We start from the raw sequence: 102861 nt of genomic DNA, 5'->3' as shown, positions 1-102861 counted from the left end.
CGTATGCGCAAATCCAGAGATAGAGGTCTCGCCATCACTGCCGGCCTCCTCACCAGCAATGACAGTGAATCACACATCAAAGGCAAACGGAATCCCCACCGATTCCGCTTAGCGCTGACAGACTCTAAGGCATGACGACCAGCGTGCAGCCTGCGGCGAGTGCCGGCACTGTCTTCACCACCAACTGGTTCATCGACCAGTTCCGCGGCGTGATCAAGCCGCATACACCGACAGCCACGCGCGAGATCAGAACGTCGCCTCTCAACTCTTCCAACTCTTCGAAAGAGTAGGTTTGTAGCACGTCGATGATGGTTTCGCGATGCGCGCGGCCGACCCAGGTCTGTGTGGACTGCGAGAAATTCGCGGTAGTCCCCATCTCCTCCTCTGTCATCATGGCCGCGATCTCGTCGTAGTTCTCGTGCAGGCGCTGCAGCAAACGCCGGCGCTCTTCTGGCTTCGTCATCGAGTAGGACGGAAAGGCCGCCTTGGCAGCCGCGACGGCGCGATCGACGTCGTTGGCATCGCCCATCGCGATCTCGCAGATTGCCTCCTCCGTGGCAGGCTTGATGAGAGTATGGCGGCCCGTGCCGATCGCTTCGACCCAGGCTCCGCCGATCAGGAATTTCAACGCGTTCGCGTGCATGACAATCTTCGATATGGTGAGGCGGAGGAGGCAGCGTTGCTGCGCACGGCCCCGTCCGTGGAAAAGATGCTGCCGCAGACGTTGAGCGACTGGCCGGTCACGAAGTCCGACCGGTGAAGGCGAAGAAGCTGACCGGGCCGATGATGTCCTCGGGGTAGCCAAGCCGCTTAAGCGAAGCGACGGTTTCCCCGTGGGTATGGCCTTATCTCTGCTGCTATCGGTCGTTGTGCCCGTAGCTGGCCATCTTCTCGAGGACCCGGGCGCTCTCTTCCTCGGCCGCAGGCGCGGCTCGCCGAGTTGCGGGACGCCGTGGTATTGCCGAGCGGGCGTTTCCACGTCCACCGAAAGCCAGAGAGCTTTGTACAGCGTGGTCCCGACTGCGATGATGCCGTGGTGTTCGAGCAGGCAGGCCTTGCGGTCCGTTAGTGCCATATCTGCGTGTTCGGAAAGCTTCTGGCTTCGGAACGTTGCGTAGGGTGGACAGCGGATGTCGTCGCCGCCGTCGACTGCGACGATGTAGTGGACCGGCGGAATGGGCAGCCCCATGATGTCGATGATCGTCGAAAAGATCGGGTGTGCATGCACAATGGCACTGACGTCCTGGCGTGTCAGCATGATGCCTCGATGGAACCTCCAATCGCTGGAGGCCTGCAGCCGCCGCTCGTCTTCCCAACCATGTCCAGACGGACGATGCTGTCGGTGGTCAGCCTGTCATAGGGCGTGCTTGTCGGCGTGATGAGGATGTAGTCTCGTGGGGGAGGCTGATATTTCCGGAGGTCCCCTGGTTGATGCCGATGCGGTTCATCTCGAGGCACGCCCCTATGACGGCCTGGCGTTTTTCCAGTTCGGCGGGGCTGAAGGTAGTCTGGTCCATTGAAAGGCTCGCAATGCGGTATAGCCGACATCGACCGACAGGATGGATCCGGTCACGCAGCTGGCGGCAGGGGATGTAAGAAAAAGGATTGTCGAAGCGATTTCGGACGGCCCGCCGCAGCGCTTCATCGGCGTATGTCCATCCAGACGTTAAACAGTTCCGGCCGCTCGCGCATCTTGACGGTCATTTCCGTGCCGAAATAGCCGGGGCGACCGCATTGACCCGCACGCTGCTATCGACACACTCGATCGCCAGCGCCCTTGTCAGCATGTGTTCCGCGCCCTTGCTCGCGACGTAGGAGGCAGTAAACTGTGGACTGAGGCCCGACATTGAGCCGAGATTGACGATGCAGCCCTCGCCGCTCCACCATGTAGCTGCCGAAGGCGCGCAACGTGCCGTGACATTTACGTCCATGACGAGGCGCCATTCCTCGTTCGAAAAGTCGAGGGCGGAGTGCAGCCGGGCAATGCCGGCACTGCTGATGAGGATGGTGACCTTGCCGTGAGCCGCGATGACGGCATCAGCGGTGGCGTTGACGTCGACCGGGTCGGTGACGCTTACCACGTGGGTGGTAACCTTGCCACCGAAGGGTGCGAACCTGCCAGCAGTTGCCGCCGCCAGCGCGCCTCACCGATGTCCAGTAGCGCGATGTCGGCGCTGCAGGAGGCAAGAGCCCTGTCTGTTTCCAGGCCGATACCGCTCGCACCGCCGGCTACAGCGGCCACGTGGCCTGAAAAATCGAGCTGGCTACGGTGGTCCCTACACTCCTCCCGCATTCGACACAGCACGGATCGGCGCTTCACGGAGGCGGTCTGGTTCCGCGCTATCATGCTGATTTGCTATGTAAACTTTCCTCTGGGCGCTCCTCACGCCGTGGAAAGCAGGTTGGGTCGCCCTTCTCCAGCTCTCAATCTGGTTATGATCAGATATGTCGATTTTTTGTACTGAACGGTCTATTGTTTATGCGTCAATACGCAGATGGATGCGTGCTACGGCCGAATTATACAACGTGAGGTAGTATTTCGGCGCGCTGCGTCGTGAGCATAAGTAATTGATTCTATTGAGACAAGTGGCGTATCTGCCGAGATGCCCATGCGGATGATGGATTCCGCATCGGGTAGTTCCGCGGTAAACCATCGCTCTGCGCGCTGGACAGTCAGTCTATACCGCTCCCGTATTGTCTGGAAGATCGAGTGGTTGTCTATGTCGAGTTTTTCCATGCCAGGCAACTTGTGGCCGGGAAGGGAAATGTGAGTGTGCGTGACAGGTTGTCCATCACAGTAGTACACGCGCGTGATGCGTACGACGTCGCTCTCCGGTGGAATGCCGAAGACCTTCTGCTCACCTTCGTTCGCGGTTGCTCGGCAGAATTCGAACGTCTTCGTCGTAACCACATGCCCTTGGCCGTCAGGTCGCCGAAGACGCTGAGGTTTGACGTCATGAAATCGACGTCCCGGCGCGAAGCCCGCTGACTTCAGGCGCCATCGATTTCACAGGCGCGTACGAAGCGGCGTATCGGCGGTATTGAAATAAATTTCCCGTAGACTGGATGCATGGGCGACCGTTGAATACGTGATCCCCTCCCCTAACGAAAGACCTTCATATCTCCGGCATCGTTATCGCCGGTCGGCGATAGAACTAAAGTATCCGTTTTGATCAAGCGGTTTTTGGCGTCCATTTTCGATTGTGGCGCAGGAGGGCATTTGTAAGGATTATCAGCTTTCGCATGACGGCTGTTAGGGCGACCTTGGGTGCTTTTCCGGCTTTGATCAGGCCATCATATCTGGCCTTGAGATCCGGGTTGAAGCGGGTCGCGACCAGAGCTGGCATGTAGAGCGCCTGCCGGACGATGGCCATGCTGCCGGCGATGAAGGCGCGTTCGGACTGTCGGCCTATGGGCGCCAGGCCACACAGAGAGAGGCTGCGGCTTTCTCCTCCAGGTCCCCGAGTTCAGGCATCTCGATGAGATGCGCGAAGGCGGTGACCTTCGACAAGCCTGGAGTGGAGACGAGGATGTCGAACCTTGCCTTTTGAGGCCGTCGTCGGAGGCAATCAGGGTCATGATGGCTTGATCGACCTGGGCGAGACGCTTCTGGATCTGCGCGAGGCGTTCGGTATTTTGCCGCTTGAGCAACGGCCGGGACAGGTTATTCACACGGTTTCTGGCGGCTGTCCTGTCCTTCACCAGGGCCATGCGGGCCATGTGTAGCTCCTTCAGATCGGCGATAACCGGTCCGGTTTCGCTCAGAAGGCGCGGTTGAAGCAGCATCCCATAGCGCGCCAGCAGTTCCGCATCGATCCGATCCGTCTTTGCCAGTCGGCCGGTCGCTTCGGCAAAACGCCGGGCAAGTCGGGGATTGACCTTGGAAAGCGGCAGGCCCTTCATGAGCATGAAGCGCTTGAAGGCCTTGTGGTAGGCGCCGGTCGGCCTATAGACGAGCCGTTCGACCGGTCTGTTGCCGACCCAATTGAGGATGATGGCAAAACCCTTGCGGTCGTTGGTCGCCCGCAGCCTGTCGCCGTCCGGCAGACGATGAAGGTCGATATGGTCTTTAGAGATGTCTGCGCCAATGGCAAGCTGTTGCATCTTTTCCGTCTCCCATGCTTGTCATCCGAGCCTCCAAGCTCGGGTATCCGTTCAGGACGATTGGAAAAAGATGGGGGCGATCAAACTTTAGCCCGGCCCGTCAAACGGCCTGCGTGTGCACGATCCGTCCCCCGTCGCCGGCAAGGGTGGCCGCCCTCGCCGGCGTTTCTTTTTCTCACAAGAAGCGAAGATCGCCATAAGACAAGCGTGTCGCGCCTATTTGGAGCCACTCTGCTGGCTCAAACGGAGTTGTCCGGTCGATCAGGCGGCCCGTTTCAGCCAATCCGAACGGGCGGGCATCTTCCTGCTCGGATTAGAGGTGATCGGCTCGGCGGCACCTCGGGGTGTGCCCTTCGCCAATCGCCTCTGCCCAGACGAAAATCTGCTCCGGAAGAATGGCTCAAAATAGACGCGACACACTTTGGGCATCAAGGCAGGACACCATCGCCAAGGATCTCCGAGAGATTGGAAACGGGCCGGTTCCAACGCGGTCGTCGCGCGCGATCAGCGCATTTCCGACTACGCAAGCAGAGCTAGGCCGTGTGTCGAACCCCAGACCGGTAGGGTTCGCAATGGCTATGTCGTCCGCCCTCCCCTCTCCTCCCCTCCCCTCCCATCTCGACGCCCATGGTCGTTGTTCCAAGCTTGTCCTCGACTGCTGCGAGCGCTCCAATCCAGCGGTGATATCCCATCCTCGATACGCCAAAAGTGTCGTCCGGCTTTAGAGTTGAAGAAAGTTGCACATGTCGCGACTTTCTTCGTCAGATTGGTCTTCGGAATAGCTGTCGGATTTAAGGTATCCTGAGGCTACCTGGTCGCCGCTGTACGCTTCCCGATTTTTCACGTTGAGCCGGATGGAATAGAAAATCGTAAGAATCGCTGTGCGATACAGACGTGGCGTCCGTTCGCACTTGGGCAGATGCTTTGTCGAAGACCCCTTCCCTAGGTGGTCGAGACCATCGGATGCCAGCGACCCTGACCTGTTGCGCCCGATCGCTGCTGATGTCGAAAAGTTGCCGGCCGGCAACTTTTGCAGTTCATTGCGGCGCCGCAGGGGTGGCGCGGTTGCCATCTTCGCCTTCACCACCCTGCCAGGCATTCGTTAGCTCCCGCATGGCGGAGGAGGCTCTGATGGCTGTAGTCGGCGACGCTTGTATCCAAGGCATCTCAGGGCGTTCCGTCTACGATCGCGTCAAAGTGATGGCGCTCATCGTCAGATCAAGAGGCAGTTGAGCCGCCTGTGCGAAGAGTTCGATGTCAAGGTGAAGGTGTATCTGCAGGTTCGGCGCAGTAGCCGCACCATTCTCGTCGGGGTCAGCCCCGAGGGCAGGCGGGTGCTGCCAGGCGTGGAAGCAGGAACCTCCGCACCGTGTGAAGCTCGTCGTTCCCAATACCGATGAGAGCCTCAAAGGCTCCGTCCCCAATGTGCTATCGGCAACCTCGCCGAGATGTCGGGTCTGTCTCATCGGGAACGGGAAGGCGTACGCCGGAAGGAGTGGCGGGCGTCGTTTCCGTTTTGATTTGTATACATCGGAGGCTAAGAGTGCCTGGTGGCGCAACGTCGCCGGCCAGGCTCGGTCGAAAGTGCCCGAACGCGTCGCCATCATGGTGATGCCGGGGAGGGGCGCACGCCTGGATGGCCCTCCCTAAGGAGCGCCGGGACAGCGGCATTCAGCAAGTCCGATCGAACGCCTCAATGGCGAAATCAATCAGCGGACCGAGATCGTAGAGATTATTTCGGACGCCGGAGCCATCGTCCGTCTCGTCGCCAATTGTCGCTCGAGGAAGACGATGAATGGGGTGTGTGGCGTACTAGGTGCGGCCCCTGAGGCAATGACATCGTGGGGTGACGGTCCGCAGAGCAGCCTGTTTGCGGCCGCACGCTGATATCGCTCACCGGATCTCGCCGGAAGGAGCGGCCGCGTGCCGGAAGCGACACTGCCTGACGCGACGCGATCGAGGTCCGAAGCGATATTCCATGCAACAGGCACTTTCGCATGCGGTGCGACGGTGTTATTTTCTGTTGCCGATTGAGTTTGAGCTTGGGAGACGACAAATCGAAGCGACGCGCTGGCTCCAGGTGCAATCCATGTAATGAACCTTATCGGTCTCTTTACTTTCGTATAACGAACTGTTTACCATAAATTCAACGCTTTACGATCTGGCCAGTTCATCGCCTAGCAGGCTGTTATCCTGCCGTTTTGCCTTGAGGGCGGCCGCGCCGCCGTTGTGGTTGGCGAGCGTGATCTGGAAAGTGCCATCATTGAGCAATTCGGCATGTCCGTCGCCGGAGACTTTGTCCATTTCTCCGCATAGCGGCACATCCGGAGCGGAGCGACAGCGAACTCCCTTCATGCGTAGCTATCGGATTGTCGAAACCATATCTGCAAGACGGCGTCCTAGTTCGCCGAGAGGATCTGCCAGGTTCAAAACGATATTCATATGGTTGAGGCCAGGCAGGGAAAGCTGTTGAACGACTTCGCCCTGTCCGCTGAGCCGCGAACGGAGGGCTGAGGCCTGCTCGTGGAACGGGCTTGTTTCCTCCCCTCCAAAGGCGATGATCCGCACGGGGCAGGGGAGCTGACTTGACGTCAACGGTGACCAGGCAGCCGCTTCTGCGACCGTCATCTCGGCTTCGTGGCGCAGGAAGCTGTAGGGGATTTCGGAGAGATCGTAGATGCCGCTCAGGAGCAGCAGCCCCCGTAGCGAGGGAAGCAAGGGTGCGGTCGTTTCGGCAGGCCCGGTCGCCGCTAGGAAGGAGGCGAGATGGGCGCCCGCCGAATGGCCGCTAACCGTCAGTCTGCGGGGGTCAGCGTCGAAGTCGCCCGCATGCTGTTGGAGCCAGAGCACGGACCGCCGCACCTGATCGACCAGCACACCAAGCCGCTCGCCCGGCATGAGGTCGTATTCGACGATGGCGGCAATGCCGCCAGCCGCCAGAACCGGGGCGGCGACGAAGCGGTAGTTCTCCTTTTCACCGGAGCGCCAGTATCCGCCGTGAACGAAAACGTGCAGCGGCGCGCCCGCTTTCGGACTATCCGGCATTATGATGTCGAGGACCTCCCGGGCACGTGCGCCGTAGCGCACGTCCTTCAGCACGTTAGCCTCGGCAGAAAGCGCCCGGCTTCGCTCTGCGAATTCGGCGGCAATGGCGTCGAAATCGGGAACGAAGTCGCGAATTCGGTAATGGTCCTGTGATTTCATCTTCCTCCCCTCCACGATCAGTACTCCAATGCGTAATACTTTGCCTCCATGAATTCCAGGATACCCGTCACGCCGCCTTCGCGGCCGAGGCCACTCTGCTTGACGCCGCCGAACGGAGCGGCCGGGTCGGACATCAGGCCCCGGTTGATGCCGAGCATGCCGGTTTCGAGTCGCTTGCCGACCCGCATCGCCCATTTCAAATCACCGGTGTAGATATAGGCGGCAAGGCCGTATTCGGTATCGTTTGCGAGGCGGATGGCCTCGTCCTCGTTTTCAAACCTGTAGACCGGCGCGACGGGGCCGAAGATTTCCTCCTTCGCGATTGCAGCGCCTGCGGGAACGTTCTCGAGCACGGTCGGCGGATAGAAATAGCCGTCTTCCGCAAGCGGCTTGCCGCCGGTCGTCGCACGGGCGCCTGCGGCGATCGCCTCTGAGACCAGCCGGTCGATCTTGCGCACGGCGTTCTTGGTGATCATCGGCCCGCATTGCGTAGCCGGATCGTAGCCGGGACCGATCTTCAGCGCGGCCATGCGTGCCGTAAGGCCGGCGACGAAGGCATCGTGTATGCCTGACTGAACGTAGAAGCGGTTCGCGGCGGTGCAAGCCTCGCCGGCATTGCGCATCTTCGCGACCATGGCGCCGTCGAGGGCGGCTTCCAGGTCGGCATCGTCGAAGACGAGGAAGGGGGCGTTGCCGCCGAGTTCCATCGAGCAACTGACGACCGACTTGGCGGCTTCTGCGAGTAGGGTGCGGCCGACACCCGTCGAACCTGTGAAGGAAAGTTTTCGCACACGGGGATCGGCGAGCATGGCGTTCGTCACCGCGGCCGGCCTGGTCGTGGTAAGTACATTGACCACACCGGCAGGCACGCCGGCCTCCTCGCCAAGCCGGGCCATGGCGTAGGCCGTCAACGGCGTCTCGGAGGCGGGCTTCAGGATCACCGTGCAACCGGCGGCAAGCGCCGGGCCGATCTTGCGCGTCGCCATCGCGGCGGGAAAATTCCAGGGCGTGATCAGGACGGAAATGCCGACCGGCTCGTGGTCGACGAGGATATTGTGCGAGCCGGAAGGGGTACGCCGGTATTCGCCGGGAATGCGGGTGGCCTCTTCGGCGTACCAGCGATAGAACTCGGCGGCATAGGCCACTTCGCCGCGTGCATCAGGAAGGGCCTTGCCGTTTTCCAGCGCGATCAGCGTGGCAAGTTCCTCGGCATGCTGCGTCATGAGTTGGAACCAGCGGCGCAGGATTTCCGAGCGCTGGCGGGCAGGGGTGGCGCGCCACCCGGAGGCCGCGGCCTCTGCGGCATCGACCGCGCGCATCGCATCTTCGACGGAGGCGTCCGCGACCTCTGTCAGCATGTTGCCGGTCGAAGGATCCATGACGGCTATGCCGCCGCCTTTGTGCCATCTGCCGCCGATGTAGAGGCCTTCGGCGTGAAGGATGGGATCGGCATAGCCGGAGAACTTGGTGTGCGACGTCATGACGGGTTTCCTTTAATTCAGGCCGGCCAGGTCGCCGTAATAGGCGGCGGCGACGAGATTGCGCATTTCGTTCGGGTTCAAGGCGCGGGGGTTGTTCTGGATAAGACGCGTGATGCCTGAGCTTTGCTCCGCCACCCAGTCGATCCGCTCCTTCTCGAGACCAAGATCGCGGAGCGTGGCGGGAATGCCGATCCTTTCGAGCAGGGAAACCAGCGCGGGGATCACCTGGTCCGGCCCATCCAATCCCGCAGCATTTGCGATCTGCGCCAGTTCATTTCGTATGAGTGGTGCATTCCACGTCATGACATACGGCATTAGGCATGCGACGCCGAGGCCGTGTGCGGTGTGGGTGAGGGCGCCGACCGGATACTGGATGGCGTGCGCGGCAGCGGTGCCTGCAACGCCGAAGGCAAGGCCGGCGAGCGTCGCGCCTAGCATCACCTTTTCGCGCGCGACGCGGTCGGCGCCGTTCTTGCAGGCCGCCTCCAGCCCCTGCCAGAGGAGCGAAATAGCGTTGAGCGCGAAATGGTCGGACATCTCATTCTTGCCGACGAAGACGCGTTGCTGCGCGATGCCGGGGACGGTGTCGCGCCTGATCGCGGTGAAAGCCTCGATCGCATGCGTCAGCGCGTCCGCACCCGCGATCGCCGTCAGGGCCGGTGGGCAGGAAAGGGTCAGTTCCGGATCGCAGATCGAGACTGTCGGGATCAGGTAGGGGCTCGAAATGCCGACCTTCAGGCTGCGCTCGGCATCCGAAAGCACCGCGACGGGGGTCACTTCCGATCCGGTACCTGCGGTGGTGGGAACGGCGATAAACGGCATCACCGGTCCCGGTACGGCATGTTCGCCGTAATAATCCTGCGGCCGGCCGCTATGGGTCAGAAGCAGGGCGACGCATTTTGCCATGTCGAGGCAGGAGCCGCCGCCGACGCCGATGACGAGGTCGGGCGCGAAACTCCGGGCACCCTTCGCGCTGGAGATGGCGGATTCGACAGGAACGTCGGGCAACGTGGAACTGTCGACCATAACCGCGAGTCCCGCCTCTTCGAGCTGCCTTGCGAGCGCCAGAAAATCGGCATCGGCGACAAGGCGCGTGTCCGTGACGATCAGCGCGCGCCGGCCCAACTTCGATGCGATAGCGCCGAGGGCATGACGCTGGCCAGTGCCGAAGAGCAGTTCGCGCGGCGCCCTCAATGTGCCGAATAGGTTCATTCCGTATCTCCTCCGATAAATCAGGCGGCTTCGAGTGCTAGAAGGTGTTCCAAAAGCGATTGGGGCAGCTCTATTCCCAAGCGTTCCGTCGCGGCGCGGCGTTTGCGCGCGCCATCACCCGGAACGGCTACCGGGCTTGCAGGATCGGACGGAGGGGACCTGCGCAGATGGTCGAGATATGCTGCAAGCGAGCGGGCGTTGCCGTCTCCCGCTGACGCGTCGATGAGGATGAGAACGTCGCCCTTGTTTACAGCATGGATGTCGTCGAGTGTTCCATTCACGTCGGGAGCGAGATTGGAACCGGCAAGCGTGGCAACTAGAAGTTCGATCGCAAGGCCAAGTCCGTAACCTTTCGCACCGCCGAACGGGGCGATTGCCCCGGTCTTCGCGGCTTGCGGATCCGTCGTTGGGCGACCTTCGCTGTCCACGGCCCAGCCGGACGGGATAGGCACCCCGCGCATTGCATGATTGTTGATCTTGCCCATGGAAACGACACTGGTTGCAAGATCGAGGATGAAGGGCTTGTCGCCGGAGGGAATGCCGATGGCGAGGGGATTTGTACCCAGCATGGCCCGAGTTCCACCGAACGGATGAACGAGCGCTTCGCTGGTCGACATGACGATGCCAATCACGCCGCTCCTCGCTGCAGCTTCTGCATAATAGGCCAGCATGCCGATGTGGTTGGCATTGCGGATCGCAGCGATGGTAATCCCCGTCTCGTCCAGTACGGGCCGCATGGTTTGCAATGCGTGCATCATCACCGCCGGCCCGAGGCCGCGTTCGCCCTCGACGCTCAGAAACGACCGCCGACGCCATGTCCCGGTCCCGCGTGCCCGCGGATCGGCCAGCCCCTTGTCCAGTCGAGAAAGGATGAGCGGCAGCCGCTGCAGGCCATGGGAAGGCAGTCCGCGCAATTCTGCTTCCAGAAGGAGATCAGCCTGGAGGCGAGCATTGGCGGGGGGCACGTCTCTTGCTTCGAGGAGAGCGGTCGCCAGCCCCCGGAGCCGTTCCGGCGTGAGTTTCATTCTTAAATCCTATATCGGATCATATACGATATTGTATTTGACATACGATATCTTATTTGCAACAAATGCCAACGTGTCAAGAAGCAGCCGGAGAATGAAAGTGGCATTTGCAGCGGAACGGGAAGCCAAGGGGATGAGCCTTCGCCCGAGCAGCGTAGTCGATGGTGTCTATGACAATATTTACCACCGGCTGATGTCCCTGGAGATTGCGCCCGGTGCTCGGATCCCGATTGACGTGCTTGCACGCGAAATCGGCGTCTCTCAGACCCCGATCCGCGAAGCTTTGAGCCGCTTGGAGCGCGAGGGTCTCGTTCGCAAGGAGCATCTCGTAGGCTACAGTGCGGCTCCTCAATGGACGAGGAAGCAATTCGAGGACCTCTATGCTTTCCGTCTGCTGATCGAGCCCGAGGCTGCCAGGCTCGCAACGGTCAATATGACCCCTGAGGCTCTCCAGCAGCTTGAAAACTCCGCGGCGGACATGGGTAACGGCGAGGCGCCGGTCGATCGCAACACGCGCTATTCGCGCTTTGCCCGTGCGGACGCACATTTCCACGACGCAATATTGAAGATCGCCGGCAACGAGGTGATCCGCAGCACGTTGTCGAACCAGCACGTCCATCTGCACATTTTCCGGTTGATGTTCCATACGCGCGTGACGCAGGAGGCGCTCGAGGAGCACGAGAACCTGCTTGCCGCATTTCGGTCCGGTGATCCGCAAGCGGCATACGATGCCATGCGCATCCACATCGAACGTTCGCGCGACCGGCTGCTTTCGGCTTTCGAATGAACGCGGTCCTTTCTCCTCAATCCTTGGCGCGGACGGCGGGTCCGGCGGCCTCAGCCCTCCAAGCAGAGGGCCTGGGCAAGACCTATGGCCAGATCACCGTCCTGTCGGATGTGGCGCTCGATGTCCGCGCGGGAGAGGTTCATGCCATCATCGGTGAAAATGGCGCCGGCAAGTCGACGCTGATGAAGCTGCTGTCCGGTCACGTTGCGCCGACGGAAGGCCGGCTGCTCATGGATGGCAAGCCAATCGAGTTTCGAAACGCGGTGGAGGCGGAAGGGGCCGGCATAGTATTGGTGCACCAGGAAATTCTGCTCGCAGCGGACCTTACAGTCGCGGAAAATTTGTTTTTGGGGCGTGAGATCGGCCGCGGGCTAATGGTCGACGACCGTTCGATGAACCGGCGGACGGCGGAATTGCTGGCAAGAGTGGGCTCGACAGCGCGCCCGCGCGATTGCGTCGGCGAGTTGCCGCTTGCCCAGCGCCAACTCGTGCAGATTGCCCGCGCACTTCTGGACGATAGAAAAGTCGTCATCTTGGACGAGCCGACGGCCGTCCTTGCCAATGATGAGGTTGCGGCGCTGCTCGACATTGTAAGGATGCTGCGCGATCACGGTGTGGCGGTGCTTTACATTTCCCATCGCCTCGACGAGGTGCAGGCGCTTGCCGACCGCATTACCGTGCTGCGTGACGGCCGCATGATCGGCACGTGGCCGGCGGCGAGTCTCGGCCAGCGCGAAATGGCAGAGCTGATGGTCGGGCGGGAACTCGACATGCTCTACCCACACAAGCGGCCTACCACAACGGAGGCGCCGATCCTGTCGGTGACGGATCTGTCGGTCGATCACGGCGTGCAGAAGGTTTCCTTCGCGGTCAGCCCGGGCGAGGTGCTGGGCATCGGAGGCATGATCGGCGCGGGCCGTACCGAATTGATCGAGGGGCTGATGGGCCTGCGTCCGTCACAGGCGCGAAGCGTCGTTCTCAACGGCAAGGATATCAAACACCGGTCGGTCCGCACGATGATGGAAGGCGGCCTCGTCTACCTGACCGAAGACCGAAAGGGAAAGGGCCTGCTTCTGGAGGAGAAGCTTGGTCCGAACCTGACGCTTCAGGCGCTTGACGCGGTCAATCCCGGCGTAGTTCTGGACAGGCGGGAGGAACAATCCCGCCTCCAAAGGGTCGTTGCGGACTACGATATCCGCGTCCGTTCTCTGCGGCTGGAGGCGGGGAAGCTCTCGGGCGGAAACCAGCAGAAGCTGTTGCTCGCCAAGGTCATGCTGGCCGATCCCTCGGTCATCATCATCGATGAGCCGACGCGCGGCATCGACATCGGCAACAAGAGCCAGATCTATGACTTTATCGACGCGATGGTGCGGGAGGGCAAGGCCTGCATCGTCATCTCGTCGGAGATGTCGGAGCTCGTCGGCCTCGCCGACCGCGTCCTCGTGATGCGGGCCGGCAGGATCGTAGCCGAGCTTCGCGGCAATGAAATCAATGAGGAGAATGTCGTCTTCGCTGCCACGACCGGTGGGCGCGAAGGCGTCGGGGAGGATGAACATGACGACAGCGGCAGTAACAGTCTCACCGGCTGATGAGGGCATTCGCATCCGTTGGGCCGATCTGGCGCCTTTCATAGCGCTCGCAGTGATCGTGCTGTTCGGCGCGCTGGTAAATGCTAACTTCTTGTCGTCGGCAAACCTGATCAACGTGATCACGCGCAGCGCCTTTGTTGCGATCATCGCGGTCGGGGCGACTTTCGTGATCTCGTCGGGTGGGCTGGACCTGTCGGTGGGCTCGATGATGGCCTTCGTGACCGGCATCATGATCATGGCGATGAACCATCTCGCTCCCTCCTACGCGGCCTGGGCCATTCCCATGGGAGCCGGCGTTGCTCTGGTGGTCGGCTCGCTCTGCGGCCTCTTCAACGGACTGATCGTGACCGTCGGGCGAATAGAACCGTTCATCGTCACCCTCGGCACGATGGGCATTTTCCGCGCCTTCATCACCTTCATGACGGATGGCGGCTCGCTACCGATCGACCGCAGCCTGCGCGAAGCCTATCGGCCAGTCTATTTCGGCAGCTTTCTCGGTATTCCCTATCCGGTCCTCATCACATTTGTCGTCGTCCTGCTCGGCGCGTTCCTGCTCTACAAGACCAAATATGGACGCCGCCTGACGTCTGCCGGATCAAATGTGGAAGTGGCACGCTTTTCCGGCGTCAATGTCGCTGCCGTGCGCACCATTGCCTACGTGATCCAGGGCTTCTGCGTCGCGGTCGCTGCGATCTGCTATGTGCCCCGCCTCGGCGCTGCGACGCCGACGACCGGACAGCTCTGGGAGTTGCAGGTCATCACAGCCGTCGTGATCGGCGGCACGCTTCTTCGCGGCGGACGGGGGCGGATCGGTGGCACCGTGGCCGGCGCCCTCATCCTCGAGGTGATCGCTAACGTCATGGTCCTTTCGGACATGGTCTCGGAATACCTCGTCGCCGCCGTCCAGGGCGCGATCATCATCATCGCCATGCTGGCGCACCGCTTTACTGCAAACCGCTGAAAACAGCACTGACTTCAAAAGGAGGAGAATATGAAGTCTATCATCCGGAAAGCTGGATTCTTGTTATCGACTGCCGCATTGGCTCTTGCGCTGCCGCTCGGCAGTGCACAGGCGGAGGATAAGAAGGTGACGATGGCCGTCTCGATCCCCGCCGCAACGCATGGGTGGACGGGGGGAGTCGTCTACCATGCCGAGCAGGCCGAAAAGGAGATCGAGGCCGCGTTCCCGAACATCGATGTCGTGCTTTCGACCGCATCCTCTGCAACTGCGCAGGTTTCTGCGCTGGAAGACCTTTCGGCGAGCCGCAAGCTCGACGCACTGGTCATCCTGCCGTTCACCTCGGAAGAACTCACCGGGCCGGTCGAACAGATCAAACGGAACGGCACCTTCATTTCCGTGGTCGACCGCGGCCTCACGGACCCCAACGTCCAGGATCTCTACGTCGCCGGCGACAACATCGCCGTGGGCGCCAACACGGCGCACTGGCTCGCCGACAAGCTTGGCGGCGAAGGTCAGATCGTCGTGCTGCGCGGCATTCCGACCGTCATCGACGATGAGCGCATCAAAGGATTTTCCGACGTCATCAACAAGACCAACATCAAGATTCTCGACATCCAGTATGCCAACTGGAATCAGGACGAGGCCTTCAAGCTTATGCAGGACTATCTTGCAAAGTACCCGAAGATCGACGCGGTCTGGGCCAACGACGACGACATGTTGCTCGGCGTGCTGGAGGCCGTCGACAATGCCGGGCGCAAGGACATCAAATATGCGCTCGGTGGCAACGGCATGAAGCAGGTCATCGAGATGGTGAAGGAGAAGAACGAGCGCACGCCGATCTCGACGCCCTATCCGCCCTCGATGATCAAGTCGGCGATGTATATGACGGCGGCGCAGTTCAGCGGTCAGGCCCCGGTGCGCGGGTCCTTCCTGCTCGGGGCGCCCCTGATCACGCCTGACAATGCCGACCAGTTCTACTTCCCCAACTCCCCATTCTGATCAGAAGGCAGTGTCCGGCCAAATCCGGGCACTGCATAAATTTCACGACACAGGAGACATGACATGAGCGGTAAGAAAATCCTCATGCTGACCGGCGAGTTCACTGAGGAATATGAGATCTACGTGTTCCAGCAGGGGATGGAGGCTGTCGGCCACACGGTCCACGTCGTCTGCCCGGACAAGTCGGCCGGCGATCGTATCAAGACCTCGCTTCACGACTTCGAGGGCGATCAGACCTACACGGAAAAGCTGGGTCACTATGCTGATATCAACAAGACATTTTCCGAAGTGCGCGTAGAGGAATATGACGCGGTCTACGCAGCCGGCGGCCGTGGCCCGGAATACATCCGCACCGACAAGCGCGTCCAGGACATGGTTCGCCATTTTCACGAAACCGGCAAACCGATCTTCACGATCTGCCATGGCGTGCAGATCCTGATGGCGGTGCCGGGCGTGCTGAAGGGACGAAAGGTCGCCGGACTGGGCGCCTGCGAACCGGAGGTGACCGCTGTCGGCGGAACCTACATCGACGTCAAGCCGACCGAAGCCTACGTTGACGGCAACATGGTTTCGGCCAAAGGCTGGACGGGCCTTGCAGCCTTCATGCGCGAGTGCCTCAACGTGCTCGGCACGAAGATCACGCACGCCTGAGAGCGGTGTGCCTTAACACTGCCTGCCCCCGCATCTGTGCGGGGGCATTTACCACCGCCACCCACCCTGCAGATATCGCCCTTCCTCGCATTGGCCGTTGAAGGACAGGATTCGAAATCCCGATGAAAGGGTGCTGCGAAAGGGTGCTGCATGTGCTTGCGCCTTCACGCGTGGAGGCTGTCTCACGATCTGGTGGGTAGGAACCAATGCATGGTCACCATGTAGCCGGCGGTCGCTGAAGTGGCCGTGATCACCATCCCCCACAGCATGTCGACGAGGCTGACCTGCAGCGACCATCCCTTCAGCGTCGCAAGGTTCGTCATGTCGTAGGTGCCGAAGGCGACGACGCCGAGGATGGCGCCGGATAGAAGGGCCGAGGTCCAGCTTCCGGCGTTCAGTGCCGGGACGACGGCGAAATAGACGATGCCCGTCACATAGAGCAGGTAGAAGGCCGCGGCGGCGGCGAAATTCGGCTGCGCCAGAAGAAGCTCGCCGATTCGGCTGCGATAGAATGCTGGCGAGATGCGCGTCAGCCATACGAAGTCGAGGCCGAGAAAGACAAGCGCCGTTGCCAGATACGAGATCAGGTAGGTCATGCCGGTGCGCGCTCCCGAACGCCGATCATATGCCGAGCACCGGCTGGACCAGTCGCACCAGCCAGCTTCTGAACTTCAGCGGCGCATCAGTGACGGCGAGGCAGATGCAGTCTTCGCCGGGCGTTGCCACCGGCTGGTGCTGGACGTTGGCGTCGGCCTCCTCGAGGTCGCCGCGCGCGAACAGTTCTTCGCCGTCGTGGAAGCTGCCGCTGAGGACGAGCGTGAGTTCACGGCCGCCGTGGCCGTGCTCGGGCACCGGCTTGCCTGCCGGTATCCGCAGGAGCCGCACCATCGTCGTCCCGTCGTCGGTCTTGATCGGAATGTGGTAGGCGCCGCGCCCGAGCGACTTCCACTTCAGCGTTTCGACATCACCTCCGACATAGGAGCGAAGCGGCTCCGGCAGGACCGGCGAAGCGGCGCGAGCCGGCGCGGCCGAGCGCGTGCCTGCAGGGGAGGGCCGGGCCGCCGCACCCTCGTGCAGGACGCGCTGTCGCAACCGCTCGAAGGACGTCGCCAGCGCCGGCTCGGGAGCAATCTCCTCAAGCAACTGGCCCCCTGCGTCCTCCATCAGCGAAAGCCGCTTGCGGCAATCGGGGCAGAGCGCCAGATGCGTTGCGACGGCGAGCCGCCAGCCTTCCTCGAGCGTGCCGGCAGCGTAGGCGAGCAGCAATTCGTCGCTGACATGGTGACGGACCGTCATTGTCCGTCCTCCAGTGCCGCGCGCAGCTTGGCGAAGGCGAGCCGGATGCGCGACTTCACCGTGCCGAGCGGAAGGTTGAGCGTCTCGGCGATAGAACTGTGCGAACAATCGTTGAAGAAGGAAAGGCGAAGCAGCTCGAGCTGTTCCTGCGGCAGCACCGCCATCGCGCTGCGAAGCCGCTCGGCCTCCTGCCGCTCCTCGACGACGGCGTCCGCCGGCGGGGTGTCATCGGGGACGAAAGCGGGGTCGTTCGGATCGAAATCCGGCCGCCGGGTCTTACGGTAGGCATCGATCCGCAGGTTGCGGGCGATGGTGAAGATCCAGGTCGAGACGTTGCCGCGGCCCGGCTCGAACTGGGCGGCCTTGTTCCAGACCGCAATCATGGTTTCCTGCATCAGTTCCTCGGCAATGCTGCCGTCGCGGGCCAGCCGGGCCATGTAGGCCTTGATACGTGGACCGTAGTGGCGAAAGAGGGCCTCGAAGGCCGCCATATCCCGATCGCGGCCGACCGCTTCGAGCAGCGCGCGGGCTTCGTCCTTTGTCAGTTCCCTGGCGGTCTCGCTCATCCGTGCACGCTTCATGTTGACCCGAAGTCCCGCCGCGCAATCGCGCCGGGGCTTCGGGATCGGGATGTCGGGGCACGCGGGCGCCGGTATGGGGACTGCGATCGTCATGCAAGTCGTTACGGCGGCGACTGTGTGCCGGATCACCATTGTTCAAAAATCTGCGCCGGTATCAATCCGGTTGTGCGTTTCCTTCGTATGTAGAGGCAAAACTATTGCTGATGGAAAGGGTTCTCATGCGCGTCGACCGCGATCTTGCCGACGTTCCGCGCCGCCGGCGGGTGGCCGTGATCGGTGCGGGCATATCCGGAATGTCCGCTGCCTGGCTCATCGGCCGCAGCATGGACGTCGTGCTTTACGAGGAGGCCGACAGGCCGGGCGGCCATGCCAACACGGTATCGGCGCCCTCGCGCGACGGCCCGATCCCGGTAGACACCGGGTTCATCGTCTACAACGACCGCAACTATCCGAACCTTGTCGCCCTGTTCGAGCATCTGCGGGTGTCGACCCAGGCCTCGGACATGTCGTTTGCGGCATCGCTCGATGGCGGCGCGTTCGAGTACTCAGGCTCCGGGATCGGCGGCTTGCTCGGCCAGCCGGGCAACGTACTGCGACCGCGCTTCTGGCGCATGCTGTCCGATACGCTGCGTTTCTACAAAGAGGCGCCGGCTGCGCTTGGTGGCGAGGAGCTGGCGTCGAAGACGCTCGGCCAGTACCTTGACGAAAACCGCTACAGTCCCGCCTTCGTAACCGATCACCTCCTGCCGATGGGGGCGGCGATCTGGTCGACGACGGCGAGGCGGATGCGCGACTATCCCCTTCATGCGTTCATCCGCTTCTTCGAAAGCCACGGCCTGCTTGCCCTTTCCGACCGGCCGCGCTGGCGCACAGTGACCGGCGGCAGCCGCGAGTATGTCAAACGGCTGCTTGCCGACTTTTCCGGGGAAATCCGCCTGCGCAGCGCCGTCCGCGAGGTCCGCCGCGACATGGGCTCTGTGTCGGTGACCGACTGGCGCGGCAACCGCGATATCTTCACCGACGTCGTGATCGCGACCCATTCCGATCGCGCGCTTGCCATGCTCGCCGATCCCCTCGGGCAGGAGCGGGAGTTGCTGGGCGCGATCGGCTACACGGCCAATACCGCCGTGCTGCACACCGACGAGCGGCTGATGCCGAGACGCAAAAAGGTCTGGTCGAGCTGGAACTACATCGGCGAGCCGGAGCGGGACGGCGAACGGCCGCTTTGCGTCACCTACTGGATGAACCGGCTTCAGGGCATCGATCCGGCCACGCCGCTGTTCGTCACGCTCAATCCCCACCGCGATATCCCCGAGGAACGGATCATCGCTGAGGTCGACTACGACCATCCCCTGTTCGACACGGCAGCGCTTGCGGCGCGGAAGGAACTCTGGCGCCTGCAGGGGCGCGGTGGCGTGTGGTTCTGCGGTGCCCATTTCGGAAGCGGCTTCCATGAGGATGGCCTGCAATCAGGGCTTTCGGTGGCTGAGGCGATCTGCGGCCAGCGCCGACCCTGGTCCGTCGAAAATGAGTCCGGCCGCATCCCGTCCACCGCCAGCCTTGCGATGGCGCAATGACAAGCGGCTCGACCCTCTATGTCGGTGCAGTGATGCACGCGCGGCATCGGCCGCGCCGGCATCGACTGCGCTATCGCGTGTTTTCCGTGCTGCTGGATCTCGACGAGCTGCCGTCGCTGGACCGCAGGCTGCGGCTGTTCGGTCACAATCGCCGAGCGCTGTATTCCTTCCAGGATGCCGACCACGGCGACGGCACGGCCGGCGGGCTGCGTGTCTGGGTCGAGCGCCAGCTCATCGACGCCGGGGTCGATGTCGACGGTATCCGCATCCGTCTGCTCTGCTATCCGCGCATCTTCGGCTTCGTGTTCAATCCTCTGACCGTCTACTTCTGCAGCGGGTCGGACGGGGCGGTCAGGGCCGTCCTCTATGAGGTCTGCAACACCTTCCACGAGCGGCATACCTATGTGATCCCTGTCGCGGGCGCGGGCGATGGCACGATCCGGCAGTCCTGCGCCAAGGAACTCTATGTCTCGCCCTTCGTGCCGATGGATTGCCGCTACGATTTCTGCATAGAGCCGCCGGGCGAGCGCGTGATGATCGCGATCAATGAACGAGACGGTGAGGGGCCGCTGCTGGTCGCCACCTTCTCCGGTAAGCGGGTCGAGATATCCGATCGCCGGCTGCTTTCCATGCTCTTCAAATATCCGCTGATGACGCTGAAGGTCATGGGCGGCATCCACTGGGAGGCGCTGCGGCTCTGGATGAAGGGCGTTCCTGTCCATCGCCATCGCCCCGCCGAGATCCCCGTCGCCACCACCATCGTTTCCCGCAATCCATCGGAAGAACCACAGCATGAGCCAGGCTGAACAACAGGTCCCGACTTTCCTTGCGCCGCGCCGGTCGTTCTGGCAGCAGCTTGTTTGCCGCTGGGCCGACCGCATCGATCGCGGGCGTATCCTGCTTCAGTTTCCCTGCGGCGGGGAGCACGTGGCAGTCGGCGAGGAAGCCGGCCCGTGCGCCGCCATCCGGTTCAACAATGCGCGACCGTTCTGGCGTCTTCTGACAGGCGGCAGCCTTGGCTTTTCGCGCGCCTATCTCGACGGCGACTGGGATTCGCCGGATCTGGGGGCGGTGATGGAGCTGGCGATCGCCAACGAGCCGGCGTTGCGTCCGGTGCTAGCGTCGTCGCCGCTGATCGGCAAGCTTGCCTATCTGCGGCATCGGCTGCGGCGCAACTCGCGCGCAGGCAGCCGTCGCAACATCGCCTTCCACTACGATCTCGGCAACGCCTTCTACGGCGCCTGGCTCGACGAGACGATGACCTATTCCGCAGCCGTCTTCGAGCATGAGGCGCAGCCGCTGCCCGAGGCCCAGCGAGCGAAGTATGAGCGGATCGTGGAGGCGCTTCGGATCGGTCCGGAGGACCATGTGCTCGAGATCGGCTGCGGCTGGGGCGGGTTCATGGAGCATGCCGTGTCGCGCACCGGTTGCCGTGTCACGGGACTGACGCTGTCAGCGGAGCAGGCGCAGTATGCGCGGTCGCGGCTGGCGGCCTCGGGCCTGTCCAGCCGGGCGGAGGTGCGGCTGCAGGACTATCGCGATTGCGAGGGACGCTTCACCAAGGTCGTCTCGATCGAGATGTTCGAGGCAGTCGGCGAGGAGAATTGGCGGCTTTACTTCGATCGGCTGCGGCAATTGCTGGCGCCGGGCGGTCAGGCGATGATCCAGGTCATCACCATCGACGAGACGCGCTTCGAGCACTACCGGCGCAATGCCGATTTCATCCAGACCTACATCTTCCCCGGCGGCATGCTGCCGTCGCCGACGATCTTCAGGGAAAGGGCGGTTGCGTCCGGCCTGGCCGTCAGCGATTCATTCTCCTTTGGTCGCGACTACGAGAAGACGCTTGTGCACTGGGAACGCGCGTTCGTGGAGAACTGGGCGGCGATACGGCCGCTCGGCTTCGACGAACGCTTCTTTCGGATGTGGCGGTACTATCTGCACTACTGTGCTGCAGGTTTTCGTACCGGCAGGATCGGCGTGTACCAGTTCCGCCTGGAAAGGCCGTGACGTCACGCGTCGTTGCGAATCATTCGCCGGGTGAGCGCGAAGCGCAGGCGCGGAGGCAGCGCCTGCAAAAGCTTCATCGACATCTTCATCTTCCACGGAAAGGCGATTTCGAAGCTTCCCCTGTCGAGCCCCCTCAGGATGAGGCCCGCCGCTTCCTCCGAAGAGATCAGGAAGGGCATGGGAAAGTCGTTCCTTTGCGTCAGCGGCGTGTCGACGAAGCCGGGGTTGATGACGGTCATCCGAACGCCGTGACGCTCGAGTTCGGGATAGAGTGCCTCGCACATGTTGATCAGCGCCGCCTTCGTCGCACCGTAGCCGGCAGCACCGGGCAGGCCGGTATAACCTGCTACCGACGCCATGACGGCGATCTGGCCGGACCGGCGCGCAGTCATCTGTGGCATCGCCGCCTCCAGGCAGTTGACGGTTCCCATGATGTTGAGCCCGACCATTTCGCCGATCTCTCCGGCGTCGAAACTTGCGAGCGTCTCGCGCCGGTAGGTTCCCGCACCGAAGACAGCGAGGGAGACAGGTGCCAGGTTCGTCTCGATTGCGGCGAGAGCGGCCGCAGTCGCCTTGCGGTCGGTGACGTCGAGCGGATAGGGGTGGATAATACCCGGCAGCACCGCCGCGAGTCTTTCGAGTGCGGTCGCGTTGCGAGCGCTGGCAGCGACCGTCCACCCGTTCTGCGCCAGCCTTATGGCAAGGGAACGGCCGATGCCCGAGCTTGCTCCGGTAATCCAGGCCACCTTGCGCGGGATGTCCTTCCGGTTCGGTTGGTTGTTGCTAACCAATTTGAGCCTCACGTTCATGTCGATCCTCCTCGACTACGGGGCCGCAGTGCTTTCGGATCAGCCGGGTCCGGCTTCCCGCTTCCGATCTGGCGAAGCAGCTCCCTTTGCGCCAATCTGTCGATCGGAAAGCGCCACATCAGCCAGATTGCCGCAAGTTTCGGGACGATCGGCAGCCAGGCATAGAGCATCGCTAGCACCTCCGACGAATTCGGTGCGCTACCGCCTGCCTGCGGGTTGAAGCCGGAGAGAGCGAGCAAGGGAAAGACCAGCCCAACCGCGGCTGCGAGCGACAACTTCGTTGCAAGGCTCCATGCCGCAAAATAGAGGCCGGAGCGCTGCGCACCCGAGCGGGCGGTGTCGTGATCGATCACGTCGGCCTGGATCGACGGCGGGAGGGCAAGGTCGAAGCCGAGCAGCAGGCCCGTCAGCGCGCATATGACGACGAACGCGCCCACGTCGCCGGGGCCGAGAAAGCCCGATAGGGCGAAGATCGGGCAGGTCGCCAGCATCGCACCGCACCATGCGCGGTGCTTGCCGAAGCGGTGGGCAGCCCTCACCGCAAGCGGGACGCCGAGCACTGCGCAGGCGAAGTAGACGAGAAGCAGCGGCCCGCGCCAGTCCGGCGCACCCAGCCGGTCGGAGACGAAATAGAGGAACAGGGTGGCCGGAATGGCATTGGCAAACCCGTTGAGCAGGAAGGCGGCGATAAGCCGGAGGAACGGCCGGTTTGCGGCCATGAAGGCCGCTCCCTCGAAGAACCCGAGTTCTGTTGACGAACGGTTCACAGGTTCGGGTACGAGCACTACGGCTGCGAGACCCGAAATCGGTAGCAGGAACGCGACGAGAACCGCCATCGCCTGAAGTCCGTGCATCCCTCCTCCGCCTGTCAACCCGATCGAGAAGGGCAGGCTCGTGGCAAGCAGAATCCCGATCAGCGTGGCGCCCTCGCGGAAGGCGGAGATGCGCGTGCGCTCCGCATAGTCGCTGGACAGTTCCGCGCCCCAGGCGGTGTAGGGCAGGGAGGTCCACGTGAAGCCGATCGAAACAAGCGCGGCCCAAAAGGCGAGATAGCCAAGGCCCGCCTCTCCGGATGGCCAGAAGAGCATGAAGGCGGAACCTGCGGTAAGGGGCAGCGAGGCGAGGAAGAAGCCGCGGCGACGACCGGCGCGCCCGCGCCATCGGTCGGCAAGCCAGCCGAACAGGGGATCGGTGGCCGCGTCGAGGACGCGGATCGCGAGGAGAACCGTGCCGACCGCCGCGACCGGCAAACCGATTGCTTCCGAATAGAACGTCGGCACGATGACGTAGAGCGGCAGGGCAAGTGCCGCCAGCGGCAGGGCGGGAAGGGCATAGGCGATATAGACGAGGGCCCGTGCACCAGGCGCCGTTCCGCGCCTGTCTTCACTGATGCCCCGTGTTCCCGACATCGCTCAACGCCTCCTGAATTCCACGCGCGTCCATGCGACCGGCAAACCGAATTTCGTGACGTAGGCTGAGTTGAGCACCGTTCCATTGCCCCTCAGCGTCATCGTGTCGTGGAAACGGACCTTGTTCCTCCGGTTGGCGGCATCGAGATAGACAAGGTAGGTGAAACGCGCCACGTTGCCGTCGATTCTGACCAGCGTCTCGCCGACCACGTCCTCGCGTGTGCCGCGGTATCTGTCGGGTCCGGTCTTCACGAAGCGCCAGGTCTTGCGGTCCCGGGTGCCGTCGTCAAATGTGAAGTCTTCCCTGAGCGTCAGCGTGCGCCCGTCCCATTTTCCGTGGAGCGCGACGGTGAACGTCCGCTGCAGGCCGGTGATGGCGCGAAAGCTGCCCTCGGCTACCGTCCTGCCGGCAAAGAAATCCTCGAACGAGAAGCTGCGTGCCTGTGCCGGCACAATCGCCAAGGTCATGTTCATGGCCGCGACGACGAGGAATGCTGCGAACAGGCGCATTTTTCAATCTCCTGGCGATATGCTTGTCCCACGGTGCGACCGGCCGCCGCTCGGGTCCGTTGCGCGGCCACGGGCATTCCCGATCCCGAACCGCTCACAGTTGCGGCCCGATGCGTGCCGTGCCCGACTTGCCGTCGTTGCGGATCCACTTCAGGCGTTTGTCATCGATGCGGTAGAGATCGAAGCACATGGGCCTGCCGTCATACCAGCTGCGAAACTTCTGGCAGAGACGATCGGATTCGATCCACCAGTTGCCTGTGTCGTTCGGCTTGGCAAAGCGGCCAAGACCGAGCGCCTCGCCGTTGCCGTCGACGCTGCCGCCCCGCCTGTAATTGAGCGGAAACTCGCCGCCAAAGGGCACGGCAAGAAAGATCCGACGGCCGACGATTCCGTCCCGTATGTCCTGGGCTGAGTAGCGCTCGGGAGCGGCCTGCGAAGACGTCGCCGCGAGCAAGATAGCGATTATGGTCGTGATCATACGCATCAAACGTCCGTCGTAGCGGTGCACGATTCTTCGATGCCATGTCTACGGTCGATGGATGCTTTTGGATCACGTGCGACGACCTTTTCGGCAACGCAAGCCGCCACTCGGCCTGAGCGCCACGTCGCGGCCGCGAGGCTATGGCTGCCTACCTTGTCAACGCGGCCCAGACGGGAATTCGCGGCGGTTCGCTGTCGCGGTAGGGCATGAATACCAACGGCAGAACCGCTGCCCGTCTGGGGCCGGGATCGTCGCGCTTATCTCTTACCTCTTGAGAAAGGCCAAGCGGTCGTCGGTACGGCTGGGCGCAATCTCAAGGATGTCGGCGGTGACGACATCTTCCGCAACGAAAGGGTCTTGCTGAATGCGTGTTTCCAGATCGGCGCGCGAGGTATTATGGGCGAGAACCGCTCCGCCGGCGCTTGGCTGAATGCTTCCACTGAGGAGGAAAATGCCCTCGTCGAAGCCTCGCTTGATCCAGGCATTGTGCCCTTCCATTAAAGCAGGCGCTTTGGCCTTGTTGGCGGAGAATTTGAGTGTAACGACGAACATGACGGCCCTCAAGAATTCTGGACGGAAGCGGTTTCTGTGTGGGTGATTGAAGTTGGTTGCTGCGCTGCCAGCCATTGGCACATGTCTTCGACCTCACGGCGGACGAAGGCCTCATCGCGAAATGCGGTCGCGAGCGCGGCCACGCCCTGGCTGCGCATGAGAACGTGCATGGCGAGCTCCTCTGCGTTGGTGCCTTGGCCCAGGGCTGTAAATTGGTGCGACAGCCAGTCGCGGAACACGGTGAAAAGCTCGGCCGCCCTGCTCTTGGCAATATGATCGAGCTTGGCGAGTTCATTGCAAAGCGTGCCGACGGGGCAGCCATACGCCATGATCTTTGTCTGGTTCATGATCAGAATTTGGATGAAGCGACGGATGCGATCCGCCGGGCTTTTTGCTTCAACCTGCCACGCATCGAGCATCGCCCGGGTCTTTGAAAGGCGATTGGTGATCACGGCTTCGAGAATCTCGTCCTTGGTCTTGAAGTGGTAGTAGAAGTTCCCGCGCGAAAGCCCGACCACCGCCGAGATGTCTGCGAAGGACGTCGCCTCGAAACCTCGCTCGTAGAACAGCTTGTCTGCAGCCTCGACAATCTGCTGCCGCGTAATCGCAGCGACCATGTTCCCACTCCTCTGAATGCGTTCTGCCAAAAGGCTCTCATTTAATTAGGACGATTGACCTAGAGATTTTTAGGACATATGACCTACAAAAATCAAGATCCTTTTTTGGGCTGGAATGCATAGTTGCGGGAGCAGCTTCGTCGGTTGACGCTGCCCCTTGCGAGCAGCACGCCATAGTTGGGGACGGTGGGGCTGGACGCGGACTACTACAGTTGCCTGCGCATGTTCCGCCCGCTGGTACGCTGCGCCGGTGGCCCCGGCCGGTTCCGTTGCCTGCATTACAACGAGATCAACCGTTATCCGGATTTGTGAGGGTTCTGGGGCGATATGGGTCAATCTCGACGCAGTTTGATGAGGGGGTCAAGTGCGATCTTGCCGCCGCCGTAGACGGCAAGGGTCAGCGCCATGGCGGCCCAGGGAAGATGGAAATTGGACCAGCCTTCCGGAATGGTGAGCTGGATCACCGCCGTCATCGCCAGCAGGCCAAGCGCCGCATAGCGGGTGAAAAGGCCCAGGACCAACAGGATCGGCAAAACAAGTTCGGCGATCCCGGCCGCCGCCGCCATGGTCAACGGCAGGGGATAGGGGATCTGGCTGCCGAATATATGCAGCTTGAATTCCTGCTCGAACAGATATCTGGCGCCTGTCGAAAGGGTCAAAAACCCGTCCCACTTCGTTAGTCCCGACTTGAAGAACGGGATTGCCAGGCCGATGCGCAGTGCCAGCAGCGGTAGCGACGGTGGAATGGCGGCGAGCAGGCCTTCGGCGCGACGATGAAGCGAGACGAGTGCAGTGCTGCCATCGCGGGAGGAAGCGAGTTCGATGGTCATGGAAGTTTCCCTTCAAAAGCTTCGAAGGCGCTGAATGCGCCGAGGCCGACAAGGCCAATCAACGCCGATCCGAAATCGAAATCCGGGGCGGCGGCGAATGCCTTCTGTGCCGCTGTGCCGAGGGTGGTGCCCTCAAGAAGGCAGGCCGCGAATGCAGCGTCCCCTGGTGGCAGGAAACGAATTTCGACATGCATGGCCGGCCGTACGACCAGTACCGCCTCCGCTCGCCATTCGGTGACGGGCGCCACGGCCTCGCCCTGATGGGCGCTCCAGATGGTGCCGGCCGGAAAGTCCGACCGGACGAGCCCGGCCGACGGATGCGGGACAAGCGACATCTCGGCAATTCGTTCGGGCGGCACGGCAGCAATTTTGGCGACATCGAGCGGCAATCTGTCCGCGGCATGGTAGGCTCGGGTCCAGGCGACCTCGATGCGAGCGACATCTGGCAGATAGGCAAGTGACGCTGCGGGGGGAAACGCTGCGATGAAATCGGGGAAATCATCGCCATAGTGAATGATCAGCGGAGTGGCCGGCTTGTGATCAGCGGCGTAGGTACGGGCCATGCCGGCAAAGAATTCGGAGCCGACCAGTCGTTTCGTCACCGGGAAACGCTGACCCAGCGCTGTCGTCAGTCCAACATAGACATTGTTGCGGTAGACGGCGAAGCGCAATGGATCGGTTACGCCGCGAGCGGTCGTGATGCCTTGCGGAAGCGGCAGGCCCGGATCGAGCAGCGCGGCGGCGAAGGCACTCTGACTTTCGTTGAAGCCCATGGTCATGCCGCCCGGGTGGCGCCGCGAGCCACGGCTGCGGCAGTCAGCACGGCATCGGCGCGGACTGCTTCCGCGTTAAGGGTGGCAAAATCCGGAACGTCGTTGTCCCACTCGATCAACGTCGGCAGGGGGCCGCTCCGTGACAGAGTATGTCGATAAAGCTCCACCACATCGGTTCTGACGGCGCTGCCATGGGCGTCGATCAGCAATCGGTCACCGACGTAGTCGACAGTCTCGTCATAGCCGGCCAGGTGGATTTCACCGACCAGCTCGACCGGGAAACGGTCGATATAGGCAATCGGGTCGAGACGGTGGTTCACGGCCGAAACCATGACGTTGTTGACATCGAGCAGCAGCCCGCATCCGGTTCGGTTGGCGATGGCGGCCAGGAAATCCACTTCATCGATCGTGCTCTCGGAGAACAACAGGTAGGTCGACGGATTTTCGAGCAACATTTGCCGGCCGAGCCATTGCTGGGTCTCATCGACATGGTCGATGACACGCGCCAGCGTTTCAGCCGTATAGGGCAACGGCAGAAGGTCGTTGAGAAAGCCGGTATCGTGGGTCGACCATGCCAGATGTTCCGAAAAGCTCTGCGGCCGGTAACGATCGATGAGGACACGAAGCCGTTTCAGATGTTCCTTGTCGAGATCGCGCGACGCGCCGATCGACAAGCCGACGCCATGAAGCGACAGTGGATAGAGATCCGCGACCGCTTCGAGATAGCGATGCGGCGGGCCGCCGGCGCCCATGTAGTTCTCGGCATGGACCTCGAAAAAGCCGACATCCGGCCTGGTGACGAGAATGGTTTCGTAATGCTCCGGCTTGAGGCCGAGGCCGGCGCGTTGCGGCAAGGCGGTCGCACGGTTTGCTGAAACGGTCATTGCTGTTCTCCCGATATTGACGGATGAGACGGAGACCCGGCATGCCGGGCCTCCTATCGAGGTTCAGCTTTTCACAGGCTCCAGCATGCCCTTGTGGCCATCGACGTTCATCGAGGTGCAGGTGCCGGCCGGGACGGCTTTCCATGCATTGCCCTGATAATCCATGGTCGAGGTGCCTGCGCAGGTGGTGCCGGGGCCGGCTGCGCAATCGTTCTGGCCCTTCAGGGCGATGCCATAGCACTTCTCGTTGCCCGCCATCTTTTCCGGTGCGAGCGGTGCGGCGAAGGAGGCGGATGCGATTGCACTTGCAAGCGAGCCGGCGAGCGCGAGCGTAAGCGTGGAACGGTTCATGGATGATCTCCTCTTAGATGTCCGCAGGCCGATCATCGGCTGCGTACTTCTGTCTTCGATTGGAGGGCCCTGATGTTACGGCCTGCCGCGAACACGAGTTCGTGATCGCCATGTGGGCTTCATTGGACAATATTTCGGCTGCCGCGTAACAAGGTGGCCACCGGGCGCGAATGGGAGACATGAGGTTGAGCGGCCAGGACGAAAAAGAGCTCGCCATGCTGCTGCAGGCCGCGATTGCGGGAGACGAAAAGGCCTATGCGGCCTTTCTGACGCGCACTGCCGCCATCGTGCGCGGCTTCGCGCGACGCAAGATCGTGCAGGGTGGCGTCGACCCGGAGGATATCGTGCAGGAAACGCTTCTGGCCATCCATACGAAGCGGCATACATGGATTGTCGATGCGCCGGTCCTGCCCTGGATCTTTGCGATCGCGCGCTTCAAGCTGATCGATGCCTTCCGCAAGCGCGGCCGCCGCGTGGAAATCGAGATCGGCGAGCTCGCCGAGACGCTAGCCCAGGCGGAGGCGGAAACGGTGAGCGACCGCGAGATCGGCCGGGTTCTGGACGGACTGGCGCCGGGCCAGCGTTCGGTGGTCGCGGCAATTTCAATCGAGGGCCATTCGATCGGAGAAACGGCCGCGAAATATGGCATGACTGAAACGGCTGTGCGCGTGGCGTTGCATAGAGGACTGCGCTCGATTGCGAAAAAATTTGGACGGTGCTGACATGCAGACCGAAGAACTGATCAATGCGTTGAAGGCAGATAGTGCGAGACAGTCGATGTCCCTTGGCCGCACCTGGAGGGTGGCGTTGGCGTGCGCGGCGCTTGCCGCTGCTGTCGTCTTCTACATTTTGCTCGGTCCGCGTCCGGATTTCGCAACGGCGGCCCATACGGTTCGCTTCATGTTCAAATTCGTGGTGATGCTCATGCTGGCATCGGCCGCTTTCGGGCTGTTGCGGGCGCTTTCGCGGCCAGGTTCAAATATAGCGCTGCCGGCACTGCGGCTGATCGCAGCCCCGGCTGTCCTTGGCGTCGCAGTGGCGGTCGAACTCGTAGTCGTGCCCTCCGACCAGTGGCGCGCGATCTGGTGGGGCACCAACATTTCCGTCTGCCTGACCTTTATCCCGGTGATCGGGATCGCGCCGCTGGCAGTATTCCTTTTGGCGCTTCGTCATGGCGCGCCAACCCGACCGGCGGTTGCTGGCGCCGTGGCCGGCCTACTCGCCGGCGGCCTGTCAGCTACCTTTTATGCCGCTCACTGCACCGACGATTCCCCGCTCTTCGTCGCGACCTGGTACTCAATCGCCATAGCAAGCCTGGCCTTTCTAGGCATGATCCTCGGTCCCCGTATCGCGCGTTGGTGAGCGAGGCCGCCCGCTCATATGGCTGACAAAACGGCTGGCGTTCCAGTGCTTCCATCGGACAATCCACTTTCCAGTTCTCGCTTGGCCCACTTGTCTGGGACGACGGCGATGCAGTCGGAGGCTTCTCCTCCGGTCAGCGTGAAGCCAAGAGGGAGTCCCTGACCGTCAGCGCGGCCGAGCATTTTGCTCGCAAAGCCGCCGCGGCTTCGACCAAAGCCTTCCGTATGAGTCAACCCTTTATGGGTGGCCCGCCTGATCGAAGTCGTGGACTGGGTGGCGCCCGTAATCGGCCAACGATCGCGGGAAGATTTTTTCTGTCGCTGATGGCCGATGCGTCACGACGCAGACAGCCACAGCTTTATGGCGAAGGCGACCGCCCCCGTCGCAAGCACGCCAAGGCACCACAGAGCGACAAACCACAGGATTCGATTGCCCCAAAATGTCGCCGGTCGCATCAGTGGTATCCATCCTCGTGCCGGACCTTGCCTCGGAACACCCAGTAGGCATATCCGGTGTAGGCAAGAATAATCGGTACCAACACGAGAGCGCCAACGAGGAGGAACGAAAGACTCTCCGGCGGTGCGGCTGCATCCCAGATCGTCAGTGAAGTCGGCACAATATAAGGATAGAAGCTGATCCCGATTCCGGCATAGCCGAGAATGAACAGGCCGAGGGATGCCAGAAATGGCTGGACATCCTTGCCCGATTTCAGTCCCTTTACGATCAGGTACAGGGAACCTAGCACCAGAAGCGGCACGATGACGCTGAACATAGCTGTCGGAAATCCGAACCAGCGATCAAGGTAGAGCGGCCGCAGCCACGGAGTCCAGAGGCTGAACACACCCATCGCGATGACCGTCAGGAATGCGAGGCGCTGCGCCAAATGCCTTGCGCGCCTCGCCAGTTCTCCCTCAGTTTTCATCACCAGCCACGTCGATCCGAGCAAGGTATAACCGATGAGCAGGGCGAGGCCCGTTGCAATCGAAAACGGGGTCAGCCAATCCCACCAGCCGCCAGCGTAGGCGCGATCGACGACGGGTATTCCCTGAACGAGCGCGCCGAGAGCGATCCCCTGGCAGAAGCCGGCAACGATCGAGCCGCCGGCAAACGCAACATCCCAGACGCGCTCCCAACGCTTGGTGCGCCACCGATACTCGAACGCAACCCCGCGGAAGATCAGGCCAAGCAGCATGGCGATCAACGGCATGTAGAGCGCCGGAAGGATTGTCGCATAGGCCAGTGGAAAGACCGCCAGCAGGCCGCCGCCACCCAATACCAGCCAGGTTTCGTTTCCATCCCATACCGGTGCGACAGAGTTCATCATCACGTCGCGGTCCTTCTTGTCCGGGAACAGCGGAAACAGGATGCCGACGCCGAGATCGAAGCCGTCCATCACGACATAGGCAAGAACACCGAAGGCGATGATCGCGGCCCAGATGAAGGCAAGATCAATGGGCATGAGAGTCTCCTTGAGCGGGACCAGGTGTGATGCCTTGCGTGCGGATCGGATCTTCCTGCAGTTCCGGGGTCGGGTCGCGCGGCAGTCTTGCCATAAGACGCAAGAGGTAGAACGTGCCTGTTCCGAAGACGAAGAAATAGACGATGATAAAGGCAATGAGCGACGTTGCGACCGCCGGAGCGGCAATTGGCGAATGAGACTCGGCTGTCAGGAGATGGCCATAGATCGTATAAGGTTGTCGACCGACTTCCGTGGTGACCCAGCCCGCAAGCACTGCGGCAAAACCCGCTGGGCCCATGGCGACCGCTGCGCGATGCAGCCAGGCATTGAAGTTCAGCGTCCCGCGATAGCGACAGAACAGCGACCAGATGCCGATGCCCAGCATGGCGAAGCCGATTGCAACCATGACGCGGAACGACCAGAAGACGATCGCGACCGGCGGCTCCTTGTCGTCGGGGATCGTATCGAGCCCGGCGAGCGGTTCGTTCAGTCCATGCTTGAGGATCAGGCTGGAGAGCTTCGGGATTTCGATTGCGTAGTCGACCCGCTTTTCGGCCTGATTGGGCAGTCCGAACAGAATTAGGGGCGCGCCATCCGGGTGACTGTCGAAATGCCCTTCCATCGCCATGACCTTGGCTGGCTGATGCTCCAACGTGTTGAGGCCATGCATATCACCCACCAGGATCTGGATCGGTGCAACGACGGCCGCCATCCACATTGCCATCGAAAACATCGTGGACGCGCGCAGGGGGGCAGTGCGCTTCAGGAGATGCCAGGCGCCGACCGCGCCAACCACGAAGGCGGTGGTGAGATACGCCGCCAGAACCATGTGGACAAGCCGGTAGGGGAATGACGGGTTGAAGATCACCGCCCACCAATCGACCGGGACGAACTGTCCCTTGTCATTCATGCCGAATCCGGCGGGCGTCTGCATCCAGGAATTGACCGCGAGGATCCAGGTGGCGGAGATCAGCGTGCCGAGCGCCACCATGCCCGTTGCGAAAAAGTGCAGGCCGGGTCCGACGCGTTGGCGGCCAAACAGCATGACGCCCAGGAAGCCCGCCTCGAGAAAGAATGCAGTCAGCACCTCGTAGCCCATCAGCGGGCCGATCACCGGTCCGGCCTTGTCTGAGAAGACGGCCCAGTTGGTGCCGAACTGATAGGACATGACGATGCCGGAGACGACGCCCATACCAAACGCCACTGCAAAAATCGTCTTCCAGAAATTGAAGAGCTCGAGGTACACTTCCCGCTTCGTCTTCAGGTACAGCGCTTCAAGCACGAACAGGTAGCTTGCGGTTCCGATCGAGAAGGCCGGGAATATGATGTGGGCCGAGACCGTGAAGGCGAACTGAATGCGGGCAAGGACGATCGCATCAAAGTGCTCGAACATAGGAATCCCCGGTAATCGTCAGGCATGCAACGCCGAGCCCAGGCTCCGGTAGAGCATATAGGCGGCGACGACAAAAATCAGTGTGGCAAATAGACTGTTGAGCGTACCTTCCCGTGCGGCAAGATGCTTGGCGAGATAAGAGCCCGCGATCCCGCCGAGAATGCCGCCCGCGATAAAGATCGCTGCGAGCAGCCAATCAACATAACCGGAAACGGCGTAATTCAAGGCCGTGGTCAGGCCGAAGGCCGTGACGGCGACGAGAGAGGAGCCGATTGCGTAAAGGATCGGCATGTTCGTGGAGGCAATCAGGCCAGGCACGATCAGAAAACCGCCTCCGATCCCGAAAAATCCTGAAAACACACCTGTCAGGCCGCCAAAGCCTGCGACCTTGTCAATATTTTCGCGGGAGCACTGCGCCCCTGGGTTGCCTAGTGCGCCACGCTTGCGGAACATCAAAACTCCGACGACGAGCATCAGTAGGGCAAAGAGGATGAGCAGTTTCTGGCCATCGACCATCTTGCCGAAGCTCGATCCGATGAAGGCGCCAATGACGCCCGCGACGCTGTAGACGCCGGCACAACGCCATTTGACATTGCCAAGCCGCGCATGGCCGACAAGGTTGGCAAAGGCGTTGGCGGCGACGGCAAAGGCACTGGTGCCAATCGCCAGATGCGTGCTCGGCACACCGACGACATAGACCATCAAGGGTACAGCCAGGATGGACCCGCCGCCACCGAAGAGGCCGAGCGTGAACCCGACCACTCCTCCGGAGATCGCGCCAAGGCCATATTGCAGGGGTTCGAGCATCATGGGCCTGTTCCCAGGCCGCCGTCAGGCGGCGTCTTCTTCAGTTCCGGGGAGACGAGCCATTTGCGGCCCTTGAGCATGCCATGCCAGTAGATCGGTAGCAGCGCTTCGGCCTTCAGATACCCGGCGGGACTCGATGGCTTGGTGCCGTCGATCACCGAGAGCCCCCGCGCCGAGGAGCAGTACATCGCAGGCCGAAGCCGATTTGTGATCTTTTGCATTTGGAGCCTGTGAAAGACGGAGCCGGAGTTGAGACAAGTCGTAACCGGCAGCTTTGGTGGCCGCGCGTGCGGCGTCACCTCCAAGGGATGGAGCCTGCGAGAGCGCCCAGAGCGTCGCCGCCCGCGTGCCATACCGGCAGAACGCAAGAACCGGTTTCGGCGCGTCCTTCATGGCTTCGGCAAACAGCGCCACGTCGCGATCGCTGATGTTGGAAGCGACGACGGGAACATGCCGGAGTTCGAGGACGGCACCCTCCGCGGAGATGCACACCATGCCGGCGGTCGGCCGACCATCTTCTTCGCCATCCGGCAGATCCGAAATGATCGACTTGAAGCCGAGCCGGACGAGTTCATGCGCATCTTCAAGCTCGATCTGCGGCGAGACGCTGATGCTGTCGTTGATCTTGCGGAGAATCATGAAACTTTCTCCTCAATGAGCCCGAAGCTGTGCCGTCTGCCGGGACGAGGCGATGCGATAGGCGAACATGCCAACAAACATGGCCGTCGCGAACAGGATCGCCTCCCAGCGGCCCGTGACGAGAGATGCGATCGCAGGGCCGGGGCAGAGTCCGACCAGTCCCCAGCCGAGGCCAAACAGCACCGCGCCGGCAACCAGCGGCCGGTCAATGGTGCGGTTCGCAGGTACGTGGAACTCGGTATCGAAGGCAGGACGAGTGCGCCGACGCCTGATGGCGTAGGCGATGGACGACGGGATCAGGGCACCGCCCATGACGAAGGCGAGCGACGGATCCCATGTGCCGGTCACGTCAAGGAAGGCGAGGACGCGGGCCGGATTGACCATGTCGGAGATAACAAGTCCAACGCCGAACAAGAGGCCGCAGAGGACGGAAGCGAGAACCCGGTAAGCCATCACAATCCTCCAACCACATGGCGGACGACGTAGACGGTCATCGCCGCTACGACCATGAAAATGGCGGTCGCGACCATCGAGCGCGGCGACAGCCTTGCAAGCCCGCACACGCCGTGGCCGCTTGTGCAACCGGATCCGAGGCGGGTTCCAAAGCCAACCAGAAGACCGCCGACCATCAGCAGCACGGGTGACGAGGTGATCGTCAGCTCCGCATGCCTGATCCAGGCAAAGGCAACCGCCGCACCGACCGCAATGCCGGCGAGAAAGCCAAGTCCAAGCGGACTGATCCCGACGCCTGTCCAGCCGAACGCCGATGCGGTCAGTCCAGACACTCCGGCAATGCGGCCATTCAGCAGCAGGTAGAGGGTTGCCGAAAGCCCGATGAGGAGGCCGCCGGACAGTGGCCAGATGAGGTTGAGATAGGACATCGCACATACCAGTTTTTTAGAGAGCGTTGACCGGGATCTTGAGATAGTGAACGCCGTTGTCCTCGGCCGGGGGCATCTGGCCGCCGCGCATGTTGACCTGAACCGATGGAAGGATCAGCTTGGGCATCGAAAGCGTCGCGTCGCGAGCGTTGCGCATAGCAACGAAATCGTCCTCACTGACGCCCGCGTGCACATGGACATTGCCGGTGCGTTCGGCGCCAACGGTCGTTTCCCACGCGTAGTCGTCACGGCCTGGCGCCTTGTAGTCGTGACACATGAACATGCGGGCTTCCTCCGGCAACTGGGTCAGCCGTTTGATCGAACGATAGAGGGTGCGGGCATCGCCGCCGGGGAAATCGCAGCGCGCCGTGCCGTAGTCCGGCATGAACATCGTGTCGCCGGGGAAGACGGCATCGCCGACGACATAGGTGAGACAGGCCGGCGTGTGGCCCGGGACATGGAGGACGGTCGCATCGATATTTCCGATCTTGAAACAGTCGCCATCCTGAAAGAGCTGGTCGAACTGACTGCCGTCCCGCTGGAACTCGGTGCCTGCGTTAAAGATCTTTCCAAAGACCTCCTGGACGCGGATGATTTCCCTGCCGATGGCAAGCTGGCCGCCGATTTCCTTCTGCAGAAACGGCGCCGCCGACAGGTGGTCGGCATGGGCGTGCGTTTCGAGCAGCCACTGCACTTCGAGACTTTCTGATTTTATGTAATCAATGAGGGCCTCTGCGGACGCGTTCATCGTCCGGCCGGAGGCCGGATCGTAGTCGAGAACACTGTCGACAATGGCACAGGCATTGGATGACGGATCCCTGACGACATGGCTGATCGTAAACGTCGCCGGATCGAAGAAGGACTGAACCAAGGGGCGTTTCCCGACGTTTCCGAGCGCCTCCCGGATGATCTCGGACGCATGGTTGAGGTGGGTATCAGCGGTGATGTCGGCCATGATTGCCTCCTGGCGAAGATCGTAAATTACATATTTACAATAAAAAAGCAAGTGTGTATTTTCGGTAGTCATGAAACTGCGCTTTCTCTATGCAGGAGCCAGAGGATTGACCGGCGGAAGGGATTGGGCATGGACGCGATGAATTCGAAACAGCAGGATGCACCGGTGGCGCTCCGCCTGAATGACAAGGCGCCAGGTTTCTCCGCGCGCTCGACGGCCGGCGAAGTCTCGCTGTCGAGCTATCGTGGCCGCTGGCTGCTGTTCTTTTCGCATCCTGCCGACTTCACCTCGGTCTGCACCAGCGAGTTCATCGCACTCGCAAAGGCGCAGGAAAAGTTCGCAAGGCTCGACTGCGATCTGCTCGGCCTCTCGGTTGACAGCCTCTATTCCCACGTTGCATGGCTCCGGGACATCGAGCACAGCTTCGGCGTCAAGGTTCGCTTCCCGCTGATCGAGGATTCGGCGATGGTGATCGCCAGGGCCTATGGCATGCTGGATTCCTCGTCTGAGAACAGCGGCACAGTTCGTGCGACCTATGTCATTGACCCGGAAGGCGTCATCCGTGCCATCGTTTGGTATCCGATGAATGTCGGTCGTTCAGTTGAGGAACTGTTGCGCCTCGTAGAGGCACTGCAGACGTCCGAGCGTGAATGCGCGCTCACGCCCGAGGGCTGGCATCCCGGTGATGCGCTTGTCGAACCTGCGGCCGCGTCGATCGACGATGCTGAGCAGATGGCAGAAGGCCAGTCCTGGTATTATCGGGAGCGCCGCGCATGATCGATCGCTCTCTCTCACTCAGCGCGATGCAGGAGAAGGCGACTGAGGCCGCCGACTTCATGCGCCTGTTCAGCACGCCAAGTCGCCTGATGCTGCTTTGCCACATCGCCCAGAAGGAGCGGTCTGTCGGCGAGATTCAGGAGGCTCTCGACTTCAAGCAGCCGGCGCTCTCTCAGCAGTTGGGTGAACTGCGACAGGCAGGCGTCGTCCAGACGCGTCGCGAATCCCGACAAGTTTATTACTCGATCGCCGACGACCGCGTCGCCGTCGTCATGAAGATGCTGCTGCAGGTCTTCTGCAGTGTCGGCCCGGAGGAGGCTGCACCAGCGATTGAACCCAATCCTGCTCCTGCTGCGGCCTCTCGGCCGATAGCGTCAGGAGGGTCTTTCGGCGAGATGGCGCATTGGGCCCGCCTGGAGAACGCTGATTGAAACCAGATCAACAAAAATCCGGCGAGGCGTCCGGTGGAAAGGTTGAGGCAGATGGTGCAGGACTGGCAGGCTCTGATCGAAAACATGAATGGCGCCCTGAAGGATCTCCGCCAGGGCGGCCCCGAGATGATGAAGTCCTTCTCGGATCTGTCCAAGGCGGCTCATGCGGGAAAAGCGCTCGACCAAAAGACCAAGGAACTGATCGCATTGGCCATCGGCGTCGCTACGCGCTGCGCTCCCTGCATCGCTTATCATGCCGAGGGCGCGGCAAAAGCAGGTGCAAGTCGCGAGGAGATCGTCGAGACCATGGGTGTCTCGGTTTATATGGGCGCCGGTCCCTCGCTGATGTATGCCGCCCAGGCGCTTGAAGCTTTTACGCAGATTTCAGGCGCGACACCTCGCACAACGTGATGCAAGATCGTCCGGTGTCCAATTTCAAGCCGCTCTGGGACAAGCCGACTTCCCCGAGGCCGGCATCGAGTTCGGCTGGATTCTCGACACACAGCCTCAAGCAGGCCATCTTTTGGCAGCGCCGCATGGACCGCGCCACCTTCATCCCCATGGGCTAGGCAGGGAGATGGGCTAGGCGAGCAAGCTCGCCCTTGAGGCGTGCCGTCTCCAGACCCAGTTCGATGAAACGGTGGGCATGGCGGGCGAGTGCGATATTGTCGTCCCACAAATTGCGCCAGATCGCGGTCTTCAGCGACAGGTCCTTGTCGACGATGGCCGTCGAGAAGGATTCGAAGGTGACGTAGTCGTCCCAGCCGATGGCGACCAGTGCATCGAAGATTGCCGCAAAGTCGATCGTGCCGGTTCCGAGATAGCCGCGATGGCTCTCGCCGATATGGACATAGCCGATCTTGTCGGCCGCATGGCGGATGGCGAGGCCGACATCGGCTTCCTCGATGTTCATGTGGAACGTATCGAGGTGCAGGAGAACGTTCGAGGCACCGGTGTCGCGGATATAGGCCATGCCCTGCGCCGCCGTGTTGAGCATGTTGCTTTCGAAGCGGTTGACGATTTCAAGATTGAGTGTGACCCCTGCCGCCTTCGCGCGGTTAGCCACCTTCGACAAGGCGGAAACGCTCGTATCCCAGCCCTTGCGCGTGACGCTGTGCTCCTGCTTGCCATGGGCGGAGCTGAGGATGCCGGCCAGTTTCGTGCCCCCGAGATCGCGCACCAGTGCCACGGCGCGGTCGAGGATATCGACGCCATTGGCCACGACCGATGCGTCCTCGCTGGAAATGTCGCCCTCCGGCGGCAGGCCCATGCTGATCGCCACGTCGAGGCCGAGTTCGTTTAGGCGACCCGAAAGCCATTTCACATCGACCTGATTGGGATCGAGATAGGAGAATTCGATGAGCTTATAGCCGAGCTTGTGGGTGCTCTCGAGGGCTTTCTCAAGTTCGCCCTTGGACGAGCCCGCGCTCCAGACGAAGGAGTGGACGCCGATTTTCGACATAGCTGGCCGCTTTCTGAAAGAATGAAACAAGCATCGGCCGGGCACGCCGCTTGCGCGGGCGCACCCGACCGTCCGGGAGAAGTATTTAGCGGGCTGCGGTCCAGCCCTTGTAGTCCTTGACGTTTTCAGCCGTGATCAGCTGCGGGTCGAGCAGCACGACGGGTTCCGCCGGCTTGTTGCCCTTCAGAACCTCGACGCCGAGCTGCAGCGCCTGACCGGCCATGACATAGGGATCCTGCGAGGCAGACGCCTTGATCATGGAATTGCCGCTGGCAAGCGATTTCTCGATGTCGGGGGCGCCATCGACGGCAGTGAAGAAGAACTCGTTGCGGTTCAGCTGCTTGGCCGCCAGCTCGGCGCCGATCGCCGTCGGGTCGTTGATCGCAAAGACGGCGTCGATCTTGTCGAAGCGGGTAAGCAGGCCCTGCATCACGGCAAGACCGCCATCGCGCGAGCCCTGGCCGTTCTGGTCGTCCGACAGGATCTTGATGTCGGCGTGCTTTCCGAGCGCTTCCTTGCAGCCCTGCACGCGTTCGAGGATCGAGGAGGAGGCCGGGCCGTTGATGATGACAACGTCGCCCTTGTTGCCAAGCTTTTCGGCGATGTAGTTGCAGGCCTCCTCGCCGGCCTTGACATTGTTCGTCATGACGGTGACGTCGGCGCCTGGTGCGGAGACGTCGAAGGCGGCGACGACGACGCCTGCAGCCTGCGCCTTCTTCACGGCAGGAGCGATCGCCTTCGCATCGACGGCGTTGAGCATGATGATGTCGACGCCGGCAGCGATGAAGCTGTCGACCTGCGAGACCTGCTTGTTCAGGTCGTAGTCGGCCGAGACGGAGATGACCTCGACGTTCGGGTTGATTTCCTTCGCGCGGTCCTCGATGCCCTTGATGGTGGCGACGAAGAACGGATTACCCAGCAGGCCGACCGAGATGCCGATCTTGTTGAGATCCTTGGCGGCTGCGGGCATGCTGATCGCGGCGGCAAGTGCTGTGCCGATAAGCAATTTTGGCATAAGACGCATGTTTTCCTCCTTTGGTGGCGCGTTTTGCGCCGTTGTTTCCGGTGACGACCGGTTCGTTCAGCCGGGGACTACGTCCGGCTAAGCCCTTGCAGCCTGTACCGATCGAGGCCGACGGCGACGATGATGACGAGGCCCTTGATGATGTATTGCCAGATGTCCGAGACGCCCACGAGGATGAGGCCGTTGGAAAGCACGGCGATGATGAGCGCCCCGATCAGCGTGCCCCAGATGGAGCCGACGCCGCCGACGAAGCTGGTGCCGCCGAGGATGACCGCCGCGATGGCATCGAGTTCATAGGCCTGGCCGAGCTGCAGGCCGTTGGCGGCATAGAGGCGCGCAGCCGACATGGCGCCGCCCAGGCCGGAGAGCAGGCCTGACATCGAATAGACGAAGAGAAGCACCAGCGGCACCTTGATGCCGGTGAGGCGCGCAGCCTCGGAATTGCCGCCGACGGCGTAGATCCAGGTGCCGAGCACTGTGCGCTTCAGGATGAACCACGAAACGAGGATCGTCGCGATGGCGATGATGGCGAGCCAAGGCACGCCGAACAGCGTGCCATTGCCGATGAAATCGAAGGGCAGGTCCGCATTGAAGACGGTCGTATCGTTGCCGAGCAGGCGGGCCACGCCGCGGATCGCCGTCAGCGAGCCGAGGGTCACGATGAAGGGCGGCAGTTTCAACCAGGCGATGATCGCGCCATTGAGGAAGCCGCAAGCGAGGCCGGCAAGGATGGCTGCGGGAACGCCGAGCATGCCGAGATCCGGCACCAGCGAGACGATGACGGCGATCATCGCTGAGGCGGCGAGGATCGAGCCCACGGAGAGGTCGATACCGCCGGTCAGGATGACGAAGGTCATGCCGGCGGCAAGCACCGTGTTGATCGAGGCCTGCTGCATGACGATCGACAGGTTGTTGACTGACAGGAACCGGCCGGACAGCAGGTGGAAGCCGATAGCGAGCAGTATTAGCACCGGCAGCATGCCGAGCGCCGTCAGCGTCGAGCGCAGCTTCAGCTTGTCCATTCGGGCCTGTTCGGTTTCGCTTGCAGCCATGGTTCCGTCCCGTTTCTTCTGCTTCGTCAGGCCGCAGCGCCGGCCGTGCCGGTCGCCAGCGCCATCACTGCTTCCTGGTCGATCGGCTGGGTCACTTCGCCGGCAATGTGCCCCTCGCGCATGACCAGCACGCGGTCGGCGATGCCGAGGATTTCCGGCAGGTCGCTGGAGATGACGATGATGGCGATGCCGTTCTGCGCGAGATCATCGATGATGCGGTAGATTTCCGACTTGGCGCCGACATCGACGCCGCGCGTCGGCTCGTCGAGGATGATCGCCTTCGGCCTGGTCTCCAGCAGGCGGGCCAGAAGCGCCTTCTGCTGGTTGCCGCCCGAGAGCGCGCCGACATTGATCTGCGTGCCGGCCGTGCGGATCGCCAGCGCCTTGACGGCGCCGCTCGCCCGCTCCCTGGCCTTGGCGAAATTCAGCGCACCGCCCACCTTCGCGTCTTCTGCGATGACGCCGATATTGATGTTGTCGCTGATCGACATGTCGAGGAAGAGGCCGAGCGCCTTGCGGTCCTCGGTGAGATAGGCGATGCCGGCATCGAGCGCGTCGCTTGGCGAGGCGATCGTCAACGTCCTGCCGTTCAGCGATACGCTGCCAGTCGTGCGTCGGTCGGCGCCGTAGACGAGGCGGGCAAGTTCCGTGCGGCCCGAACCGACGAGGCCGGCAATGCCAAGGACTTCGCCTGCGCGCACGTCAAATGAGCAGTCGTGCACGCGCTTGCCGTCGCCGATGTTGTTGACGGAAAGCACTGCTGCGCGCTCGCCTTCCACCTGCCTGTGCTCCTTCTTGTAGAAGGACGAGAGATCGCGGCCGACCATCATCGAGACCAGCTTGCTGGCCGAGAGCCCGTCACGGTCGAGTGTGCCGACATAGGCACCGTCGCGCAACACGCTGACACGGTCCGAGAGCTGGTAGATCTCCTCCATGCGGTGACTGATGTATATGATGGCGATGCCGTCGGCCTTGAGACGGGCGATGACATCGAACAGCCGGTCGGTCTCGCGCGTGGTGAGCGATGTCGTCGGTTCGTCCATGACAATGATGCGCGCATTGGTCGTCAGCGCCCGCGCGATTTCCACCATCTGCCGCTCGCCGAGCGAAAGCTCCGCAACACGGCGTGCGGAATCGAAACTGATGCCGAGCTGCTTGAGGATCGGTTCGGCACGCCGGCGCATCTCGGCGCGGTCGGCAAGGCCGAAACGCGAGGGCTCGTTGCCGAGGAACATGTTCTGCGCCACCGTGAGGTTCGGTGCGAGCGACAGCTCCTGGTAAATCACGGCGATGCCATAGGCCTTGGCCTTCAAGGGATCGCCGAGCGTGACCGGTTCGCCGTCGATCAGCACCGAACCGCCGGGATCGGCGGTATAGGCCCCGGACAGGATTTTCATCAGCGTCGATTTGCCCGCACCGTTTTCGCCCATCAGTGCGTGCACTTCGCCGGCATGCACGGTGAGGCTGACATGCGACAAAGCCTTCGATGCGCCGAAGGTCTTGCTGATGTCGCGCATTTCAAGGAGCGGCGTGGCGGCCTGTTGCGTCATAGGCGCTTCTCCCTGAAATCGCTGCCCGCCATCGCATCCACCTGCTGACGCCATGCCTGCCGGTAGGCGTTGAGGTCGCCAACGGTTGCCGGCTCAGCCACCGTGCAGTCGTTGACGAAGGGATTGCTTCCGATCGCGTCGAAGACGAGTGCTGCAGCGCCAAAGGCGCTTCCTTCGGCATTGGCGCTGGTGTGGACCGTCTGTCCGGGGCGAAGCGCGGCAAGGATTGCGGAATAAAGCCCCGTCTTCACCAGGCCGCCATCGATGACGATCGTGTTTTTCGATCCGATGAGGTCGAGCGAAAGATCGGTCATCAGCGCGACATAGAGCAGGGCGACGGCGGCGCGTTCCTCGCCATCGACGGTGGGGCCGCTGAACTGCCCGGCATGCCCCTGCATGGGGCCGCCGGCGGCGAAGGAGGGCAGGGCGAAAGCCCGCTTGGCGATGACCGCGGCGACGGCCTCCGGCGAAACCGGTCTCGCCCAGCCGTTGCTTGCGACATCATATTCTCGACCGCCCATGAACCGGATCGTCGCGACCGGCTGGCGATCGACCGTGACATTGGCCAGCATGTCGCGCGCGGAATCGAGCCGCTCGAGCGGACTTGCCGGATTGAAGACGATCACCCAGGTGCCGGTCGAGACCAGCGTGAAATCGGAAAAGCCGAGCGAGCGGTAGAAATAGAGCGCGGCATTGCTGTCGTGCACGCCGTTGTGGACCGCGACCTCCACGCTGCGCCCGTCATCCAGGGACACCTGGTGCATGCCGATCGCGCTGCCGGCCCTTGCAAAATCCGGCATCTTGCCGCGCCAGCCCATCCGATCGACAAGGCTGCTGAAATCGTCTGCGAGCGGCGCCCAGAGATGGGAATGGCAGCCGAGATACGAGACTTCGGACACCTTGTGGCCGGAGAATTTCCAGCTCCAGAACTGCGGATAGGCGAGAATGGCATCGGTTTTGTCGAGAAGCGCCGGATCGCGCGCGTTCAGCCAGAGAAGATGGCGGCCGTAGTTGAAGCCGAGCGGCAGCGGTGGCGAGAAGGTTTCGCCGAAATCCGGCGTCAGGGCATCGATGCTGCGTGCAATGTCGGCGGGCGGTTCTTGCTCGTAATCAAGAATAGGATGAACGAGACCATTGCCGGCGACAAGCGCAAAGGTGCAGCCATGGCCGGAGAAGGTGATGCGATCGACGCCATGCGTTGAAACCACGCGGACGAGTTCGTTCTTCATCCATGCGAAGAGCGCCGCGTCGTCCAGAACCTTGAGAGCCCCCTCCTGCCGCCACACGGGGCGGGTGCGCGCCTCATCGATGACCTTGCCGTCGGCCGAAAGGACAAAAAGTTTCGAATTGGTTTTGCCGAGATCGAAGACGGCGATGGGGGATGGGCTCAACTTTCCCCTCCCATGGTCGCGATCGTGATGGTGACGCCGGCATCTTCCAGCATTTTCGCGGCGGCCTCGGTGAGGCCGTCATCCGTGATGATAGTACCGATGCGGGAGAGCGGAAGGGCGACGTTGCGCGGCTGGATGGAAAACTTCCGGCTGTCGGCCAGAAGCACGATCTCGTCGGCGCAGGCGGCAAGCTCGCCGATGACCTTCACGAGCAGCGGATGGGATTCGAGCAATCCCTTGCCGCTGATGCCTTGGGTGCCCAGGAAGAAGCGTGAGGCGAAGAAACCCGGCGATCCGGCCGCCGCATCGTGGATGATCCCGGGCTCGCGATAGAGCTCGCCGCCGGCCAATGAAAGCTGGCAGGTGCCGTGTTCGCCGAGATGGGCGGCAAGCGGCATGGAATTTGTCCAGAGGCGCACGTTGCGCCGGGCCAGTAACGTGCCGAGCTGATAGCAGGTCGAGCCGGCATGCACGATGATGGCGTCCCCATCGCGCACCAGCTCTGCGGCCTTGGCGGCGATCGCCCGCTTGGCCTCGACGGCGATGTCACGGTTCTCGTCATAGGGGCGCGCGGAAAGACGCACGCTGTCGCCGGCCTCGCTGGCAGAAACGCCGCCGTAGACTTTCCGGGCGCGGCCGAGTTCATGCAGCTTGTCGATATCGCGACGAATGGTAGCGGGAGAGGCGCCGAGGCGTATCTGCAGATCCCGCACGGATGCGAACGGCGTCTCGCGCAGCAGATCGATGATGGCCTTGTGGCGCTCGGTGTCGTTCAAGACCGCTCCTCCCGACGTCTCCCTCGTCGATGATGAAAGATAATCATACGGATTGGACAAGATCAAGATGTATGACGCAGAATCTTCATTGTTGACGATTTTAGATCACATAAATACCATATGGAGGAAAGTTTGCTCACATCGGAGACCCGATAGGCAGGCGCGAGCTGGTGAGAGGAGGAGGCCGGCATGGCTTCAGGTATTCGGGCGGGGGACGTTGCCGCCTTCGACGCATTTCTTGTGCTTTCGAAGGCGATCGGCAGCGATATCCTGAAAACGCAAGGCGCCGGTGGCAATACCTCCTACAAGCGCGATGGCGTGATGTGGGTGAAGGCGTCGGGCACGTGGCTTTCCCATGCAGGCAAGCGCGACATCATGGTGCCGGTGGAGGTCGCGCCGCTGGTGGAAGCGCTGCGGGCCGGCAATCCGAGCGCCGAGAAGGCGACGGACTTCGTCGTTTCGGACCTGAACGCGTCCGGCCTTCGCCCCTCGATCGAGACCAGCTTTCACGCCGTCCTGCCGCAGGCGGTGGTCGCCCACTATCACTGCGTGAACACCATTGCGCTTTCCGTGCTCGCGGATCGTGAGGCGGTCATCGCGGAGCGGATGGCGCGGCTGCCGGATTTGACCTGGGCGAGCATTCCTTACCGCCGCCCCGGCACGCCGCTCGCCCATGAGATCGACCGCGTCGCCGAAAGCCGGCCGGATGTGCTGGTGCTTTTCAACCACGGCGTCATCGTCACGGGGGAAACCGTCGAGGAGGTGCGAGAGCGCATCATCAGGGTTACGGCAGCGCTGACCGTGAAGGAACGCGCGGCAACCGCAGCCGATCCCTCAAGGCTGCAAGTGCTGGCGGAAGGCTCCGGTTTCCATGCGGCGCAGGATGCCGGCAGCCACAAGACAGCGCTGAGCCCCGCAAGCATCGGCTTGGCGACGGGCGGCTCGCTCTACCCTGACCATGTCATCTTCCTTGGCACGGAAATCGGCGTGCTCGCTCATGGCGAGACGGCGAAGTCCTATTGCGAGGCGCGCCGTACACAAAACCGCACCGTTCCGAAGATGCTTATTGCGCCAGGGCTTGGTGTCCTGCTGGCGAATGAGCTGACCGATGGCGGGCGTGTCATGGCACGGTGCCTATCCGAAATCGTCGCCCGTATTCCGGAAGACGCGTGTGTCATCTATCTCGGACCCGAGCAGGAACATGAACTGACCCATTGGGAGGCCGAGCAATATCGGCAGGCGCTTGATCGCAAGGCGAGCCAGCGGTCATGAGCGCGACGGCAAAGCCCGCAACCGCTCTCGGTATAGATCTCGGCACGTCGGGGGTGCGGGCGGCAGCCCTCGCTGCAGATGGCACGCTCCTCGACATGGCTGCCTTTTCCTTCCCGAGCGCGGCCGACGGGCGGATGCCTTCTCTATGGTGGGCGGGTGTGCAGTCCTGTCTTTCTGAACTTTCCGCGCGCCTGTCTCTCGCGTCCATCGAAGGCTTGGGTGTCGATGGAACGTCCGGTACGGTGCTGGCGATTGACGCTGATGGCCGGCCGATCGGCGAGCCATCGATGTACAATGACCCCTGTCCCGACAGGGCAATCATCGAGCGAATTGCCGAAGAAGCGCCCGCCGATAGCCCTGCGCGCGGAGCAACCTCTGCACTTGCCCGCGCCATCCACCTGTCGCGCCGCCACGGCGTGCGCGGGGTCGTGCACCAGGCAGACTGGATCCTCATGAAACTCGGCCTTCTCACGGCAACGAGCGACGAGAACAACGCGCTGAAGACCGGCTATGAACTCTCCACAGGGCGCTGGCCGGACTGGCTGGAGGCCTGCGGCATGGACATCGCATTGCTGCCAGCGGTCGAGCGCGCCGGTATGCCCCTCTCGGCAGTCGGGCCGGCGGGGCGGGCGTTTGGTCTTCCGGCAAGCTGCCGCTATCATGCCGGTACCACCGACGGCTGCGCCTCCTTTCTGGCGACGGGTGCCTCGGCCATCGGTGATGGCGTCACGGCGCTCGGCTCGACGCTGGTCGTCAAGCTGGCCTCCGCCCGGCCGATCGATGCGGCCAGCTATGGCATCTATTCGCACAGGATCCTGGATTTCTGGCTTGCCGGCGGGGCTTCCAATTCGGGCGGCGCGGTCATTGGCTGCTTCTTCGACAACGAACAATTGAAAGCCATGACGCCGCACCTCCGGCCGGATGTTCCGACCGGCCTTGCCTATTATCCACTTGCAAAGCCCGGCGAGCGCTTCCCCGTAAACGATCCCGCCTATCCCCCACGGCTGGAGCCACGCCCGGCGGACGACATCGCATTCTTCCAGGCGATCCTCGAAGGCATCACCGTCATCGAGAAATCGGGTTACGACCGCCTGGTCGAACTCGGCGGCCCCGAGGTTCGCTCCGTGCGCACGGTCGGCGGCGGGGCGGCCAACTCCGCCTGGACGAGAATGCGGGAAAACGCGCTCGGCGTGCCATTCCTCGCCGCCCGGTCGGCTGAAGCAGCCGTCGGCGCGGCGTCTCTGGTTCTGGCCGGAAAGGCCCGGTGGCCATGAGCCTCGCACCATGGACGACCCTCGCAACCCTTGCCGAACGCTACGATGCCTTTCTCGTGGACCAGTTCGGCGTGCTGCGCGATGACGAGCGGGCCTATCCTGGTGCCAACGAGGCCTTGCTCCGGCTCAAGGCGTCGGGGAAAACCGTCATCCTTCTCTCCAATTCAGGCCGGAGCGGCGACTACAATGCCGAGCGTCTGGTCGGGCTCGGATTCGACCGCGCGGGCTTCGACCGCTTCCTGACCTCCGGCGATGTCGCCTATGATATCCTTGTCCGCGAAACGGCCGGCTCAACGGCGACGCGCTGCCTGACGATCTCGAGCGGCGGCGACCGCAACCTCGCAGACTCGCTCGGCTTCAAAAGTGTCGAGAATGCTGAGATCGCCGACATCGTGATCATCTCGGGCAGCGAGGCGGAAAGAATTCCACTGTCAGCCTACCGCGACCGGCTGGCGCCGGCGGCGCGGCGCGGCGTGCCCTGCTACTGCACCAATCCCGACCGTCACAAGCTCGCCAAGGGCGGCGTCACAGCACCGGGCGCAGGCAGTATCGCGCTCGCCTACCACGACCTCGGCGGCCCTGTTCGCTGGTTCGGCAAGCCCTATCCCGCGATCTACCAGCGGGCCCAATCCCTGCTTTCCAATATCACCAGCGATCGCATTATCTGCATCGGCGACAGCATCGAACACGATATTGCGGGCGCCACCAGCGCAGGCTTGGCCTCTTGCCTCGTCCGGACGGGCATACTTGCGGGCAGCACGGAAAGCGAGGTGGCTGTGATCTCCGATATGCATGGTGCGCACCCCGATTTTCTCATGGAACGCTTCATGGCCTGAGTGACAGGTCCTGACTTTCACCCGGCCGATCAAGGTCTGGGCACAGCAAAGCACCAGACCAAGGCTGTCGAACGCCTGATGCGCAAGCTTCTGACTTGAGGCTGCACTTTGCGCCGGTCCGCAGCGTCACGACATGATCAGGCCGCCGTCAACATTGATCGTCTGGCCGGTAATATAGGTCGCATCGGCAGAGGCGAGAAACGCGACGAGGGCGGCGACTTCGGCGGGCGTGCCCGCGCGGCCCATCGGGATGCCTTCGACCCATTCGGCCATCAACTCGCCTGGGCCGTATTCGCCGAGCATCTGGCCCCAGACGCGGTCGTTGTAGTCCCACATCTCTGTGTGGATGATGCCGGGGCAGATGGCGTTGGCGGTAATGCCTTCGCGGGCCAGTTCCTTGGCAAGGCTCTGCGTGAGGCCCACGACGCCGAACTTCGAGGCGGCGTAGTGCGGGGTATAGATGAAGCCCTGGCGAGCCTGGCCGGAAGCGGTGTTGATCAGGCGGCCCTTCGTGCCGCTGGCGCGGAAGCGGCGGATCGCCTCCTGGCAGCACAGGAAGACGCCCTTGGTGTTGACGTCGAGGTTGAGGTCCCACTCGCGCTCGGTGAGGTTTTCGACCTTGGCGATGGTGATGACGCCGGCATTCTGCACGGAAACGGAAATCGCACCGAGCTTGGCTTCGGCCTCGCCATAGGTTTCCTGAACAGCCCTGGCGTCGGTCACATCAAGCGCAAAGCCTATCACCTCGGCTCCGGTTTCCGCAGCAAGCGCTTCGGCCGCAGCACCGGTGTCCTTTTCGATGGCCGCGATGGCCACTTTCGCGCCCTCTTCGGCAAAGCGCTTGGCGATACCGCGGCCGATGCCCTTGTTGCCTCCGGTGACGAATACCGTTTGGCCTGCGAAACGTCTCATGGTCTTCTCTCCATAAAATGCAGCAGGCGATGGATGATCCCGGATGGATCAGGCCGTCAGCCGGGCTGCCGTGAACTTGTCCGTGACAAGCACATCGATGACACCCAGCTTCAGGGCGCCGGCGATGGCCTGGGTTTTGGATTCGCCGCCCGCGAGCGCCATGACGCGATCGGTCTTGCGCAGATCCTCCAGCGAAAGGCCGATGACGCGGTCGTTGAGCGGCGTTTCGACCGGCTTTCCGTCCTTGTCGTAGAACCGATAGGAAATCTCGCCCACCGCACCGGCCTCATGCAGCATCGCCATTTCCTGGCGGGAGAAGGTGTTGCCGGATCGGGCGAGAAGCTCTGACGGCTCCACAGCGCCGATGCCGACGATCGCAAGGCTGAGGCGGCCGAAGAGATCCATCGTCTCGCGCACGACAGGGTCGGCGAGCATTACGAGCTTTGCTTCACGCGAGGAGGTGATGCCTTGGACGAGAAGCAGGCGAGGTTCGCCACCGGTGAGGCGAGCAAGGCGTGCGGTCAGTTGCGTGGCATGGGTCTGGACGGAAGCATCGCCCATGCCGCCGAGGATCTGCACGATGTACTTGGCCTTGGCGCTCTTCAGTGGATGAATGTTGTCGACCATGCGCAGGATGGTCTGGCTCCAGCTCGATACGCCGACGATTTCGTCCTGCTGCAGAGTGACTTCGAGGAAGTGGGCTGCTGCCTCCCCGATGCGGGCCATGATTGCGCCGTCACGGTCTTCCGAACAGTCGATGACGATGGCTTCGGTGAGGCCATAGCGCTCGCGCAGGGCGGTTTCCAGATCGGCGAAGGTGCCGGCCGGGGGAATGACCGTCGTGCGCACGATGTCTTCCTGCTCGGCCCGCTTCAGCATACGCGAAACGGTGGCCTGCGACATGTGCATGAGCTCTGCGATCTCAGCCTGCCGCTTGCCCTCGATATGGTACATCTGGGCGATGCGGGCGATCAGTCGCAACTCGTTGAGTCGTCCCATGGAACCTCCGTTGGTGAATTTTTATTCACTCATAGTTGAAGGACCCGGAACGGTCGAGCGGTAGATTGCGTCTTGCCAGACCCGAAGGCGGTCCGCGGCGTCGGACGCACGGGGTGCAATAGCATTGGCAGCGCGCGGCAGGGCGGCAATGGCGGCTAGATCCGGCCAGACACCGAGCGACAGACCGCAGAGATAGGCCGCGCCCAGGGCTGATGCCTCGGGCGCGTCGCACTGGATGATCGCATGGTTCAGCGTATCGGCGACGCACTGCATGAGAAAAGTGTTCTTGCTCGGCCCGCCATCGGCATAGAGCCGGCCGAGCGGCGTCGGCGATTGTGCGGACATCGCCTTGAAGACGTCATGCACCTGGAAGGCCATGGAATCCGTCACCGCGCGAGCCATCTGGGCGCGGGTGGTGTTGAAGGTGACGCCGGAAAACAGCGCCCGCGCATCGGCCTGCCAATAGGGCGCGCCGAGCCCCACGAAGGCCGGCACGAAGCCGGGACCATCCGGCTTGGCGGTCGCTGCGAGATCGGTGAGGGCCTGCACATCGGCAAGGCCGAGCATTTCGGCCATCCAGGGCAGCGCGGCGGCTGAAACGAGGATATTGCCCTCGAAGGCATAGGTCGGCGTTCCGCCAATCGACCAGGCGATGGTCGTGGTGATTCCCTGCTCGGGCGCGATTAAGCGGGGCAGCGTCGTCATGATCGACGAGCCGGTGCCAAAAGTCACCTTGCCGTCGCCGGGATTGAAGGCACCGTGGCCGAAGAGCGCGGCATGGCTGTCGCCGATTGCCGAGGCGATCGGAATGCCATCGGCAAGGCCCGGCACGTTTTTCGTGACACCGAAGCGGGAGGCGCTGTCACGCACCTCGGGCAAGGCGGATTTGATCACGCCGAAGAGTTCGCAGAGTTCGTCACTCCAGACCTGCCGGTTGAGATCGTAAAGCTGGCTGCGGGCGGCATTGGCGGTGTCGCAGGCGTGGACCGCGCCGTCCGTGAAGCAATGGATCAGCCAGGAGTCGATCGTGCCGAGCCGCACACTCTGCCCGGTGGGTACGCGGTCAAGCAGCCACTTCATCTTCGGACCCGGGAACATCGGATCTATCGGGAGGCCGGTGAGTGCCTGAACGCGCGGCGCATGGCCGGCAGCAATCAGTTCGGCGCATGCCGGCGCGCTGCGGCGACACTGCCAGCTGACCACCGGGCCGAGCGGCTTGCCGGTTGCCGCATCCCATACTGTGACGGATTCGCGCTGGTTGGAGATGGCTATGCCGAGGATCTCGACGGCGGGCGCCACCTTGAGGCATGCCGCGATCGCTTCCTGAACGGATTCCCAAAGGCGTAGCGGGTTCTGCTCCACCCAGCCCGGCTGCGGATGCTCGATGCCGACCGGAGACGCGCCACGCGCCAGAATTTCGCCGCCGGTGGAGACAAGCACGGCCTTTGAATTCGTGGTGCCCTGGTCGATGGCGAGAATGGCGGTCGTCATGGCGGCTCCGGTGAGCGGAAATTGAGGAGGGCGCGGCATTTGGGAGGTGCTGCCGCGCCCGGCACGAAATCTAGTCGCGCACGATCACGTGCGGGAAGACTTTCGCGCAATCAAGTCGATCGCCGCCTCGGCGATGCCTGCGGGGGACATGCCGAACTCGTCGAGCAGGAATTCGGCGGACCCGGTTGGCGCAAAGATGCCCGGAACACCGAGGATCTTCATCGGTACCGGCGCTTCTGCCACGACGACTTCGGCGATGGCCGAACCGAGGCCGCCGAAGGTGGAGTGTTCCTCCGCCGTGAGAATTGCGCCGGTTTCCCGGGCCGCGGCCACGACGGCTTCGACGTCGATCGGGCGCACCGTCGCCATGTTGAGGACGCGCGCCTCGATGCCCTGTTCGGCGAGGATGGCGGCCGCCTTCACCATGCGGTGAGTGACGGTGCCATTGGCTATGAGCGTGATCGCGTCGCCATCGCGCAGCAGATTAGCCTTGCCCAGTTCGAATTTGTGGCCCTCCGGCAGCAGGTCCGGGACGCCGACGCGTGATAGGCGCAGGAAGACGGGGCCGTCATAGGATGCCGCCCACTCCACGGCGGCTGCCGTTTCGATGGAATCGCAAGGCGCGACGACTGGCAGGTTCGGCAGCACGCGGGTCCAGGCGAAATCCTCGATGGAATGATGCGTCGGACCGAGCTCGCCATAGGCCATGCCGGAGGAGATGCCGATGAGCTTCACATTGGCGTTCGAATAGGCGATGTCGGCCTTGATCTGTTCCAGCGAACGGCCGGTCAGGAAGCAGGCGGCACCGCAGACGAAGGGCAGCAGCCCGCCATTGGCAAGGCCGGCGCCAACGCCGACAAGAGCCTGTTCGGCAATGCCGACATTGACGAGGCGCTCTGGCCACTTGGCCTTGAAGCCGCCGAGCTTGGAGGAGCCGACCGAATCATTGCAGACGGCGACGATCTTGGGATTGTCGGCACCCAGACGCTCCAGCACCGCGACGAAGGCGTCACGGCAGTCGTGCAGCTTGGGCGAAGGTGTCACGGCGTTCATCAAAGGGCCTCCGAAAGCTCAGCCACGGCAATCTTGTACTGTTCGGCATTCGGCACCTTGTGGTGCCAGTCGACCTTGTCCTGCATGAAGGATATGCCGTGGCCCTTGTTGGTGTGGGCGACGATGCAGTGCGGACGGCTGCCACGCTTTTCCAACGCCGGAACGATCTCGTCCATGGCGTTGCCGTTGATCTCGGTGACATCCCAGCCGAAGGCCTCCAGCTTTGCAGGGAAGGGGGCGAGATTGTTGGTGTCCTTCAGCGATGCGCCCTGCTGGAAGCGGTTGTGGTCGATGATGAGCGTCAGGTTGTCGAGGCCGAACTGTGCGCCCGACGCGATGGCCTCCCAGTTGGAGCCCTCCTGCATCTCACCATCGCCCGTCAGCACATAGGTGCGGTAGGTCGCGCCGGTCAGCTTGGCGGCTTTTGCCATTCCCACTGCAACCGGCAGCCCGTGGCCGAGCGGACCGGTATTGGTCTCGACGCCAGGTACCTTGTTGCAGTTCGGGTGCCCGTTGAGCCGCGAATGCGGTTTCAGGAAGGTCGCGACCTCTTCCTCCGGAATGAAGCCACGCTTGGCGAGCGTCACATAGAGCGCGAGCGCCACATGGCCCTTCGACAGTACGAAACGATCGCGATCGGGATGCTTGGGCTGGTCGGGCCAGATACGCAGCACGCGGAAATAGAGCGCGGTCAGGATGTCGATGGCGGACATCTCGCCGCCGATATGGCCTGCGCCAGCTTCAAAAACCGCCTGCAGATCGCGAAGACGGATCTGTCGAGCGATGCGGTCGAGATCATTCGGCTGCATGAAACCCTCTCGATGAATAAATATACACTGATAGATATATTTGCAGGAATAGCCGCCAAGTCAAGCGGAAATGGCATATGAGTATCCGGAAAGATTCAAATATGTCGCCTTGACACCATCCAAGGAGTTGCGGTACGAATTTACACACAGCGTTGCATATTTATGCTAAAAGCCAACCGCGAAGTCGCGAACGGCCAGGAGGAGTGCAAATGGTGGCGGATGTGAAAGAAAGACAGGGGTTCGCGGGCATCACGCTGCCGTCCTTGCGCGGAGCCACGGGGCCGCTGATCGGCCTCATCGTGTTGTGCCTCTTTCTGACCTTTGCGACGGACAAGTTCCTGTCGGTGCGCAACTTCCTTAATGTGCTCGACCAGATCACGGTTCTCGGCGTCATGGCTGTCGGCATGACGTTCGTCATCCTGATCGGTGGCATCGATCTTGCGGTTGGCTCTGTCATGGCGTTGGCGATGATGGTGCTCGGCTATCTCAACGTCGTCGCCGGCGTGCCGATGGGGATTGCCATTCCGCTCGCCTTGCTCGTCGCCTCCCTGAACGGGCTTGTCGCAGGCCTGTTGATCACGCGCTTCAACGTGCCGGCCTTCATCGCAACGCTCGCGATGATGTCGATCACGCGCGGCCTTGCGAACATGATCACCGACGGCCAGCAGATCATCGGTTTTCCGGCCTGGTTCAACATGATGGCCATCGTGCGCTTCGGCGGCTTCGTGACGCTGACGGTCGCCGTGATGATCGCGGTCTTCATCGTCGGTCTGCTCTATCAGCGCTACCGCCACGGCGGTCGCGTGCTCTACGCCATTGGCGGCAACGCCGAAGTGGCGCGCCTGGCTGGCATCAATGTCCAGCGTGCGACCGTTCTTGTCTATGTCGTGTGCAGCTTCCTCGCCGGCCTCTCGGGCATGGTACTCGCCGCTCGTCTCGACTCCGTTCAGCCGTCCTCGGGCGTTTCCTATGAGCTCGACGCAATCGCGGCAGTCGTCATCGGCGGCACCTCGCTGTCGGGTGGCACGGGCGGTATCGGCGGCACCATCATCGGCGTCCTGATCATCGGCGTGCTACGCAACGGCCTCAACCTGCTCAGCGTCTCGCCCTTCATGCAGCAGGTCATCATCGGCGCCGTCATCGTGCTCGCCGTTACGGCCGAAACCTACCGCAAGCGCAAGTAACGACTTTCACCCCCGCGGCCCAAGCGGCGGGGTGGAGAAAACGGCTCGCAATCGTGCGGGCCGGCATAAGGGGAGGTGGCTGCCTGCCAGGGCAGCGCCGCCGGGTAACTCGGAGGAGAAACCATGGAACTGTCCAAACTGCTGATGGCGGCAACCGCCGCTTCTGTTCTCGCGCTTCCAGCGTCCGCTGCCGAAGTGAAGAAGATCGGCCTTGCCGTCCCGAACCTCCAGGCCGACTTCTTCAACCAGATCAAGCTCGGCGTCGAAAAGCACGCGAAGGAAAAGGGCATAGAAGTCATCGTCGTTGATGCGAAGAATGACACCAACACACAGGTCAGCCAGGTTCAGGACCTGATGACGCAGGACATCGACGCCTTCATCTATATTCCGGCCGGCGCTGCCGCAGCTGCCGTTCCGACCCGCCTTGCACGCGAAGCCGGCATCCCCGTCATCAACGTTGACCGCACGCCCGAGGGAGCGCCGGGTGACACCTTTATCGCCGGTGAAAGCGTGGAATCCGCCTACGAAGTCTGCAAGTACATCATCGGCAAGGCCGGCGGCTCGGGCAAGATGGCGATCATCCACGGCCAGAAGGGCACAACGCCGGAAGTCGATCGCTTTGCCGGCTGCAAGCGCGCCATCGACGAGAACACGGGCGTCGAACTGGTCGATCAGCAGTGGAGCAACATGTGGTCGGCCGACGAAGGTTTTACGATCGCGCAGAACATGCTGCAGGCAAATCCTGACATTACGATCATCTTCGGCCAGGCCGATGGTCTCGCGATGGGGGCTGCCAAGGCGGTCGACGTTGCCAACCTCTCCGACAAGGTGATCATCGGCGGTTACGACGGTGACGTCTCGGCCCTCGAATACCTCGCCAAGTGCAATGGTCCGTTCATCGCGACTGCCACGCAGAGCACGCAGAAGATGGGCGTGCTGGCCGTTGAATCAGCGCTCGCCGTCGCAGCCGGCCAGAAGGTCGATGAGCGCCAGACGCCGAACGCCGTTCTGACGACTTGCGAAAACGCACCGGAATTCGTGAAGAACCACCCGTAAATCGGGCCGATAGCAGAAAAGGCAGCAGCGCCATGACGAACCGCTCTCCCATCCTGTCGCTCCGTGGTATCGAGAAATCCTACGGTCCGATCAAGGTGCTCCACGGTGTCGACCTCGACATCTATCCGGGAGAAGTCGTGGCGCTGCTCGGTGAAAACGGTGCCGGAAAATCGACCCTGTCGAACATCATTTCCGGCACCGTCCAGCCCTCCGCGGGCGACATGACCTGGCTCGGCAGGCCCTACGCTCCTGCCAACCCTCGCGCCGCGATCGACGAGGGTGTCGGCATGATCCATCAGGAACTGAAGCTGCTGCCAAAACTCTCGATCGCGGAGAACATCTTCGTCGGTCGCTACCCGATGAAGTCCGGCCGTCTCGATCGCAAGGTGATGGAGGATCGTGCGCACATCGGCCTGCGGCGCCTCGGCCTCGACGTTTCGCCCGATCGCCTCGTCGAGGGGCTTTCGACCGGCAAGCAGCAACTCATCGAAATCGCCAAGGCGCTGACGCTGAACGCACGCCTTCTCATCCTCGACGAGCCGACGGCCGCGCTTGGCGGCGAGGAAACTCAGCTCCTTTTCCGGCAGATCGAGCGGCTGAAGTCCGAAGGCGTCGGCATCATCTACATTTCGCACCGGCTCGAAGAGATCCGCCAGATCACGGATCGCATCGTCGTCATGCGCGATGGCGCCAAGGTACAGGAATTCGACAGTGGCGACGTACCGATCCGTACCATCGTGGAGTCGATGGTCGGTCGCTCGCTCGAACGCATGTTCCCCACGCTTCCTGTCCCAACAGATGAGGTGACGCTGGAGGTGCGCAATCTTTGCTCGCCGTCGAAAGCCTTTCGCGACATCAGTTTTTCCGTCCGCAAGGGCGAAGTCTTTGGCATCGCCGGCCTCATGGGGGCCGGCCGCACCGAGCTTGTGCGCGCCATCACCGGCGCCGATCCCATCGCCAGCGGTGAGGTCCTTTTGCACGGCAGGCCCGTCACGCCACGTGCACCTATCGATGCGATCCGCAATGGCATCGTGCTCGTGCCTGAAGATCGCAAGCTCCAGGGTGTCGTGCTCGACCATTCGATCGCCGAGAACATCGGATACGCCAATCTCGGCGGGGTCGCCCACAATGGCTGGCTTTCCTCGCGCCGCATCCGCGAGTTTGCCGAGGAGTACATCAAGCGATTCGGCGTGAAGGGGCGCGGCGAGCAGAACGCCGGCGAGCTCTCCGGCGGCAACCAGCAGAAGGTCGTGCTTGCCAAGTGGCTGGCGCGCAAGCCCAAGGTGGTGGTGCTGGACGAACCGACGCGCGGCATCGATGTCGGCGCCCGTTCGTCGATCTACGATCTCATCATGGATCTCGCGCGCGAAGGCGTTGCGGTCGTTGTGGTCAGTTCGGACCTCGAGGAGGTTCTTGGCGTCTCCAGCCGCATCATGGTCATGGCACAGGGCAAACAGGCCGGCATCTTGAACCGCGAGGACGCGAACGACGTCTCGGTCATGGAACTGGCGACCATTTGAACAGGGAATGAACCAGCATGTCAGAAATCTCACTCAACGCGCCGAAATTGTTTGATCTCTCGGGAAACGTCGCCTTCGTCACGGGCGCCGGCAGTGGCATCGGCCAGCGCATCGCGATCGGCCTTGCCCAATGCGGCGCAGACGTCGCGCTGCTTGACCGTCGCAGCGATGACGGTCTTGCCCATACGGCCGATTTCATCGCACGCGCCGGGCGCCGGAGCATCCAGATCGCCGCCGATGTGACCAGCGGTGCGGCGCTGACCGACGCCGTCCTGCACACCGAAAAGGAACTCGGCCCCCTCACGCTCGCTGTCAATGCGGCTGGCATCGCCAATGCCAATCCGGCGGAGGAAATGGAGGAAAGCCAATTCCAGACGATGATGGACATCAATCTGAAAGGTGTCTTTCTCTCCTGCCAGGCGGAAGCGCGCGTCATGTTGAAAAACGGCCGCGGCTCGATCGTCAACATCGCCTCCATGTCCGGCGTCATAGTCAACCGTGGCCTCAACCAGTGCCACTACAACGCCTCCAAGGCCGGCGTTATCCACATGACGAAGTCCATGGCGATGGAGTGGGTCGGACGCGGCATCCGCGTGAACACGATCAGCCCAGGCTATACGGCGACGCCGATGAACACGCGGCCGGAAATGGTGCATCAGACAAAACTCTTTGAAGAACAGACGCCGATGCAGCGGATGGCGGACGTCAACGAAATGGTCGGTCCCGCCGTCTTCCTGCTGTCGGACGCTGCAAGTTTCGTGACGGGTGTCGACCTTCTGGTCGATGGCGGCTTCTGCTGCTGGTAACATCCCGGGGCTGGTCGAAAGCCGGCCTCCTGCATTTCCGTGCGGAAGTTCCTCGTTTGGAAGTGTTTTCAGGCTGGGTGAAACTCACCTCGGTGGTATCCGGGGCGATCCGGCAGCCCGCGCGCGCTATCATGCAAGTGAAAGGCCAGTAGATCCGGTGCGATATCGGAGCCGACGGTTACAGTACGGATGTAAGAGGGCATATTTGCACGACCGCTCCAGTCGGAACGGCTGGCTTGTTGCCAACCCACTGTTCAGCATCGAGGACCTTGTCGTGTACATCGAAGCCCGCAGGTGCAGGCCGCACATAGGTGTTGTCACTTTGTCAGGCGGTGATCAAGTGACCCACGCGTCGATCAGAGATCATGCAGTGACAGCCGTGGCATCGGATTGCCGTATCACACGGTAGCGCGCGATCCATGGCGCCTTCCGAAAGATGCGGGAAAACCGCTCCATGTAAGTGCGAACTCTCCGATGCAGTTTTCATCAGCTCGCGGATATGGTCATTGATGGGGGGCAACCATAACCATCGACGATTTTATGGAGCCTGCCGGAACGGTCTTGCACGCCGAAACTGGGAAGCAGTAGCACACCATGCTGGACGCGCCAGCCAGGGCCGCATAACCTAACCAAAAGGTCTCCAGCAAGCCGCGGACGTTTCATGGTGGCGCAAAAAAGCTGGTCGGTTTGTAATTCTGAGGAGCATTGTTGAACAGTCTGCGCAATCTTCCGCTACCAACGTTGAGGACATTCGAAGCCGCTGCGCGCCACCAGAGCTTTACGAGAGCTGCTGCCGAACTCGCTCTCACGGACAGTGCTGTAAGCCACCAAATCCGCCGACTAGAAGAGGCGCTAGGCTGCAGTCTGTTCGAAAAATCGGGGCGCAGCGTCGTGCTCAGCGATGCGGGACGGATTTTTGCCAAGGCGGTTTCGGCCGCCATGCAGGATATTCTTGGCGCGGCCCTTCGCCTGTCGGACGCTGGGCAAGTGCAAGGGCGGCTCGATATTGCCTGCCCGCCCATGTTCGCCAACACTTGGCTTGCGAAGAACATCCACGAGTTCTGCCACGACCACCCGGCGATCGAATGCCACATCCGGCTCGTCGAAAACCAGCGGGTGCACGAACTGAGCGATATCGATGTCGGCATCTCCTTTGGCGCGGGCGGATGGGCGGATCGCTGGTCGACGCTTCTCTCGCATGTGAACATCACTCCCGTCTGCAGCCCCATCCTCTTCGACAGCATCGGCGGCGGTCTCAACCACCCTTCCGATCTCCACCGCGTGACCCTGCTTCACTGGGATGACGGGTCGGAATGGCGGCGGTGGTTCTTCGAGGCGGGGGCGCCGGGCGCCGACCAAGAGGCGCGCCACCTCTATTGCAGCGATCTGGGCATGGCGATCGATCTCGCCGTGCATGGGACTGGTGTTGCGCTCGTAAGCGACACGCTCTCAGGCGGCGATTTCAAACGCGGCATCCTCATCAAGCCCTTCCCGTTTTCGATCGATGCCTTTGGCGGCTGGCATGTGGTGTGCAACACGGCGAGCATTCACCGCGCCGGGGCTCGTCTCTTCCTGCGTTGGCTGTTGACCTCTTTCGGTCGCGACATTGCCCTGGAGACACTCCCGTAAACGGAGCGATTTCAGACCGTTGAGTATATTTCATATATTCCGTGGGAAAATGCGGAAGTCCCGGCGGCAATTGGCTGAAATAGATGATATTGCGTCATCAATGGCGTGAGGATTCATCAATTGTGTAAATTTACGCCATGCGGCTAGATAGCAAAATAATTATGCAGATGCGCGAGGCCGCGAGTGGGAAAACTGATGCCGAAGCTTGCCGCCACGGACGTTCACAAGTCGTATGGCGGCCATGAAGTTCTGAAGGGCGTATCCCTGAGCGCCAATGCCGGTGACGTGATCAGCGTGATTGGGGCGAGCGGTTCGGGCAAGAGCACTTTTCTCCGGTGCATCAATTTCCTTGAGCGCCCGAGTGCCGGCACGATCGCGATCGACGGAGAGGTACTTGCCACGGCGAAGGACCGCGACGGCACGTTGCGGCCGACGGACCGGAAGCAGCTTCGCCGGGTTCGCTCGAAGCTCGCAATGGTTTTCCAGAACTTCTGTCTCTGGTCGCATATGAGCGTGCTCTCCAATGTCATGGAGGCGCCGATGAGCGTGCTCGGCCTTGCGAGAAGCGAAGCGGTGGAGCGCGCCAAGGCCAATCTCTCGAAGGTGGGCCTCGGCCAGTCCGTCCTCGACAAATACCCGGCGCATCTTTCCGGGGGCCAGCAGCAGCGTGTTGCGATCGCCCGCGCGCTCAGCATGAACCCTGACGTCATGCTGTTCGACGAACCGACATCGGCGCTCGACCCGGAACTTGTCAGCGAGGTGCTCAAGGTCATGCAGGCGCTCGCCGAAGAGGGCCGCACGATGGTCGTCGTGACCCACGAGATGGGGTTCGCGCGTCATGCATCGAGCAGGGTGCTGTTTCTTCACGAAGGCCGCGTCGAGGAGGAGGGAGCGCCGGAGGCGGTCTTCACCGATGCGAAGAGCCCGCGATTGCAGCAATTCCTCGCCGGGCGGCTCAAGCATTAGCCGCCGGCCCAGGCCTTCCGTTCCGTCTTCACCTTTTCAATCTCGGCACAACAACAAACAACTCCAGAGGAGCCACCATGCGACTGCCAGCCATTTCCCTTTTTGCCGCCCTGATTTCCGCGGGCACGATGCTGAGCCCGGCCAATGCCGAACAGCTCAAGATCGCCACCGACGCGACATTCCCCCCCTTCGAATCCGTCGACGCCAGCGGCAAGGTCGTCGGCTATGACATCGAGCTGATGGAGGCGATCTGTGAAGCCGCCAAGCTCGATTGCGATATTTTCAACGCCGCCTGGGACGGCATGATCCCCGGCCTGATCGACGGCAAGTACGATGCGCTGATCTCGCAGCTGACCGTCACCGACAAGCGCCGCCAGGTCATCGCCTTCAGCGATGTCTACAGCCATCCAACCTTTCGCTTCGTCGCCAAGAAGGGCGCAGCGCTCGACGTGACGCCGGAAGGCCTGGCTGGCAAGATCATCGCGGTGCAGACCGGCACGCCGATGGACGCCTATGTCACGGCCCATTTTCCGCAGGCAACCATCAAGCGCTATGACAGCGGCAGCGCGCCCTATCTCGAGCTGACGGCCGGCCGTGCCGACCTGCACATCAGTTATCAGGCCCAGATCATTCACAGCTTCCTGAAGAGCGATGCCGGCAGCGATTTCGAGCTCGTCGGCCCGCAACTGACCGGCAAGGACGCCAAGGAATTCGGCGAGGGTGTCGCCATCGCGATCAACAAAAAGAACACAGCCCTTGTCGAGGAGATCAACAAGGGCCTGGCGGCGGTCCGCGAAAGCGGCAAGCTCGACGCGCTCAACGCCAAGTACTTCGGCGAATAAAGCGGATGGTCGCCGACTACGCCACGGCAATTCTGTCAGCAGGGTCCACGACCCTGCTGGTAGCCCTCTTGTCGCTGCTGGTGGCGACCCTTCTCGGCCTCGCGGCAGCCTTTGCCAAGCTTTCGGCAAGCGCCTTGCTGCGCTCGATTGCGGGTATGTACACCTTCGTGGTGCGCGGCATTCCGGATCTCGTCGTCATGCTGCTCGTCTTCTACAGCCTGCCGGCGCTACTGAACCAGTGGGCCGATGCGCTGGGCTGGGATATCCGCATCGAATTCTCCCCGCTCGTGGCCGGCATTGCGACGCTCGGCGTCATCTTCGGCGCCTATATGACCGAGACGTTCAAGACGGCGTTGCAGAACATACCGCGCGGGCAGGTTGAGGCGGCGATCGCCTATGGCCTGACACGCCGCCGAATGTTCACCCATATCATGCTGCCGCAGCTCGTCCGGCTCGCGCTGCCAGGCTTCACCAACAATTGGCTGGTGCTCGCGAAGGGCACGGCACTGGTCTCGCTGATTGGCCTGCAGGACGTCATGTTCCGCGCCAAGGGCGCGGCGGAAGCGACTGCCATGCCCTTCACCTTCTATCTCATCGCGGCGGGTTTCTATCTGGCCTTGACGGTCGTCTCCATGCTGCTGCTCACGCTCGTCGCGCGCCGCTTCGACGTCGGCGTCAGAAAGGTCTCGTCATGAACTGGGACGTGATCGCAGAAAACCTGCCGCGCTATCTCGAGGGCGCGAAGCTGACGCTGATCCTGACCTTCGCGTCGCTCGGCATCTCCTTCTTCCTCGCTATCCCGCTCGCATTCCTGAGAAACAGCGAGAACGCCGTCCTGCGCTATGCCGTGATGGCTTACACACTGGTCTTCCGCGGCACGCCGCTCCTCGTCCAGCTCTTCCTCATCTATTTTGGCTTGGCCCAATTCGGCATGGTGCGAGAAAGCGTGCTGTGGCCCTGGCTGTCGAGCCCGATGGTCTGCGTCATCGCGGCCTTCGTGCTGAATACGACTGCCTATTCGACCGAGATCTTCGCCGGCGGTCTGCGCCACGTTCCGGTCGGCGAGATCGAAGCGGCGCGGGCTTATGGCATGTCCAGCCTCGTGCAGGCGCGACGCATTCTCATTCCGGCCATGTTGACCCGCTCACTGCCGCTCTACGGCAACGAGATGATCATGATGCTGCATGCGACTTCGCTGGCAAGCACGGTGACACTGCTGGAAGTGACGGGTGTCGCGCGCAATATCACGCTGAACTACTACATCCAGTTCGAGCCCTATGTGACGGCGGCTGCCATCTATCTCACGCTGACCTTCGTGCTCGTATCGGCCTTCCAGCTCGTTCAGAAACGGTGGGCCGGCTATCTCGAAAGCCGCATCGGCTGACCCTTCACCAAATTCCCACATGAGAGACCCGGAACTCGCCCCGGGCCAAGGAGACGTTCATGGACAACAAGGCAGATCTCGGCGCGCTGTTCGGCGCGGCGGCCGAAACGAAGACCTTTCTCGGGCTGGAAGCCTGCGACGATTTCGAGACAATAACGGCGCCGGTCGCCCTGCTCGGCGCGCCCTGCGCGACGCCCTATGCCTCCGTCGGTGCCTATTGCCGCAACGGACCGGATGCCCTTCGACAGGCGACCGGATCGCTGACTGCCAATGTCGATCGGCATGATTTCGATCACGGCGGACCGGTCTTCCCGAGCTCCGCGCTGCGGCCTGTTGATTGCGGCAACCTGTCCTTCGACGAGGCAGACGGTGCCGCCAACAGGCAGAAGATCGCCGATGCGGTCTCGACCTTCCTGCGGCGCGGCGCGGTTCCTGTGCTTCTCGGCGGCGACGATTCCATCCCGATCCCGATGATCGAGGCGATTGGTGCTCACGCGAACGGCGAAAAATTCACCATCCTCCAGATCGATGCGCATATAGACTGGCGCGAGGTCCATATGGGCGAGCGTCTCGGGCTGTCCTCCACCATGCGCCGCGCCTCCGAGATGCAGCATATCGAGCGGATCATCCAGGTCGGTGCCCGCGGTATCGGCTCGGCCGCAACCAGCGACTATGAGGATGCGGTTGCCTGGGGTGTAGATTTCGTGCCCGCCTACGACCTTCACAAGGGCGGTGTCGATGCGGTGCTTGAGCGCATCCCGCAAGGCAGCAACATCATCATCTGCATCGACGCCGATGCTCTCGACCCGGCGCTCATCCCGGGCGTCATCGGCCGCGCACCGGGTGGCCTCAGCTACTATCAGGCAGTCGATCTCATCAAGGGTGCTGCCACGCGTGGCCGTATCGCAGCGATGGACTTCGTGGAGTTCATGCCCGAGCGTGATGTCGACGGCATCGGTGCACTGACCTTCGCCCGGTTGATCACGACCGCCCTCGGCGTGCTCGTACGCCAGGCAGCCTGAGCGACAACACTCTCAACGACAAGGCCCGCCGCGAGGCGGGCCTTTCCTTTGCATGGCTTTAGCGCGGCGTCAGATGGATGCCGGCCAGCGTGCAGCGGACGGAGCCGCCCGCCCGCTCGATGGTCGGGATGTCGAGCGCCACCAGGCGGGCACTCTCCTCGATTGCCGCCCGCTGGCCAGCGTCAAGCGCGTTGAACGCGGTGGTCGAGAGGGCCAGTATACGGCCGTCGGGGCTTTGCAGTTCCAGCGCATTGCCTGCGAACTGACCTATCTGCGTCTCGCTCAGGTCGATGATCCGGCGGCCGAACCGTGCGAGACGCCCGACAAGCTCGTCGCGGCGACCGGGATCCTTGATCATCTCGGTCCCGATCATCGCGAAATCCGTCCCGATGCACATCAGTACGTTGGTGTGATAGATCGGTATCCCCGTGCTGTCGCAGGCCTCGAAGGCCATGGGCTCGAAGTTGAAATGGGTCGAAAACCGCTCCAGCGCGATCGGGTCGGTCCGGTCGGATCGGACGGCATAGGCGACGCGGTCCATATGATCGAGCACCATGGCGCCTGTCCCTTCCAGGAAGAGGCCGTCCGGCTCGAGGCCGGAGTAGTCGATGACATCCTGCACGCGATAATGGGTCTTCAGCATCTCGATGATGTCGGGGCGCCGTTCGCGCCGGCGGCTCTCGGCCTTCATCGGATAGGTTGCGACATGGCCGCCGGCATGGGTGGAGAACCAGTTGTTCGGAAAGACCGAATCCGGTGTCAGCGTGCCCTCGTCCTCGAAGAGGTGCACCGTGATTCCGTGGCTTCGCAGCGTCTCGGCGGCGGCAGTGATCTCGTCATAGGCTTTGGCCGCGAGATCCTCGCGGTTGTCAGAGAGGGTCTGGAAGCTGTTGTCCGCAGCCGTCTCGGTGTTGACGGTGAAGTGGTGCGGACGGACCATTACGACCGCTGCGGGGGCTTGAATGGAATGGCGCATCTGGGGCTCACTTCGCACGCTGAAGCATGCCGAACAGGTCCCGCGGGTCATCGGGATCGGCGATGATGTCTAGGTCCTGCGAAAGGCCGGTGTCGGAGAGCTTTTCGTGGATGTAACGAAGCGCCGAGAAGTCCTCGACCGCGAAGCCGACGCTGTCGAAGAGCGTGATCTGGTTCTGATCGCGGCGGCCCTCGGCCGCGCCCGAAACGACCTGCCACAGCTCGGTTACCGGATAATCTTCCGCCATTTGCTGGATCTCGCCTTCAATGCGCGTCTGGGGCGGGTATTCCACGAAGGTGTCGGCGCGTAGCAGGATGTCACGGTGCAGCTCCGTCTTGCCGGGGCAGTCGCCGCCGATGGCGTTGATATGCACGCCCCCGCCGACCATGTTGTCGGTCAGGATCGTGGCATATTGCTTGTCGGCGGTGCAGGTCGTGATGATGCCCGCCCCCTCGATCGCGGACTGCGCACTCGTGCAGGCGACGATCTCGAGCCCGCTGCCGGAAAGGTTGCGGCGCGTCTTTTCCGTCGCCTGCGGATCAATGTCATGGAGGCGGACAGTCCTGATGCCGAGCACGGCCTTCATGGCCAGCGCCTGAAACTCCGCCTGGGCGCCATTGCCGATCATCGCCATGGTCGAAACCCCCTTCGGCGCCAGATGCCGGGCCGCCATGGCGGAGGTCGCTGCCGTGCGGAGCGCGGTCAGGAGCGTCATTTCCGTCAAGAGAAGAGGATAACCGGTGGACACCTGTGCTAGTAGCCCGAAGGCGGTGACGGTCTGCAGCCCCTGCGCCATGTTCTTGGGATGGCCGTTGACATACTTGAACGCATAGATCTCTCCATCCGACGTCGGCATCAGCTCGATCACACCATCATAGGAGTGCGAGGCCACCCGCGGCGTCTTGTCGAAAAGGTCCCAGCGCCGGAAATCCGCTTCGATGGCGTCGGTAAGCTCGACGAGCATCGTCTCGATGCCGACATGGTGGATAAGCCGCATCATGTTGTCGACGCTGACGAAGGGCACGAATGCTTTGGCGGATGGCAGCGGTGCGGACACGAGGCATTCCTTTCAACAGTGATTGAACACTGAGGATAGCTGCGAAATCCGCTGGCTGAAATTGCAGAAAGGTGTCGATTTAATCACCTTGCTGTATAAAATGATCAGCTTCATTGACCATAAATTCAATCGAGTTGAGATGAGCATTGCGAAATATATTCCTGACGATCTCGACCGCCGCCTGATTGCGCATCTGCGGGCAGACGGTCGCGCGTCGTTGGCTAAGCTTGCCGATGCGCTCGGCGTTGCGCGCGGTACCGTGCAGAACCGCCTGGATCGTCTGATGGAAACGGGAACGCTGCTCGGCTTCACCGTGCGCGTGCGCGAAGACTATGACGAGCAGACGGTTCATGCTGTCATGATGATCGAGGTGGTCGGAAAGTCGACGACCCAGGTCATCCGCAAGATGCGCGGCCTGCCCGAGATCTATTCGCTCCACACGACGAACGGCAACTGGGACCTCGTCGCCAATATCCGCGCCGTGAGCCTTTCCGATTTCGATCGCGTCCTGCGGGAGGTCCGCATGATTGACGGTGTTGCAAACAGCGAGACGAGCCTTCTTTTGAGCAGCGTGTGACAGGTTCCGTCTCGATGGGATCAGTTATGAGGCCTGGTTCTACGACCCGCAATCGTCCTGGCAGAAAGGCACTGTAGAGATCCACTCTCAATGCGGGCCGGACACCCACACGTGTTCCCATGGGCTTCCTGCTCTTCGCCGGGCGCTCGACGATACCATCAGCGTCACTGGAACGTTGAAGTCGGCGCTGATCGTATCAGCGTGACCGCGGGCGGCGTTCAGGCGATCTGTAGGCCATCCAGGCTGAGGTCACAGACAAATGTCTTGTCCGGGCGTTAATGAAGCAAGGTGACTCGTTGTGGTGGCGCACATGATGCAGATGACACGCGCCGCGCCGATCGGCCTGCTCGCCATCCCCTTCATAGAGATGGCGAAGATGAAGGGCGTCTCGCCGTCCGGCATCATCACGCGCCATGCCCTGCCGAATGCCCTTGAACCCATCATCAACGTGGTCGTGCTGAACCTCGCCTATCTGATCGTCGCTGTCGTCGTTGTCAGTCATCAATGATTACAACATCAGCAATGATGATAGGCTACTTCAGTAAATGCGTTTGTTGGCGTCAGATCAATCACGCAGCCAACCCGTTGCGAACCATGGGACTTTACCGCGTTTGCACCCCGAGATCGTTCACTATTGATAGCGACTGTATCGATAGTGACGGAATTGACAGCGGAAAAGCGGTAAACCAACGCCGAGCTTCTTCGCATTGCCCGTGCACGATAGCTGTGCTACGAAGGTAGAATATAGACAATCAGGAACCTAGGGCGACAAAGATGGCGCTGAGTATCAAGGACCACGACACCGAGCAGCTTGCCCGCACCCTTGCCGAACGGACCGGCGAAAGCATCACGCTGGCAACCAAGCGCGCGCTCGAAGAGCGCTTGCGCCGGCTTGGCTCCGACATGCGCAAGGCCGCTCTGCTCGAGGATCTCGAAGCGATCCAGCGACGTTGGAACGCCCTGCCTGTCCTTGACAACCGCACAGCCGACGAGATTCTCGGCTACGACGAGAACGGACTGCCATCCTGATGGTGATCGATACCTCCGTCCTGGCCGCCATCGCCTTCAATGAGCCGGAAGCGGCGGCTTTCCGCGAGCGCATCGCGGACGATTCCGTCCGGCTAATCTCCGCCGCGACCGTCCTTGAGGCTGCAATGGTGATCGAGACCCGACTTGGCGAAGCCGCAGGCGCAGATCTCGACCTCTGGCTCTACAAGGCAGACGTCGAAATCGTCGCTGTCACAGCAGAACATGCTGATCGTGCGCGGCGCGCCTGGCGTCGCTATGGCAAGGGCCGTCATCCGGCCAGCCTCAATTACGGCGACTGCTTTTCCTATGCTCTTGCCGCGCTCACCGGAGAACCGCTCCTCTACAAGGGCAACGACTTTTCGCAAACCGACATCGAGGCGGCGTGAGGATATTGGCATCAAGGTGACGCCTGCATCAGCACAACGAAGGTAGGGCGATTGCAAAAACTGAAGTCGTTGACATCATCCTGAAGCATGCCGAAGAGCTGGACGCCATCCAGCCGTTCGACCGTCGCGACCAGCTGGCGGCACTGCTGAGCGATGACGACGTCGCCACGCTAGCGTGTGCGCCGCAATTGCCGGTGCCGAGAGCGAGGCGGGAGACCTGAAGTCCAGTCCGACCAAGCGTCGTGCAGTCCATGGGAATGTCCCTTCTCTGCGCGGCCGTATAGCGGGCCGATTGGAAACCGCTCATATCACAACTGCCGGGTCGGCGTGACGACGACCTTGCCCTTGGCGCGGCCGGTCTCGATATGGGCGAATGCCTCGTTGAGCTGTCCGAACGGATAGACCCGGTCGATGACCGGCCGTATAGCGCCTGTCTCGACCAGCTCCGCAATGCGCCCGAGCTGGGCGCCGTCTGCGCGCATGAAGAGGAATGAGTATTCAACGCCTCGTTGTTTCGCCATGCGGCGGATGCCTGAACTCAAAAGCCGAAGCAGCAGTTTCAGCACGATGTTCAGCCCTTGCGCCTTGGCGAAGGCCGGATCGGGCGGGCCGGAAATGGAAATCAGCTTCCCGCCCGGCTTGAGGACCTTCAGGGAGCGTTCCAGCGTATCGGCATCCTGGCTGTTGAGCACGAGGTCGTAACCCGAAATCTCATCCTCGAAACGCTGGCTGCGATAGTCGATGACGATATCAGCGCCGAGCTTGCGCACCATCTCGGCATTGGCCGCACTGGTGGTCGTGGCGACGGTCGCGCCGAGATGCTTGGCAAGCTGGATCGCAATTGTCCCGACCCCGCCTGATCCGGCGTGGATCAGGACTTTCTGCCCACGCTTGACCCGCCCGTGCTCGACGAGCGCCTGCCATGCGGTAAGCGCGACCAGGGGCAGCGAGGCGGCCTCTGTCATCGACAGGTCGGTCGGCATAAGAGCCAGATCGGATTCATTCACCGCGATCATTTCGGCAAACGTGCCGATCCGGCCGTCCCGGGGACGCGCATAGACCGCGTCCCCTTCCCTGAAACGACTGACCCTCTCACCGACCGCCACCACCTTGCCGGCGAGATCGTGGCCGAGCACCAGCGGCGGCTTGTAGGGCAAGATCGGCTTGAACGCGCCGTCGCGGATCTTCGCGTCCAGCAAGTTGAGGCTGGCCGCCTCGATCCGGACGAGGACATCATTCGGGCCGGTGCTGGGGGCGGGCATCTCACCCATTCGCAAAGCCTGCGTCTTGCCGTAACGGTCCAGGATAAAGGCCTTCATCGACATTTCCTTTTCAGGCATCGGCAAATGCGGTGCTTGCCGGGTAATCGGTGTAGCCCCGCGCACCGCCGCCGTAGAGCGTCGTCATGTCCATCTGCGCAAGCGGAATCCCGGCCTTGAGGCGTTCGACCAGATCGGGGTTGGCGATGTATGCGTTGCGAAACCGCTGGCGCAGCACGTCGTAGTCGAACGGCGTGGCATCACGCGGACCGCCGGTCGCGCCTTCGACAACATGGATGTAGGCGATGCCCAGTGCGTCCAGCGCTTCGACGACATGGTTGAACTGCGGTTGCTCGTCGGCCGCCGGCACGATCCCGCTGGCCGGAGATACCGGTGACGGGCGGATGCCTGTGCGGCCGGCACCGATCTCGTCTGCTACCGCAGCCGCGACTTCGATCAGCAACCGGGCGCGGTTCTCGATCGAACCGCCATAGGCGTCGGTGCGGACATTGGCAGTCTCGCGCAGGAACTGATCGAGAAGATAGCCATTGGCGCCGTGGACTTCGACGCCATCGAAGCCGGCCTCGATCGCATTGGCTGCCGATCGGCGGAAGGAATCGACGATACCCGGGATCTCGTCCAGTTCGAGCGCACGCGGTTCTGAGACATCGGCGAAACCGTCGTTGACGAACGTCTTGGCCTTGGCGCGGATCGCGGATGGCGCTACGGGCGCCTTGCCATCATGCAGATCGACATGGCTGACCCGTCCGACATGCCAGAGCTGCACGAAGATGCGGCCGCCCCTGGCGTGAACGGCATTCGTGACTTTTCGCCAGCCCGCCTGCTCTGTCGTGTAGATGCCGGGGGTGTTCTGAATGCCCTGCGCCTGCTCGGACACCTGGGTCGCCTCTGTGATGATGAGGTCGGCACTCGCGCGCTGGGCGTAGTATTCTGTCGCCAGTGCGCCTGGCACGAGACCCGGACCGGCGCGGTTGCGGGTCAGGGGCGCCATGACGATGTGATTGGCAAGCGTGATGCCGGAAAGATCGAAGGGGCAAAAGAGTTTGCCGTCAGTCATATTCTTTCTCTCGGAAAGAGCCAGTCAGGCAGCGGTGTAACGCGGAGCGGGATCGACGGTCTGGAAACCGGGCAACATCGCCTGCCGAGCAACATTGAAAGCGTCCCACAAGGATCCGTCGTGCAGGGGAGGAATCGTGATGGCTTCGCGGCGGTCGAAGCCTACAAGCGCAGCATCGACCAGTTCGCCCACCTCCATCATCGGCGGCAGAGTTGCCTCGTCGGCGCCGGCCCGGCCCCACAATTCGGTGCGCGTCGCGGCCGGTAGCACCGCCTGCACGTAGACACCCTTCGGGCCAAGCTCGAGGGCAAGGCCTTGCGACAGGAACAGCACGAACGCTTTGGTCGCGCCGTAGACGGACATCCCGATTTCCGGAGCGAGTCCCACCACGGAGCCAATGTTGATGATTGCACCTTCGCCACGTGCGGCAAGGCGCGGTGCGACAGCGCTGGCCAGGCGCGCTACCGATGTCGTGTTGAGTGCAATGAGACCAGTGATGGCGTCTGTGGACTGTTCTATGAACTGACCGCCCAGACCCGCGCCTGCGTTGTTCACCAGCACGCCGATACGATCGTCATCGCGAAGCCGCGCTTCGATGGCGGCCAGCTCTTCGGGGCTTGTGAGATCGGCGGCTCGCACTTCGACTGCGACGCCGGTCTCCTGCGAGAGCCGCGCGGCGGCAGCTTCCATGCGCACCTTGTCTCGCGCCACCAGCACCAGGTCATGACCTCGGCGCGCGAAGCGTTCCGCGTATGTTGCGCCGATTCCGGCGGAGGCGCCGGTGATGAGGACGGTGGTTTTAGTCATCCTATTGCCCTTTTGAACCAGATTGATATATTCATGATAGCTATCATGTTTAGTTTTATATGATGGCCATCATGATTATGTCAACGGGGCGCACGGAGTTTACGATGAAGGTCAGCCGTGAGCAGATGGCGCAGAACCGCCAGCTCATTCTCGACGAGGCCAGCCGCCTGTTCCGCGAACGCGGTTTCGATACCGTTACGGTTGCTGACGTGATGAAGGCAGCGGGCCAGACGCATGGCGGCTTCTATGGCCACTTCAAATCGAAGGACGAACTGATCGCTGCGGCTGTGACCCACTCCCTTTCGGGCGAGACGTCGGGTGGGGCTGACCTTCAGGGCTGGATCGACGCCTATCTCTCGCCGCTGCACCGCGACCACCCCGAGCAGGGATGCCCGGTGGCAAGCCTCGCCGGGCTCCTGCGTCAGCAGGGTCCGGAAGCGCGCGCGGCGATGAGTTGCGGGCTGGAAGACCAGATCGAACGCTTCGCTCGTGCGCTGACAGGCAATGACGATGCCGAACGACGGCGTGCAGCAATCGGCCGATGGTCGGCCATGGTCGGCGCCGTCATTCTTGCGCGGGCGGTGGACGACACAGATCTCGCCGATGAGATCCTCAGGGAAACCCGTGAATGGCTCGGCGCTGTCAGTTCCCCGCAGACGAACGAGACAGCCAAGGTATGATCGGGGCATGAACGGGCTTCTCGACGACGCGGAGGCGCAGGCTCGGCGGAACACACCCCATTCAAGGGTGAATTGCGGGCCAAACAAATCTTTGCGACAAGCCCGCATCTGCAGGGACGCATTGTTGTAGATTTTCTAACGTGTTTTCTGATTCTTCTAAATTGAGCTAACTCCTTTTCGATCCTACAGTTTGCGTCATAAGCCGCTGTGGGAGGCGGCTGAGAGAGACGTGGCGGCTTGCTGCGTTTCCGGAGGAGAACTATCGATCAGCAGATCCTGTTTGCCGGAAGGGCGATCCTGCCCGTTTTCCGCAGGGTCGTGCGCGTCGATGATCCGGCCGGGTGCTCTTCAAGTTTTTCCCCAGCCGAGGATGTTGAAATGAACCTTTATTCACTGCTTTCCCTACGCGCCGCCAATGGGCGCCCCGTGCGGGTCGGACTGATCGGCGCGGGCAAGTTCGGGTCGATGGTGCTTGCGCAGGCGCAGCGCATCGCAGGCCTGCACATGGTCGCGATCGCCGATCTCGATGTTGGCAAGGCGAAGGAATCGCTCCAGCGTGTCGGCTGGCCGAAGGAGCGCTATTCCGCGACCAGTTGCGGCGAAGCGATCAAGACCGGCAGGACCTTCGTTACGGATGATGTGAAGGCTCTCTTCGAATGCGGCGAGATCGAGTGCATCATCGAGGCGACCGGGCATCCGATCGCCGGCACCCGCCATGCGCTCGGCGCCATCGATCACAACAAGCATGTGGTGATGGTGAATGTCGAGGCGGACGTGATGGTCGGCCCGATCCTGGCGGAAAAGGCGCGCGCCAAGGGCCTCGTCTATTCCATGGCCTATGGCGACCAGCCAGCGCTGATCTGCGAGTTGGTCGACTGGGCCCGCGCCACCGGCTTCGAGATCACCGCCGCCGGGAAGGGCATGAATTTCGAGCCGCGCTACCGCTATTCCACGCCGGATACGGTGTGGGGACTGTTCGGCTGGACCGAGGAACAGGTCGCCGCAGACAATCTCAACCCGAAGCTCTACAACTCTTTTACCGACGGCACCAAGGCGGCGATCGAAATGGCAGCTGTCGCCAACGGCACGGGCCTCGACTGCCCGGATGACGGCCTCGCCTTCCCGCCGGCTGGCTTGCACGACCTTGCCCGCGTCTTCCGCCCGGCGGCCGATGGCGGCCGCATGGCCCGCTCGGGCCTCGTCGACATCGCTGCCAGCCAGGAGCCGGACGGCCGCGAGGTCTTCAACAACATCCGCTACGGCGTCTTCGTCACTTTCAAGGCGCACAACGAATATGCCCGCGCCTGCTTCAAGCAATACGGCCTGCTGACTGACCCCTCGGGCTGGTACGCCTCCATGTGGCGCCCGTTCCATATCATCGGCCTCGAAACTTCGGTCAGCGTGCTTTCGGCGGTACTGCGCAACGAGCCGACCGGCTCGTCGAAGGAATTCCGCGGCGATGCTGTCGCGACCGCCAAGAAGGACATGCAGCCGGGCGAAATGCTGGACGGCGAGGGCGGCTATGCCGTCTGGGCGAACGCTATCCCGGCGACGCGCAGCCTCGACCTCAAGGCGCTTCCGATCGGCCTGGCGCATAATGTCAAGCTCAAGCGGCCGATCAAGAAGGATCAGATCGTCTCCTTCGACGATGTCGAGCTTGTCGCCGACCTCGATGTCGTGTCCCTGCGCCGGGAGATGGAAGATCGCTTCCGCCCGGCGCGGGCCGCGGCCGAATGATCCGGAGACGATGATGCGCACGCCAGCCTTTGTCGTGATTGCGGAGTTCCAGGTGAAGCCCGGCAAGCTGCCGGCCTTCCTGGAGGCGGCGCAGGACGACGCGAAACACTCGCTTGCCGACGAGCCCGGCTGCCGGCAGTTTGACGTCATCTGCCCGGAGGGCACCGACGATACGGTGGTCTTCTATGAGGTCTATGACAGCCGCGCCGCCTTCGATGCCCATCTCGAGACGCCCCATCTGGAGCGTTTCCGTCGGGCCTTCCCGCCGCTCATCGTGGAGGAGCGGCCGGTCCGCTTCGCCGAACGCCAGTATCCTTGAGTGCGGAGGTGAAATTATGAGCGACGCGGTCGAAACCATCGCCGTTCTCGGCACTGGCATCATGGGTGCACCCATGGCCGAACGAATGGCCGATGCCGGCTTCACCGTAACGGTATGGAACCGGACGGCGGAAAAGGCCGCGTCACTTGCTGGGAAGGGTATCGCTATCGCCGCTGGTGCCGTCGAGGCCGCTGCTGATGCCGACGTGGTCATCTGCATGCTAAGTTCCGGTCCGGTCTGCGAGGCTGTATTGGCGGGGCCGGACGGCGTTATCGCGGGCATGCGGCCCGGTGCGGTGCTGGTCGTCATGAGCTCCATTCCGGTCGAAACGGCCGTGGCGCTCGCGACTGCGGCCGCGGAGCGCGGCATCGTCTGTCTCGATGCGCCGGTCTCCGGCGGCGAGAAGGGAGCGAAGGAGGGCACGCTCGCCATCATGGTGGGGGGCGATGGCGCGGTCGTCGGGCAATTGCGTGGCGTCTTCGCCTGTCTCGGTCGGGCGACCCATGTCGGCCCGGCCGGCAGCGGCGCGCTCACCAAGCTTGCAAACCAACTGATCGTCGCTTCGACGATCTGTGCCGTTGCTGAAGCGCTTACGCTTGCCGAAAGCGGCGGCGCCGACCCGGCGAAGGTGCGCGAGGCGCTTCTCGGCGGCTTTGCCGATTCGACAGTGTTTCGCCAGCACGGGTTGCGCATGGTGGAAGGCAACTTTGAGCCCGGCGGTCCGGCTAAATACCAGGTGAAGGATACATCCACTGCGATCGCCTTCGCCAGGACACGTGCATTGAGGCTTCCGGTCAGCGAGGAGGTTGACCGGCTTTTCCAGGCGATGGTGGATCATGGTGACGGAGACCTTGATCACAGCGGCGTAATTCTGGAACTGCGACGCATGAATCCGCGCGGAGGCAATTCCGCGTAATCCATTGGACAGTCAAACTGGGAGGAACGACATGAAACACTTTACCCTTCGCGGCCTGCTCGCCGCAGCGACCATGCTCACGGCATCCTTTGCACAGGCAGAAACGCTGACGCTCTCGACGCCCGATCCGGACAATTCCGAAATCACTGTCGCAGCCAACAAGTTCGCCGAACTTGTTGCGGCCAAGACGAATGGCGAACTGACGATCAAGGTCTTCCCGAACGGCACGCTTTATGGCGGGGACCCGTCCGGCGCGGTGAAGCAGCTTGCCGGCGGCTCGCTGGACATGCTGCTGCTCGCCACCTCGCTCTATGCCAATTTCAATCCGAAGTTTTCTGCGATTTCCATTCCCTATCTCTTCGACGACGAGGCGCAGCTGCGCAGTTTTCTTTCCGGCGAGCCGGGGCAGGAACTGATCGCGGATCTGGGAAATATCGGCATCAAGGGCATCAATCTCTGGCCGCGCCCCTTCCGCCAGATGACCAATTCCAAGCACCCGATCGAAAAACCGGAGGACCTATCCGGGCTGAAGTTCCGCGTGCCGAACAATCCGCTCTGGGTGGAATTCTTCAAGAAGATGGGTGCCGCGCCGACGCCGATGGCCTTCGCCGAGGTGTACAATGCGCTCCAGCTGAAGGTCGTGGACGGTCAGGAGAACCCTATCAACGTGCCGCTCAGCGCGAAGTTCTACGAAGTGCAGAAATACGCCTCGATCACCAATCACATGGGTGATGGCTGGGTGCTCGGCATCAATCCGGCGAAATTCGACGGCCTCAGCGATGCCCACAAGAAGGCGCTGGAGGAAGCCGGCAAGGAAGCGGAGGCCTGGAAGGTCGAAAACGATGCCGCGACTGCGGAGTCGACGATCGCCGAACTCGAAAAGAATGGCATGGCGGTCAACCGGTTGACGCCGGAACAGCAGCAGGCGTTCGTCGCAGTCTCCAAGGAGCTCTTTCCGGTCTTCGCCGGTCTTGTGAAGGATCAGGCTTTCTTCGACAAGACCGTCGCCGCCGTCGGCAAGAACTGATCCGCAGTGCCAGCCGGATCGGCCGCACGGCCGGTCCGGCAAGGAGGACACGCCATGGACAAAACCACCTCTTTCCTGGGCGGAGCCCTGAAAGCCGCGACGGACTTTGCCGCCGGTATCGCCGTGGTCGGCGTGCTTCTGGTCGTCCTCATCCAGGTTGCCAGTCGCGTGCTGGGCATGCCGGTCTCCTGGACGGAGGAAGCGACCCGCTACCTCTTTGTCTGGATGATCTTCCTCGGCCTTGCGGCAGGGTTCCGGACTGTCGAGACCGCCCGCGTCACGGTGCTGATCGCGATGATGCCGAGCGTCGTCAGGCGGTTGTCGCTGCCGATCTACGTCGTGTCTTCGGTCGTCTTCTTTGCGCTCACCGGCTGGACCGGATACCACCTTGTCCGGCAGCAATTCGTGATGAACGAGACGGCGGCGACGCTCGCCGTACCCATGTGGCTGATCGGTACGATCATGCCGATCAGTGCCGTGCTCGCTGTCCTCGGCATTGTCGAATCCCTGAAAACACGTCGCGATCTGATCGAGCTTGCAGATCCCGCCCAGGGCATGCCCGAAATCGCCCTTGCCGAAAATGCCGCGCCGAAGCTGGAGAAAGAGCTATGAGCCTTGTCCTTCTCGCCCTGTTCCTGCTCATGAGCGCGTTCGGTGTGCCGCTCGCCGTCGCGCTCGGCCTTGCCAGTGTCATTGCCATCGTTGCCTTCACGTCGACGCCGGTCGATCTTCTGGCGCAAAGCATGTTCTCCGCCATGAATTCCTTCCTGCTCGTGGCCGTTCCGCTGTTCATCCTCGTCGGCGTGCTCATGGAGCGTGGCCGTGTCGCCGAAAAGCTGTTCGATTTTGCGGAGGCCATCGTCGGCTGGCTGCCCGGCGGGCTCGGCCATGTAAACGTCGCCTCCTCGGTGATCTTCGGCGGCGTTTCCGGCTCCTCCGTCGCGGACATTGCCTCCATCGGGGCGATCGAGATCAAGGCGATGGAACGCCATGGTTTCCCCAAGGGCTATGCCGTCGGCATGACGCTGTGCACGTCAACGCTCTCTTCGATCATCCCGCCCTCGATCCTCATCGTCATCGCCGGATCGATCGCCAATGCCTCGATCGGTACGCTGCTGGTGGCTGGCCTCATTCCCGGCCTGTTCATCGCTCTGATGTTCATGGTGTTCAACCATTTTTATGCGGTGCGCCACGGCTACAATCCACCGACGCCATTCAATCTGCGGCTGGTCGTCACCACAGGCATCGCCGCCGTCCTGCCCATGCTGACGCCCGTGATCCTGTTGGTCGGCATCGTCGATGGCTACTTCACGCCGACGGAAGCGGCCGGCATCGCGGTGCTGTACACGCTGTTCCTGTCCGTCGTGCTCTACCGCACCATCGCGCCGAGAGAGCTTCCGGGCATCTTCATCGAGACGGCGCGCACTTCGGGCACGATCCTCTTCATTGCGGCCACGGCAAAGCTTGCCGCATGGGTCTTCACCTATGATGGCCTGCCGGCGCAGGTCGCGACCTTCCTCGGCGCCATCAGCACCGGTCCGACCATGGCGCTCGTCCTGATCTTCCTGTTCCTCATCGTCGTCGGCATGTTCATGGATGCGATCGCCGCCATGTTCATCCTCATCCCTGTACTGTTGCCGCCGGCCGTGTCGCTCGGTGTCGATCCCATCCACTTCCTGGTCGTCATGGTGATCACGCTGACACTCGGCCTCGTCACGCCGCCCGTGGGGGTCTGCCTCTTTGCGGTGGCGCAGGTGGCGAAGATGTCGATCGAGGACGTGGTGAAGGGCTCGCTTGCGCCTATGTCCATCCTCGTCACGGCCATCCTTGCGCTGGTGCTCTTCCCGGAGTTGACACTTGCTCCGATCCGCCTGCTCGGCCTTTATTGAGATGGCGGCGCAGATCGAAGCGGCCCATGACGACTTCCTGGTCGTCATGGGTACGGCGGGAACCGGAAAGTCGGAGATCGGCCGCCGCCTTGCGGCAAGCCTGCAGTGCGATTTCGTCGAGGCGGACGAGTTTCATACAGCGGAGAATGTCGAGCAGATGCGCAAGGGCATCGCGCTGACCGACGCCCAGCGCCAGCCCTGGCTCCACGCAGTCTGCGACAAGGCACTCTCCCTTCCGGCCCGCCCGGCCGTCATCTCCTGTTCGGCGCTGAAGCGGAGCTACCGGGAGCTGATGCGCGCACGGCTTGGGACCGTTCGTTTCCTCTTCCTCGACGGTCCGGCGGAGCTGATTGCAGCCCGCCTTCAGTCGCGGCGCGGGCATTTTGCCTCGGTCACGCTGCTGGAAGGCCAGCTCCGCACATTGGAGCGTCCGGGTGTGGAGGAAGACGCCATCGTGCTCGACATCGCCCTGTCGCCGGAAGACCTTACCAAGGCCGCGTTGGCTGCCTTGCACGTGACGCCGGCACTTTCCTAGAACCGCACACCGACCTGTGCCGCCTGCCAGACGTCGCGTTCCGTCCGCAGCCAGTCGAGAAAGAGGCGGACCTTCTTCTGGCGCAGATGATCGCGCGGGCAAACGATCCACTGGGTGACGATGCGCAGTTCCGGTGCGGCGGCCACGGGGCAGACCAGGCGGCCGCTTTTCAGCTCGTCCTCCATCATCAGCGTGCTTTCCAGCGCGATGCCCATGCCGCGCACGGCGGCATCGATTGCCATGTGGCTGCGGTCGAACATTACGCGGCGCCAGCGTTCACCGGGCGCGACCTCGGCAAGCTGGAACCACGTCGCCCATTGCGCCTGCGATTTCACCGAATGAATCAGCCGGTGGTTCGGCAGGTCGTCCACGCGCAGGCTGCCGGGCGCCGCATAGCACGGTGCGCACACCGGAATGAACTGCTCTTCGGCGATGCCCTCGACGAAGAGGCCGGGCCAGCGCCCATTGCCGTGCCGCAGTTCGATATCGACCAGTTCCTGGTTGAAGTCGGTCGGCTCGTTGGTCCCGTCGAGGCGGACTTCGAGATCGGGATGCTGGTCAAGAAGCGCGCCGAGCCGGGGCAGCAACCACTTGTTGGATAGGGTGGGGGTGGCGCGAATGGTGAGCGTTGTCACCGAGCGGAAACCACGGATTGTGCCGGTCGCTTCCTCGATGCGCTCGATCTGCTCCGAGATCATGGAAAAATAGCGTTCTCCGGCTTCGGTGAGTGCGACACCGCGGCCGGCCTTCGTCAGAAGCGAGACCCCAAGCTGGGTCTCCAGCAACTGTATCTGCTGGCTGACGGCTGACGGGGTGACGCTCAGGTCTTCCGCAGCACGGGAAATGCTGCCGGCACGCGCCGCAGCGTGAAAAACGAGGATTGCCTTGATTGGAAGCTGCATTCTGTCCCACGCGATTGGCCCGCACGACGCTAATCCAATCCGACAGGAAGCGAAATGGTACGCACCGTTCCTGCACCTCGAAAAAGTGCAATGCTGCAATGCAAAATGGATAGTCCGCCGTCTATCGGAAATCTGCTAGATGTCCGGCGTTATAGAAGGATGTACTCTCATGAGCCACAACGTAGCTGCAAAGCGCAAGTCTATTCGCGAAAAGATGTGGGACGCCGTTCTGCGGGAGCGCGGCCGTGAAGTACGGCGGATGCTTGAGCGGCGGCAATAGCAAGCACGCCCTGGTCGCACCAGACGAATGTTATCAAGGCGATTAGCGCCTTACGAGGAGGGCCCGCTAGGGCCGCACCAGGCAACGCACAAAGCGCGCCGCCTGAGCAGATGTCCAGTACTACTTACCCGTTACATTGTTCGTTTCAACGACCCTTTTCCATTTGTCGAACTCACCGCCAAACCGCGCGCTCGCCTCTTCCAGGGAGGTCGTGATTGGCTCGATGCCGCGTTCAGCCATGGTTGTCCGATATTTTTCGTCGCTCGTGATTTCTGTTAATGCCGCATTGAGCTTATCGAGGGTTTTTCTATCAACCTCGTTAGGCGCCAGCACCGCATACATCGAAGCGACGTTCATGCCTTCGAGCCCGACCTCAGACGCTGTTGGCGTATCTGGAAGCTTGTCGAGCCGTTTGTCCGATGCAACGAGGAGCGAGCGAACTGTGCCGCCTTCAATTTGCGAAAGGGCAGTGGGGATCGTGGCTATCATTGCGGCCACATGACCGCCCGCTACGTCAGCTATGCCCGGCGCCGCGCCGTCGTAGGGCACGTGAAGCAGTTCTGTGTTGGTCAGCTGCTGGAAAAGCTCCATGGCAAGATGTTCGACGGAGCCGACTCCGGTCGAGGCGTAGCTGATCTTGGCACCTCCTTTGGCGGCTACGATAAGCTCATCCGCGGTCTGAGCGGGAAAATCCTTGTTTACCACGAGAACCGTCGGAATTTCGCCCACGACCGCGACAGGTACAAAGTCGTTCTGGTAATCAAAACCCATTGCCGTTTCCTGCATCAGGCTTGTGAGCGTCGTGCTGGTGACGGAAGACATCAGGATCGTATAACCATCGGGCCGGGAACGCGCCACGGCTTGGGAGCCAATGTTTCCTGATGCGCCGCCACGGTTCTCGACAACGACTGGTTGGCCCAGCTTTATCGAAAGATCCCTTGCCAACGTGCGGGCGACAAAATCAACCGCACCGCCAGCTGAATAAGGCACAATCAACTGGATGGGACGGTCGGGATAATCTTGCGCTAAAGCCTGTTTTGCGTTCAGCGAAACAGCTGTCATTGCGACGATTGCACTAGAGACGATATATTTGAACACGCTGTTCTCCCAGTCTTTCCGTACTTGTGTGATAGGGCACGTCATCCGCAAAAAGCATTGAGGGTGAAGTGTCCATGTGGCGACAGTTCACTCCTGTTAGCTCTCTGCCCTGCCGGTTTCGGTAGGGACGGCGGAACGGTTCTGAATCGTTCCGCTTCCGGCTGGACAAATATTAAAGGCGGTTATATGCGTAATTGCAATATAAAATTACAACAATTGGATAGCAATTACCACGGAGGGACTAATGGATGCAAGGAACGTAACAGCCGGGGTCTTGACAATGGGGTTAGGGGCCGCCTTCGCCATTCCCGCGGTTGGCTATTCGATCGGAACGCTTGCGCAGATGGGGCCGGGATTTTTCCCGCTCGCGGTGGGGACCCTCATGATCGGGCTGGGCCTTTTTATTCTGCTTACCGGCCTCCAGCAGAGCGGATCCATTCCTCTGCCTGAGTGGCGCTCACTGGCACTCATCAGCGGGAGCGTGTTGTTCTTTGCCCTGGCCATACCCTCACTCGGCATGGTTCCGACTGTTTTAGTGACCTGTTTCATTGCGTGCTGGGCCGACAGCGCCAGATCACTGAAATCAATGATCTTGATTGGCACCAGCGTGTCCGTTCTCTGCTGGCTTGTCTTCATCGTCGCGCTTGGCGTTACGATCCCAGCGTTCGGGGAGGCTTACTGATGGAAACCTTGGTCAATCTCGTAGATGGTTTCAGCTACGCGCTCACCCCGGTGAACCTGTTCTATTGCTTCTTCGGAGTGGCATTGGGGACCTTTGTAGGTGTCTTGCCGGGCATTGGCTCGATGGCGGCAATCTCCATTCTTCTACCGATTACGTTCTATCTTGAGCCGACAACTGCGCTCGTCATGCTAGCCGGCATTTACTACGGCGGCGAGTATGGAGGCTCAACCGCCTCGATCCTGCTCCGGCTTCCAGGATCGGCCTCGAGTGCGGTAGCCTGCCTCGATGGATATCCTATGGCCAAGCAAGGCCGGGCGGGTCCTGCGCTTTGCATGACCTCTCTGGCCTCTTTCGCGGGGGGAGCAGTCGGTATCGCTCTTATGGCGGCGTGCTCGCCACTGTTGGCGCAATTTGCCCTGTCATTCGGGCCCGCCGACTACTTTGCCGTCATGGTGCTTGGCCTTCTGGCATCGGCGGCGGTTACCCAAGGCTCGCCTGTCAAAGGCGTTGTCATGATCTGCCTCGGGGTGGCACTTGGATGTGTCGGCACTGATACCGGTTCCGGCTTGCAACGATACACATTTGGCGTGCCGGAACTCTTCGACGGTATCGATCTCGTCGCAATCGCAATGGGTCTTTTTGGTCTTTCGGAAGTTATCAGTTCGATCACGCAGCTTCGTGGCGGCACCGTGCTGGCCAAAGTTCGTTTGCGTGACATGGTTCCCACCCGGAAGGATGTGACCAATTCGGTAACGCCGATTGCGCGAGGATCCGTCATAGGATGCATACTGGGTGTACTACCAGGCACCGGGCCGACAATTGCTGCGTTTCTATCTTATGCCGTCGAGAAAAGGGTTTCGAAGACGCCTAAGCGATTTGGCCACGGAGCCATCGAAGGTGTGACAGCGCCAGAAGCCGCCAATAACGCCGCGGCCCAAACGTCCTTCATCCCGACGCTCACTCTCGGAATTCCCGGCAGTGCCACCATGGCTCTCATACTTGGCGCGTTGATGATTCACGGTATCACACCGGGTCCAAATCTAATGGCGAGCCACCCAGAAATGTTCTGGGGCCTCGTAGCAAGCTTTGTCATCGGCAATGCGCTTCTGCTTCTCCTGAATATTCCTCTCATTGGACTTTGGGTTTCACTTCTCAGGATTCCTTATTCGATACTGTATCCAGCAGTCATCGCCCTCATCTGCATCGGTGTCTATTCTCTGAACTACAATACCTTCGATGTCCTCACCGTCCTGGTATTGGGATGTGCCGGCTATGGTATGAGGCTCTTGGGATTTGAGCCCGCTCCGCTCCTTATGGGTTTCATCCTCGGGCCTCTGATGGAGCAATATTTCAGGCGGGCCATGCTGTTGTCCCAGGGCGATGTGAGCGTGTTCATAGACCGGCCCATTTCTGCGACCGTTCTGTTCGTGTCATTCGCCATCCTCGTGATGGTGGGCGTAGCAAAAGTACGGAACCGACGAAAAATTGCTGCGGTGGATTGATCCGGTCTGGTTGGAAAAAGGAGACTGCCGACCATCTCGCGACCATCACCAGGCTAAGTGTTCGGACGCCTAACGGCTCGGATTCAAACCTCTTCTTCGCAGTGAGCGTCAATCTTCAAATTGACCGACTGAAGAAGTATTGACGCCATTGGCCGATTCGAAATATAATTATTTCAATTGAATAGCAATTATGGAGGCAAAGGTGAACGAACGCTTCATTCTGGAGGAACTGCAAGACGCGGTTGCCGTCATCACGCTGAACCGTCCCGCCCTACTCAATGCTTGGCATGCGCCCATGCGCGCCATGCTCGTCGAGGCATTCCGGCGCGCGGAAGCGGATTCATCGGTTGGGGCGATCGTCCTGACCGGCGCGGGCGAGAAGGCGTTCGGGGCTGGACAGGACCTGAACGAAACCAAGACGTTTGACCCGGAGCGCGCCGAGGAGTGGCTCAAAGAATGGGAGACGCTCTACGATACAATGCGCGGGCTTTCCAAGCCTCTGATCGTAGCGCTCAATGGCGTTGCGGCGGGTTCCGCTTTTCAGGTCGCGCTGCTCGGCGACCTGCGCATTGGCCATGCAAACGTAAGAATGGGGCAGCCGGAGATCAACTCAGGCATCGCCAGCGTTACTGGCCCTTGGATCATGCGCGAGATGATCGGGCTTGCTCGCACCATCGACCTTACTTTGACGGGTCGTCTGATGGATGCCCAAGAGGCTCACGCAATCGGACTGATCAATCGCATCGTGCCGCAGGAAGCGGTGCTCGACGAGGCCTTGACGCTTGCTGCGGAACTGGCAGCGAAGCCGCCTGTCGCGATGCGGCTCGACAAAGCCCGCTTCCGGGAAATGACGGAGGTCGGCTTTAGGGATGCAATCGAGGCCGGCATCAGAATTCATCGCCAATCTTATGCCACAGGCGAGCCAGCCCGGATGATGGAACAGTTTCTTGCCGAGCGGGCTGCGCGCAAGCCATCTGCGTAACCAAACGGGCTCAGGATCGACATCATGAAAGTACCACCACAGGAAACTTTCGGTCGCGAAAGTGAAGTCCTGCTCGATTGGGCAAATGAACGCGTTGTACAGGTGACCATCAACCGCCAGCACAAGCGCAATGCATGCAATCAGCAAGCATGGCAGGGCATCCACAACGCTCTGCGCCGGGCTGCCCAGGACAAGGCGATCCGCCTTGCCGTTCTCACCGGAGCCAGCGGTCACTTCAGCGCTGGTGACGACATCAAGGATGCCTCGGCGGCGCGGGAAGACCCGCACCGCCGGACGGCTTATGAACAGGATATCGAGCACGCCTTTCGAGCCGTGACGGAGGCACCATTTCCCGTTGTGGCTGCGATTGATGGCTATTGCATCGGTGGTGCCCTCAGCCTAGCCATGTGTTGTGATTTTCGCGTAGGGACACGCGCTTCGGAACTAGGCATTCCGGCGGCCAAGCTGAGCTTTACCTATCCTTCTTGGCAGTGTTCGCGTCTGATGACGCTGGTGGGCCTGTCGCAGGCACGCAAGATGCTATTCGAAGGCAATCGCATCGATGGAAACCGTGCTTACGAGACGGGTCTGCTAGACGTGCTGACCGACGAGGACCCCGTAGCTGCAGCGCTCGATTTTTGCTCGGGCATGCTGGACAGCGCTCCGCTCAGCGTACAGGCGAGCAAGCGTATTTTTCAGGCGCTGGCCGTTACCGATCTGGCAAGTCATCAAGATGAGATCGCCGCATTCATGCGCATGGTCGCAGCCAGTAGCGATTTTCGTGAAGGTGCCCGGGCCTTTGCCGAAAAGCGCAAGCCCATATTCACCGGAACCTGATTGCGCGTGCCACAATCACAATGAGGCAGCTTGCCCCTTCGGGGAAACCCGATGGTTTTGATACTGCCTTCAGACAAGGAAGAATAACGATGACAGCAACGCCGAGTGTTGGCGAAACGACCTTCCGCGAGATCATGGATAGGGAAGCCGCCACCGATCCGGATCGAGTATTCTGCAAATTTGGGGGCGAAACCCTTACTTTTGGGGCTCTGAACGAACGTGTCAACCGGCTCGCCAATGCGCTCCTCGCCAAAGGCCTGAAGAAGGGTGATCATGTCGGCCTCATGCTTCCAAGCCACCCGGACCATATTGTCGCGATTTTTGCGCTGGCGAAAATTGGCCTTGTGCGGGTTCCCATCAATACAAGCCTGAAGGGCGCGGCGCTGGAGTATCCTTTCGAGGCGTTTGCCGTCACGTCGCTCATCGCCGACATCGCCTATGCGGGCCAACTTGAACCGATACTGGAAAAGTTTGACTTCGATGTGCTTGCTTGGCGCTCGGGCGTACCAGAAGCGGCATCGCCCCAAACTCGCTTTGAGGAACTGACTGCCTTCGCGGACGGTTCGGCGCCCGCTGTTGCACCGGCGGCGGATGACATTATCGCCATCACCCCCAGCTCCGGCACGACAGGAGCGCCGAAGGGTGTACTGAAATCGGATCGCACGCTCCGCGCTGGACCGCTGGCCATTCTGCACCTCACCGGGGTTCAGCCGGGTGAAACATTCATGCTGTGGGAAGCGCTGCACCACGGCGCGGGCGTTGCCGTATGCATAGCGGCGGTGATTGGCAAGATCACGTTAGGTATTGTCGATCGGTTCAGCGCCTCGCGATTCTGGCAGCAGGCGGGCGACATGGGCGCGACGCGTGTCCACTATCTTGGCAGCGTGTTGCCGATGGTGCTCAAGCAGCCCGAAAGCCCCAGCGACAAGAGCCACGGTGTTATCATTGCGTGGGGCGGTGGCTGCCCGGCGGAACTATGGCGTCCGGTAGAAGAGCGATTTGGCGTTTCCATTCGCGAAGGCTATGGCCTGTCGGAGATGATCACCTTCTGCCTTGTGAATGTGGACGGCAAGGTGGGCTCCATCGGCAAGCCGTTGTCGTGGTTCGACGCGAGTGTGATGGATTCCGATGGCAAGGAGTGCAAGCCGGGCGAGGTTGGCGAACTTTGCATCAAGTCGCATGAAAAAGGGCTGCACTTCCTCGGCTATTTTCGCAACGAAAAAGCCACGGCGGAAAGCATGCGCGACGGCTGGTTCCGTACGGGCGATCTCGCGCGACAGGATGAAGAGGGTTATTTCTATTTCGCGGGCCGTGCGAAGGATTCAATTCGCCGTCGGGGGATCAACATTTCTGCCTGGGAAGTAGAGCGTGTGTTGCTCGATCATCCGGCTATTGAAGAGGTGGCACTGATTGGCGTGCCGAGTGAGCTTGGTGAAGACGAAATAAAGATTTTCATTAGGAAACCAGCCGGCCACGAACTTGAGCCGGCGGACCTTATGCGTTGGTGCGAATCGCGCCTGCCTTATTTCCAATGGCCGCGCTTCATCGAGTTCGTTGAGGATTTCCCACGAACGCCGACACAGCGCATCCGCAAAATGGAGCTCTCGCGCGATACAACCAACGCTTGGGACTTCGATCAGTCAGGCTTGAAGTTGCAGCGTTAATCGTATTGATAAGCTATAGGCGGCCGAGGCGCCGCCTATAGCGATCGGGCGAGTATGGGATTTGGTCGAGCGATCGCCAAACCGAACTTGGAATGGAAGGACCCATTCATATGGATCACGCGGATGAGATGTACACGGACGAGGACGCTGGCCCCGACCCTCGTCTTTTCGTCGCTTCGGTTGCGCGTGCCCTTCGAATTCTGGAATCCTTCGATGGGGGGCGCAGGACTCTGACCATCGCTGAAATTTCTCAGGCAACGGGGCTTGGGCGCAGTGCCACACAGCGGTTTGTCTACACCCTCCACCAGTTGGGGTATTTGCGGCGCGATGGTTCGAGCAAGCACTACCGAGTGTCAGCCAAGGCAATTGATTTGGCGCTAAGTCTTATCGGCTCCCATACATATGCGGAGCGCGTAGCACCCGTGCTGGATATGCTGGCACAAAAGACCGGTGAAACGGTGGCTTGGGTAGAACGAGATGATATCGACATTGTCATCCTCAGGAGCATTCCAAGCAAGCATCTCAGCTCTGTGAACCTTCCGGTTGGCCAGCGTTTTGCGGCTCTTTCCGCTTCGTCGGGACAAGTTTTGCTGGCTCATGCTCCGATCGAGGAGATCTTGCGCGTTTATAAGAATTCGATGGTACACGCGCGAGAACGTTTTGGCCTTAGTGATAACGAGGGCATTTTGAGGTATTTTGAGGATGTCCGCCGCAGGGGATTGTCCATTACCGAGAAAATGGAAGACGTAGACAGTATTTCTCTTTCGGCTCCTGTTTTTGCGGGCCGCGACGAGCCTGTCGGTGCGATTAACATATCAACATTGAAATCACGCTTCTCAAAGCTTCAGGCGGAACGCAAGTTGTCGGTCGATCTCATTGCAGCAGCACGGGAAGCTTCTCAAATGGTGTCGAGATAACCGTCATTTCGGGTGATGCCGAGCTGAAAACTCGCCATGTATTTTGGGATGGACGTCGTTGAAACAGGCGGACACCCTACCGATGATGACGGCGGCGGACAATCCGCCCCTCGACGGCGGGGAGCCCGTCTAGGTCGACACATTCGAGGCACGACACCATCTGTCGGTCCCCGTCATGCATGGCCTTCAGCCGGTGGCGCACCTTCTCCATGGCGGCAGGCATAACCCGGTCGTGGAAAGGCGCGCCATTGCGCAGTACTATCGGCTTGCGCGTCAGGACCGATACGTAATGCCATGGATTATAGATCGTCTCGCCACGGTCGAAGCAGCGGTCGTGCTGACCGATCTCGACGCCGTCCAGAACGATCCGCTTGCGCCCCCCTCCGCACTTCAAAAGGTCAACAGGGCATGGAGAGCAGAGTGTATATGGGCTCAACGCCTCCTGCCGCCGGCATTTTTGCGACCGGCCCGTCTGATCCAATGCCGGCCCAAAACGTGTTCAGCCCAGCCGGATTGTGACGTGCCTTTCGGTCACGTTTCTCTACGTGCCTCTTCCTCGCGTCGTGCAAACCAGTTGGCCAGAAGCGCGCCCGAAATGTTGTGCCACACGCTGAAAATAGCGCTGGGAACGGCTGCCAGGGGGGAGAAATAAGCAGTTGCCAACGCCGCGCCCAGGCCCGAATTCTGCATTCCCACCTCGATGGCTATCGCCTTGCGCTTGGCGAGCGACAGGCCGGCTGCTCGCGCGGCGAGGAAGCCGAGCAAGTAGCCGAAACCGTTGTGCAGGATGACAACGGCGAAGATCATCAGCCCGGACTGAACGATCGACGCCTTCGAGGCGCCGACCACGGCGGAAACGATGAGAACAATGCCGGTGACGCTGACAAGCGGCAATGCCGGAACAGCCGCCTTGACCACACCCGGCAGCAGCTTCTGAAGCACTGCGCCAAGCGCGAGCGGTATCAGGACGACCTTGACGATGCTGAGGAACATTGCCCAGCCATCGACGGGAAGGAACTGGCTGGCAAAGAACCAGACGAGCAGGGGTGTGACGATCGGGGCGGCCAGCGTGGTGACCGATGTGCAGGCGACCGACAGCGCGACGTCACCTTTCGACAGGTAGGTCATAACATTGGACGACGTGCCCCCCGGGCAGCAGCCGACGAGAATGACACCCGCTGCGACCTCGGGCGGCATCGGGACGATGCGCGTCAGAAGGACGGCAATAAGAGGCATGATGAGGAACTGGCCGAGCACACCAATTGCGACATCAAAGGGGCGTTTCACCACCTCGCGGAAGTCGTCCATCGACAATGTCAGGCCCATTCCGAACATGATGATCGACAGCAGCGTGACGATCCATGGGCCGAACTGTTTGAAGGTGTCGGGGAAAAAGAACCCGAGGATTGCGAAAAGGATGACCCAAGCGGCGAAAGTCTTGCCGACAAATGCGGATACGGAAGCCAGTGCTTTCACATGCCTACTCCAAAGAAAACTCGGGAGCGACGTCTATCCGCCATGACTTTTCTGTCAAGCCGGGAATTTTTGACGACGGTTCGGTCGAGCCTGAGCTTCAAACCCCGGGGTAGTTCAAACGGTGGCGTCGCCTTAGCCAATCACAGCCGCGGTGAGGCTCGTGCGCCGAGCTTTAGCAGGTTGCTGAAAAAGCCACTGGCTTTTGATTTGGTCAAATGATTCTCTTCGGTTGCCACGAAGGAGATTGATTTTGATGCGCGGTGGGCGTGGGCGGACGGGGTCGCTGTTTTCGTGTGTCGACCTTGAGGCACGGCGATGCCTCCTACCTCACTTCTCTTGCGATAAGCGTCTCCATTGCGCGCACCGCCAGGGGATACCCCTCTGCGCCCAGACCGGCCATGACCGTGGTAGCAGTCATCGAAACATATGAGCGGTGGTATATCGGCTCACGGCGGTGGATGTTGCTGATGTGGAACTCGATTATGGGGCCCTTGAACATCTTCAGTGCATCGAGAAGCGCCAAGGAGGTGAAGGTGAATGCCGCCGGGTTTATGATTATGCCCGCCCCTTCGTCGATTGCTTCATGCACCCAGTCGATCAGTCGCTCTTCGCTGTTGGTTTGGCGGAATTCAACGGGCCTGTCACCGGCAGCGTCCCGACACCCCGCCTCGATCTCCGCAAGCGTCGTCGTGCCGTAGATCTCGGGCTCGCGTTTGCCCAGCCTGTTCAGGTTGGGGCCGTTGAGGACGTATATGGGTTTCATGGGTTATCCTTGATATCCAAGCAACCGTGGTAGCCAGAGAACGCTGTCGGGTACAAATGTTATGAAGGCGAGGCAGACGACCATCCAAAACAGGAAGGGTGCGGCATCAAGGATGATGTCCTTTATGGGCGCTCCGGAGATCTTCGCAACGATGAACAGAAGCAGGCCGTAGGGCGGCGTCACCAGCCCGAGCATGATATTGACGACTACCACCACCCCGAAATGGACGAGATCAATCCCAAGTGCCTGCGCTGTCGGTATGAAGACTGGCACGATGATCAGCAGGATCGCCGTCCCTTCCAGCAAGCAACCAAGAACAAGCAGGATCACATTGACCAGGATCAGGAAGCCTGTGGGGCTGAGATCCCAGCCGGTCAGCATCACCCGAATGCTGTCGGGTATGTTCTCGATCGTGACGACGTAATTGAACACGAGTGCTCCCGCGATCAGCATACCGATCGAAGCCGTCGACTTGGCGCTTGCCGCAAGAGACCCGTAGAAGTCCTTAAAGCTGATGCTGCGATAAAGCACGACCGAGATGAGCAACGCGTAGGCCGCGGCAATGGCCGCCGCCTCGGTTGGGGTCGTAATGCCGGAATAGATGCAGCCGAGCAGCACGACGGGCATCATCAGGGCGGGGAAAGCGCGGATCGTGATACCCGGGATTTCCCGGAGCGGAACAGGCTCTTCTACAGGGAAATTCCGGCGCCGGGCGGTGATGACCACCTGCACCATCTGCAGGCCCGCCATCAGCAGACCGGGCACCATGCCTGCGAGGAAGAGGTAGCCGATGGAGGCATCGGAGACGAGCGAGTAGATGATCATCGGGATGGACGGCGGGATGATCGGGCCGACCACCGCCGTCACCGCCGTCAGAGCGGCAGCGAAGCTCGGTGTGTAGCGGCCTTCCCGCGTCATCATGTTCTGCATCATCTTGCCACTGCCTGCGGCATCAGCGATGGCCGAGCCGGACATGCCCGCGAAGATAATGCTCTGGACGATGTTCACCTGCGCCAGTCCGCCGCGGAAGCGGCCAACAAGCACATTGCAGAAGTTGAGCAGGCGTTCGGTCATAGAGCCGACGTTCATGAACTCGGCCGCCAGGATGAAGAGTGGCACGGCCAGGATGACGTAGTTTGCATACATGCCGTTGAGGAACTGCTCGGCGGCAATCCCCATGTCGGCACCAGCAAGCCACAGGTAAAGAATGGAGCCGCTGATCATGGAGAGACCGATCGGCAGCCCCATGAAGGCAAGTGCTGTAATGACCACCAGGGTGATGGAGAAGGGGCTTGTAAATGTCATACGCCTGAGCCCGCCTTGGTCGGATCGAATGCCTCTGGTGCCGTCCCGCGAATGGCCTGAACACCGAGCCATAGATAGCGGATGATCATTGCAACGGCGAAGACAACATAGATCGAATAGAGGTAGTCAAAGCGAATCTTGAGGTAGGCGGTGCTTTCGACCTTCATGAAGGTCACGTAGTCGATGACGGCTGGAAGAGAGATCCCGAACAAAAAGATCAGTGCAGCAGCGCAGATCACCTGCATGATCCTCCGCGCCTTGTCGCCGGCCCCACCCCAGAACAAGTCGAAACGGATTTCATCCACCTCGCGCACGACAAAGGCTGAGCCGAAGAGCACGATCCAGATCCACAGCGCCACGCTAATCTCGTGGGTCCAGCCGATCGAAAGGTTGAGCGCGTATCGGAATATGATCTGTAGCGTGAAGACGACGAACATCGCCAGGAGCATCAGGCACAGAAGATTTTCCGCGCGTCGTCTCAGCCATCCGCCGATGGCGAGTAGTCTCGGGGGCATATCCAGTTCTCCAGAAGGTAGCGAGGCGGGCTGTCAACACCGCCTCGCCGCTCGGCAACGAGCAATTACGCGAGGCAGCCGATTAGAGGCCCGCAACTTTCTCGAGAATTCCTTCCGGCCAGGACTTCGCCAGGTCGGAGTTCAGATACTTCTCCTGGGCAAACTTGCGGAAGGCTTCGATATCCGGCTCGTAGATCTGCAGGCCAGCGGCCTTGAACTCCTCAAGAAGTGCCTTTTCCTGTTCAACGTGCTTGTCTTCGCTGAACTTCATCGCTTTGTCAGCCGCCGCCTGAAAAGCCTGCTGTTGCTCCGGCGTCATCGCATTCCACGCCTCTTTGGAGATGACAAGCAGGTCGTAACCGATCAGGTGCGAGGTCATGACGATCTGCGACATCACTTCATAGAACTTCATGTTCTTGACGTTTGGCAGCGGATTGTCCTGGCCATCGATCGCCCCGGTCTGAAGTGCCGTGTAGACTTCGGCATAGGCGACCGGCACCGGATTCGCACCGAGCGCCTCACCAAGGAACTGCCAGGCGTCGCCGCCCGGCATGCGCAGCTTGATGCCGGCCATGTCTTGCGGCGTCGCGATCTTCTTTTCTGGCTTCAATCCAACTTGGCGTGCGCCAAAATAGGTCGGACCGAGAATATGGATGCCGAGTTGATCTTCGGCCATCTTCTTGAATTCGGCGCCGACCTCACTGTTGAAGAAGGCACTCAGATGTGCAGCATCTCGAAACAGATAGGCAGAGGTCAGCACCGACCATTCCGGGATCTGCTTAGAAATGTCCTGGGGTGCAATGTTGCCCATTTGCAGATTGCCGCGCTGGATCGCGACGAGTTCGGTGCCCTGCTTGAACAGGTTGCCGCCGTAGTAGGGCTCCAGCGTGAAATCTCCCTTGATCCCCTCCGCGAGCATCTTGGTCATCTCGGCGCGGATGTCTTGCTCGGAAAAGACTGCGGAAAATTTCAGGGTAGGCTTGTCTTGCGCGAGCGCCGGAACGGCAAGTGCCGCTGCGGCGAGCATCGTGGCGCCAATCAAGTGGCGACGTGTCAGGGCAAGGTTCATGCTTTCTCCTCCTGTTGTTGGTCCATCACCCGATGATCGGATGACCACCCTCCTCATCTAAAGCCGTTCCCCTCGGCTGTGACCCTGGTGATAATGTACGGAATGGTCCGTTTAATCAATCCAACGGCTCAAGAATGACGCATCAGAGGGAAGAGTCAACGAATTTTTATCATATGTTTTTGAGAACATCTGATGTAATTCTAAATGCATGGTAGTACCGATTGATAGTCAGACGAAAGAAACGCCGGGAGAAATCGCCTTCCGAAGAATTCGGCAGGACCTCATCTCAGGAGCTCTCCCGCCCGGCTCCAGGATCAAGCTGGAACAGGCGAAAGCCCGCTATTCGGTAAGCGTCTCCACTCTCAGGGAAATTCTCAGCCGCCTGACGACCGAGAACCTGGTAGTGGCCGAGGGGCAGCGGGGATTTGAGGTGAGCCCTGCATCCAAGCGAGAACTCCTCGAACTGGCTGATATGCGCATCCTGTTGGAATGTCATGCGATCGACCTCTCCTTCGCTGCCGGCGACCTCGACTGGGAGGCACGCCTGGTCGCGGCGCACCACAAGCTGTCGAGCGTGGAACGAAGCTTGTTAAGCGGAGACGCCTCCCGGACAGTCGACTGGGTCCGATACGACTGGGAATTCCATCAGGCCTTGGTATCTGCCTGCGACTCTGCCAGCTTGATGTCAGCTCTCTCCTCCGTCTTCGACCGCTTCTTACGGTACCATCTGCTTGCAGAGAGTTTTCGGGGCCCACCGGTGGTCGACGACCACAGAAAACTCTACGAACTGGCTATGCGCCGCGATCACGACGGCGCGCGCGCAATGTTGACCAACCATGTGAAAAACGGAGCAGATCACGTTCTGAAGAGCGGCCGCATTGCGTAAACGCGACCGCCTGCGCCACTAGAGCGCGTTGATCTTGTCGAGTATGCCGGATGGCCAGGACGAGGATAAGGGTGACTCGGTGTACTGTTTCTGGGCATAGGCTCGGAACGCCTCCAGGTCCGGCTCGTAGACGTCCAGCCCCTGTTCCTGGAAGAAGCCTACCAATTCCTTCTCCTGTTTCAGATACTCCCCCGTGCTCCAGGCGAAAGCCTTGCGTGCCGCTTCCCTCATGCGCTTTTGTTCCTGCTCCGGGAGCGCATCGAACACTGAAGAGCCGATCAGAAGCAGCCCGAAGCCGACATTGTGGCCGGTCAGGACGATCTGGTCCGTCACCTCGTAGAACTTCATCAGCTTGTCGTTGGGAAGCGGGTTGTCCTGAGCGTCAATGGCCCCGGTCTGCAATCCTGTATAGACTTCCGCATAGTCCATCGCGATCGGGTTGGCGCCGATTGCCTTGCCGAGGAACTGCCAGCTTTCACCGCCCGGCATGCGCATCTTCACGCCCGAAAGATCTTCCGGCTTCATGATCTTCTTGTCGCCCTTCAGATTGACGTGCCGAGCGCCGTAGTAGGCCGGCGCCAAAATCTCCACCCGAAGCTTCTCCCGCGCGATCTTGCGAAACGCCTCGCCTACATCGCTTTCGAAGATGGATTGTAGATGCGCGGCGTCGCGTACGACATAAGCTGCTCCCAGGATGTCGAACTCCGGAGCTTGCTTGGCGAAATCCGATGGCGGCAGCAGTGCCATCTCGAGATTGCCCCGCTGCACGGCCACCAGTTCCGTACCCTGCTTGAGAAGGGTGGAACCGAAATAAGGCTGGAACTCGTATTCCGACCCCAGCTCCTTCGCAAAGATGTTCACCAGGGCCTGCGAGCGCGGCGCATCCGCTGTCGTCACGTCTGCAAACCGCAAGGCGGTTTTTGCAAGCGCCATACGCGGCATGCAGGCCAAACCGGCCGCCGACCACACACCGGCTAACATGCGCCTTCTTGAAATTTCGAGCATGTCTTTTCCTCCCTCTATCAACACCGCGCCCTCAGGCGGCGAACCGGTTCTCCGGCAAACCTTGTGCCACTCCGTGGATGGCGAAGACCGCCCCCGCCAGCGGTTCCGACGCCAGCTTCTCCTCCGATAGAAACTTCGTTGCCGTGGTTACGATCAGCGTTCGCAAGTCGTCTCCCCCGAAACACACGCATGTTGGATTGGTCAGCGGCAACTCGATGACGATGTCAATCTGGCCATGCGGATTGTAACGCACCACGCGACCACCCGCGAAAAACGCGGTCCAGAGGCCTCCATCGACGTCGAAGCATGCCCCATCTGGCCTGTCTCCCGCAGTGGAGTAATCGGCAAACAGGCGCCGGTTGGAGATCGTTCCATCTTCCGGATCCATGTCGAAAACCCAGCTTTGATGGCGGCGCGTATCGGTGAAATGAAACCTGCGCCCATCAGGAGAAAAGGCGATCCCGTTGCTGACGATCACATCGCCGAAGATCTTGACGGCTTCCCCGGACGAATCCACGCGGTAGAGCGACCCCGCGGGACGGTGGAGCTGGTTGTCCATCGTGCCGATCCAAAGGCGGCCGTGCCGATCGACGCGTCCGTCGTTCAGGCGATTGTCGAGACCGGCTTCGACACTCGCAAAAGGTGCGGCGTCGCCTCCATCGGCGCTGCGCAGGACCAGGTCGAGATCATGTGCGAGAAGATGCCGGCCAGAGAACGTAAGAGCGTGACTGCCGAGAAACGTCATTCCGTGCATCGGGAAGACTTCGTGGAAATCGGTCGAGGGATCGTAGCTTTGCAGCTTCGGGTTTTCGATATCCACCCACCAAAGCTTATTTGTGCGCTCGCACCATAGCGGCGTCTCACCAAGCTGATCGCGTGAGCGAACCAGGCACTCCACCCTCGATGTCGGAATTACCTCCGTCATGCGACCGGCCCCCCTCCGGTTTATCTGCTTTTTCAGGGCTGCGATGCGGAAGATGGCATTGGCCGCACCATATCCCGATACCCCCCGCTGAACGATCTCGAAGAAGAAGCCCTCGGCGAAGGTCGCGCTGTGTGCGGTGCGGGTCCGGCATGCCTTCGAAGTCGCGGACCATGCGGCCGACGTCTCGAAGACTTCGACCACGTCGAAACCTGCGTTGGCAATTGCTTCCAGCTTTTCCGGTAGCTCTGCGCTGATCGAAACCGTAGCGATCGAAGTCTTCACCGGCCCCCCTCTGCAGCCGGCGTGGGTTGCGCAGCACCTCCAGTCAACTCCTTGAAGTGCCTCAACATGCGTTCCGCGTCAGGTTCGATCCCGGTGAAAAGTTCGAATGCTTTGACCGCTTGAAAAACTGCCATGCCGCCCCCGTCCAACGTGCGGCAGCCGCGACGTCTCGCCTCTACCACCAGTTCCGTGTTGAGCGGAAAATAGACGATTTCGGCGACCCATGGGGTCGACTGCAAAAGTTCCGCAGGCAAAGGCAATCCCGGATACTTGACCATTCCCGTCGGCGTCGCGTGGATGAGCCCTGAGGCGTTCGCCATCGCCGATGCCAGATCAGCCCCGACCCTGATCGCTGCGCTTTTGAAATGCCGCTGCATGTTCTCGACCAAGGCGGATGCGCGGCTTTCCTCCTGATCGAAAATCGTAAGCGCGGCGGCCCCAGAGCGCAGAATGGCGAAGGCCGTGGCAGCACCCGCGCCACCGGCCCCAAGCTGAACGACCGAGGCCAAATTGGCACCAGGAAGACCCCGGCGGAAGCTCTCCGCGAAACCCCACCAGTCGGTGTTGTGACCGTGCCGCCGACCATCGCGAAGGACGACGGTGTTCACAGCGCCGAGCGCCGCTGCCTCGTCCGACAGATCGTCAAGCAATTCGACTACCTGCTGCTTGCAAGGGTGCGTGATATTGAGGCCGCCAAAGCCGCGTCGCTCTGCGTCCGCCAGAAGTGCGGGGATCTGATCGCCCTCGATTTTGTCGAGATCGAACAGGACGTAGCAGTAGTCCAGACCTTGCGCTCGCCCCTCTGCCATATGCATAGCGGGCGTCAACGACGCTTGTATCCCCTTGCCGATCAGTCCAGCATCGAAGTGCGGAACCTGCTTAGTCGTCATTTCCAACCCTCACCGCCGGCACATGGATCAAGAAGACTTTGTCCTGCCATTGGCGCTTCTCCCAACGGATATCGCCTGACTCTGATAATGTACTAACCAGTACGTGTCAAATTGAGCGAGTTGATGACGGGCTCAAAGCTCAATAAGAAGTGGAGCGTCTGCGGGCCGACTGCCCGCCCGGAGGGATAAAGAGTAACGTGGCCACGTCTGTTGAAAGAGAGGGTAGGAAGAACGACCCCGAAAAAACAAAGGAAGACATCCTCAGGGTCGCCACCGAGGAGTTCTCTGCCTATGGCCTGTCAGGCGGGCGAGTTGACGCCATAGCGGAGAAGACCAAAACCTCGAAGCGGATGATTTACTACTATTTCGGCAGCAAGGAGGGCCTCTATCTTGCGGTCCTCGAGAAGGCCTACCGAAAGATCCGGTCGCTTGAGGCTGATCTCCAATTGGCGGATATGCCGCCCGTCGAGGCGCTGCGGACCTTGATTGCCAGCACCTTTGATCACGACGAGAACAACCCGGACTTCGTTCGGCTGGTCAGCATCGAGAACATTCACTACGCCAGTCATATGAAGCAGTCCTCGGAGATCGGCGAACTGAATCTCTCGATCGTCAAGACCATCGCAGAGGTTCTGGAAAGAGGCCGCAGCGAAGGCATCTTCCGTCGGGATGTCGATGCCGTCGACCTTCACATGCTCATCAGCGCATTCTGCTTTTTCCGCGTTTCAAACAGGTACACCTTCGGCACCATCTTCCACCGCGACCTCTCCGCGCCGGAGCTTTACAGCCGACACAAGCACATGATCTCTGATGCGGTCCTGGCTTATGTGAGGTGCTCGTCGGACACCTCAGGTGGGTAGGCAGAGGCGGCTCGGTCTGTTTGAACAGGGTGGTGCCGACTGCTAAGTGGTTTCCGGCGCTGGTTACGCCGCAAGCGGGATGGGCTGCGGCGGGTTGAAGTAGACCTGATCCGGTGTTCAAACGATGAATGTGGCCGTCGGCCGTTGTAAAAGGTCAGATATTTGCCGATCCGGCCGAAGGTTCATATTCCATAGAAGCCGCACCTAAGCTGAAGATGGCCTTCAGGCCGACGAGGTTGCGCTCCATGACCTCAATGATATCTGGATGCCACGCGTCGACATTCGAGAGGACTGTCCGACATCAGCGCCCTTGAGACAGATCGCGGTTAACTGAGAAGGGAGGATTTCTGGTTCATCGTAGCTCACTCAAAGGAAGCGAAGATGAGACAGAAAGCCGGGCCGCAAAGACCAGCGGCCGAACAGGTCATCAAGGATATCCGCCGCGCGACGCGCAAGCATCACTCGGCCGAGGACAAAATCCGCATTGTGATAGAGGGCCTGCGTGGCGAGGACAGCATTGCCGCTCTTTGCCGCCGCGAGGGTATTGCCGAGATCAGCCGGCAGCTTGCAGCGGTTCATCTCGATCTTTTTCGGCGCTTCGAAATCTCTTCGTCATCCCGCGTCACAAACGATCCGCCCTGGCAACTCAGATAGCGTCCGTCAAGTTGGTGTAATTTCGGGTGTGGAACCGGGCCGTCATGATCAGGCGGCTTTCGGCGTGATCTGAAGTGGCTTTTCCTCCTCGATTGCTTGTGGGTTAAGCTCGGCCATACCCTCGATCTGCATGTAGCGATGTTGCAGTTGCCATTCGTCGTTGGCTTCGAGCAGCATAGCTCCGATCAGGCGGACGATGCTGTCTTCGTTCGGGAAGATGCCGACGACATCGGCACGGCGCTTCACCTCCTTGTTCATGCGCTCCAGCGGATTCGTGCTGTGAAGTTTGGTGCGGTGCTGAGACGGAAAGGCCATGTAGGCAAGCACGTCAGCTTCGGCGTCGTCCATGAAGGTGCCGAGCTTAGGCCATCTGGCCCGGAGCTGATCGGCGACATGCCGCCATGTTTGGACGGCATTGTCATGATCAGGCTGAATGAACGCTTGGCGGATCGCAGCGGCAACCATGGTGTGCTGTCCCTTGGGAACGTAAGCCAGCGCATTGCGCATCGCATGAACCCGGCATCTTTGCCATGTTGCGCCGAGAACACGGGTGATGGCGGCCTTCAGCCCCTCATGCGCATCGGAGATGACGAGTTTGACGCCAGTGAGGCCACGGCGAACCAGATCGCGCAGGAAGCTTGTCCAGAACGGCTCGGCTTCGGAAGGGCCGATGTGCAGGCCGACGATCTCCCTCTTTCCGTCCGTATCAACGGCAACTGCGATTATTGCCGCCACCGAGACGATGCGGCCGCCCTCTCGCATCTTCAGGTAGGTCGCATCGAGCCAGAGATATGGCTAGGCACCGGAAAGAGGGCGCTTGAGGAAGGCGTTCACGCGTTCGTCGATGTCCTTGCACAACGTCGACACGGATGATTTCGAAATGCCGGTCATGCCCATGGCCTGCACCAGCTCATCGACCTTGCGTAACCGGTGTTGCCGCTCCACATTGTCCTTCTCCGCCTGATCTGTGATCGAGGTTTGCATGGATGATGAGCGGGAGTTTCTCCATGGAGACCTCATTAGAGTTTCTCACAACAGGTAAGTCTGGACGTGAGGTCCACCGACACTGGCCTGACGAGGTCAAGGCGCGGATCGTGTCGGAGAGCTTGAGGCCCGACACGACGGTCAATGCAGTTGCGCAACGCTATGGATTGCGAGCGAACAGCCTTTCCACTTGGCGGACGATGGCGCGACAGGGGAAGCTGATCCTGCCAGCGCCGGAGGATGCGGTAGAGTTCGCGGCGGTGATAGTTGATCCGCCAGTTTCGGAGCCTCCGCCGAAAGCGATTGGTCGCCCAGAGATCGTCGTAGGCACTGTTACGATCCGCCTGGAGGAAGGAGCGTCTGCGTCCCGGATCGCGGCCATCGCTCGCGCCCTGGCGGTGGCGACATGATTTTTCCGTCGAACCGCGTCAGGATCATGGTCGCGACCAAACCGGTGGACTTCCGCAAGGGTCATGACGGCTTGGCCGCGTTGGTGAAGAATGAGCTGCACAAGGCCCCCTTTACGGGAACAGTCTTCGTGTTCCGGTCACGCAAGGCGGACCGGTTGAAGCTCATATACTGGGATGGCAGTGGTATCGTGCTGGCCTACAAGCGGCTGGAAGAGCTACGTTCACTTGGCCTGGCATCAAGGATGGACTGATGACACTCACCCACGCCCAGTTCGAAGCCTTGTTCGCTGGCCTTGACTGGCGACGGGTTCATGCCGTCCACACGAGAGCGCCGGAAGCCATCGAATAGCTGCGGCACGATGACTCAGCAGGGCAAATTGCAGAGGCAAATCAGCGGCGGATTTGGTAGCTTCTGGCCATGCTTGATGCCGCCGACCTTCCCGATGATGTTGCCGCCCTGAAGGCGATGCTGATCGCGGCGCAAGCACGCGAGGCGGCCAAGGATGTCGCGATTGCGAGCAAGGACGAACATATCGCTCGCAAGGATGAGCGAATCGAGCGGCTTGAGAAGCTGGTCGCCGCCTTCAAACATGCAGCCTTCGGACGCAAATCCGAGAAGACCGATCCCGATCAGTTCGATCTGGCACTGGAGGACCTGGAGACGGCCATGGCTGCCATCCATGCCGAGGACGAGGCGGACACTCCTGCAGGAAACAGGATTGCAAAGCCGCGCGCGATCAATCGCGGCTCCCTCCCGAAGCATCTTCCGCGTATCGAAGAGGTGATCGAGCCGGAAAGTCTAACGTGCGCCTGCGGTGGATGCCTCCATTCCATTGGCGAGGATGTCTCCGAGCGGCTGGACGTGGTTCCAGCGCAGTTCCGTGTGATCGTCACCCGTCGCCCTAAATATGCGTGCCGTGCCTGCACTGACGGTGTCGTTCAGGCTCCGGCACCAGCGCGGCTGATCCAGGCTGGGCTGCCGACGGAAGCCACCATCGCCCATGTGCTGGTCTCTAAATATGCAGACCACCTTCCGCTTTACCGTCAGGCCCAGATCATGAGCCGCCAGGGCATTGACCTCGACCGATCCACGCTCGCCGACTGGGTCGGTCGAGCCGCTTTCGAATTACGTCCCGTCTTCGATACGTTGATTGCCGACCTGAAGCGCTCAACCAAGCTGTTCATGGACGAGACCCGTGCCCCTGTTCTCGATCCCGGCTCGCGCAAAACCAAGACCGGATACTTCTGGGCGCTGGCACGGGATGATCGTCCTTGGGGCGGCGGTGCTCCGCCAGGTGTCGCCTTCACCTACGCTCCCGGTCGCGGTGGCATTCATGCCGAACGGATATTGCAGGGCTTCTCCGGCATCCTGCAGGTCGATGGCTATGCCGGATACAACAGGCTGATCGCATCAGAGCGTGTCGGTCCAGACATTCAGCTTGCCTATTGTTGGGCACACGCCCGTCGCAAGCTGGTGGAGATTACTCGCAACGGCGCAGCACCGATTGCCGAGGATGGCGTCAAGCGGATCGGTGAGCTGTATCGGATCGAGGCCGCACTGCGCGGCCTTGACCCTGAGGCTCGTCTTGCTGGACGACAGGAACGATCAGCACCATTGATCGCCGACATGCAATCCTGGCTCGTCCATCACCGCGCCCGCGTCGCAACGAAGTCGTCGCTCGGCGAGGCACTGGCCTACATCGCCAAATACTGGGATGGTCTGAAACTCTTCCTGATCGATGGGCGCATTGAGATCGACAACAATAGCGTCGAGCGGAGCATTAGACCGATAGCTCTCAATCGCAAGAACGCGCTCTTCGCGGGTCATGATACAGGAGCTGAGAACTGGGCGACCATCGCCTCGCTGATCGAGACTTGCAAACTCAACGCTGTTGATCCAATGGCCTATCTGACCGCGACGCTCACCGCCATCGTCAACGGCCACAAGCAGGGCCAAGTTGAGGGGCTGCTGCCGTGGAACTACGCCGGTTGACGCCTCCTTTCTGCCTGACCCTTTGCGGTCGTAAGGCTCCATAGCTTCCAACCAGCGGAGAGCAATATCGGCATGGTTGCGGCGCTCCGTTTGAGGTTGCTGTGAGCCTCGAGTTGGAACGGTTGCTTTGACCTAATTTTTGGTCCTAAAATGTCCACATGACATTAGAAACAAAGCCTTTTAGCGCGGCAGAGATCGCGCAACTACGTGACGACACGCCGGGTGTTAGCCATCGCATCCATCTGAACAACGCGGGTGCCGCGTTGATGCCCACGCCAGTCGTGGCCGCGGTCACTGACTACCTCAATAGAGAGGCCCAGATTGGAGGCTACGAAACGAAGGCAGAGCGCTCCGAACAGATCGAGGGCGTCTATAGCAGTGTCGCCCGCTTGGTTGGCGCTGCCCCGGACGAGATCGCTCTCGCTGAGAACGCAACAGTAGCTTGGCAGTGGGCCTTCTACGCTCAATCGTTCAAACCAGGTGATCGCATCCTGACGACCACCGCAGAATATGCGGCCAACTATCTTGCTTATCTGCAGGTTGCCAAGCGGACCGGTGCTGTCATCGAAATAATACCCGATGGAGCTGATGGCCTTCTCGATCCCGATGCACTCGACCGGATAATCGATGACCGCACGCGTTTGATTGCGATTACTTGGGTTCCTACCAACGGTGGCCTCGTTAATCCCGCACATGCCGTTGGTAAAGTGGCAAGGCGACACGGCATCCCGTACCTGCTTGACGCATGTCAGGCTGTGGGGCAGATGCCTGTCGATGTCGAGGCTATCGGTTGTGACATGCTCGCGGCTACCGGTCGGAAATTCCTCCGTGGGCCGCGTGGCACTGGCTTTCTCTACATGCGTCGCGAACTCATAGAGCGAACAGAGCCAGCCATGATCGACATGTTCGGTGCGGAATGGGCTGGGGCCAACCAATACACTTTGCGATCGGACGCCCGACGGTTCGAAACCTGGGAGTCCGACTATGCAGCACGGGTCGGACTTGGAACGGCGGTTGATTATGCACTGTCGATCGGTCTGGAGCGTATAGAGCAGCGCAGTCGGTCTCTTGCCACTCAGTTGCGCTCGGGCCTAGCCGCGATCGACGGTGTAACGACTTATGATGTTGGGCAAGACCCTGTGGCAATCGTTACGTTCACCGTTCACGGACGAGAAGCGTCCGACATAGCAGCGGCTTTGTCAAAACAGGGAATCAACGTCTCTGTGTCGAGACCAACAAGTACACCCATCGATAGTACGAAACGCGGCTTGGATGCACTCGTTCGGGCATCCCCTCACTACTACAATACGACCGAGGAGATTGATCGCACCATTGCTGCTGTCGCAAATAAATCTGACTGACAAAACAATTTTTATTTGCGGATGAAAGCCTAAGCCGAATTAGAAATCGGTCTCATACCTGCCGATAATCTTAGGACTATAGTCGGCATTTCCGATCGCACGTGGTCAACGTGCTACGAAAACGCCGCTTACAACCTTGCGGGTCGAAACACCGTTGATCCAAGCTTCCTGGATGAGGGCGACCAGCGCCTTCTCCACCGTTTTCCTGGGCTCCAGGAAGCCGGGAAAGTAGGTTCCGGTGCGCATCTTCGGTATTTTCAGGTTCATGGTGCCGAGCCGCGTGTCGAGCGTACGGTCGCGGTAGCCGTTCCGCCAGGTTTGGCGGGCTTCCCCACGCTCGTAACGTCCAGCGCCGATCAGGCCATCGACGTCGGCCTCCATGATCAGTTGCAGCACGCTTTCGGCAATGGCACGAAGAAAGTCTGGATCGCCACTCTTCGCGGCAAGCTCGGCAAGAGGTAATCTGTCGTCGGTCATCGGGGTCTCCGTTTCGGTCAGGTTGAAGCTTTGCAACTGAATAGCCCCTAGATTTGTAGACACCTTCTCCCCTAAATTTGAGGCAGGAGGCCTACATGGGCAAAGCCAATTTCACTGAAGAGTTCAAGCGCGACGCGGTGCGTCAGATCACCGAGCGGGGCTA

At 61.2% G+C, this 102861-nt stretch carries 105 protein-coding genes and 7 pseudogenes; 51 read left to right on the top strand and 61 right to left on the bottom strand.

The window, feature by feature from the left end; all coding sequences use genetic code 11:
- Positions 1-124 precede the first annotated feature (124 nt).
- The 11 genes and pseudogenes from HV823_RS27255 to HV823_RS20860 all read right to left on the bottom strand — a co-directional run bounded on the left by HV823_RS27255 (position 125) and on the right by HV823_RS20860 (position 11026).
- A complete protein-coding gene (locus tag HV823_RS27255; protein WP_343051963.1) occupies positions 125-1258 on the bottom strand; it encodes an aldehyde dehydrogenase family protein in 1134 nt (377 codons plus the stop codon).
- Between the two features lie 204 nt (positions 1259-1462).
- Entirely contained in the window at positions 1463-1645 is a 183-nt protein-coding gene (locus tag HV823_RS27105; RefSeq protein WP_281374119.1) for an SDR family oxidoreductase, read from the bottom strand.
- Between the two features lie 55 nt (positions 1646-1700).
- Positions 1701-2081 (bottom strand): SDR family NAD(P)-dependent oxidoreductase, encoded by a 381-nt coding sequence (locus HV823_RS27100; protein WP_343051962.1) that lies wholly within the window; start codon positions 2079-2081, stop codon positions 1701-1703.
- 425 nt (positions 2082-2506) lie between these two features.
- Entirely contained in the window at positions 2507-2911 is a 405-nt protein-coding gene (locus tag HV823_RS27395; RefSeq protein ID WP_176951673.1) for a GntR family transcriptional regulator, read from the bottom strand.
- Positions 2912-3173: 262 nt separating this feature from the next.
- A pseudogene (locus HV823_RS20890) lies at positions 3174-4104 on the bottom strand (IS110 family RNA-guided transposase).
- 721 nt (positions 4105-4825) lie between these two features.
- Complete coding sequence (locus HV823_RS20885) at positions 4826-5203, bottom strand: hypothetical protein (protein ID WP_176951672.1); 378 nt, start codon at positions 5201-5203, stop codon at positions 4826-4828.
- Between the two features lie 1055 nt (positions 5204-6258).
- Positions 6259-6408 carry a hypothetical protein gene (locus HV823_RS20880; protein ID WP_176951671.1) on the bottom strand — a complete coding sequence of 50 codons (150 nt, stop codon included), beginning with the start codon at positions 6406-6408 and terminating at the stop codon, positions 6259-6261.
- 57 nt (positions 6409-6465) lie between these two features.
- The gene (locus HV823_RS20875) at positions 6466-7308 is read right to left on the bottom strand and encodes an alpha/beta hydrolase (protein WP_176951670.1); all 843 of its coding nucleotides are present in this window, start codon (positions 7306-7308) and stop codon (positions 6466-6468) included.
- Between the two features lie 17 nt (positions 7309-7325).
- Positions 7326-8789 carry an NAD-dependent succinate-semialdehyde dehydrogenase gene (locus HV823_RS20870; RefSeq protein ID WP_176951669.1) on the bottom strand — a complete coding sequence of 488 codons (1464 nt, stop codon included), beginning with the start codon at positions 8787-8789 and terminating at the stop codon, positions 7326-7328.
- A 12-nt stretch (positions 8790-8801) separates the two neighbouring features.
- Entirely contained in the window at positions 8802-10001 is a 1200-nt protein-coding gene (locus HV823_RS20865) for an iron-containing alcohol dehydrogenase (protein ID WP_176951668.1), read from the bottom strand.
- Positions 10002-10021: 20 nt separating this feature from the next.
- Positions 10022-11026 carry an Ldh family oxidoreductase gene (locus tag HV823_RS20860; RefSeq protein ID WP_176951667.1) on the bottom strand — a complete coding sequence of 335 codons (1005 nt, stop codon included), beginning with the start codon at positions 11024-11026 and terminating at the stop codon, positions 10022-10024.
- A 94-nt stretch (positions 11027-11120) separates the two neighbouring features.
- Here HV823_RS20860 and HV823_RS20855 point away from each other — a divergent pair, with 94 nt between their 5' ends.
- The 5 genes from HV823_RS20855 to HV823_RS20835 all read left to right on the top strand — a co-directional run bounded on the left by HV823_RS20855 (position 11121) and on the right by HV823_RS20835 (position 16013).
- Positions 11121-11813, top strand: a complete 693-nt coding sequence (locus tag HV823_RS20855) for a GntR family transcriptional regulator (RefSeq protein WP_176951682.1) — start codon at positions 11121-11123, stop codon at positions 11811-11813.
- Positions 11810-13402 carry a sugar ABC transporter ATP-binding protein gene (locus HV823_RS20850; RefSeq protein ID WP_176951666.1) on the top strand — a complete coding sequence of 531 codons (1593 nt, stop codon included), beginning with the start codon at positions 11810-11812 and terminating at the stop codon, positions 13400-13402. Before HV823_RS20855 ends, HV823_RS20850 begins: the two co-directional genes overlap by 4 nt.
- Positions 13362-14363, top strand: coding sequence for an ABC transporter permease (locus HV823_RS20845; RefSeq protein WP_425487683.1), 1002 nt, complete (start codon positions 13362-13364; stop codon positions 14361-14363). Before HV823_RS20850 ends, HV823_RS20845 begins: the two co-directional genes overlap by 41 nt.
- A gap of 30 nt (positions 14364-14393) precedes the next feature.
- A complete protein-coding gene (locus tag HV823_RS20840; RefSeq protein ID WP_176951664.1) occupies positions 14394-15362 on the top strand; it encodes a substrate-binding domain-containing protein in 969 nt (322 codons plus the stop codon).
- 63 nt (positions 15363-15425) lie between these two features.
- Positions 15426-16013, top strand: coding sequence for a DJ-1/PfpI family protein (locus HV823_RS20835; RefSeq protein ID WP_097142458.1), 588 nt, complete (start codon positions 15426-15428; stop codon positions 16011-16013).
- A 182-nt stretch (positions 16014-16195) separates the two neighbouring features.
- Here HV823_RS20835 and HV823_RS20830 read toward each other — a convergent pair whose 3' ends face one another.
- The 3 genes from HV823_RS20830 to HV823_RS20820 are packed head-to-tail and all read right to left on the bottom strand — an operon-like array spanning position 16196 to position 17875.
- Positions 16196-16609, bottom strand: a complete 414-nt coding sequence (locus HV823_RS20830) for a DUF2177 family protein (protein WP_176951663.1) — start codon at positions 16607-16609, stop codon at positions 16196-16198.
- A gap of 25 nt (positions 16610-16634) precedes the next feature.
- Entirely contained in the window at positions 16635-17309 is a 675-nt protein-coding gene (locus tag HV823_RS20825; protein ID WP_176951662.1) for a ChrR family anti-sigma-E factor, read from the bottom strand.
- Positions 17306-17875, bottom strand: coding sequence for a sigma-70 family RNA polymerase sigma factor (locus HV823_RS20820; RefSeq protein WP_176951661.1), 570 nt, complete (start codon positions 17873-17875; stop codon positions 17306-17308). Before HV823_RS20820 ends, HV823_RS20825 begins: the two co-directional genes overlap by 4 nt.
- Before the next feature lie 218 nt (positions 17876-18093).
- Here HV823_RS20820 and HV823_RS20815 point away from each other — a divergent pair, with 218 nt between their 5' ends.
- Genes HV823_RS20815 through HV823_RS20805 form a run of 3 tightly spaced genes read left to right on the top strand, consistent with a single transcriptional unit; the run spans position 18094 to position 21477 of the window.
- On the top strand, positions 18094-19467 hold the full coding sequence (locus HV823_RS20815; protein WP_246301829.1) for an NAD(P)/FAD-dependent oxidoreductase: 1374 nt from the start codon (positions 18094-18096) through the stop codon (positions 19465-19467).
- Positions 19464-20273, top strand: coding sequence for a DUF1365 domain-containing protein (locus HV823_RS20810; protein WP_176951660.1), 810 nt, complete (start codon positions 19464-19466; stop codon positions 20271-20273). Before HV823_RS20815 ends, HV823_RS20810 begins: the two co-directional genes overlap by 4 nt.
- Positions 20260-21477, top strand: a complete 1218-nt coding sequence (locus tag HV823_RS20805) for an SAM-dependent methyltransferase (RefSeq protein WP_176951659.1) — start codon at positions 20260-20262, stop codon at positions 21475-21477. Before HV823_RS20810 ends, HV823_RS20805 begins: the two co-directional genes overlap by 14 nt.
- Before the next feature lie 2 nt (positions 21478-21479).
- Here HV823_RS20805 and HV823_RS20800 read toward each other — a convergent pair whose 3' ends face one another.
- The 10 genes from HV823_RS20800 to HV823_RS20755 form a co-directional block, all read right to left on the bottom strand.
- Positions 21480-22286 carry an SDR family NAD(P)-dependent oxidoreductase gene (locus HV823_RS20800; RefSeq protein WP_176951658.1) on the bottom strand — a complete coding sequence of 269 codons (807 nt, stop codon included), beginning with the start codon at positions 22284-22286 and terminating at the stop codon, positions 21480-21482.
- Entirely contained in the window at positions 22283-23695 is a 1413-nt protein-coding gene (locus HV823_RS20795; protein WP_176951657.1) for an MFS transporter, read from the bottom strand. Before HV823_RS20795 ends, HV823_RS20800 begins: the two co-directional genes overlap by 4 nt.
- Before the next feature lie 3 nt (positions 23696-23698).
- Positions 23699-24205 carry a DUF3833 family protein gene (locus HV823_RS20790; RefSeq protein WP_176951656.1) on the bottom strand — a complete coding sequence of 169 codons (507 nt, stop codon included), beginning with the start codon at positions 24203-24205 and terminating at the stop codon, positions 23699-23701.
- 94 nt (positions 24206-24299) lie between these two features.
- Positions 24300-24683: a hypothetical protein gene (locus tag HV823_RS20785; RefSeq protein ID WP_246301825.1), complete on the bottom strand. Its 384-nt coding sequence runs from the start codon at positions 24681-24683 to the stop codon at positions 24300-24302.
- Between the two features lie 267 nt (positions 24684-24950).
- Positions 24951-25238, bottom strand: a complete 288-nt coding sequence (locus tag HV823_RS20780) for a YciI family protein (RefSeq protein ID WP_176951654.1) — start codon at positions 25236-25238, stop codon at positions 24951-24953.
- An 8-nt stretch (positions 25239-25246) separates the two neighbouring features.
- Positions 25247-25855: a TetR/AcrR family transcriptional regulator gene (locus HV823_RS20775; RefSeq protein ID WP_176951653.1), complete on the bottom strand. Its 609-nt coding sequence runs from the start codon at positions 25853-25855 to the stop codon at positions 25247-25249.
- Between the two features lie 332 nt (positions 25856-26187).
- Complete coding sequence (locus HV823_RS20770) at positions 26188-26685, bottom strand: DoxX family protein (protein WP_176951652.1); 498 nt, start codon at positions 26683-26685, stop codon at positions 26188-26190.
- On the bottom strand, positions 26682-27464 hold the full coding sequence (locus HV823_RS20765) for an HvfC/BufC N-terminal domain-containing protein (protein WP_176951651.1): 783 nt from the start codon (positions 27462-27464) through the stop codon (positions 26682-26684). The genes HV823_RS20770 and HV823_RS20765 overlap by 4 nt, the downstream gene beginning before the upstream one ends.
- Positions 27461-28342, bottom strand: coding sequence for an MNIO family bufferin maturase (bufB, locus tag HV823_RS20760; protein WP_176951650.1), 882 nt, complete (start codon positions 28340-28342; stop codon positions 27461-27463). Before bufB ends, HV823_RS20765 begins: the two co-directional genes overlap by 4 nt.
- Before the next feature lie 63 nt (positions 28343-28405).
- Positions 28406-28693 carry a BufA1 family periplasmic bufferin-type metallophore gene (locus HV823_RS20755; RefSeq protein WP_176951649.1) on the bottom strand — a complete coding sequence of 96 codons (288 nt, stop codon included), beginning with the start codon at positions 28691-28693 and terminating at the stop codon, positions 28406-28408.
- 185 nt (positions 28694-28878) lie between these two features.
- Here HV823_RS20755 and HV823_RS20750 point away from each other — a divergent pair, with 185 nt between their 5' ends.
- Together HV823_RS20750 and HV823_RS20745 are read left to right on the top strand one after the other, a co-directional pair.
- Entirely contained in the window at positions 28879-29415 is a 537-nt protein-coding gene (locus tag HV823_RS20750; protein ID WP_176951648.1) for a sigma-70 family RNA polymerase sigma factor, read from the top strand.
- 1 nt (position 29416) lies between these two features.
- Positions 29417-30055 (top strand): NrsF family protein, encoded by a 639-nt coding sequence (locus tag HV823_RS20745; protein WP_176951647.1) that lies wholly within the window; start codon positions 29417-29419, stop codon positions 30053-30055.
- Positions 30056-30159: 104 nt separating this feature from the next.
- Here the strand turns inward: HV823_RS20745 and HV823_RS27390 are convergent.
- The 8 genes and pseudogenes from HV823_RS27390 to HV823_RS20710 all read right to left on the bottom strand — a co-directional run.
- Positions 30160-30285, bottom strand: a pseudogene (locus tag HV823_RS27390) (IS5 family transposase); the annotation flags it as partial.
- Positions 30286-30509: 224 nt separating this feature from the next.
- Positions 30510-31514: a cytochrome d ubiquinol oxidase subunit II gene (gene cydB, locus HV823_RS20740; RefSeq protein ID WP_176951646.1), complete on the bottom strand. Its 1005-nt coding sequence runs from the start codon at positions 31512-31514 to the stop codon at positions 30510-30512.
- On the bottom strand, positions 31504-32907 hold the full coding sequence (locus HV823_RS20735) for a cytochrome ubiquinol oxidase subunit I (RefSeq protein ID WP_176951645.1): 1404 nt from the start codon (positions 32905-32907) through the stop codon (positions 31504-31506). Before HV823_RS20735 ends, cydB begins: the two co-directional genes overlap by 11 nt.
- An 18-nt stretch (positions 32908-32925) precedes the next feature.
- Entirely contained in the window at positions 32926-33717 is a 792-nt protein-coding gene (locus HV823_RS20730) for a sulfite exporter TauE/SafE family protein (protein WP_176951644.1), read from the bottom strand.
- 21 nt (positions 33718-33738) lie between these two features.
- A complete protein-coding gene (locus HV823_RS20725; protein WP_210270882.1) occupies positions 33739-34353 on the bottom strand; it encodes a protein tyrosine phosphatase family protein in 615 nt (204 codons plus the stop codon).
- Between the two features lie 12 nt (positions 34354-34365).
- Positions 34366-34806 (bottom strand): YeeE/YedE family protein, encoded by a 441-nt coding sequence (locus tag HV823_RS20720; RefSeq protein ID WP_176951643.1) that lies wholly within the window; start codon positions 34804-34806, stop codon positions 34366-34368.
- The gene (locus tag HV823_RS20715; protein WP_176951642.1) at positions 34806-35234 is read right to left on the bottom strand and encodes a YeeE/YedE family protein; all 429 of its coding nucleotides are present in this window, start codon (positions 35232-35234) and stop codon (positions 34806-34808) included. The genes HV823_RS20720 and HV823_RS20715 overlap by 1 nt, the downstream gene beginning before the upstream one ends.
- A gap of 16 nt (positions 35235-35250) precedes the next feature.
- The gene (locus HV823_RS20710; RefSeq protein ID WP_176951641.1) at positions 35251-36189 is read right to left on the bottom strand and encodes an MBL fold metallo-hydrolase; all 939 of its coding nucleotides are present in this window, start codon (positions 36187-36189) and stop codon (positions 35251-35253) included.
- 129 nt (positions 36190-36318) lie between these two features.
- Between HV823_RS20710 and HV823_RS20705 the strand changes: the two genes are divergently transcribed.
- From HV823_RS20705 to HV823_RS20695, 3 genes are read left to right on the top strand one after another with little or no spacing between them, the layout of a single operon-like run.
- Complete coding sequence (locus HV823_RS20705) at positions 36319-36966, top strand: peroxiredoxin (protein WP_176951640.1); 648 nt, start codon at positions 36319-36321, stop codon at positions 36964-36966.
- Entirely contained in the window at positions 36963-37397 is a 435-nt protein-coding gene (locus HV823_RS20700; protein WP_176951639.1) for an ArsR/SmtB family transcription factor, read from the top strand. The genes HV823_RS20705 and HV823_RS20700 overlap by 4 nt, the downstream gene beginning before the upstream one ends.
- Positions 37398-37448: 51 nt before the next feature.
- Positions 37449-37808: a carboxymuconolactone decarboxylase family protein gene (locus HV823_RS20695; RefSeq protein ID WP_176951638.1), complete on the top strand. Its 360-nt coding sequence runs from the start codon at positions 37449-37451 to the stop codon at positions 37806-37808.
- A gap of 154 nt (positions 37809-37962) precedes the next feature.
- Here HV823_RS20695 and HV823_RS20690 read toward each other — a convergent pair whose 3' ends face one another.
- From HV823_RS20690 to HV823_RS20665, 6 genes are all read right to left on the bottom strand, one after another.
- Positions 37963-38859 carry a sugar phosphate isomerase/epimerase family protein gene (locus HV823_RS20690; protein ID WP_176951637.1) on the bottom strand — a complete coding sequence of 299 codons (897 nt, stop codon included), beginning with the start codon at positions 38857-38859 and terminating at the stop codon, positions 37963-37965.
- 85 nt (positions 38860-38944) lie between these two features.
- Complete coding sequence (locus HV823_RS20685; RefSeq protein WP_176951636.1) at positions 38945-39883, bottom strand: ABC transporter substrate-binding protein; 939 nt, start codon at positions 39881-39883, stop codon at positions 38945-38947.
- A 68-nt stretch (positions 39884-39951) separates the two neighbouring features.
- Positions 39952-40935, bottom strand: coding sequence for an ABC transporter permease subunit (locus tag HV823_RS20680; RefSeq protein WP_176951635.1), 984 nt, complete (start codon positions 40933-40935; stop codon positions 39952-39954).
- Positions 40936-40961: 26 nt separating this feature from the next.
- The gene (locus HV823_RS20675; RefSeq protein WP_176951634.1) at positions 40962-42485 is read right to left on the bottom strand and encodes a sugar ABC transporter ATP-binding protein; all 1524 of its coding nucleotides are present in this window, start codon (positions 42483-42485) and stop codon (positions 40962-40964) included.
- On the bottom strand, positions 42482-43876 hold the full coding sequence (locus tag HV823_RS20670; protein ID WP_176951633.1) for an FGGY-family carbohydrate kinase: 1395 nt from the start codon (positions 43874-43876) through the stop codon (positions 42482-42484). The genes HV823_RS20675 and HV823_RS20670 overlap by 4 nt, the downstream gene beginning before the upstream one ends.
- Positions 43873-44652, bottom strand: coding sequence for a DeoR/GlpR family DNA-binding transcription regulator (locus tag HV823_RS20665; protein WP_176951632.1), 780 nt, complete (start codon positions 44650-44652; stop codon positions 43873-43875). Before HV823_RS20665 ends, HV823_RS20670 begins: the two co-directional genes overlap by 4 nt.
- Before the next feature lie 189 nt (positions 44653-44841).
- On the opposite strand from HV823_RS20665, the gene HV823_RS20660 reads away from it, so the two are divergent.
- Genes HV823_RS20660 through HV823_RS20650 form a run of 3 tightly spaced genes read left to right on the top strand, consistent with a single transcriptional unit; the run spans position 44842 to position 48034 of the window.
- Positions 44842-45924 (top strand): class II aldolase/adducin family protein, encoded by a 1083-nt coding sequence (locus HV823_RS20660; protein WP_176951631.1) that lies wholly within the window; start codon positions 44842-44844, stop codon positions 45922-45924.
- Positions 45921-47198: an FGGY-family carbohydrate kinase gene (locus tag HV823_RS20655; protein WP_176951630.1), complete on the top strand. Its 1278-nt coding sequence runs from the start codon at positions 45921-45923 to the stop codon at positions 47196-47198. Before HV823_RS20660 ends, HV823_RS20655 begins: the two co-directional genes overlap by 4 nt.
- The gene (locus HV823_RS20650) at positions 47195-48034 is read left to right on the top strand and encodes a TIGR01459 family HAD-type hydrolase (protein ID WP_176951629.1); all 840 of its coding nucleotides are present in this window, start codon (positions 47195-47197) and stop codon (positions 48032-48034) included. The genes HV823_RS20655 and HV823_RS20650 overlap by 4 nt, the downstream gene beginning before the upstream one ends.
- Positions 48035-48160: 126 nt before the next feature.
- On the opposite strand, the gene HV823_RS20645 is transcribed toward HV823_RS20650, so the two are convergent.
- From HV823_RS20645 to HV823_RS20625, 5 genes are all read right to left on the bottom strand, one after another.
- A complete protein-coding gene (locus HV823_RS20645; RefSeq protein WP_176951628.1) occupies positions 48161-48946 on the bottom strand; it encodes an SDR family oxidoreductase in 786 nt (261 codons plus the stop codon).
- Between the two features lie 48 nt (positions 48947-48994).
- Positions 48995-49945 (bottom strand): sugar-binding transcriptional regulator, encoded by a 951-nt coding sequence (locus tag HV823_RS20640; RefSeq protein ID WP_176951627.1) that lies wholly within the window; start codon positions 49943-49945, stop codon positions 48995-48997.
- 21 nt (positions 49946-49966) lie between these two features.
- Complete coding sequence (locus tag HV823_RS20635) at positions 49967-51436, bottom strand: FGGY family carbohydrate kinase (protein ID WP_176951626.1); 1470 nt, start codon at positions 51434-51436, stop codon at positions 49967-49969.
- A gap of 84 nt (positions 51437-51520) precedes the next feature.
- Positions 51521-52489, bottom strand: a complete 969-nt coding sequence (locus HV823_RS20630; protein WP_176951625.1) for a transketolase family protein — start codon at positions 52487-52489, stop codon at positions 51521-51523.
- Entirely contained in the window at positions 52489-53298 is an 810-nt protein-coding gene (locus tag HV823_RS20625) for a transketolase (protein ID WP_176951624.1), read from the bottom strand. The genes HV823_RS20630 and HV823_RS20625 overlap by 1 nt, the downstream gene beginning before the upstream one ends.
- A 209-nt stretch (positions 53299-53507) precedes the next feature.
- Between HV823_RS20625 and HV823_RS20620 the strand changes: the two genes are divergently transcribed.
- From HV823_RS20620 to HV823_RS20575, 10 genes are all read left to right on the top strand, one after another.
- Entirely contained in the window at positions 53508-54482 is a 975-nt protein-coding gene (locus HV823_RS20620; RefSeq protein ID WP_176951623.1) for an ABC transporter permease, read from the top strand.
- Positions 54483-54605: 123 nt separating this feature from the next.
- A complete protein-coding gene (locus HV823_RS20615; RefSeq protein ID WP_176951622.1) occupies positions 54606-55538 on the top strand; it encodes a substrate-binding domain-containing protein in 933 nt (310 codons plus the stop codon).
- 32 nt (positions 55539-55570) lie between these two features.
- A complete protein-coding gene (locus tag HV823_RS20610; RefSeq protein ID WP_176951621.1) occupies positions 55571-57058 on the top strand; it encodes a sugar ABC transporter ATP-binding protein in 1488 nt (495 codons plus the stop codon).
- A gap of 17 nt (positions 57059-57075) precedes the next feature.
- On the top strand, positions 57076-57864 hold the full coding sequence (locus HV823_RS20605; protein ID WP_176951620.1) for an SDR family oxidoreductase: 789 nt from the start codon (positions 57076-57078) through the stop codon (positions 57862-57864).
- Between the two features lie 708 nt (positions 57865-58572).
- On the top strand, positions 58573-59493 hold the full coding sequence (locus HV823_RS20600; protein ID WP_176951619.1) for a LysR substrate-binding domain-containing protein: 921 nt from the start codon (positions 58573-58575) through the stop codon (positions 59491-59493).
- 195 nt (positions 59494-59688) lie between these two features.
- Positions 59689-60459: an ABC transporter ATP-binding protein gene (locus HV823_RS20595; RefSeq protein WP_176951618.1), complete on the top strand. Its 771-nt coding sequence runs from the start codon at positions 59689-59691 to the stop codon at positions 60457-60459.
- A gap of 77 nt (positions 60460-60536) precedes the next feature.
- Positions 60537-61301, top strand: a complete 765-nt coding sequence (locus tag HV823_RS20590; protein ID WP_176951617.1) for a transporter substrate-binding domain-containing protein — start codon at positions 60537-60539, stop codon at positions 61299-61301.
- A gap of 5 nt (positions 61302-61306) precedes the next feature.
- Positions 61307-61996: an ABC transporter permease gene (locus tag HV823_RS20585; RefSeq protein WP_176951616.1), complete on the top strand. Its 690-nt coding sequence runs from the start codon at positions 61307-61309 to the stop codon at positions 61994-61996.
- Positions 61993-62685, top strand: coding sequence for an ABC transporter permease (locus HV823_RS20580; RefSeq protein ID WP_176951615.1), 693 nt, complete (start codon positions 61993-61995; stop codon positions 62683-62685). Before HV823_RS20585 ends, HV823_RS20580 begins: the two co-directional genes overlap by 4 nt.
- 59 nt (positions 62686-62744) lie before the next feature.
- Positions 62745-63707, top strand: a complete 963-nt coding sequence (locus tag HV823_RS20575; protein WP_176951614.1) for an arginase family protein — start codon at positions 62745-62747, stop codon at positions 63705-63707.
- Between the two features lie 58 nt (positions 63708-63765).
- Here HV823_RS20575 and ctlX read toward each other — a convergent pair whose 3' ends face one another.
- Entirely contained in the window at positions 63766-64683 is a 918-nt protein-coding gene (ctlX, locus tag HV823_RS20570) for a citrulline utilization hydrolase CtlX (protein WP_246301823.1), read from the bottom strand.
- 7 nt (positions 64684-64690) lie between these two features.
- Complete coding sequence (locus tag HV823_RS20565; protein WP_176951613.1) at positions 64691-65740, bottom strand: ornithine cyclodeaminase; 1050 nt, start codon at positions 65738-65740, stop codon at positions 64691-64693.
- A 139-nt stretch (positions 65741-65879) separates the two neighbouring features.
- Between HV823_RS20565 and HV823_RS20560 the strand changes: the two genes are divergently transcribed.
- The 4 genes and pseudogenes from HV823_RS20560 to HV823_RS20545 all read left to right on the top strand — a co-directional run bounded on the left by HV823_RS20560 (position 65880) and on the right by HV823_RS20545 (position 67732).
- Positions 65880-66317, top strand: coding sequence for an Lrp/AsnC family transcriptional regulator (locus HV823_RS20560; RefSeq protein ID WP_176951679.1), 438 nt, complete (start codon positions 65880-65882; stop codon positions 66315-66317).
- Positions 66318-66609: 292 nt separating this feature from the next.
- Positions 66610-66813, top strand: a pseudogene (locus HV823_RS20555) (ABC transporter permease subunit); the annotation flags it as partial.
- 278 nt (positions 66814-67091) lie between these two features.
- The gene (locus tag HV823_RS20550; RefSeq protein WP_026622717.1) at positions 67092-67346 is read left to right on the top strand and encodes a type II toxin-antitoxin system VapB family antitoxin; all 255 of its coding nucleotides are present in this window, start codon (positions 67092-67094) and stop codon (positions 67344-67346) included.
- The gene (locus tag HV823_RS20545; RefSeq protein ID WP_176951611.1) at positions 67346-67732 is read left to right on the top strand and encodes a type II toxin-antitoxin system VapC family toxin; all 387 of its coding nucleotides are present in this window, start codon (positions 67346-67348) and stop codon (positions 67730-67732) included. Before HV823_RS20550 ends, HV823_RS20545 begins: the two co-directional genes overlap by 1 nt.
- A gap of 308 nt (positions 67733-68040) precedes the next feature.
- Here HV823_RS20545 and HV823_RS20540 read toward each other — a convergent pair whose 3' ends face one another.
- The 3 genes from HV823_RS20540 to HV823_RS20530 are packed head-to-tail and all read right to left on the bottom strand — an operon-like array spanning position 68041 to position 70876.
- The gene (locus HV823_RS20540; RefSeq protein WP_176951610.1) at positions 68041-69051 is read right to left on the bottom strand and encodes an NADP-dependent oxidoreductase; all 1011 of its coding nucleotides are present in this window, start codon (positions 69049-69051) and stop codon (positions 68041-68043) included.
- A 13-nt stretch (positions 69052-69064) separates the two neighbouring features.
- Positions 69065-70069, bottom strand: coding sequence for an alkene reductase (locus HV823_RS20535; RefSeq protein ID WP_176951609.1), 1005 nt, complete (start codon positions 70067-70069; stop codon positions 69065-69067).
- A 24-nt stretch (positions 70070-70093) separates the two neighbouring features.
- A complete protein-coding gene (locus HV823_RS20530) occupies positions 70094-70876 on the bottom strand; it encodes an SDR family NAD(P)-dependent oxidoreductase (RefSeq protein ID WP_176951608.1) in 783 nt (260 codons plus the stop codon).
- Positions 70877-70980: 104 nt separating this feature from the next.
- On the opposite strand from HV823_RS20530, the gene HV823_RS20525 reads away from it, so the two are divergent.
- From HV823_RS20525 to HV823_RS20490, 8 genes are all read left to right on the top strand, one after another.
- Positions 70981-71556, top strand: coding sequence for a TetR/AcrR family transcriptional regulator (locus tag HV823_RS20525; protein WP_176951607.1), 576 nt, complete (start codon positions 70981-70983; stop codon positions 71554-71556).
- 378 nt (positions 71557-71934) lie between these two features.
- Positions 71935-73293, top strand: a complete 1359-nt coding sequence (locus HV823_RS20520; RefSeq protein WP_176951606.1) for an NAD(P)H-dependent oxidoreductase — start codon at positions 71935-71937, stop codon at positions 73291-73293.
- 13 nt (positions 73294-73306) lie between these two features.
- Positions 73307-73612 carry a putative quinol monooxygenase gene (locus tag HV823_RS20515; RefSeq protein WP_176951605.1) on the top strand — a complete coding sequence of 102 codons (306 nt, stop codon included), beginning with the start codon at positions 73307-73309 and terminating at the stop codon, positions 73610-73612.
- A 16-nt stretch (positions 73613-73628) separates the two neighbouring features.
- Entirely contained in the window at positions 73629-74528 is a 900-nt protein-coding gene (locus tag HV823_RS20510; protein WP_176951604.1) for an NAD(P)-dependent oxidoreductase, read from the top strand.
- 31 nt (positions 74529-74559) lie between these two features.
- On the top strand, positions 74560-75555 hold the full coding sequence (locus HV823_RS20505; RefSeq protein WP_176951603.1) for a DctP family TRAP transporter solute-binding subunit: 996 nt from the start codon (positions 74560-74562) through the stop codon (positions 75553-75555).
- Positions 75556-75609: 54 nt separating this feature from the next.
- Positions 75610-76167, top strand: a complete 558-nt coding sequence (locus tag HV823_RS20500; protein WP_176951602.1) for a TRAP transporter small permease — start codon at positions 75610-75612, stop codon at positions 76165-76167.
- Complete coding sequence (locus tag HV823_RS20495; protein WP_176951601.1) at positions 76164-77444, top strand: TRAP transporter large permease; 1281 nt, start codon at positions 76164-76166, stop codon at positions 77442-77444. Before HV823_RS20500 ends, HV823_RS20495 begins: the two co-directional genes overlap by 4 nt.
- Positions 77413-77979 (top strand): gluconokinase, encoded by a 567-nt coding sequence (locus tag HV823_RS20490; RefSeq protein ID WP_176951600.1) that lies wholly within the window; start codon positions 77413-77415, stop codon positions 77977-77979. Before HV823_RS20495 ends, HV823_RS20490 begins: the two co-directional genes overlap by 32 nt.
- Here the strand turns inward: HV823_RS20490 and HV823_RS20485 are convergent.
- Together HV823_RS20485 and HV823_RS20480 are read right to left on the bottom strand one after the other, a co-directional pair.
- Complete coding sequence (locus HV823_RS20485; protein WP_176951599.1) at positions 77976-78881, bottom strand: LysR substrate-binding domain-containing protein; 906 nt, start codon at positions 78879-78881, stop codon at positions 77976-77978. The two genes, HV823_RS20490 and HV823_RS20485, sit on opposite strands and share 4 nt — an antisense overlap.
- 400 nt (positions 78882-79281) lie before the next feature.
- Positions 79282-80259 (bottom strand): tripartite tricarboxylate transporter substrate-binding protein, encoded by a 978-nt coding sequence (locus HV823_RS20480; RefSeq protein WP_176951598.1) that lies wholly within the window; start codon positions 80257-80259, stop codon positions 79282-79284.
- Positions 80260-80503: 244 nt separating this feature from the next.
- Between HV823_RS20480 and HV823_RS20475 the strand changes: the two genes are divergently transcribed.
- From HV823_RS20475 to HV823_RS20450, 6 genes are all read left to right on the top strand, one after another.
- Positions 80504-80941, top strand: coding sequence for a tripartite tricarboxylate transporter TctB family protein (locus HV823_RS20475; protein ID WP_176951597.1), 438 nt, complete (start codon positions 80504-80506; stop codon positions 80939-80941).
- Positions 80941-82443 (top strand): tripartite tricarboxylate transporter permease, encoded by a 1503-nt coding sequence (locus HV823_RS20470; protein ID WP_176951596.1) that lies wholly within the window; start codon positions 80941-80943, stop codon positions 82441-82443. The genes HV823_RS20475 and HV823_RS20470 overlap by 1 nt, the downstream gene beginning before the upstream one ends.
- Positions 82444-82645: 202 nt before the next feature.
- Positions 82646-83425, top strand: coding sequence for an enoyl-CoA hydratase/isomerase family protein (locus HV823_RS20465; RefSeq protein ID WP_343051958.1), 780 nt, complete (start codon positions 82646-82648; stop codon positions 83423-83425).
- Positions 83426-83449: 24 nt separating this feature from the next.
- Complete coding sequence (locus HV823_RS20460) at positions 83450-84262, top strand: enoyl-CoA hydratase/isomerase family protein (protein WP_176951594.1); 813 nt, start codon at positions 83450-83452, stop codon at positions 84260-84262.
- An 89-nt stretch (positions 84263-84351) separates the two neighbouring features.
- On the top strand, positions 84352-85926 hold the full coding sequence (locus HV823_RS20455; RefSeq protein WP_176951593.1) for an AMP-binding protein: 1575 nt from the start codon (positions 84352-84354) through the stop codon (positions 85924-85926).
- Positions 85927-86018: 92 nt separating this feature from the next.
- Positions 86019-86843, top strand: coding sequence for an IclR family transcriptional regulator (locus HV823_RS20450; RefSeq protein WP_176951592.1), 825 nt, complete (start codon positions 86019-86021; stop codon positions 86841-86843).
- A 76-nt stretch (positions 86844-86919) separates the two neighbouring features.
- On the opposite strand, the gene HV823_RS20445 is transcribed toward HV823_RS20450, so the two are convergent.
- The 6 genes from HV823_RS20445 to dctP all read right to left on the bottom strand — a co-directional run bounded on the left by HV823_RS20445 (position 86920) and on the right by dctP (position 91971).
- Complete coding sequence (locus tag HV823_RS20445; protein WP_176951591.1) at positions 86920-87279, bottom strand: hypothetical protein; 360 nt, start codon at positions 87277-87279, stop codon at positions 86920-86922.
- A gap of 95 nt (positions 87280-87374) precedes the next feature.
- Entirely contained in the window at positions 87375-88319 is a 945-nt protein-coding gene (locus HV823_RS20440; protein ID WP_176951590.1) for a bile acid:sodium symporter, read from the bottom strand.
- Between the two features lie 322 nt (positions 88320-88641).
- Entirely contained in the window at positions 88642-89082 is a 441-nt protein-coding gene (locus HV823_RS20435; protein ID WP_176951589.1) for a type II 3-dehydroquinate dehydratase, read from the bottom strand.
- A 3-nt stretch (positions 89083-89085) separates the two neighbouring features.
- On the bottom strand, positions 89086-90387 hold the full coding sequence (locus HV823_RS20430) for a TRAP transporter large permease (RefSeq protein WP_176951588.1): 1302 nt from the start codon (positions 90385-90387) through the stop codon (positions 89086-89088).
- Positions 90384-90902, bottom strand: a complete 519-nt coding sequence (locus tag HV823_RS20425) for a TRAP transporter small permease (RefSeq protein WP_176951587.1) — start codon at positions 90900-90902, stop codon at positions 90384-90386. The genes HV823_RS20430 and HV823_RS20425 overlap by 4 nt, the downstream gene beginning before the upstream one ends.
- A gap of 82 nt (positions 90903-90984) precedes the next feature.
- Positions 90985-91971, bottom strand: a complete 987-nt coding sequence (dctP, locus tag HV823_RS20420) for a TRAP transporter substrate-binding protein DctP (protein WP_176951678.1) — start codon at positions 91969-91971, stop codon at positions 90985-90987.
- 208 nt (positions 91972-92179) lie between these two features.
- On the opposite strand from dctP, the gene HV823_RS20415 reads away from it, so the two are divergent.
- Entirely contained in the window at positions 92180-92857 is a 678-nt protein-coding gene (locus tag HV823_RS20415) for a GntR family transcriptional regulator (protein ID WP_176951586.1), read from the top strand.
- 18 nt (positions 92858-92875) lie between these two features.
- Here the strand turns inward: HV823_RS20415 and HV823_RS20410 are convergent, their stop codons facing one another.
- The 3 genes from HV823_RS20410 to HV823_RS20400 all read right to left on the bottom strand — a co-directional run bounded on the left by HV823_RS20410 (position 92876) and on the right by HV823_RS20400 (position 95959).
- The gene (locus HV823_RS20410) at positions 92876-93790 is read right to left on the bottom strand and encodes a sialic acid TRAP transporter substrate-binding protein SiaP (protein ID WP_246301822.1); all 915 of its coding nucleotides are present in this window, start codon (positions 93788-93790) and stop codon (positions 92876-92878) included.
- 103 nt (positions 93791-93893) lie between these two features.
- On the bottom strand, positions 93894-94787 hold the full coding sequence (locus HV823_RS20405; protein WP_176951676.1) for an SMP-30/gluconolactonase/LRE family protein: 894 nt from the start codon (positions 94785-94787) through the stop codon (positions 93894-93896).
- Positions 94788-95065: 278 nt separating this feature from the next.
- On the bottom strand, positions 95066-95959 hold the full coding sequence (locus HV823_RS20400) for a shikimate dehydrogenase (protein ID WP_176951585.1): 894 nt from the start codon (positions 95957-95959) through the stop codon (positions 95066-95068).
- A 197-nt stretch (positions 95960-96156) separates the two neighbouring features.
- Between HV823_RS20400 and HV823_RS20395 the strand changes: the two genes are divergently transcribed.
- Positions 96157-96819, top strand: coding sequence for a TetR family transcriptional regulator (locus HV823_RS20395; RefSeq protein ID WP_176951675.1), 663 nt, complete (start codon positions 96157-96159; stop codon positions 96817-96819).
- Positions 96820-97200: 381 nt separating this feature from the next.
- Positions 97201-97368 (top strand): annotated as a pseudogene (locus tag HV823_RS20390) (transposase); the annotation flags it as partial.
- A gap of 153 nt (positions 97369-97521) precedes the next feature.
- On the opposite strand, the pseudogene HV823_RS20385 reads toward HV823_RS20390, so the two are convergent.
- Positions 97522-98397, bottom strand: a pseudogene (locus HV823_RS20385) (IS256 family transposase); the annotation flags it as partial.
- Positions 98398-98459: 62 nt separating this feature from the next.
- On the opposite strand from HV823_RS20385, the gene tnpA reads away from it, so the two are divergent.
- The 4 genes and pseudogenes from tnpA to HV823_RS20365 all read left to right on the top strand — a co-directional run bounded on the left by tnpA (position 98460) and on the right by HV823_RS20365 (position 102221).
- Positions 98460-98867, top strand: a complete 408-nt coding sequence (tnpA, locus tag HV823_RS27245; protein ID WP_343051956.1) for an IS66-like element accessory protein TnpA — start codon at positions 98460-98462, stop codon at positions 98865-98867.
- Positions 98864-99216: pseudogene (tnpB, locus tag HV823_RS20375) on the top strand (IS66 family insertion sequence element accessory protein TnpB). Before tnpA ends, tnpB begins: the two are co-directional and overlap by 4 nt.
- A gap of 69 nt (positions 99217-99285) precedes the next feature.
- Positions 99286-100860, top strand: a complete 1575-nt coding sequence (tnpC, locus tag HV823_RS20370; protein WP_176951583.1) for an IS66 family transposase — start codon at positions 99286-99288, stop codon at positions 100858-100860.
- A 158-nt stretch (positions 100861-101018) separates the two neighbouring features.
- A complete protein-coding gene (locus HV823_RS20365) occupies positions 101019-102221 on the top strand; it encodes an aminotransferase class V-fold PLP-dependent enzyme (protein ID WP_176951582.1) in 1203 nt (400 codons plus the stop codon).
- Positions 102222-102353: 132 nt separating this feature from the next.
- On the opposite strand, the pseudogene HV823_RS20360 reads toward HV823_RS20365, so the two are convergent.
- A pseudogene (locus HV823_RS20360) lies at positions 102354-102698 on the bottom strand (transposase); the annotation flags it as partial.
- Positions 102699-102861 lie beyond the last annotated feature (163 nt).

It is taken from the genome of Mycoplana rhizolycopersici (genome assembly GCF_013378445.1).
Classification (GTDB): domain Bacteria; phylum Pseudomonadota; class Alphaproteobacteria; order Rhizobiales; family Rhizobiaceae; genus Mycoplana; species Mycoplana rhizolycopersici.
This window is presented reverse-complemented; position numbering and strand designations above follow the sequence as displayed.

Excerpts from the sequence above, each read along its gene's own strand:
- HV823_RS20575 (WP_176951614.1), top strand. The coding sequence starts at position 62,745 with ATGGACAACAAGGCAGATCTCGGCGCGCTGTTCGGCGCGGCGGCCGAA.
- HV823_RS20645 (WP_176951628.1), bottom strand. The coding sequence starts at position 48,946 with ATGAGACGTTTCGCAGGCCAAACGGTATTCGTCACCGGAGGCAACAAG.
- HV823_RS20620 (WP_176951623.1), top strand. The coding sequence starts at position 53,508 with ATGGTGGCGGATGTGAAAGAAAGACAGGGGTTCGCGGGCATCACGCTG.
- HV823_RS20410 (WP_246301822.1), bottom strand. The coding sequence starts at position 93,790 with ATGGCGCTTGCAAAAACCGCCTTGCGGTTTGCAGACGTGACGACAGCG.
- HV823_RS20550 (WP_026622717.1), top strand. The coding sequence starts at position 67,092 with ATGGCGCTGAGTATCAAGGACCACGACACCGAGCAGCTTGCCCGCACC.
- HV823_RS20850 (WP_176951666.1), top strand. The coding sequence starts at position 11,810 with ATGAACGCGGTCCTTTCTCCTCAATCCTTGGCGCGGACGGCGGGTCCG.
- HV823_RS20470 (WP_176951596.1), top strand. The coding sequence starts at position 80,941 with ATGGAAACCTTGGTCAATCTCGTAGATGGTTTCAGCTACGCGCTCACC.
- HV823_RS20835 (WP_097142458.1), top strand. The coding sequence starts at position 15,426 with ATGAGCGGTAAGAAAATCCTCATGCTGACCGGCGAGTTCACTGAGGAA.
- HV823_RS20495 (WP_176951601.1), top strand. The coding sequence starts at position 76,164 with ATGAGCCTTGTCCTTCTCGCCCTGTTCCTGCTCATGAGCGCGTTCGGT.
- HV823_RS20730 (WP_176951644.1), bottom strand. The coding sequence starts at position 33,717 with ATGATGCTCGAACCCCTGCAATATGGCCTTGGCGCGATCTCCGGAGGA.
- HV823_RS20525 (WP_176951607.1), top strand. The coding sequence starts at position 70,981 with ATGAAGGTCAGCCGTGAGCAGATGGCGCAGAACCGCCAGCTCATTCTC.
- HV823_RS20450 (WP_176951592.1), top strand. The coding sequence starts at position 86,019 with ATGGAAGGACCCATTCATATGGATCACGCGGATGAGATGTACACGGAC.
- HV823_RS20460 (WP_176951594.1), top strand. The coding sequence starts at position 83,450 with ATGAAAGTACCACCACAGGAAACTTTCGGTCGCGAAAGTGAAGTCCTG.
- HV823_RS20430 (WP_176951588.1), bottom strand. The coding sequence starts at position 90,387 with ATGACATTTACAAGCCCCTTCTCCATCACCCTGGTGGTCATTACAGCA.
- HV823_RS20655 (WP_176951630.1), top strand. The coding sequence starts at position 45,921 with ATGAGCGCGACGGCAAAGCCCGCAACCGCTCTCGGTATAGATCTCGGC.
- HV823_RS20625 (WP_176951624.1), bottom strand. The coding sequence starts at position 53,298 with ATGCAGCCGAATGATCTCGACCGCATCGCTCGACAGATCCGTCTTCGC.
- HV823_RS20510 (WP_176951604.1), top strand. The coding sequence starts at position 73,629 with ATGAGCGACGCGGTCGAAACCATCGCCGTTCTCGGCACTGGCATCATG.
- HV823_RS20475 (WP_176951597.1), top strand. The coding sequence starts at position 80,504 with ATGGATGCAAGGAACGTAACAGCCGGGGTCTTGACAATGGGGTTAGGG.
- HV823_RS20650 (WP_176951629.1), top strand. The coding sequence starts at position 47,195 with ATGAGCCTCGCACCATGGACGACCCTCGCAACCCTTGCCGAACGCTAC.
- HV823_RS20680 (WP_176951635.1), bottom strand. The coding sequence starts at position 40,935 with ATGGCTGCAAGCGAAACCGAACAGGCCCGAATGGACAAGCTGAAGCTG.
- HV823_RS20560 (WP_176951679.1), top strand. The coding sequence starts at position 65,880 with ATGAGCATTGCGAAATATATTCCTGACGATCTCGACCGCCGCCTGATT.
- HV823_RS20545 (WP_176951611.1), top strand. The coding sequence starts at position 67,346 with ATGGTGATCGATACCTCCGTCCTGGCCGCCATCGCCTTCAATGAGCCG.
- HV823_RS20710 (WP_176951641.1), bottom strand. The coding sequence starts at position 36,189 with ATGGCCGACATCACCGCTGATACCCACCTCAACCATGCGTCCGAGATC.
- HV823_RS20865 (WP_176951668.1), bottom strand. The coding sequence starts at position 10,001 with ATGAACCTATTCGGCACATTGAGGGCGCCGCGCGAACTGCTCTTCGGC.
- HV823_RS20800 (WP_176951658.1), bottom strand. The coding sequence starts at position 22,286 with ATGAACGTGAGGCTCAAATTGGTTAGCAACAACCAACCGAACCGGAAG.
- HV823_RS20605 (WP_176951620.1), top strand. The coding sequence starts at position 57,076 with ATGTCAGAAATCTCACTCAACGCGCCGAAATTGTTTGATCTCTCGGGA.
- HV823_RS20690 (WP_176951637.1), bottom strand. The coding sequence starts at position 38,859 with ATGTCGAAAATCGGCGTCCACTCCTTCGTCTGGAGCGCGGGCTCGTCC.
- HV823_RS20840 (WP_176951664.1), top strand. The coding sequence starts at position 14,394 with ATGAAGTCTATCATCCGGAAAGCTGGATTCTTGTTATCGACTGCCGCA.
- HV823_RS20770 (WP_176951652.1), bottom strand. The coding sequence starts at position 26,685 with ATGACCATCGAACTCGCTTCCTCCCGCGATGGCAGCACTGCACTCGTC.
- HV823_RS20405 (WP_176951676.1), bottom strand. The coding sequence starts at position 94,787 with ATGACGGAGGTAATTCCGACATCGAGGGTGGAGTGCCTGGTTCGCTCA.
- HV823_RS20585 (WP_176951616.1), top strand. The coding sequence starts at position 61,307 with ATGGTCGCCGACTACGCCACGGCAATTCTGTCAGCAGGGTCCACGACC.
- HV823_RS20755 (WP_176951649.1), bottom strand. The coding sequence starts at position 28,693 with ATGAACCGTTCCACGCTTACGCTCGCGCTCGCCGGCTCGCTTGCAAGT.
- HV823_RS27105 (WP_281374119.1), bottom strand. The coding sequence starts at position 1,645 with ATGAAGCGCTGCGGCGGGCCGTCCGAAATCGCTTCGACAATCCTTTTT.
- HV823_RS20715 (WP_176951642.1), bottom strand. The coding sequence starts at position 35,234 with ATGTCCTATCTCAACCTCATCTGGCCACTGTCCGGCGGCCTCCTCATC.
- HV823_RS20880 (WP_176951671.1), bottom strand. The coding sequence starts at position 6,408 with ATGGACAAAGTCTCCGGCGACGGACATGCCGAATTGCTCAATGATGGC.
- HV823_RS20505 (WP_176951603.1), top strand. The coding sequence starts at position 74,560 with ATGAAACACTTTACCCTTCGCGGCCTGCTCGCCGCAGCGACCATGCTC.
- bufB (WP_176951650.1), bottom strand. The coding sequence starts at position 28,342 with ATGACCGTTTCAGCAAACCGTGCGACCGCCTTGCCGCAACGCGCCGGC.
- cydB (WP_176951646.1), bottom strand. The coding sequence starts at position 31,514 with ATGCCCATTGATCTTGCCTTCATCTGGGCCGCGATCATCGCCTTCGGT.
- HV823_RS20790 (WP_176951656.1), bottom strand. The coding sequence starts at position 24,205 with ATGCGCCTGTTCGCAGCATTCCTCGTCGTCGCGGCCATGAACATGACC.
- HV823_RS20695 (WP_176951638.1), top strand. The coding sequence starts at position 37,449 with ATGGTGCAGGACTGGCAGGCTCTGATCGAAAACATGAATGGCGCCCTG.
- HV823_RS20590 (WP_176951617.1), top strand. The coding sequence starts at position 60,537 with ATGCGACTGCCAGCCATTTCCCTTTTTGCCGCCCTGATTTCCGCGGGC.
- HV823_RS20745 (WP_176951647.1), top strand. The coding sequence starts at position 29,417 with ATGCAGACCGAAGAACTGATCAATGCGTTGAAGGCAGATAGTGCGAGA.
- HV823_RS20815 (WP_246301829.1), top strand. The coding sequence starts at position 18,094 with ATGGAAAGGGTTCTCATGCGCGTCGACCGCGATCTTGCCGACGTTCCG.
- HV823_RS20875 (WP_176951670.1), bottom strand. The coding sequence starts at position 7,308 with ATGAAATCACAGGACCATTACCGAATTCGCGACTTCGTTCCCGATTTC.
- HV823_RS20870 (WP_176951669.1), bottom strand. The coding sequence starts at position 8,789 with ATGACGTCGCACACCAAGTTCTCCGGCTATGCCGATCCCATCCTTCAC.
- HV823_RS20435 (WP_176951589.1), bottom strand. The coding sequence starts at position 89,082 with ATGAAACCCATATACGTCCTCAACGGCCCCAACCTGAACAGGCTGGGC.
- HV823_RS20885 (WP_176951672.1), bottom strand. The coding sequence starts at position 5,203 with ATGCCTGGCAGGGTGGTGAAGGCGAAGATGGCAACCGCGCCACCCCTG.
- HV823_RS20400 (WP_176951585.1), bottom strand. The coding sequence starts at position 95,959 with ATGACGACTAAGCAGGTTCCGCACTTCGATGCTGGACTGATCGGCAAG.
- HV823_RS20615 (WP_176951622.1), top strand. The coding sequence starts at position 54,606 with ATGGAACTGTCCAAACTGCTGATGGCGGCAACCGCCGCTTCTGTTCTC.
- HV823_RS20830 (WP_176951663.1), bottom strand. The coding sequence starts at position 16,609 with ATGACCTACCTGATCTCGTATCTGGCAACGGCGCTTGTCTTTCTCGGC.
- HV823_RS20725 (WP_210270882.1), bottom strand. The coding sequence starts at position 34,353 with ATGATTCTCCGCAAGATCAACGACAGCATCAGCGTCTCGCCGCAGATC.
- HV823_RS20660 (WP_176951631.1), top strand. The coding sequence starts at position 44,842 with ATGGCTTCAGGTATTCGGGCGGGGGACGTTGCCGCCTTCGACGCATTT.
- tnpC (WP_176951583.1), top strand. The coding sequence starts at position 99,286 with ATGCTTGATGCCGCCGACCTTCCCGATGATGTTGCCGCCCTGAAGGCG.
- HV823_RS20485 (WP_176951599.1), bottom strand. The coding sequence starts at position 78,881 with ATGCAGCTTCCAATCAAGGCAATCCTCGTTTTTCACGCTGCGGCGCGT.
- HV823_RS20685 (WP_176951636.1), bottom strand. The coding sequence starts at position 39,883 with ATGCGTCTTATGCCAAAATTGCTTATCGGCACAGCACTTGCCGCCGCG.
- dctP (WP_176951678.1), bottom strand. The coding sequence starts at position 91,971 with ATGAACCTTGCCCTGACACGTCGCCACTTGATTGGCGCCACGATGCTC.
- HV823_RS20635 (WP_176951626.1), bottom strand. The coding sequence starts at position 51,436 with ATGACGACCGCCATTCTCGCCATCGACCAGGGCACCACGAATTCAAAG.
- HV823_RS20425 (WP_176951587.1), bottom strand. The coding sequence starts at position 90,902 with ATGCCCCCGAGACTACTCGCCATCGGCGGATGGCTGAGACGACGCGCG.
- HV823_RS20720 (WP_176951643.1), bottom strand. The coding sequence starts at position 34,806 with ATGGCTTACCGGGTTCTCGCTTCCGTCCTCTGCGGCCTCTTGTTCGGC.
- HV823_RS20805 (WP_176951659.1), top strand. The coding sequence starts at position 20,260 with ATGAGCCAGGCTGAACAACAGGTCCCGACTTTCCTTGCGCCGCGCCGG.
- HV823_RS20365 (WP_176951582.1), top strand. The coding sequence starts at position 101,019 with ATGACATTAGAAACAAAGCCTTTTAGCGCGGCAGAGATCGCGCAACTA.
- HV823_RS20640 (WP_176951627.1), bottom strand. The coding sequence starts at position 49,945 with ATGGGACGACTCAACGAGTTGCGACTGATCGCCCGCATCGCCCAGATG.
- HV823_RS20820 (WP_176951661.1), bottom strand. The coding sequence starts at position 17,875 with ATGAGCGAGACCGCCAGGGAACTGACAAAGGACGAAGCCCGCGCGCTG.
- HV823_RS20530 (WP_176951608.1), bottom strand. The coding sequence starts at position 70,876 with ATGACTAAAACCACCGTCCTCATCACCGGCGCCTCCGCCGGAATCGGC.
- ctlX (WP_246301823.1), bottom strand. The coding sequence starts at position 64,683 with ATGCGCCATTCCATTCAAGCCCCCGCAGCGGTCGTAATGGTCCGTCCG.
- HV823_RS20855 (WP_176951682.1), top strand. The coding sequence starts at position 11,121 with ATGAAAGTGGCATTTGCAGCGGAACGGGAAGCCAAGGGGATGAGCCTT.
- HV823_RS20500 (WP_176951602.1), top strand. The coding sequence starts at position 75,610 with ATGGACAAAACCACCTCTTTCCTGGGCGGAGCCCTGAAAGCCGCGACG.
- HV823_RS20775 (WP_176951653.1), bottom strand. The coding sequence starts at position 25,855 with ATGGTCGCTGCGATTACGCGGCAGCAGATTGTCGAGGCTGCAGACAAG.
- HV823_RS20595 (WP_176951618.1), top strand. The coding sequence starts at position 59,689 with ATGCCGAAGCTTGCCGCCACGGACGTTCACAAGTCGTATGGCGGCCAT.
- HV823_RS20785 (WP_246301825.1), bottom strand. The coding sequence starts at position 24,683 with ATGATCACGACCATAATCGCTATCTTGCTCGCGGCGACGTCTTCGCAG.
- HV823_RS20810 (WP_176951660.1), top strand. The coding sequence starts at position 19,464 with ATGACAAGCGGCTCGACCCTCTATGTCGGTGCAGTGATGCACGCGCGG.
- HV823_RS20705 (WP_176951640.1), top strand. The coding sequence starts at position 36,319 with ATGGACGCGATGAATTCGAAACAGCAGGATGCACCGGTGGCGCTCCGC.
- HV823_RS20455 (WP_176951593.1), top strand. The coding sequence starts at position 84,352 with ATGACAGCAACGCCGAGTGTTGGCGAAACGACCTTCCGCGAGATCATG.
- HV823_RS20515 (WP_176951605.1), top strand. The coding sequence starts at position 73,307 with ATGCGCACGCCAGCCTTTGTCGTGATTGCGGAGTTCCAGGTGAAGCCC.
- HV823_RS20535 (WP_176951609.1), bottom strand. The coding sequence starts at position 70,069 with ATGACTGACGGCAAACTCTTTTGCCCCTTCGATCTTTCCGGCATCACG.
- HV823_RS20765 (WP_176951651.1), bottom strand. The coding sequence starts at position 27,464 with ATGACCATGGGCTTCAACGAAAGTCAGAGTGCCTTCGCCGCCGCGCTG.
- HV823_RS20735 (WP_176951645.1), bottom strand. The coding sequence starts at position 32,907 with ATGTTCGAGCACTTTGATGCGATCGTCCTTGCCCGCATTCAGTTCGCC.
- HV823_RS20825 (WP_176951662.1), bottom strand. The coding sequence starts at position 17,309 with ATGACGGTCCGTCACCATGTCAGCGACGAATTGCTGCTCGCCTACGCT.
- tnpA (WP_343051956.1), top strand. The coding sequence starts at position 98,460 with ATGATGAGCGGGAGTTTCTCCATGGAGACCTCATTAGAGTTTCTCACA.
- HV823_RS20415 (WP_176951586.1), top strand. The coding sequence starts at position 92,180 with ATGGTAGTACCGATTGATAGTCAGACGAAAGAAACGCCGGGAGAAATC.
- HV823_RS20675 (WP_176951634.1), bottom strand. The coding sequence starts at position 42,485 with ATGACGCAACAGGCCGCCACGCCGCTCCTTGAAATGCGCGACATCAGC.
- HV823_RS27255 (WP_343051963.1), bottom strand. The coding sequence starts at position 1,258 with ATGCTGACACGCCAGGACGTCAGTGCCATTGTGCATGCACACCCGATC.
- HV823_RS20795 (WP_176951657.1), bottom strand. The coding sequence starts at position 23,695 with ATGTCGGGAACACGGGGCATCAGTGAAGACAGGCGCGGAACGGCGCCT.
- HV823_RS20700 (WP_176951639.1), top strand. The coding sequence starts at position 36,963 with ATGATCGATCGCTCTCTCTCACTCAGCGCGATGCAGGAGAAGGCGACT.
- HV823_RS20630 (WP_176951625.1), bottom strand. The coding sequence starts at position 52,489 with ATGAACGCCGTGACACCTTCGCCCAAGCTGCACGACTGCCGTGACGCC.
- HV823_RS20780 (WP_176951654.1), bottom strand. The coding sequence starts at position 25,238 with ATGTTCGTCGTTACACTCAAATTCTCCGCCAACAAGGCCAAAGCGCCT.
- HV823_RS20520 (WP_176951606.1), top strand. The coding sequence starts at position 71,935 with ATGAACCTTTATTCACTGCTTTCCCTACGCGCCGCCAATGGGCGCCCC.
- HV823_RS20860 (WP_176951667.1), bottom strand. The coding sequence starts at position 11,026 with ATGAAACTCACGCCGGAACGGCTCCGGGGGCTGGCGACCGCTCTCCTC.
- HV823_RS20610 (WP_176951621.1), top strand. The coding sequence starts at position 55,571 with ATGACGAACCGCTCTCCCATCCTGTCGCTCCGTGGTATCGAGAAATCC.
- HV823_RS20845 (WP_425487683.1), top strand. The coding sequence starts at position 13,362 with ATGAACATGACGACAGCGGCAGTAACAGTCTCACCGGCTGATGAGGGC.
- HV823_RS20580 (WP_176951615.1), top strand. The coding sequence starts at position 61,993 with ATGAACTGGGACGTGATCGCAGAAAACCTGCCGCGCTATCTCGAGGGC.
- HV823_RS20540 (WP_176951610.1), bottom strand. The coding sequence starts at position 69,051 with ATGAAGGCCTTTATCCTGGACCGTTACGGCAAGACGCAGGCTTTGCGA.